Genomic DNA, 112,506 nt, shown 5'->3' with positions numbered 1-112,506 from the left:
CGTTCGCCGTCGGTGTCGGTCGAGGTCACCAGGTCGGACAGGATGTCCTGGCCGGGATTGCGGCGCAGCGTCTCGAAGTGCCCGCGCATCCAGTCCAGCAGCGCGTCGATGCCGCGCTGGGCCTCCAGGAACTGCTGACGGCTCATTCCGGGGTCCAACGACGCGGCCGCGCCGTCACCCCAGGTGAGGAACTGGTCCTTCATCGCGATGGGCGCGCCGAGGATCTCGCAGATCACGATGACCGGCAGCTGCGAGGCGTACATCCGGACCAGGTCGACCGGCTCGCGCACGCCGCGTCGCTCGATCTCGTCCAGCAGCTCGACCGCGACCTCCTCGGTGCGGTCCCGCAGCGCCTTGACCGCCCTGGCGGTGAACGCCCGGGTCACGAGCTTGCGATAGCGGCTGTGGTTGGGCGGGTCGACGGCCAGCATCGACGGCGGCTCGATGACGCTGCGCGCGGCACCGGAGGCCGACGCCGCGAGCAGTCGCCGGATCGGCCGGGGCGCACCGCCGAACGACGCGGTGCCGAAACTCTCGGCGCGCAGCACCTCGGTGGCCGTGGCGTGCTGCACCGTGAGCTTGCCCGCCAGACCGGCGGCGAACGGCTTGTCGGTGCGCAGTTCTTCGTAGTGCGGGTACGGGTTGAGCTGGATGGCGCGGTCGGTCAGGAACCGGGTGTTGGTGTTGCCCTTGCGAGCTTCACGCTTCATCACGAGCCGGATCAGCCCGTGCGTCAACGCCCACCGCGCTGTGTCCGGAAGCTGCATGATCGTCCTCCGAGGTCGATCGGGAACCAGATACGTACACTGTACGTCTGTCGGCTCCGGGCGCGCCAGCCTCAGATCGGCCAGACCTCCCGGCGGAACGCCGCGTCCCAGAACATCCACTCGTAGCGGGACGTCGTCACGAAGTGGTCCACGACCCGCCGGGTCTCGGTCTCGGACAGTGTCGTCCCGATCCGGTCGGTCAAGGCCAGCACGTCGTCGACGACCTTCTGGAACTCCTCGCCGCCGTACATCGCGATCCACCGCGCGTACAGCGGGTTCGGCGACGACCGGGTGAGCAGCTCCTCGCCGACGCGCGCGTAGATCCAGTAGCAGGGCAGCACCGCGCCGACGCCTTCGGCGAACGACCCGCCGTAGACCGTCGCCAGCAGGTAGCTGCTGTAGGCCTGGGTCGTGGGTGCTACCGGCGCGTCCTGGTCGAAGGGGGCGCCCAGCTCGGCCATCAGCTCGGCGTGCATGTCCTGCTCGGCGGCGATTGCACCGGCGGCGTGCTCGGCGAACATCACCGTGTCCCGCTCGGTCGGCGCCTTCGCGGCGCACACAGACAGGGCACGGGCGTAACCGCGCAGGTAGTGCGTGTCCTGCTCGATGTAGTGCCGGAACGACTCGGCCGGCAGCGTGCCGTCGGTGAGCCCACTGACGAACGGGTGGCTCAGTACGCCGTCATAGATGTGCTCGATCGCCGACCACAGCCGGCCGGTCAGCTTCTCGGAATCCGCCATACCGGCACGGTAGCCGCAAGTGGCGCTAGAGGCCGAGACCCCGGCTGCCACCCGAGCTGTCCGGGTAGTCGTAGGGGTTCGAGCTGCGCTTGTTGTCCTTTTCCTTGTCTTTGTCGTCGTCGTTCGAGCTGCTGCGCCGTGTGGTCTTCGGCTCCGAACGTGTCGTGCGCGGAGTCGTCCGGGTGGTGCGTGGCGGCGTCGTCCTCGGGGTCGGCCGGTAGGTCGTCCTCGGCGGGGGCGGCGGCACGTAGACGCTGGTGGGCGGCGGAGGAGGCGGTGGAGCGACGCTGGTCGTGGGTAGCGCCGAGGTGGTCGGCGGCGCCGCGCTGGTCGTGGGCAGGTCGGAGGCCTGCGACGCCGCGGTGTCCAGCGGCGCCTGCACGATCGGCACCGCGGAGCTGTCGCTGCCGTTGCCCAGCACGCTGAACAGCAGGATGCCGACCAGCACGACCGCGCCGGACAGGACCCAGGTCAGCCGCTTATTGGACCGAGCGGTCGCTTCCTCTTCCTCGGGAGTCGGCGGCTTCGGCATGGCCGGAGCGGGCGGCAGGGGCGGCATGAGAGTCGTCGCCTGCTCGCCGAACGACGTCGGGTCACCCCGCGACTCGTCGCCGTACGCCGGCTTCTCCGGCACTCCGGCGGCGGGCTGTGGCCCGCCGTCGGAGTCGGAGGCGTCCGGCGTACCCGTCCGGTCGAGAGCCATATGCAAGCCGCCCTGAATTGAGTGGAAGGAACCCTGAAGGGCTCATGCTGCCACCTGAATCGTGGCATGCGGGCGTGTCGCTACCGCAGGCGCTCCCTGAGTTCACGCTTCAGCACCTTGCCTGCCGCGGACACCGGTAGCGCGTCGGTCAAATGTATTTCGCGAATGTGCTGGTAGGGGAGCAAACGAGCGTTGACTTCGGTGCGCAGCTGTTCCGCGTCGAAACCTTCCGACCGCTCCGGTATCACAAATGCCACCGGAAGTTCTCCCGTCGCCGGATCCGGTTTGCCGACGACCGCCGCGGCGCGCACGCCCGGTCGGGCGAACAGCAGCTCCTCCAGCTGCCTCGGGTACACGTTGTAGCCCTTGTAGAGCAGCATGTCCTTCTTGCGGTCGACGATCGACAGATAACCCTCGTCGTCCAGCACCCCGATGTCGCCGGTGTGCAGCCACCCGTCGACCAGGGTCGCCTCGGTCTCCTCCGGCCGGTTCAGGTAGCCGAGCATGACCTGCGGGCCCTTGATGCAGACCTCGCCGGCCTCGCCGACCGGCAGCGGCTGCTCGGAGCCGTCCTCGCCGACCAGCTTGATCTGTGTGTCCGGCACCGGCAGCCCGACCGTGCCGATCTTGCGGACCGCCGAGCGCGCCGCCGGTCCCGACGTGGCGCCCATCGTGACCTCGGTGAGGCCGTACCCCTCGGTGACCGGCACGTCCTCGCCGAACCGGGCGCGCATCACGTTGATCAGCTCCACGGCCAGCGGCGCGGCGCCGGAGGTGATGCCCCGGACCTCGCTCAGGTTCCTGGTGGCGAAGTCCGGGTGCGCGATCAACGCCGCGAACAGCGGGGGAGCGCCGGTCATCGAGGTGATCCCGAACTTCTCGCCGTCGGCGAGATAGCGGCCCGGGTCGAACCGCTCGTGCAGCACCTGGGTCGTGCCGGCCAGCAGCGCGATGTTGAGGCTGCCCACGGTGCCCATGGCGTGGAACCACGGCGTCAGGTTGATCGTCACGCCCGTGCCGACCTGGTTCGGGTACTCGGCCTCGTCACCGACCTGCTCGACCCACACCCCGCCGTCGGCGTCCACCCTCGGTTCGCCGCCGGAGCCCCAGCAGGCGTACTGCAGCGCGTTCACCACCACGTTGCGGTGCGGGATGCGCACGCCCTTGGACCGGCCGGTCGTACCGCCGGTGTAGGCGAGGTGTGCCAGGTCGTCGTGGATGTCGATCTCGACGTCCGGTCGGGTGGTCGGCGCGTCGGCGATGAACCGGTCGAAACCGTCCTCGCCGTCGGAGCCGACGAGCACGACCTGACGCACCGCCGTCTGCGCCCGGACCGCGGCCAGCGCCTTGCTCGCCGGGTCGAAGCTGACCGCGAGCACCGCGCCGGAGTCGATGAGCTGCGCGGCCAGGTCGGCGGGCGGCAACAGCGGGTTCGCCGGGGTGTAGGTCGCGCCGGACAACAGGATCCCGTGGTAGGCGATGGCGTACTCGAGACGGTTCGCCAGATGGACGGCGACCACGTCACCCCGGGAGACACCGGCGCCGTGCAGCGCGTTCGCGAATGCGCAGGCCTTCCGGTACAGCTCACCGAAGGTCAGCTCGGCGCCGTCGGCGTGCAGCGCGACACGGTCCGGCCAGCGGGCGGCCGTACCGGCCAGGATCGAACCGGCGGGAACCTCGGGGTAGGTCAGGCTCGACGGTGAACTGACGATCAACGGGCACCTCCGGGGGTGAACGCAACGGGCAGATGTTTGATGCCGTTGATGAACGACGACTTCAGGCGGACCGGCTCGGCGGTCGCGTGGATGTCCGGGATGCGGGTGAGCAGCTCGCGGAACATCACGCTGATCTCCCTGCGCGCCAGGTGTGCGCCGAGACAGAAGTGCGGGCCGGGACCGCCGAAGCCGATGTGCGCGTTCGGCGAGCGCAGCACGTCGAACTTCTCGGGCTCGAGGAAGTATTTCGGATCACGGTTGCCCGCCCAGTAGAACAGCAGCACCTTGTCGCCCGCGCTCAGCTCCTGGCCGCCCAGCGCGGTGGCCTCGGCGACCGTGCGGCGCATGAACATCACCGGCGATGCCCACCGGACGATCTCCTCGACCGCGGTGGGGGTGACCTTGTCCAGATCGGCGAGCCAGCGCTCCCGCTGCTCCGGGTACCGGGTCAGCGCGGTGATGCCCCAGCTGATCGCCGTCCTCGTCGTCTCGTTGCCGGCCACCACGAGCAGGATGAAGAACGAGGCGAGCTCGTCCGGGGTCAACGACTCCCCGTCGATCTCCGCGTTGATGAGCGCCGAGATCAGATCATCGGTCGGGTTCTCGGCGCGCAGTGCGGCCAGCTCACGGACCAGGTTCGTCAGATCACCACCGGCCTGCAGCAGCGCGGTGAAGATGTCCGTGCCCTCCGGGACGTACTCCGGGTCGGTCGCGCCGAGGATCACGTTCGTCCGGTCGAACACGAAGTCGTGCTGGCTCTCCGGAATGCCCATCATGTCGCACACGATGGTCAGCGGCAGCCGCGCCGAGATCGACCGCACCGCCTCGCACTCACCGGCGTCGATGATGTCGTCCACGATGGTGCTCGCCACCCGGCCGACGTTCTCGGTGAGCGCGTCCAGCCGTCGCGGTGTGAACCCCCGCGACACGATGCGGCGCAGCCTGCTGTGCCTCGGATCGTCCATATTGATCATGGAGCCGTAGAACTCCAGGAACTCCTTCGGCAGGTCCGCGATGTTCGTCGCGCCCTGCCCCGAGGTGAACAGCTTCGGCCTGCGGCTCGCTTCCGCGATGTCGTCCAGCCTGGTCAGGGCGTAGTAGCCGGGGCCGGCCGGGATCGCGCGGTTGATCTCCCGCTCGGCGAAGAACGGCAGACCGGGCTGGTCACGCAGTGCGTTGAACACGGCGTGCCGCTCCTCGATCGGCCGAGTCCAGAATCCGTCCAGGTCCGAAAGGTCGACATCAGTGTCGGGTTGTGCGCGGCTCATGCTTGAACACTCTGCCGTACGGCGTACGTTTCTGCCTGTTTCGCGCGCCATCGTTCCCGGAAGGCCCTCCGGGCCGACCGGGAACGATCCAGGCGGCTCGCCTAACGGCTCGCTGCCTGGGCTTTTTCCTCGCGGGCCCCTCAACCCTTCGGGCTGAGGGGCCCACTCGGAAAAATGTCGCCTTCGGCGACGCGCGCGCTTGGTGCCCCGGCTTGGGAGCCGCCCCTCATGTACTACCCGCCTTCGGCGGAACCCCTCCGGGCGCCTCTGCGGGGCCACCTATGCACCGTGCCCCACCACACTCCCGGTGCAAGCTGAGGGCGCTCCAGGCGCCATGCGCACCCCACGACGCACACCCTCGGGCACACAAGGACCCGTGAGTGTTTTGGGTTGCCAGGGCAACCCAAAACACTCACGGCTTTTTCGGCTGCGGGTGTACATGCGTCTGTGAAGCCGGCTCCGCGAGTCTCCGAAGGAGTTCCGGCGAAGGCCGGGCAGTGAATGTCCGCAACAACCCGCCCAGCTGCCAGGGCGGCTCTCGGGGTTCCCCCAAGCGCGCGCCCGGGCGAGTCCTCGAGCCTTTTTTTCTGGGAGTACCCCAGCGAGCGTAAGCGAGCCGGGGTGGTCACAGAAAAATACCGCGCGCGAAACAGGCCCAATCAATACAGCCAGCTCAGCCGGTAGGCGGCGCTCACCGCCTCGGTTCGGCTCGACACGGCCAGCTTCGACATGACCCTGCTCAGGTGCACGCTCACGGTCTTCTCGCTGATGTACAGCTCCGTGCCGATCTGCCGGTTGGTCCGGCCGGCCGCCACCAGCTCCAGCACCGACCGCTCGCGAGGTGTCAGCGTGGGGCCGGAGGGCGGCACGGGGAGCGGTTCGGCGCCGAGGCGGACGCGGCCCCTGCTCGCGGTCGCTCGCACGGCCTCGGCGAGTGGTGTCGCCCCGAGGCGCTCGGCCACCGCGAGTGCCTGGCGCAGCGGTTCGGCGGAGTCGAGGGACCGCTGTGTCGCCAGCAGGGCCTCGCCGTGCCGCCAGCGCGCCATCGCGGCCTGGTAGACCTCGCCGTAGGCGTCGAACGCGACGGCGGTGTCGGCCCACCGGCCCGGGTCGGGGTCGCCGATGAGCGACCGGGATTCGGCGTCCACCCGCAGCAGCCAGGCGCGTCCCTCCGGGCCGAGCGTGCCGGTGCGCGGTTGGGCCTGCTCGGCGGCTGTGGTGGCGAGCTCGGCGAGCTGCGTGCCCAGCGTGATCGCCTCGCGCAGCGCGGTGTCGTCCCTGCGCAGTCGGGCGAGGCGGGCCAGCTCGGACTGGGCGCTCACACCGAGCGCACACAGCGACAGTTGAGCCGGTGTGACGCCGTAGAGCCTGCGCTGGTCCTCCAGCGCGGTCCGGACGTGTGCCGCCGCGCGGTCCGGGGCGCCTCGCCACAGTTCCATCTCCGCGCCGCACATCGCGACGAACCGCACCACCTGCTCGTCGGTTCCCTGACCGAGCGGCAGTGCCGCGATCCGCGCGTCGGCCGCCTCGAACTGCCCCCGCCCGACCTCGACGAACAGCTCGACCGAGGACACCCTGGTGGCGACGTGCGCGGACACCGAACCCTCGGTGATCGAGGCGGCGCCGTCCCAGTCGCCGAGGATGTAGCGGGTCAGTGCCTGCATGACGCGCAGTTCGAGGCCGTAGCTCGACCAGGTCATCCCCGTGCGCTCGGCGCGCGCCACCCCGGCGTCGAACACCGGCATCGCGTCGAGCAGCTCACCGGCGTCGTGGCGCGACATGCCCGCGTTGAACCGGGCGCGCAGCTCGACACCGAGTGCGTCCGCTTCCGCCGCGAGCGCGATCGCCCTGTCCAGCCGTTCGCGTGCGCTGTCGACCCGGCCGAGCATCTCCTCGGACACCGCCGCGGTGGTGAGCGCGTCGGCCTCGGCGGCCAGCGCGGCCGGGCCGCGTTCGGACTCACTTGCCAGCTCGATCGCCCGGTAGGCCTGCTCGGTGGCCTCGGCGTACCGGTCCAGCCGGCAGCTCACCCTGGCCAGCCCGGCGAGCGCCCACGCCTTCTCCGGCGAGGCGGGTTCGTCGGCGAGCAGGTCGAACGCCTCCTCGGCGGCGGCGAGCGCTTCCAGCTCGCGGCCTGGCAGGGCGAGCAGGTACTGCCCGTAGCGGCGGCGGAAGCTCGCGCCGTGCCCGGTGTCGCCGACCGAGTCGGCCAGCTCGATCGCGGCACGGCAGTGCCGGATCGCGCGGTCCGGCTCACCCAGCGCGTCGGCGGACCACACCGCGAGCCGCATCAGCTCGAGCGGGTCCTCGCCGGCGACCGACCGGGGATCGGGCACCGCGGCCCACAGCTGCAGCGCACGCTCGGCGTGCAGCAGGATCTCGGCCGAGGCGTCGAGCTGGTCGGCTTCCCTGGCCGCCCTGACCGAGGAGGCGAGCGCGAGCGGCAGGTCGTGGCTCTCCATCGCGTGATGTGCCAGCTCCGCGGCGCTGCCCCGGTCCGGCTCGTCGGTGAGCGCGGTGGCGAACGCGGCGTGCAGCCGGGTCCGTTCACCCGGCAGCAGGTCGGCGTAGAGCGCCTCGCGCAGCAGCGCGTGCCGGAACTGGTACCCGCGAGTGCCGTCGGGAAGCAGCACGTGAGCCGAGGCCGCCGCGCGCAGTGCGGCGTCCAGGTCCTCCGGCGACGTCCCGGCCGAGGCGGCGGCCAGCCGGTCGTGTCGAAACCGCCGGCCGGCGACCGAGGCGAGCCGCAACACCTGCTGGGTGGCCTGGTCAAGTGTCTCGACGCGGGCGAGCAGGACCTCCGCGAGCCGGCCCGGCATCCCGTCGGTGTCCGCGGAGACGAGCTCTTCGGCGAAGAACGCGTTGCCCTCGCTGCGCCGCGCGATCGACCGGGCGGCGGTGTCGTCCAGTCCGTCGTCGGCGAGCGCTCGGACGAAGCGCTCGGCGTCGGCGGCGCCGAAGGGTGTCAGCTCCAGCCGGTCCACCGAGGGCAGCCGCACCAGCTCGGCGAGTACCTGGCGCAGCGGATGCCTGCGGTTCAGCTCGTCGGCGCGGTAGCTGGCCAGCACCACCAGCCGCTGGCCACCGAGCCGGGCGAGCAGGAAGGTGAGCAGGTCGCGGCTCGAACGGTCGGCCCAGTGCAGGTCCTCGACGATCAGCAGGACCGGCCCTCGGGTGGCGAGCGTGGTCAACGCGGACAGCACGGCGTCGAAGAGCTGCAGCTGCCCGACGTCCGGGCGGTCCAGCCGTACCTCGCCTCGGTCGACGGTCCCGGGCAGCAGCCGCGCCAGCGTCGGGTGCGCGGCGAGCAGGTCGGCGTCCTCGGAGAGCGGCCCGACGGCCTCGGCGAACGGCAGGTACGGCAGCGCAGCCTCGGCGGTGTCCAGGCAACGCCCGGTCAGCACCCGCCAGCCGTCGGTGGACGCCCGCCGCGCCAGCTCGACGATCAGCCGCGACTTGCCGACCCCGGCATCACCGGACAGCAGCACCCCGCCGGCCCGGCCGAGGGCGCCGTGCTCCAGCGCGGCGACCAACACATCGAGCTCACGCCGCCGCCCGACCAGCGCGATCCCGGTTCCCAGCCGAGGCACCGGATCATGCTTGCACAGCACGCCCCCTCGCGGCACCGGACTTTCCGGCCTCCCGCCGCTCTGTCTTCCGCTGGGCCTTCCGCTGGGCTCGGCCGCGCCGCACGAGCCTGCCCAGCCGGAACGCCTCGGCCTCGGCGACGTACCGGTCCCGCCGGTACTCCCACTCGACCCGCACCTGTCCGATGTCCACCCCACCACACTCGGCGTAAGGCCACCCCGCCCACATCGGCCGACCACGTCACCAGCGCCGCGAACACCCCCTTACCCGCCAGCCGAAGCGGCACGAATGTGGCTTTAGGGACGTTCGACGTCCCTAAAGCCACATTCGTGCCCGGGGTGGACGGGGTCAGGCGGGGATGGAGAGGCCGGTGGGGGTGCGGGTCCAGGAACCTGAGGCTGTGGGTTTCGGGGCGGTGCCCGATGCCTTGCGGACCAAGGTGACCGCGTCGATCTCCTGGCCCGTGTCGGCGATCGCGCGGACCGTCATCGTCGAGTCCGCGCCGGGCGCGCCGGGTGTCACGTCCACCGAGAGCACCGCGTAGTCCAGGTAGCGGGCCTGCGACCAGTCGACCGTCTCCGGGGTCTTCCCGCCGTCGGCGACGTTCAGGAAGCTGGTCACCTGCGTGCCGCTGTCCGGACCGGTGTTGCCCCGGTAGCGGTCCGTCTCGCCGGGCTGCCAGGTGTAGCGGGGGCGGCCGCCGGAGCCGACGCAGATGTAGGTCGTGCCGTCGGTCTCCGGATGCACGGTCGCACCGTCGGGGGCCTGCACGCCGGTGCGGCCGCCCTTGATCGGGTTGGTGCGCTCGTACTGGTGGTTGTGCCCCTGCACCACGAGATCGACGCCGAACTCGTCGAACATCGGCGTCAGCGTCGAGCGCACACCGCCGTCGGAGGCGTGTGAGGCGCTCGTGGCGTAGGCGCAGTGGTGGAAGAACGCGACGATGAAGTCGACGGCCGGGTCGGCGCGCAGCGCGGCGAGGGTCTGGCGGACCCAGCTCGCCTGCGCCCCGCCGCTGTAGCCGGCGTTGGTGGCGATCTCGGTGGACAGGTCGTTCGCGTCGACGCTGATCACCCCGACGTTCGAGTACTTGAACGTGTACACCGACGGGCACTTGCTGGGGCCGTTGCGCGGTAGGTCGAGTCGCGCCGCGTGCCCGCCGTAGCCGTGTGTCGCGCCACCGGGTGCCTTGTTGTCGTCGTAGAGCGCCTCCATGTCGTGGTTGCCGGTGGCGAACATCCACGGCGTGGTCGCGGCGCTGGCCTCGATGCTGGCGAAGTACGCGGTCCAGGTGTGCGGGTCGAAGTTGTCGAAGCCCTTCTCCTCCTTCGCCGGCGCCGCGTTCTTGACCGGCTCGCCGTCACCGCTCGGGTCGGCGTAACAGATGTCACCCGCGAGCAGGTGGAAGGCGGGGTGCCGCCGGGCGATCAGCTCGACGAGCGACGACGCCGGAGCCGGGGTGCGGCGGTCGTCACCCTGCTTGTAGTAGTCGTCGGTGAAGTCCTTGGTGATGATCGAGCTGTTGGCCGGTGCGGCGTTGACGCCCTGGTCGCCGAACGCGGTGAAGGTGAACGGCACACGCGCGGTCGGCGCGGTGCTGAACACCGCGTCCTGGCTGGTCCCGCCGCCGGGCAGACGGAACCGGTAGTGGTAGCTCTGGCCGGGCCGCAGCTGTTCGGCGAGTCCGTGCACGAAGAACTGGTCGGCCGCCCTGATCGAGCCGTCGGCCTGCGGGACCTGGCTGACCAGCTCGCGGACCTCAGCCTCGATGGTGGTCCCGTACTGGGTGTCGATGCCGAGGTCCAGCAGCACCTTGCCGGCGGGTTTCGCGGTCAGCTCCGCGCCGACGGCCATCTGGCTGGTCGGGTCGGTACCGAACGACAGGTGCCGCCCGGTGACCCCGAGCGGGGTGGCGCCGCCGGTGCCGCCGCCGCTGGTCGGCGAACCGCACGCGGCGAGAACCGAGGCGAGCCCGCCGGCCAGGCCGATCCCGGCGGCGCCGCGCAGCGCGCTGCGCCTGCTCACCGGTCGGGCGGCGAGGAAACCGCGCAGCCAGTCGTGCTGCTCGGCGACGGTCATGTGTGCGGCGAGCCGGGGCGGTACGCCGACTCCGGGGGTTTCGCCGGGTGGGTTGAGCGGTCGCGTCATGGCTGGAATATGACCTCACGCGGTGTACGCAGGGTGAACGGCGAATGTCCACACAGAAGCCGGGGTCCGATTTCGTGGCCCCTGACGCCGCGTGTAGAGTTGTCCACGTCGCCGGGAGCTACTCCCTGCGGTCGACTCGCCCCTTTAGCTCAGTCGGCAGAGCGTCTCCATGGTAAGGAGAAGGTCTACGGTTCGATTCCGTAAAGGGGCTCGACACCCAATGGGTGCATAGCGGTGTAGCTCAGTCGGTAGAGCAAGCGGCTCATAATCGCTGTGTCGCCGGTTCAAGTCCGGCCACCGCTACCAGCCAACCGACTTACCGAGCAGCAGGAGATTGCAGTGGCCGCCACCGACGTCCGTCCGAAGATCACCATGGCGTGCGAGGTGTGCAAGCACCGTAACTACATCACCAAGAAGAACCGGCGTAACGACCCGGATCGCTTGAGTGTCAAGAAGTACTGCCCGAACTGTAACGCTCACCAGGCTCACCGCGAGACCCGCTGACGCGGGTGCTCGACGAGTCCTTCGTAGGTCGCGCTCTCCCGTCCTCACCGCAGTACCAGGTGGGGCGGGAGAAGATTCGCGAGTTCGCCACGGCGGTCGGCGAGAGCAGCCCGCTGTGTCACGACGTCGCCGCCGCGCGAGCGGCAGGCCATCCGGATCTGGTGGCGCCGCCCACCTTCCCCGTCGTGTTCACCATGCCCCGGATCGAGGTCCTGCTGAGGGACCCGGATTTCGGCTGGCGCTTCGAGGGCACCGTCCACGGTGACCAGAAGATCAGCTTCAGCCGCCCGATCCACGCCGGCGACGAGCTCGTGACCACGGTGCACGTCCAGAGCCTGAACACCCGGGCCGGCACACACATGCTCACCCTGCGCTGTGTCGTGGTCGCATCCGACGGCCAGCCGGTGTGCGAGACCGAGGCCCTGCTGTTGAGTCAGGCCGAATCATGAGTGACACGTTCGACGAGGGCGCCGAGCTGCCGCCGCTGCAGGTCCACCTCAGCCGTACCGACCTGGTGCGCTACGCGGGAGCGTCGAGCGACTTCAACCCGATCCACTGGAGCGACCGCGTCGCGGAGAGCGTCGGGCTGCCCGGTGTGGTGGCGCACGGCATGCTCACCATGGCGATCGGCGCCCGGTTGATCACCGACTGGCTGGGCGACCCGTCCTCGGTCCTGTCCTACCAGGTGCGGTTCACCCGCCCGGTCCCCGTTCCCGACGTGGTCGCCGGGATCGACGACGTCGAGCAGGGTGCCTTGCTCGAGCTGACCGGGAAACTGAAGTCGGTCACAGCAGGTGAGGACGGCGGCCGGGTCGGCAAGGTCGACATCACCGTGAAGTTCGACGGCAAGGCCGTTCTGGGTCGGTCGACCGCGCAGGTTCGTCTCCCGAACTGACTCCCCTCCGTGATCGGGTGTTGACCGAGCCGTGAGCGGGTACTGACTCTTCGTGACCGTCCTTATCGCCCGCGAGTCGGGATTCCCAGCACACCGAGTCGGTCACCTCAGCACATCTCGCGTGCGGCATGCGGCGCGCGGGGCGGACGGTGACTACCCCGAGTCACCCCGACACCCGAACGCTCGTCATCTCTGCCCTCGGCCGCGGAACCGCACTACGCTCCCCGAGAACAGTGAGGTCTGTTCGCCATGAGCCAGTCGATGCAGAACACCCAGCGCCCGCTACTGCAGGTCGAGGGACTGACCGTGCAGTACCCGGGTCTCACCGGCCTGCGCAGGCGCCCCGCGGTCGACGAGCTGGACCTCACCGTCTTCCCGGGTGAGTCCGTCGGCCTGGTCGGCGGATCGGGCGCGGGCAAATCGACGGTGGCCCGCGCGCTCGCCGGACTCGTCGAGCCCCTACGCGGCCGGATCGTCTTCGCCGGCCGCGACCTGCTCGACTGCTCGCTCGCGGCGGCCCGGCGTCGGCGCCGCGCGATGCACCTGGTGCTGCAGGACCCGTACGAGTCACTGCCGCCGAACTATCACGTCGGCGCGATCGTGGCCGAGCCGTTGGTGATCGACAAACTGGTCGAGCGCAGGCTGCGGCTGCGCGCGGTCGTCGCCGCGATGGAGCTCGTCGGACTGACCCCGGTGGCGAACTACCTGGAACGGTTCCCGCACCAACTGTCCGGCGGTGAACGTCAACGCGTCGCGTTCGCCAGGGCGGTGGTGACCGAACCCCAGCTGATCCTCGCCGACGAACCCACCCAGATGCTGGACGCCTCACTGCGCTGCGAGCTGGTCGACCTGCTCGACGAGCTGCGCGAACGGCGCGGCATGGCGGTGCTGCACATCACCGACGATCCGGCGCTGGCCGGACGCGGATGCGACCGCCTCGTGGTGCTGCGCGGCGGCAAGATCGTCGAGCAGGGCCCCACCGCCCAGGTCCTGTCCCGCCCGAAGCACCCCTACACGGCCGCCCTGCTCACCGCGACCACCGCGACCACCAAGGTCGCCTGACCGCCCACCCGGAGAGCACCTCGCAGAGCTTCATGCTGCGTCGCAGACACTGCAACATCTGCGACGCAACACGACGCTCTGCGAAGTCGCCCGAGACGCTTGCGCGCCGGCGGTTCGAGGTCGGGATGACACGTTCGGTGACAGCATTTGCGGGGCCACACAAGGCACGAAATGCTTCCCGGCGTCACGATCCGGCAACGAAAGGAAGCGACGTGGAGTTCGGCAAGCTGGTCGACAAGGCGTGGGAAGGCAAGAGCGCGTCGGAGATTCTGGCCGCCCCACCGTCGGCGCTGGAGGGGCTCACCCCGGCGCACGACGAGAAGCTGGCCGAGTTCGGCATCAAGACCATTGAACAGCTGGCCAACTGGAAGTACGCGCGCCGTGCTCGTGCGCTGGCGGACCTCGCGGACACCGACAAGTAGGTCCCTCTCACCCGACAGGGTGGCCGCGAGGCCGGGCGAGTCGAGGGATGGTTCCCGACTCGCCCGGCCTCGCGCTGTCGGGTAGCCCGGTTCGCCCATTCGCTTGACGGTGCGCGGACAGCAAGTGAGGATGCACGCCAAGTAATCTCAGCGGCCCCTCAGCTTGTGGGTCGTGGGCAGGCGAACACCGGAAGGGGGAAGGCGCCGGTGATCGACCGGGGCCGACGCACATGACACTCGCTGATCCCACCCGCACACCCTCCGAGGAACCGGAGGGCGACACCGTCGAGGCGACCGCGGCGTCAACGCCGACGCCGGAACCCGAAGCGGACCGCCCACAACCGCTCGACCGCTGGGTCTTCGGGGTCGCCGCCCTACTGACCGTCGCCTTCATCGCCTGGGGTGTGTTCGGCACGAAGTCACTGGGCGACGTGACCACCGCGGTCCTGAACGGCGTCATGAAGGGCGGCGGCTGGGCGTTCGTGCTCGCCGCGTCCGGCTTCGTGGTGTTCGCGCTGTGGCTGGCGTTCAGCCGCTACGGCAAGATTCCGCTCGGGCGGGACGACGAGCTGCCGGAGTTCCGCACCTCGTCCTGGATCGCCATGATGTTCAGCGCCGGCATGGGCATCGGGCTGATGTTCTACGGCGTCAACGAGCCGCTCAAGCACTTCACCAGCCCGCCGCCCGGGACCGTCGCGCCCAGCTCGCAGGAGGCGCTGGACGTAGCGATGGCGACCACGCTGTTCCACTGGACGTTGCACCCGTGGGCGATCTACGCGGTGGTCGGCCTCGCCATCGCCTACGGCAGCTTCCGTCGCGGGCGTACGCAGCTGATCAGCGCGGCCTTCGCGCCGCTGCTGGGGGAGAGGCGCTCGAACGGTCCACTGGGCCGTGCGATCGACGTGCTGGCGATCTTCGCGACGCTGTTCGGCTCGGCGGCCTCGCTAGGGCTGGGCGCGCTGCAGATCGGCGGCGGGCTCACGGCAGGCGGTTATCTGGACAACGTCGGGACGGGGCTGCTCGTCGCCGTCATCGCGGTGCTGACCGTGGCGTTCGTCGCCAGCGCCGTGAGTGGTGTGGCGAAGGGCATCCAGTGGCTGTCCAACATCAACATGGTGCTGGCCGGGGTGCTCGCCCTGTTCGTGTTCGTCGCCGGACCGACGATCCTGATCCTGAACCTCATCCCGACCGCGATCGGCGACTACTTCGGCAACCTCGCGCAGATGGCCGCGCGCACCGGGGCCAGCGGCGGCGACGCCATGGAGACCTGGCTGTCCGGCTGGACGGTCTTCTACTGGGCGTGGTGGATCTCCTGGACCCCGTTCGTCGGGATGTTCATCGCCAGGATCAGCCGGGGCCGCACGATCAAGCAGTTCGTCACCGGCGTCATGCTGATCCCGAGCGCGGTGAGCCTGCTGTGGTTCGCGATCTTCGGTGGCGCGGCGATCAGCATCCAGCGTTCCGGGACCGACCTGGCGTCCAAGACGTCCGAGCAGCAGCTGTTCGGCGTGTTGGACGCGTATCCGCTGGGGATCGTCCTCGGTGCGGTGGCGATGCTGCTGGTGGCGATCTTCTTCGTGTCCGGTGCGGACGCAGCATCGATCGTGATGGGCACGCTGTCGCAGCGCGGCTCGATCGAGCCGTCGAAGTGGGTGGTCATCTTCTGGGGCGTCGTGATGGGCGCCATCGGAGCGATCATGCTGCTGGTCGGCAACGGTGGCGACGAGGCGCTGAGCGGCATCCAGCAGCTGACGATCATCACGGCCGCTCCGTTCGCGGTGATCATGGTGCTGCTGTGCGTCGCGCTGGCGAAGGACCTGCGCAACGACCCGCTCATGCACCGCGACGACCGGTCCCGGGAGAAGATCGAGAAGGCGATCGACTACGGCACGACGAAGTACGGCGAGCACTTCCACCTGCGCGTCGAGCCCAAGCCCAAAAATAACCCGTGAGTGTTTTGGGCTGCTCCGGCAGCCCAAAACACTCACGGGTGTTCAGGCGGCTTCGGCGAGTAGGTCGGCGATGCGCTGGATGCCGGTGCGCAGGTCGTCGTCGCCCAGGGCGTAGGACAGACGGAAGTAACCGGGCATGCCGAACGCCTCGCCGGGGACGACCGCCACCTCGACCTCGTCCAGGATCAGCGCGGCCAGCTCACCGCTGGTCGCCGGGCGCTTGCCCCGGATCTCCTTGCCGAGCACGCCGCGCACCGACGGATACACGTAGAACGCGCCCTTCGGCGTCGGGCAGGTCACGCCGGGGATCGCGGACAGCATCTCCACCATGGTCCGGCGCCTGCGGTCGAACGCGACCCGCATCTCGGCCGCCGCATCCAGCGACCCGGACACCGCCTCCAGCGCCGCACGCTGCGCCACGTTGCACACGTTCGACGTCAGGTGCGACTGCAGGCTCGTCGCCGCCTTGATGACGTCGACCGGGCCGATCATCCAGCCGACCCGCCAGCCGGTCATCGCGTAGGCCTTCGCCACGCCGTTGACCACGATGGCGGTATCGGCCAGCTCCGGGACGACGACCGGCATCGACTCCGCGCGCACACCGTCGTAGACCAGGTGCTCGTAGATCTCGTCGGTGACGACCCAGATGCCGTTCTCGACGGCCCACCGCCCGACCGCTTCGACCAGCTCGCGCGGGGCGACCGAGCCGGACGGGTTGGACGGCGAACACCAGAGCAGCACCTTCGTCCGCTCGGTGCGGGCGGCCTCGAGCTGGGCGAGGGTCGGCAGGTACTCGGTGCTCTCGTCGGTCACCACGTCGACCGCGACACCGCCGGCGAGCGCGATCGCCTCCGGGTAGGTCGTCCAGTAGGGAGCGGGCAGCAGCACCTCGTCGCCGGGGTCGAGCAGCGTGGCGAACGCCTGGTAGACGGCCTGCTTACCGCCGTTGGTGACCAGTACCTGGTTCGCCGCGACCTGCAGGCCCGAGTCGCGCGCGGTCTTGGCGACGATCGCGTCCTTGAGCTCCGGGATGCCGCCGGCCGGGGTGTAGCGGTGGTTGCGCTGGTCGGCGCAGGCGTCCTGCGCGGCGGCCACGATCGCGGACGGGGTCGGGAAGTCGGGCTCGCCGGCGCCGAAGCCGATGACCGGCCGTCCGGCGGCCTTCAGGGCCTTCGCTTTCGCGTCGACCGCCATCGTCGCGGACTCGGCGATACCGCCGATGCGGGCGGAGACGCGGGACTGGGTTCTGGTGGCCGAGGACATGCCGCCATCCTCGCAAACCAGGCAAAACCGGTATCCCCGGCGGGCGTCGCCGAGGAAAGGTGGCGCGGGTGGGAGTGCCGAAGTGGCATGTCGTACACTCGTTCCTGGTTGACACGAGCAGCCAGGCTGCGACATGCCAGGGAAACGGCGCGGGTGATCAACCAAGCCATAGGGGTGTAGCTCAACTGGCAGAGCAGCGGTCTCCAAAACCGCAGGTTGCAGGTTCAAGTCCTGTCACCCCTGCCACCGTGCTCGGGGATTTTTTCGGGCACGAAGGCGTTATGCAGGAAGTGCACGAAGGTAGTAGCAGTACCCGGGTCGATGACCACAGATCGATGATGGAGTGGAGCGCACGTGGCTGAGGAGCACGAGTCGGAGCGGTCCGGGCGGGATCGTCCGGCGACCGCGGCCGATCGTCGTGGTCGGCAGTCCGGGCAGTCATCGAGCGCCGATCTCGGCGGTGGCAAGGGCCGGGCGACGCCGAGCAGGGACGGGCGCGGGCAGAAGACGTCCCCACCGGCCAAGCTGGTGCGGTTCCTGCGTGAGGTCGTCGCCGAGCTGCGCAAGGTCATCTGGCCGAACCGCAAGGACTTGGTGTCGTACACGCTCGTCGTCCTGGTGTTCGTCTCGTTCATGGTGGCGTTGGTCGCTCTGCTCGACTATGTGTTCGCCAAGGGCGTCTTCGCCGTGTTCGGCAACGGCTGAACACAGGTCGGACCCTCCGGCGACAGCCCGCTGACAGAGCTCAGAGCGACGACAGCGAACCAGGCACGAAAGGAAGCGAGACTGTAGTGACCTCCCACGACGGCGGCGCGGAGCCGACCGATTTCACCTCGGTGGCCGAGGCGCTCGGGTCGGCCGGCCAGTCCGAGGAGTCGGAGGCCCAGCTCGACACCGAGGACGCCACCCCCGCGCACGACAACGACGAGCAGGACTCGGTGGACGACACCGAGGACGGTCAGGATTCCGACGACTCCGACGCGGACGACTCGGAGACCGACGACTCCGAGGACGACGACTCCGGCGACGAAGCAGTCGTCGAGGCGGTCGACTCCGACGAGGAGCTCGACCCCGCCGAGGAGATGCGCCAGGCGCTGAACCGGGCACCGGGCGAGTGGTACGTCGTGCACTCCTACGCCGGCTACGAGAACAAGGTGAAGAGCAACCTCGAGACCCGGGTGCAGACCCTGGACGTCGAGGAGTTCATCTACCAGGTCGAGGTTCCGACCGAAGAGGTCACCGAGATCAAGAACGGCCAGCGCAAGCAGGTGCAGCGCAAGGTGCTGCCCGGCTACATCCTGGTCCGGATGGAGCTCAACGACCAGTCCTGGGGCGCCGTGCGCAACACCCCGGGCGTCACCGGCTTCGTCGGCGCCACCTCCCGGCCGTCCCCGCTGACGGTCGACGACGTGCTCAAGTTCCTGCTGCCGAAGCAGGAGCAGCCGCGCAAGGCCGCCGCCGGCAAGTCCAGCGACTCCGGTGCCGGTAAGGCGACGATCGAGGTCGACTACGAGGTCGGCGAGTCGGTCACCGTCATGGACGGGCCGTTCGCCACGTTGCCGGCGACCATCAACGAGGTCAACGTCGACGCCCAGAAGCTCAAGGTGCTGGTGTCGATCTTCGGCCGGGAAACGCCGGTCGAGCTCTCGTTCACCCAGGTATCCAAGATCTAGCCGGTCGCGGCAGGGCGACGGGCGAGCAGGTAGAAGGAAGCAACGGACATGCCCCCCAAGAAGCGGAAGCTTTCCGCGATCATCAAGCTCCAGATCAAGGCCGGCGCGGCCAACCCGGCGCCGCCGGTCGGTCCGGCGCTGGGTCAGCACGGCGTCAACATCATGGAGTTCTGCAAGGCCTACAACGCGGCGACCGAGTCGCAGCGCGGCAATGTGGTCCCGGTGGAGATCTCGGTCTACGAAGACCGTTCCTTCACCTTCCAGCTGAAGACCCCTCCCGCCGCCAAGCTGCTGCTCAAGGCCGCCGGCGTCGAGAAGGGCTCTGGCGAGCCGCACGTCAAGAAGGTCGCCACGGTCACCATGGACCAGGTCCGGGAGATCGCCACGCAGAAGATGCCCGACCTGAACGCCAACGACATCGACCAGGCCGCGAAGATCATCGCCGGCACTGCTCGGTCCATGGGCATCACGGTCCAGGGCTGACCCTCACCCCCCTCAAGAACCACGTGGGAGAGCCGGGCGCGGCTCGAACCACAGCTGACTCAGGAGAGACAGACATGAAGCGCAGCAAGGGCTACCGCGAAGCAGCGGAGAAGATCGACAAGGACAAGCTGTACAGTCCGCTCGAGGCCGCCGGTCTCGCCAGGGAGACGTCCAGCTCGAAGATGGACTCCACCGTCGAGGTCGCCATGCGGCTCGGCGTGGACCCCCGCAAGGCCGACCAGATGGTCCGAGGCACCGTGAACCTGCCTCACGGTACCGGCAAGACCGCTCGGGTGATCGTGTTCGCCGCCGGTGACAAGGCCGAAGAGGCCCAGGCCGCCGGCGCGGACGAGGTCGGTTCGGAGGAGCTGATCGCCCGCATCCAGGGCGGCTGGCTGGACTTCGACGCCGCCATCGCCACCCCGGACCAGATGGCCAAGGTCGGTCGTATCGCTCGCGTCCTCGGCCCGCGTGGCCTGATGCCGAACCCGAAGACCGGCACGGTCACCACCGATGTGACGAAGGCCGTCAACGAGATCAAGGGCGGTAAGATCAACTTCCGGGTTGACAAGCAGTCCAACCTGCACCTGGTGATCGGCAAGGCGAGCTTCGACACCGAGAAGCTGGTGGAGAACTACGCCGCCGCGCTCGACGAGATTTCGCGCGCCAAGCCGTCGGCCGCCAAGGGCCGCTACATCAAGAAGATCACCTTCAGCACCACCACGGGCCCGGGCATCCCGGTCGACCCGAACCGCACTCGCAACCTGCTGGTGGACGAGCCCACCGCCTGACGAGTCGAGACACATCAACGCCGGCCGGGCCCTTCGTGGGCCCGGCCGGCGTTGTCGTGTGCTGAGGCTCCCGACTCAGAGTGCTGGGAGCCCCGACTCGCGGGGGGTGCTCCACTCCCAGATGCCCTGAGCCAGGGGAGAATGTGAGCGGCCCGAAGGGTCCCGCTCCTCCACGGTGAAGTGGTAGCGGCCCGGTTGCCAGTCGTCGGTCGTCGCCACATGACCGAGCTGCTCCACCGCCCAGTCCCGCCAGCCCGGACCGTCCGACGGCGTCTCGTCCGGCACCTCGCACTCGACGTCCATGTACGGCTGGGGCTTACCGCTCAGCCCGCTCCACATGCTGACGTCGATCCACACAGTGTCCATAGCCAGACCCTCCCCGATATATCTGCCCCCGTATGCCGGGCCACACTAGTCCGTCGGACCGTGCTCGCCAGGGCAACGCGCTACCCGGTGATACGTGTCGGGAAACGGTCACGTATGGTAGGGGAAGTTCCACCGTAGACCGCAGGTCGCCGCGCGCTCAGGTTCGCCTGATCTCGCTGGCCTAAAAGCTCCGCCATCCGGCGAGCGGCCCGCGCAGGGAGAACGAGGTAGTAGCTCACATCGTGGCCGTGTGCCGCGCTGTGCTCCACGCCCCGTGCGCCTTGCGCCGGGGCGTTTGTCGTGTAGCGGGGCTGGTCGTGCGGTGGTGCACCCCTGATACCGCTACATGAGGAGGCCCGATGGCACGGCCCGACAAGGTGGCTGCCGTCGCGGAGATCGCCGACCGTTTTCGCGGCGCATCCGCATCGGTGATCACCGAATACCGCGGTCTGACCGTGTCGCAGCTTTCCGAGCTGCGACGGGCTCTCGGGGACTCGGCCACGTACCGCGTGGCGAAGAACACCCTGGTCAAGCGGGCAGCCGCTGACGCCGGGGTGGACGGGCTCGACCAGCTGCTGGTCGGCCCCACTGCCATTGCCTTCGTGACCGGCGAGCCGGTCGATGCCGCGAAGGCACTGCGTAACTTCGCCAAGGACAACAAGGGCCTGGTGATCAGGGGCGGCGTCATGGACGGCCGCCCGTTGTCCACCGACGAGGTGAACAAGCTCGCCGACCTCGAGTCCCGTGAGGTCCTGCTGGCCAAGCTGGCCGGCGCGATGAAGGCCAAGACGTCCCAGGCTGCCGCCCTGTTCAACGCTCCGGCGTCGCAGGTCGCACGACTGGCTCAGGCTCTGGCCGACAAGCGCGCTTCGGAAGGTGCCGACGCACCCGCCGAAGCTGCCGAGTAGACCGCACACATCACACCCAGACTGACCCGTACGTAGAGAGGACACGCCACCATGGCGAAGCTGTCGACCGACGAGCTGCTCGAGTCGTTCAAGGACATGACGCTGCTCGAGCTCTCGGAGTTCGTGAAGAAGTTCGAGGACACCTTCGACGTCACCGCCGCCGCCCCGGTCGCGGTCGCCGCCGCCGGCCCCGCCGGTGCCGCAGCCCCCGCCGAGGAGGAGAAGGACGAGTTCAACGTCGTCCTCGAGGCCGCCGGTGACAAGAAGATCCAGGTCATCAAGGTCGTCCGCGAGCTCGTCTCGGGCCTGGGCCTCAAGGAGGCCAAGGACCTCGTCGAGTCCGCCCCGAAGCCGATCCTGGAGAACGCGCCGAAGGAGGCTGCCGAGGCAGCCAAGGCGAAGCTGGAAGAGGCCGGCGCCAAGGTCAGCCTCAGCTGACCCCAGCACCACCTTGCACAACGGGCCGGTTCCTTTCCAGGAACCGGCCCGTTCTGCTGTCCCCCTCGTGAGTGATGAGGGCGTCTACCCCGAAGGGGCGCGAAGCGTAGCCGCTCTACGCACTCACGACAGCTTTTCCGTCGTGAGTGCGTAGAGCGGCTATAGGCGCCCTCAGCACTCACGAGGGACCCCGAGGCAGCGCAACTCTGTGCACGCGGTCGGGACCACGGCCCCGTCCCCGGCTTAGCCCGTGCCCGGCTTCAAGGCATCTCGGCTTCGCCGTCGACTCGTGAGTGGCAAGGGCGCCTATAGGCGCCCGGATCACTCACGACGGAAAAGCTGTCGTGAGTGCTCCGAGCGCCTACGCCTTCGGCGCCCCTTCGGGGTAGACGCCCTTGCCACTCACGTGGCTCACGTGGCTCACGTGGCTCACGTGAGGTCGTAGAACTCGACCGCGCCCAGGGCGTAGTCGACGTAGCGGTCTGCCACGTCCTCCGGGGACAGGGGCAGGTCGGGCTTGAACCAGGTGGCCACCGCGATCGACATGGTCACCACGGCTCGGCTTGCGTCCACCGGGTAGCGCGTGCGGAAGACGCCGCGCGCCGAACCGTCCAGGACCGCGCCGTCGACCAGGCGCTGCATCTCGGTGCGGGCGTTCAGGATGCGACGCCGGTTGGGCTCCTCGAGGCTGCGCATCTCGTTGTTCGCGACGATGCCGAGCTCCTGGCGACGGCAGTGGAACAGCACCAGCGCGGTGACCAGCAGCTCCAGCCGCAGGACGGGGTCCTCGTCGCCCTCTTCGTCGGCCGCGAGCATGCGCCACCGAAATTCGGTCATCGCGGCGTCGAGGACCCCGACCAGCATGGTCTGCTTGCTGGGGTAGTGGTGGTAGAGGCCGGGGACGGACAGCTCCGCGCGACGGGCGATTTCCCGCATCGTGGTTCCGTGGTAGCCGAAAGTCACGAAAGCGGCGACCGCCGCATTCAGCACGGGGTCGAGGTCATGGGACTCTGAAAAATGGCGCCAGTCCGCCACCGTCCGTAACGGCCTAACCATGCAAATACCCTACGGGTACCGCCGAATCACTCGTCGAGCGGCTTGATTCCCCATTCCGCGAAGACCGAGTCGGTGTCGGCGCCGGCGACCGGGGGAGTGCTGGGTGTTCCGGCCGGGGTGCGGGAGAAACGAGGGGCGGGCGCGGCCTGGGTGACCCCGTCCAGCTCGATGAGCGTGTCGCGGGCCTGCACGTGCGGATGCTCCGCCGCCTCGGCGAACGTGAGGACCGGCGTCACGCAGGCGTCGGTGTCGGCGAACACCGCGGCCCACTCGTCCCGCGTCCTGCTCGCGAACGCGGCGGTGAACCGCTCGCGCAGCACCGGCCAGCCGGACTTGTCGTGCTGCGCGGGCAGGTCCTCGGTGTCCAGTCCGAGACCCTTCAGCAGCAGTGCGTAGAACTGCGGCTCGAGCGAGCCGACCGCGACGTGGCGTCCGTCGGAGCACTCGTAGGTGTCGTAGAACGGGGTGGAGCCGTCGAGCAGGTTGTCGTGGCGGTTGTCGTTCCACACCCCGCTGCCGCGCAGGGACCAGAACATCTGGCTCAGGATGGACGTCCCGTCGATCATCGCGGCGTCCACGATCTGGCCCTCACCCGAGTTCTGCCGCTCGGTCAGCGCCGCCAGCACGCCGATGACCAGCAACATCGAGCCGCCGCCGTAGTCGCCGACGAGGTTCAGCGGCGGGATCGGCTTGTCCGCCTGGCCGATCGCGTGCAGGGCGCCGGTCAGCGAGATGTAGTTGATGTCATGCCCGGCCCTCGGCGCGAGCGGGCCGTCCTGCCCCCAGCCGGTCATCCGGCCGTACACCAGGCGCGGGTTGCGCGCGCGGCAGTCCTCGGGGCCCACGCCGAGCCGCTCGGTGACGCCGGGACGCAGACCTTCCAGGAGCACGTCGGCCTTCTCGGCGAGCCGCAGCACGGTCTCCCGGCCGGCCTCCGACTTCAGGTCGGCCGCCACCGAACGGCGCCCGCGCAGTGTGTAGTCCTTGCCGCCGGTGAGCTTGAGGCTGCCCGCGGGGCGCTCCACCCTGACGACGTCGGCGCCGAGGTCGGCCAGGATCATGGCGGCGTGTGGTCCCGGGCCGATGCCGCCCAGCTCGACGACCTTCAGTCCAGCCAATGGTCCAGCCACGATGCGTCCTCCAGGGTCATGAATCACGACGGTCCTACCAGGACGGTAGACCTACGTCGGTCACCATAATTTATCCGCGAGTCGAATCGATACCCGCGTGAGAAGCAATAGTTCCAACTCGCGAGTAACCCGAGTCCACTGTGGCTCGTTAACTCGCCGGGGCGCCTCGGGTCTCCCGTAAGAGAGATTGTGCTCACCTGATAGGGATATATGGGTAGCCCGAATTATCGGATTCCCCCGGCAAGGTACGGAGTCACGTGACCAGTCCGCTGATCGCACGACCCACCGCGGCGCTGCAGCAGGTGGGCAAGATCTTTGCGCTCGGCCTGGATGTCGGGCGCAACCTGTTCAAGCGCCCCTTCCAGCTGCGCGAGCTGATCGACCAGCTGTGGTTCATCGCGAGCGTGTCGATCCTGCCCGCCGCTCTGGTGTCGATGGCGTTCGGCGCGGTGATCTCACTGCAGCTCGGGTCGTTGACCAGACAGATCGGCGCACAGTCGTTCACCGGCGCGGCGAGCGTCCTGGCGAACGTGCAGCAGGCCGCCCCGATCATCTGCGCGCTGCTGATCTCCGGCGCCGGTGGCACCGCGATCTGCGCGGACCTGGGCGCGCGGACGATCCGTGAGGAGATCGACGCGATGGAGGTGCTCGGCATCTCCGCGATCCAGCGCCTCGTGGTGCCCAGGGTGCTGGCCGCCGCGATCGTCGCCGTCCTGCTCAACGGGCTGATCACGATCGTCGGTGTCGCGGGCGGGTACTTCTACAACGTCATCCTGCAGAACGGCACCCCCGGTGCCTACCTCGCGGGTTTCTCCCAGCTGGCGCAGCCAGCCGACCTGGTCATCGGTGCGATCAAGGCACTGTTCTTCGGCGTCGCGGCCGGCATCGTCGCGTCCTACCGGGGGCTCAACCCGGCGCCAGGGCCGAAGGGTGTGGGTGACGCGGTGAACCAGTCCGTCGTCATCAGCTTCGTGCTCGTGTACCTGATCAACGTGGTGCTCACCACGATCTATCTGACGCTGATCCCGGCGAAGGGAAGCTGAGAACCCGGTGGCAGATGAGTTGAAGCGGGTCGCGGAAGCACCGCTGCGGGTTCTCGACGAACTCGGTGACCAGGGCTGGCTCTACATCAGGGCGATCCGCTGGTTCCCGCGCACGCTGACCCGGTACAAGAAGGAAGTACTGCGCATCCTCACCGAGGTCACCTTCGGCGCGGGCGGGCTCGCCCTGGTCGGTGGCACGGTGATCATCGTCGCGCTGCTGACGTCGTTCACCGGCTCGGTCGTCGGTCTGCAGGTCTACGCGGGTCTGAACCAGCTCGGCGCCGCCGCGTTCACCGCGTTCATCGCCGCGTACTTCAACACCCGCGAGATCTCGCCGCTGGTCGCCGCGATCGGCCTGACCGCGACGGTGGGCGCCGGTTTCACCGCGCAGCTCGGCGCCATGCGCATCTCCGAGGAGATCGACGCGCTCGAGGTCATGGCGGTGCCCAGCCTTCCGTTCCTGATCACCACCCGGCTGATCGCCGGCTTCGTGGCGATCGTCCCGCTGTACGCGGCGGGTCTGCTGGCCTCGTACCTGGCCTCGCGGCTGACCGTGTCGATCTTCTACGGCCAGTCGCTCGGCACCTACGACCACTACTTCGAGCTGTTCCTCCCGCCGGTCGACATCCTGTACTCGTTCCTGAAGGTGCTGGTCACGGCGGTTCTGATCATCCTGATCCACTGTTACTACGGGTACCGGGCGACCGGTGGCCCCGCCGGGGTAGGTGTCGCGGTGGGACGTTCGGTCCGTGCCTCGCTCGTCCTGATCTTCGTGATCGACATCGCCGTGAGTCTCGCGCTGTGGGGCTCCACGACCACGGTGAAGATCGCCTGATGGCCGTCGACCGTTTGTCCCCGGTGCCGAGAAGACTCCTCGGTCTCGTGATGATCGCGCTGGTCGTCGCGCTGCTCGCGCTGTGCGTGCTGGTCTACAACAAGGTGTTCACCGCCTCGGTCCCGGTGACCGTCCGGATCGACCAGGTGGACAACTCGTTCCTGCCGCAGGCCGAGGTGCGCATGCACGGCGTCGCCGTCGGCGAGGTCAGCAAGGCGGTCAGCGACGGCAAGATCGCCACGCTGACCCTGTCGCTGCAGCCGGACAAGGCCGCGCGCATCCCGCGCAACGTGACCGTCGCGCTGCTGCCGAAGAGCCTGTTCGGCGAGCGGTTCGTGTCGCTGGAGTCGCCGAAGGACCCGTCGAAGCAGACGATCCAGGCCGGCGACGTCATCGACCGGGACCGCTCCAGCAACACGATCCAGGTCGAGCAGGTCTTCGACAACCTGCTCCCGCTGATCCAGGCGGTCCGCCCGGCGGACCTGGCCAGCACGCTCGGCGCGCTCAACCAGGCGCTGTCCGGCCGAGGCGAGGAACTGGGGCAGACGATCACCCGGCTGCACCAGTACCTGGTGAAGTTCAACCCGGCGCTGCCCGAGCTCACCGACGACATCAAGGCGTTGCCGAAGTTCAGCGACACCTATGCCCAGGCGGCGCCGGACCTCATCGAAGGCCTCAAGACGCTGACCACGACGACGAAGACGATCGACGAGAAGCAGGACGAGTTCGCCAACCTGTACTCCTCGGTCACCGACAGCTCGGACGACCTGCGCGAGTTCTTGGACGACAACCGCAGCAACCTGGTCAACCTGCTGTCCACGGCGCGCCCGACGCTGGAGCTGCTGGCCCGTTACTCGCCGGAGTTCCCGTGCCTGTTCACCCGGCTGTCCGACGCGATCCCGCTCGGTGACGTCGCGTTCGGCAAGGGGATCGCCCGCCCGGCGCTGCACATCACGGCGGAGATCATCGCCACCCGGGGCAAGTACCTGCCGCATCAGGACGAGCCGGAGTTCACCGACAACCGGGGCCCGGCCTGCTACCCGAACACCCCGGACCTCCCGCAGTACCCGGGCGGTCCGTACCTGGACGGATCGACGCACCCGCCGGCCAGCACCCAGGCCTCGCAGCTCGGACCGTTGCTGAGCGGACGTCCGGTCACGCCCAAGCCGCTCGGGATTCCGTTCTTCGGCGCCATCGGTTCGGAGGAGGGCCGATGAGGGCGCTGCGTGGAATGGGCGGACCGCTCACCAAGTTCGTCATCTTCGCGGTGGTCACGCTGCTGTGTACCGCGCTGCTCGCCGGCACGATCGCCAACCGCGTGGGCGGTGACACCACCAGCTACAGCGCGAAGTTCACCGACGCGACCGGCCTGGTCAACGGCGACGAGATCCGCATCGCCGGTGTCCGGGTCGGCCAGGTCGACGACATCCGGCTGGTCGACCGCAAGGTCGCCATGGTCGACTTCTCGATCCAGCGGTCGCTGCGGCTGCCGCGCAGCACCGAGGCGACGATCAAGTTCCGCAACCTGATCGGCCAGCGTTTCATCTCGCTCGACCAGGGCGTCTCGGCGCCGGGGACGAACCCGAGCGACATGCTGCAGGCCGGCGCGGTCCTGCCGCTGACCCAGACCCACCCCGCGGTCAACCTGACCCAGCTGTTCAACGGCTTCCGGCCGCTGTTCCAGGCGCTGTCGCCGGACGACGTGAACCAGCTGTCCTTCGAGCTGGTCAAGGTTCTGCAGGGCGAGGGCGGCACGATCTCCAGCCTTCTGGCCCACACCGCGTCGCTGACCAGCACGATCGCCGACAAGGACCAGGTGATCGGCGCGGTCATCGACAACCTCAACGAGGTGCTGGACACGGTCAACGCCCGCGACGAGGAGTTCACCCAGCTCGTCGTCACGGTGCGCGAGCTGGTGTCCGGGCTGTCGCAGGACCGGCACACGATCGGCGAGGCGATCTCGTCGCTCGGTGAGCTCACCGACAACACGGCCGACCTGCTGCACGATGCCCGCCCGCCGCTGAAGAAGGACATCGAGCACCTCGGTGACCTGGCCGGCAACCTGAACGACAACCGGGACCTGGTGGAGCACTTCATCCAGTTCCTGCCGAAGAAGCTGGACACGCTGACGCCGCTGGGCACCTACGCGTCCTGGTTCAACTTCTACGTCTGCGACCTCGGGGGCACGTTGACCCTGCCCGATGTGTTGGGTGGAGCGAAGCTGCCGCTGGACATCCCGCCGGGCGTCATCGGCGCGAACGACCGCTGCACCGACCATCCGACCGGCGCCACGCCGGTGGTGCCGCCGTTGCCGACCCTCCCGACACTGCCCGCGGTCCCGAACCTGCCGCTGAGCACCCCGGCGCTGCCGGCCATCCCAGGACTGGGAGGTACCGGCAAGTGAAGGCGTTCAGCAGTCGCAACCCGATCATCATCGGGCTGGTCAGCATGGCGGTCATCGCCGTGCTGCTGGTGGTGGCCTACCGGGCGGACAGCCTGCCGATCATCGGCTCCGGTCCGGAGTACAAGGCGCAGTTCTCCGAGGCTGCCGGCCTTCAGTCCGGCAACGAGGTGCGCATCGCGGGCGTCCGCGTCGGCAAGGTGACCGACGTGAGCCTGGAAGGCAACCACGTGCTCATCAAGTTCCGGGCAAAGGACGCGGACATCGGCAACGCCAGCTCGGCGTCGATCCAGATCAAGACGCTGCTCGGTGAGAAGTACCTGGCGATCGACCCCGCCGGGGACCGGCCGCTGGCCACGGACAGCCCGATCCCGCTGGAACGGACCGTGGCGCCCTACGACGTGGTGCAGGCCTTCAACCAGCTCTCCACCACCGTCGGTCAGCTCGACACCAACGCACTGGCCGCGAGCCTCAGGACACTGGCCGAGACGTTCAAGGACACCCCCGCCGACGTCCGCACCTCGCTCGACGGACTGAGCAGGCTGTCGGTCACCATCGCCTCCCGCGACGACCAGCTCGCGCACCTGCTCGACAACACCAACCGAGCCACCGGCACGTTGGCCGCGCGCAACGACGACATCAACAAGATCCTGTCCGACGGCACGAAGCTGCTGGACGAGCTGCGGGCCAGGGAGGGTGCGATCAGCCAGCTGCTGGACGGCACCCGCAGGCTCAGCAAAGAGCTGCGCGGACTGATCAAGGACAACGAGGACCAGATCGGCCCGACACTCGACGAGCTGGACCGGCTGACCAAGCTCCTGCAGGACAACGAGGACGCGCTGGTCGCCGGCATCCGCAGGCTGGGCCCGTTCGCCACGGTGTTCAGCAACGCGCTCGGCAACGGGCGCTGGTTCGACAGCTTCGTCGACGGCCTGCTGCCTTCGCTGCCCAGCGTCGCCAACCCGTCAGCAGGGACCGGAGGTAACCGGTGAGCCCGGACAAGGTACGCGGCCGGACCTGGTACACCACGGCCATCGCGCTGGTGGTCATCGCCGCGGTGGTGATCGCCGGGATCGTCTACTTCAGCAACCGGCCCGTCGGCAACCGGTACTCGGCGATGCTGACCACGGTCATCGGTCTGTATCCCGGCTCGGACGTGCGGGTGCTCGGCGTCCCGGTCGGCACGGTCGACGCGGTCACCCCGCAGGGCCAGCTGGTCAAGGTCGACTTCCACGTCCAGACGAAGACCAAGGTCCCGGCGGGCGCCACGGCCGCCGTCGTCTCACCCACCGTCGTCGCCGACCGCTACCTGCAGCTGTCCCCGGTCTACACCGGCGGCCCGGTCATGGCCGAGGGCACGGTCATCCCGAAGGAACGCACCGCGACGCCGGCCGAGTTCGACGACCTGCTGGCCAGCACCCAGAAGCTGAGCACGGCGCTCGGTCCGCAGGGCGTCAACGACAAGGGCGCGCTGTCCGACGCGTTGAAGACGCTCGCGGCGAACCTCAAGGGCAACGGCCAGGCGCTGAACACGACGCTGGGCAACGCCTCGCAGGCCATCACGACGCTGTCCGCGAACCGCGACAACCTCGCGGGGACCGTGCAGAACCTGCAGTCCTTCACCACGAACCTCAAGCAGAACGACGGCCAGGTCCGCGCGTTCACCCAACAGTTCGCCCAGGTCAGCGGTTACCTCTCGGACGAGAGGAAGAACCTGGGAGACACCCTGCACGAGCTGTCGATCGCGCTGGGCGACGTCGCCAAGTTCATCCGGGACAACCGCGACGAGATCCGGACCAACGTGGACCAGCTGAGCGACGTGCTGCAGACCGTCAACGGCGAACGGCTCGCGTTGGAGCAGGTCCTGGACACCGCGCCGGTCGGACTGGACGGTCTGGTCAACGGATACAACGCATCGTCGGGCACCCTCGACACCCGCCTCGCGCTGCTGCCGAGTGTGTTGTGCGGTCTCTACTACCTGTTCCCGCCTCCGCTGCAGACCGTCGTCGGCGCGGTGTTCGAACTCGTGATCCCCGGTGGCCTCGCCGGCTGCGCGAACATCGGCAACATGCCGACGGCGAACCTGCTCAGCAGCCCGCTCGCACTGCCGAAGGTGCCGTCGTTGCAGGCGGCGAGCAAGGTGGCGCCCGCGCTCACCGCGCTGCCGCAGGTCACACCGCCCGCCGAGCAGCCGACCGAGAAGAAGAAGCCGTACCAAGCACCCAAGCGCGAGCACACACCGACGCTGAGCGACCTGTTCGGGGGCGGACGATGAACCGCCGCGTGGCCACCAAGGTCGTGGCAGTCGGCCTGTCGGCCGGGCTGCTCTCCGGGTGCGGATCGATCACGCTGCAGGGCATCCCGTTGCCCGGCGGTGCCGACCTGGGGTCGAGCCCGTACCAGATCACCGTGCAGATGCGCGACGTGCTCGACCTGGTGCCGCAGTCCAGCGTCAAGGTCAACAACGTCTCGGTCGGCCAGGTGAAGGACATCGACCTGGACCCGAAGACCTGGCTGGCGAACGTGCACCTGCAGATCAACGGCGGGGTCGCGCTGCCGGCGAACGCCGACGCGCAGCTCAAGCAGACGACACTGCTCGGTGAGAAGTACATCGAGCTGGGCCAGCCGACCGACGGCCCGCCCCAGGGCAAGCTGGTCGACGGGGCCACCATCCCGGTGCAGCGCACCAACCGGTTCCCGGAGGCCGAGGAGATCTTCGGCGCCCTGTCCATGCTGCTCAACGGCGGTGGCATCGGTCAGCTGCAGAGCATCTCCAAGGAGCTCAACACCGCGCTCAACGGTCACGAGGGCGACGCCAAGGCGCTGCTCAACGACCTGAACACGCTGACCACCACGCTGGACGCGCAGAAGGGCAACATCACCCGCGCGCTCGACGGCGTGGACCGGCTGTCCGCGCGGCTGGCCGACCAGAAGGACAACCTCGACGTCGTGCTGACCGATCTCGAACCGGGCCTCGCGGTACTGGAGGAGCAGCGCCCGCAGCTCGTCGGCATGCTCAAGGCACTCGACCGGCTGTCCGACGTGGCGAACGACGTGGTGGACCGCAGCCAGGACGACCTGGTCGCCGACCTCAGGGCGCTGCAGCCGACGTTGCGTGAGCTGGCGAAGTCCGGCGACGCGCTGCCGAAGTCGCTGCAGATTCTGGCCACCCCGCCGTTCACCGACTCCGCCACCGGCGCGGTGCGCGGTGACCACATGAACCTGAAGATCTCGATCGACCTGAACATCCAGGACCTGCTGGACAACCTGCTGAACGCGAGCACACCACCGGTCCAGCTGCCCACCGATCCACTGATGACGCTGCCCGTCGCGCCGTTGCAGACCTTGGACAAGGCCCTGCCGAAGACGCCGCTCGGTGGTCTCGAACTGCCAGGTCTCGGGGGTGGCGACAAATGATCACGCGCGCGACGATGGTCAGAGCCGCGGCGTTCCTGGTGCTCACCGTCGCACTGGTCGTCTACATTGGGGCACACTTCCTCGGCGTCTTCAACTTCATCGGTGCCAAGCCGTACACGGTGCACATGCCGGTGTCCGACGCCGCCGGTCTGTTCCCGCGCAGCGAAGTGACGTTCCGGGGCGTCAAGGTCGGCGAGGTCGGCCCGATCGAGCTGACCGACAACGGCGCGGTCGTCGACCTGGTGATCGACGGCGGCGGGCCGAACATCCCCGCCGACCTGAACGCACTGGTCGCGGACCGGTCGGCGGTCGGCGAGCGCTACGTCGACCTGCGCCCGAACCGCGACACCGCACCGTTCCTGCGCGACGGCGCGACGATCCCGGCCGACCGGGTCGCGCTGCCGGTGCCGGTGCAGGACGTGCTGAAGAACCTGGACACGCTCGCCGCGAGCGTCCCGCTCGACGACCTGCGAACCTCGGTCAGCGAGCTGGGCATCGCGTTCAACGGCCTCGGCCCGAAGCTGCAGCTGCTGCTCGACTCGACCAACTCACTCACCGAGTCGGCGATGGCGAACCTGCCGCAGACGCTCGCCCTGATCAAGGACGCGCGGACGGTTCTGCAGACGCAGAACGACCTCGCGGACCCGATCAAGTCGTTCAGCGGCGACCTGAAGAACATCAGCGAGCAGCTGAAGGACAGCGACCCGGACATCCGCCGGCTGCTGGAGACCGGTCCGGAGGCCGCGCACGAGGTGTCCGCGCTGCTCGACGAGTCCGGTGACGGTCTGCACGACACGATCAAGCAGAGCCTGACGCTGAGCCAGATCACGAAGAAGCACCTGCGTGGCATTCAATCGGTCCTGCAGCTCTACCCCGGTCTGGCCGCCGCGATCCCGACGCTGCTTCCCGGTGACGGCACCGCACACCTCGGCTTCGTGATCAACCTGAACGACCCGCCGCCGTGCACGAAGGGGTACGAGGCGACCAACAAGCGGTCCGGTACCGACATCAGCCCGCAGCCGGTGAACTACCGGGCCTACTGCCGGGAGCCGCTGTACTCGCCGACCAACGTGCGTGGAATCAAGCCCGGCTATCCGTTCGTGAACGGGAAGCCTTCGCCTGCGCCGGACTGGTTCCGGGCGTTCTACAGCGACGGGCCCGCTGCCGGGATCTTCGGGCCCGCTCGGGGTGGGGGGCATCATGGGTCGCCGTCCGGGCCTGACTCGATGCCTGCTCTGCCCGGGCTGCTCGGGGCTCCGGCCACGTTCGGGTCGTTCGGGTTGAATCCCGGGAGCTGAGTCCCCGGCCGCTTTTCAGTGTCCTTGGTGTCGGTCCCCGCTGGCTCGTGAGCGTGCTTGGTGTCGTCCCCGCTGGCTTTCAGTGTGCTTGGCGTGGCCGCCCGCTCTCAACCCCCGGCTTCGCCGGCCTCGCGCGGGTTCGTGGTTGCGCGTAGTTCGGGGGCGAGGTTTCAGGGTTGACAGCGGGCGGCCACGCCAAGTGCTTGGCCAGGATCGCGGGGATGGGGGTGGTGTGCGTGCATGCCGTTGGTGGTGGCGGGCCGATGGCGCCTTCTTTGCGCATCGGGCTGCGCCCTCGCGCGTTGCGCGTAGCCCCAGGAGTCTCTGTGGTTGCTTGTGTCACGCTTCGCAGAGCTACGTGTTGCGTCGCAGATGTTCCAACATGTGCGACGCGACGTGAGCCTCTGCGAGGTCGCCCCGGTGTTGCTCGTGTGACAGATGGGATGTCGTCGCCACTTTGCACGTCTACGTGCTGCGTCGCACATGTCCGGACGTGTGCGACGCAGCACGTGGATGTGCAAAGTCGGCCGCGATGGGGTGGGTGTGACTGGTGAGGCGATCTTGACGTCACCCGGGACACTCCGCGCAGGGAACAAGAGCAGGCGCACTCGCACCAGGAGGCCGCAGGGCGCGGCGCAGCCGTGACCAACAACAGCGCCGCAGAGCTCCCCTTCCCCCGCGATCCTGGCCGGCACTTGGCGTGGCCGCCCGCTGTCAACCCTGAAACCTCGCCCCCGAGCCCGTGCAACCAGGAGCCTGCGCGAGGCCGGCGTCAGCCGGGGGTTGATAGCGGGCGGCCACGCCAAGCACACTCGATGGCCAGCGGGGATACGACTGCACCCACCCCGAGCACACTGACGAGCCAGCGGGGGATGAACCACGGAACCACGGCCTGTGACAGGGGGTACCGAATCGCCCTCAGAGCACCGGCTCTACCCTCAACCGTTATGAGCGGACTGCTGGCGCACCGACGCGCGGGAGGCGACCCCGAGACGGGGCCGAAACCCGACCGCGTCACGCTGGCCACGAGGATCGCGGCGATCGCCGTGGTGCTCGGGCTCATCGGGGTCGTGGTGTTCGGGTCGCTCTGGTGGTCGGCCACACACGGACAGGCAGCTAAGACCGCGGCGGGCAGGGACGACGCGCTCGCGGCGGCCCGGCAGATCGCGGTGAACCTGCAGACCCTCGACTACAGCACGGTCGACAAGGGTCTCGACACCTGGGAGGCCTCGGCGACGGGGCCGTTGCTCGACGAGTTGAAGAAGAACCGCAAGCAGTACGCCGACCAGATTCGTCAGCTTCAGGTCAGTACCACCGGTCGGTTGGTCGACGCCGCGCTGTCCGACCTGGACATCACGGCCGGTAAGGCCACGGCCCTGGCCGCGGTGGATGTGAACGTGACCCAGATGGTGAACGGAGCCCCCAGCCTCCCGTACACCAAGCAGGTGCGTCTGCAGATCGAGCTGGTCCGCACGCCGGACGCCGGCTGGAAGGCCGATGCCTCCGGCGCCATCCGATCCTGACCCCCGTAAGGATTGCGACTCATGCCCTCTCGTCGTCATGACGCGGCGCCGGTGAACCCGGCGTCGGTCGACACGGCCTCGAAGCCCCCGGACGCGAAGCGGTCGAGAACGACGCAGCGTAAGGGTGCCGAGTCGTCGTCGGTGTCGCTGCCCTCGGTGGTCCCGGTGCCGGTCCCGACCAAGCCGTCCGGTGCGATGCGGCTGAGCAAGCCGTCCCGGCCCTCGACGGAGGACACGCCGGTCGAGGACAGTGCGGTGAGCGCCCCGACGGTCGAGGAGCGGCCGGTCGAGGTCGAGCCGGCACCGGAGCCTGAGGACGCCGGGCAGCCGGACCGGCGGCGGATCAGGGTGCTGACAGCGCTTGGGGTCGTCGCCGTGCTGCTGCTCGCCGCGACGACGCTGCTCGCGGTCGCCTGGTACTCCGCGCGGGAGTCGGGGCCGCTGACCAACCAGGCGTTCGCCGACGGAGCCCGCACCTCGGAGCTGGTCGGGCAGGTGACCAGCGCCGTGGTCACCGTCTACTCGTACAACTACACGACGCTGCCGGCGAACGAGGCGGCCGCGAAGGCCGTCATCACCGGCGACTTCACCGCCGAGTTCGACAAGACCTTCCAACCGGTCAAGGACGGCGCGGCGAAGGAGATGACGGTGCTGAACACGACCGTCAAGGCCGCATCGGTCAGCCAGCTGCAGGGAGACCGGGCGCGGCTGCTGATGATGGTCGACCAGACCGGAACCAAGGGCCCGGCGAAGGAGCCGACAGCGGCGTCCTCTCGCCTGGCCGTCGACGCGCTGTGGATCGACGGGCGCTGGAAGATCTCGGGAGTGACGCCGGAATGAGTGCTCCCTGGAAGCTCGTCACCTCGGTGGCCCTGGTGATCGCCCTCGCCGGTATCGGCGCCGCCGGCTACTTCGGGTACTCGTGGTTCGCTGCCAGCAGCACCGGCGTCGTCGAGACGGCGCAGGCGAGGACCGATGCGCTCAAGGCCGCGCGGGAGCTGGTCGTGACCCTGCAGACGGTCGACCCGCAGCAGCCCGACCAGTCGATGCGCGCCTGGCAGGCCGCCGCCACCGGCCAGCTGCTGGTGCAGCTGCAGAAGGACCAGAACAAGTACCTCGACCAGCTCAAGAAGACGCCGACGCGCAGCAGCGCATCGGTGCTCGACGCGGCGCTGACCGAGTTGGATGCGCAGTCCGGCACCGCGACCGCGATCGCGGCGCTAGACGTCACGCAGTCGACGGCCGGACCCGGCGCCGCCAGCCAGCCGACCGTCCGTCAGCTGCGGGTGAAGCTGTCATTGAACCGCACCGATGCCGGTTGGAAGGTCGCCAAGTCCGGCCTTGTCAACGCCTGAGTCAGGAGCCCTGACCTGTGAACGCGCAGCGCCGCACCAGCATTCGCCGTGGCAACAAGGCAACCGCACCGGACCCCACCCCGACGGCGTCCGACGAACATCCCACCCAGGTCTTCAGCGCCTACCGCGACGACCCCGAGGACACCCCGGACCCCGAGACCCGCGGCGCCGACGCCGAGGTCGTCGACGAGTGGGAGATGGCGCTGCGTGGTGACGAGCCGTCGGCTCAGGCACCCGCGGTGCGGGACCGCGCCACGAAGGCGCTCCGGCGCGGTATCGCGCGGCAGAAGCAGCGTTCCACCGCGCCCGAGGCAGAGCAGGTCGCGCAGGCCGAGCCAGAAGCGGCCGCTGCCCCCGAGGTGAGCTCGTCGGACGAGCGTCCGACGCAGGTGTTCAGCGCGATCCGTGACGACACGCCTGCCCCCGAGGCCAAGACCGCGACTCAGGCGGCTGAGGTCACCGAGGAGAAGAGGGTCCCGAGCCCTGGCCCGCGAGCGGCCGCCGTCACGGACACCGAGCAGGCCACACCGAAGCCGGACACGGCACCCTCGGCCACGAGCTCGGGCGCCACGAAGCAGACGGAGAAGCCGGCCGAGAAGAAGCCCGAGTCGGCGTCGCCGCTCGCGGCGCAGCTGTTCGGTGACTACCCGGGCCGGGACGAGCGCGTCGAGACCACGGTCATGCCGCGCATCACCGATGACGGCTGGCCCGCCGACGGTGACTGGGACAGCCCCGGTGCGCGGGCGGAGGAACCGGCCAGGGCGGTCGCCACGGCGACGGAGGAGGCCGACGAGGTCGCGGAGACGGACGACACCGTCGAAGACGCCGCGCCGGAGCAGCGAGACGAGCTCGAGGACACCGCTCAGCACAACGTCGTCCTCGACTTCGACGACGAGGACGACGACGAGGTCGACGAGCACGCGGCGTTCGCCGGACACAACGGCGCCGCGCCCGAGGCACCCGCCGAGGACGACGACCACGCAGAGCAGGACAGCGTGGTCGGCCACTGGGACCCCAAGCAGTGGGCCACCGCGCGGACCGAGGCCGCCGAGCAGGAGGAGCAGGCCGAGGACGTCGCCGAGCCCGAGGCCGACAGGCCCGAAGCCGCCGAGGTCCAGCACGAGGAACGGGAGGAGCGGGACGAGGAGACGACGTCGGCTCCCGCCGAGGCGGCCGAGGAGCGCACACAGCTGATCCCGGCGTTCCGGGACGACGAGTCCGAGGACGACGCCACCGAGGCCACGGCCGAGGAGCAGACCGGCGAACAGGCCGCGATCCGGGCGGACGACGACGAGGCCCCCGGCGAGCGCACCGAGCTGATCCCGGCCTACCCGATGGGCCGGTTCGGCGACGAGACCGCGGCGGAGCGCACCGAGTTCATCCCGACATACACCCCGGACGGCGCCGCGATCATCACCGAGCCCGGTGGCAAGCCGCAGCCGGTGGCGAGCGCGCTGGGCCCCGTGCGGGACTCGAAGACGAAGAGCCCCCGGGACGCCGCCAAGCGGCCCGTGGCGCTCGTTGCGGTGCTGCTGCTGGTGGGGCTGCTGGGTGGCGGTGCGGCCTACCTGATGCAGGGCAAGGCGGCCGTCGCCGCGCGCACGACCCCGTCGTCGAACCTCGCGCTGATCGACATGGCGGCCACGGCACAGGTGAAGGGCGAGATCACCTCCGCCGTCCAGACGATCTACTCCTACGACTCCAAGAGCCTCGACCAGAGCGAGCCGAAGGCACTGGCGCTCATCACCGGCGACTACGCCAACGAGTTCAAGCAGACCTACGCCGCGGTGCGCAAGCTCGGGCAGAAGATGCACGTGTCACTGGCCTCGACGGTGGCCGAAGCGGGCGTCGAGTCGCTCACCGAGCGGCGTGCCACGCTGTTGATGATGGTGAACCAGATCGGTCGCCAAGGGGACAACGGTCAGCCGTTGAAGGCTCAGGTTCGGCTCAGCGTGACCGTGCAAAAGATAGGCGGTCAGTGGAAGGTGTCGGGCGTCACCTCGAGGTGACCCTCCGGAGTCGGTGATCTGCCGGTCGTCCTCCATAAGAGACCACTTACCGACAAAGAGCCTCTTGACTCAGGCGACATCACACGTCACTCTTGGTGGCACGATGGTTGCTTTGTGACCGGCCTCGACAGTGGCCGCTTTTGCGGCTAGACTGCCTCTTTGCGCTGCCCTCATGCTCGCGGCACGGCTGTCCGGGGTTGAAGACTCGCTCGTTTTCTCGCTAGGAAAACAGTGGCTTCAGATTCTTGGTCTAGGCGTGTCCCGACTGGGAGAAGCGTGCAGCACTGCTTTGAGCCGCACCAGCTCTGACACAACACAGGCACAGCGTCGCAACAGCCCGCCATCAGGTTGCAGCGTGATCCGGACCTCCCGCCCGGGTCATCACGCCACCAGACGGTACCCGCCCGAGACGACGCGTGCCAGACGAGCGTAGTTCTCGGAAGGACGCATCTTGGCTGTCTCCCGCGCCACCGCGACCACTGCGACCCCCGCAACGGCGAACCCTAATTTCCCGGGTGCGCCGACCCGCGTCTCCTTCGCCAAGATCCGCGAGCCGCTCGAGGTCCCCGATCTCCTCAACCTGCAGATCCAGTCGTTCGAATGGCTGGTCGGGGACGAGGCTTGGTTCCAGCGCCGCATTGATGCGGGCGAGGAGCTTCCGGTCGGTGGCCTCGAGGAAATCCTCACGGAGATTTCACCGATCGAAGACTTTTCGGGGTCCATGTCCCTGTCGTTCTCGGACCCACGCTTCGACGAGGTCAAGGCACCCGTCGAAGAGTGCCGCGACAAGGACATGACGTACGCGGCCCCGCTGTTCGTCACCGCGGAGTTCACCAACAACGGCACTGGCGAGATCAAGAGCCAGACCGTGTTCATGGGTGACTTCCCGGTGATGACCGATAAGGGCACTTTCATCATCAACGGCACCGAGCGTGTCGTGGTCTCCCAGCTCGTCCGGTCCCCGGGCGTGTACTTCGACCACAGCGTCGACAAGGCGACCGACAAGGACGTGTACTCGGTCAAGGTCATCCCGAGCCGGGGCGCCTGGCTGGAGTTCGACGTCGACAAGCGCGACACCGTCGGTGTCCGTATCGACCGCAAGCGCCGCCAGCCGGTCACCGTTCTGCTCAAGGCCCTCGGCTGGGACGCCGAGCAGATCCGCGAGCGGTTCGGGTTCAGCGAGACGCTGCTCGCGACGCTGGAGAAGGACCACACCGCCGGGCAGGACGAGGCCCTGCTCGACATCTACCGCAAGCTGCGCCCCGGCGAGCCGCCGACCCGCGAGAGCGCGCAGACCCTGCTGGAGAACCTGTTCTTCAAGGACAAGCGCTACGACCTGGCCAAGGTCGGCCGTTACAAGGTCAACAAGAAGCTGGGCCTCAAGTCGGATCCCGCCACCGGGACGCTGACCGAGGACGACATCATCACCACGATCGAGTACCTCGTCCGGCTGCACGCCGGCGACACCTCGATGACCTCTGGCACCGGGGAAGATGCCGTCGAGGTCCCGGTGGAGACCGACGACATCGACCACTTCGGTAACCGTCGTCTGCGCACCGTCGGTGAGCTGATCCAGAACCAGATCCGGGTCGGCCTTTCCCGGATGGAGCGCGTCGTCCGCGAGCGGATGACGACCCAGGACGTCGAGGCGATCACGCCGCAGACCCTGATCAACATCCGCCCCGTGGTGGCCGCGATCAAGGAGTTCTTCGGGACGTCGCAGCTGTCCCAGTTCATGGACCAGCACAACCCGCTGGCCGGCCTGACCCACAAGCGGCGTCTGTCCGCGCTGGGCCCCGGCGGTCTGTCCCGTGAGCGTGCCGGCATGGAGGTCCGCGACGTCCACCCGTCGCACTACGGCCGCATGTGTCCGATCGAGACGCCGGAAGGCCCGAACATCGGCCTGATCGGTTCGCTCGCTTCGTTCGCGCGGGTCAACCCGTTCGGCTTCATCGAGACGCCGTACCGCAAGGTCGTCGAGGGTGTCGTCACCGACCAGGTCGACTACCTGACCGCCGACGAAGAGGACCGCCAGGTCATCGCGCAGGCCAACGCGCCGCTCGACCCCGACGGTCACTTCGCCGAGGAGCGCGTCCTGGTCCGCCAGAAGGGCGGCGAGGTCGACTTCATCAGCCCGAACGGCGTCGACTACATGGACGTCTCGCCGCGCCAGATGGTGTCGGTGGCGACCGCGCTGATCCCGTTCCTCGAGCACGACGACGCGAACCGCGCCCTGATGGGTGCGAACATGCAGCGTCAGTCGGTCCCGCTGCTGCGCAGCGAGTCCCCGCTCGTCGGTACCGGCATGGAGCTTCGTGCCGCCGTCGACGCCGGTGACGTGCTGGTCGCGGGCAAGGCCGGCGTCATCGAGGAGCTGTGCGCCGACTACATCACCGTGATGGCTGATGACGGCACCCGCCAGACCTACCGGCTGAACAAGTTCCGCCGGTCCAACCAGGGCACCTGCAACAACCAGAAGCCCATCGTGGACGAGGGTCAGCGGGTCGAGGTCGGACAGGTACTGGCCGACGGGCCGTGCACCGAGAACGGTGAGATGGCGCTCGGCAAGAACCTGCTCGTGGCGATCATGCCGTGGGAAGGCCACAACTACGAGGACGCGATCATCCTCTCCCAGCGCCTGGTGCAGGACGACGTCTTGACGTCGATCCACATCGAGGAGCACGAGATCGACGCCCGCGACACCAAGCTGGGCGCCGAGGAGATCACCCGGGACATCCCGAACGTCTCCGAGGAGGTCCTCGCGGACCTGGACGAGCGCGGCATCATCCGCATCGGTGCCGAGGTCCAGCCGGGCGACATCCTGGTCGGCAAGGTCACGCCCAAGGGTGAGACCGAGCTGACCCCGGAGGAGCGGCTGCTGCGCGCGATCTTCGGCGAGAAGGCCCGCGAGGTCCGCGACACCAGCCTCAAGGTGCCGCACGGTGAGAACGGCAAGGTCATCGGCATCCGGGTGTTCTCCCGCGATGACGACGACGAGCTGGCGCCGGGCGTCAACGAGCTGGTCCGCGTCTACGTGGCCCAGAAGCGGAAGATCTCCGACGGCGACAAGCTCGCCGGCCGGCACGGCAACAAGGGTGTCATCGGCAAGATCCTGCCCGCCGAGGACATGCCGTTCCTCGCGGACGGCACCCCGGTGGACATCATCCTGAACACCCACGGTGTGCCGCGTCGTATGAACATCGGCCAGGTGCTGGAGACCCACCTCGGGTGGATCGCCAAGTCGGGCTGGGAGATCGAAGGCACTCCGGACTGGGCGAAGAAGCTGCCCGAGGAGCTGTACTCGGTTCCCGCCGGCACGAACACCGCGACCCCGGTGTTCGACGGCGCCAAGGAGGACGAGCTCACCGGTCTGCTGTCCGCCACCCGCCCCAACCGGGACGGCGAGCGGATGGTCGGCCCGGACGGAAAGGCCCAGCTGCTCGACGGGCGTTCCGGCGAGCCGTACCCGTTCCCGGTCGCGGTCGGCTACATGTACATCCTGAAGCTGGCCCACCTGGTGGACGACAAGATCCACGCTCGGTCGACCGGCCCGTACTCGATGATCACCCAGCAGCCGCTCGGTGGTAAGGCTCAGTTCGGTGGTCAGCGCTTCGGTGAGATGGAGTGCTGGGCCATGCAGGCCTACGGCGCCGCCTACACCCTGCAGGAGCTGCTCACCATCAAGTCCGACGACGTGGTGGGCCGGGTCAAGGTCTACGAGGCGATCGTCAAGGGCGAGAACATCCCGGAGCCGGGTATCCCGGAGTCGTTCAAGGTTCTGCTGAAGGAACTCCAGTCGCTGTGCCTGAACGTGGAGGTGCTGTCCAGTGACGGCGCCGCCATCGAGATGCGCGACACCGACGACGAGGACCTGGAGCGGGCCGCGGCGAACCTGGGCATCAACCTGTCCAGCCGTCCGGGCTCCGACTCGATGACCGTGGATGACGTGGTGCATTAATGAGCCAGCCGCCCATCTCGTGGGTTACCGCCCGACTCGCCACAGCAATCCTGCGACACCAGCAAGGGGAGACTGAAGCCACGTGCTAGACGTCAACTTCTTCGATGAACTCCGTATCGGCCTGGCCACGGCCGAAGACATCCGTCAGTGGTCGTTCGGCGAGGTCAAGAAGCCCGAGACGATCAACTACCGCACCCTGAAGCCGGAGAAGGACGGGCTCTTCTGCGAGAAGATCTTCGGTCCGACCCGGGACTGGGAGTGTTACTGCGGTAAGTACAAGCGCGTCCGGTTCAAGGGCATCATCTGTGAGCGCTGTGGTGTCGAGGTCACTCGCACCAAGGTCCGGCGCGAGCGCATGGGTCACGTCGAGCTGGCCGCTCCGGTCACGCACATCTGGTACTTCAAGGGTGTGCCGAGCCGCCTCGGTTACCTGCTCGACCTGGCGCCGAAGGATCTCGAGAAGATCATCTACTTCGCCGCCTACGTCATCACCTCGGTGAACGACGAGCTGCGCCACAACGACCTGCCCACGCTCGAGAACGAGATGGGCGTCGAGCGCAAGCGCGTCGAGAACCGGCGCGACGCCGACCTGGAGGCACGGGCCCAGAAGCTCGAGGCCGACATCGCCGAGCTCGAGGCCGAAGGCGCCAAGAGCGACGTGCGCCGCAAGGTCAAGGAGGGCGGCGAGCGCGAGATGCGCCAGCTGCGCGACCGTGCGCAGCGGGAGCTGGACCGCCTCGACGAGATCTGGACCACCTTCAGCAAGCTGGCCACCAAGCAGCTCATCGCCGACGAGATGCTGTACCGCGAGCTCTACGACCGGTACGGCGACTACTTCACCGGCTGCATGGGCGCCGAGGCCATCCAGAAGCTCGTGCAGACCTTCGACATCCCTGCCGAGGCAGAGAACCTGCGGGAGACCATCCGCAGCGGCAAGGGTCAGAAGAAGCTGCGCGCGCTCAAGCGCCTGAAGGTCGTGGCCGCGTTCCAGGCCACCGGCAACAGCCCGCTCGGCATGGTGCTGGACTGCGTCCCGGTCATCCCGCCGGACCTGCGTCCGATGGTGCAGCTGGACGGTGGCCGGTTCGCCACGTCCGACCTGAACGACCTGTACCGCCGCGTGATCAACCGCAACAACCGCCTCAAGCGACTGATCGACCTCGGCGCGCCCGAGATCATCGTCAACAACGAGAAGCGGATGCTGCAGGAGGCCGTCGACGCGCTGTTCGACAACGGCCGCCGTGGTCGCCCGGTCACCGGGCCGGGCAACCGGCCGCTCAAGTCGCTGTCCGACCTGCTGAAGGGCAAGCAGGGCCGGTTCCGTCAGAACCTGCTCGGCAAGCGCGTCGACTACTCCGGCCGTTCGGTCATCGTGGTCGGCCCGCAGCTCAAGCTGCACCAGTGCGGTCTGCCCAAGCAGATGGCGCTGGAGCTGTTCAAGCCGTTCGTGATGAAGCGTCTGGTCGACCTGAACCACGCGCAGAACATCAAGTCCGCGAAGCGCATGGTCGAGCGTGGCCGTTCGCAGGTGTGGGACGTGCTGGAAGAGGTCATCGCCGGACACCCGGTGCTGCTCAACCGTGCACCCACGCTGCACCGCCTCGGTATCCAGGCCTTCGAGCCGCAGCTGGTCGAAGGTAAGGCCATCCAGCTGCACCCGCTGGTCTGCGAGGCGTTCAACGCCGACTTCGACGGCGACCAGATGGCGGTGCACCTGCCGCTGTCCGCCGAGGCACAGGCCGAGGCCCGCATCCTGATGCTGTCCTCGAACAACATCCTGTCGCCCGCGTCGGGCCGTCCGCTGGCCATGCCGCGACTGGACATGGTGACCGGTCTGTTCCACCTGACCCGGCAGCGCGACGGTGCCGCCGGTGAGGGACAGGCGTTCTCCTCGCTGGCCGAGGCGATCATGGCCTACGACCGGAAGGTCCTGCACCTCCAGGCGACCTGCAAGATCCGCCTGGTCGACCAGGCTCCGTCGGTGGCCCAGGCCGCCGAGCTCGCGGAGGACGGTTGGCAGCAGGGTCAGCCGTGGCTGGCCGAGACGACGCTGGGCCGCGTGCTGTTCAACGCGCTGCTGCCCATCGACTACCCGTTCATCAACGACGCGCTGCCCAAGAAGCGGCAGGCCATGATCATCAACGATCTGGCCGAGCGTTACTCGATGACCGAGGTGGCCCAGACGCTCGACCGCCTGAAGGACTCCGGCTTCTACTGGGCGACCCGTTCCGGTGTCACCCTGGCCATCGACGACGTCGTGGTGCCGCCGAACAAGCAGGAGATCCTGGACGGCTACGAGCTCAAGGCCGAGCAGGTCAACAAGCGCTACCAGCGTGGTGCCCTGTCGCACCAGGAGCGCAACGACGAGATGGTCAAGATCTGGAGCCAGGCCTCTGAAGAGGTGGCCAAGGCGATGGAGGCCAACTTCCCGGCCGACAACCCGATCCCGACCATCGTGCAGTCCGGTGCCGCCGGCAACATGGCGCAGGTCCGGCAGCTCGCGGGCATGAAGGGCCTGGTGGCGAACCCGAAGGGTGAGTACATCCCTCGGCCCATCAAGTCCAACTTCCGCGAGGGCCTGTCCGTGCTGGAGTACTTCATCTCCACGCACGGCACCCGCAAGGGTCTGGCGGACACCGCGCTGCGGACCGCCGACTCCGGCTACCTGACCCGTCGTCTGGTCGACGTCTCGCAGGACGTCATCGTCCGCGAGATCGACTGCGGCACCGAGCGCAGCATCGTCATGCCGGTCACCGAGACCGGTGGCGACGGCACGCCGATCGCGCACCGCTACCTGCGCACCAGCGTCTACGCGCGCTGCTCGCAGGAAGAGGTCCGTGACGCCAATGGCGACGTCATCGTGGAGAAGGGTGGCGACCTCGGCGACCCGGCCCTCGACAGGCTGGTCGCGGCGGGCGTCAAGCAGATCAAGGTGCGCAGCGCCCTGACCTGCGCGTCCGTCACCGGAATCTGCGCGAGCTGCTACGGCCGCTCGATGGCCACCGGCAAGCTGGTGGACGTCGGCGAGGCGGTCGGCATCGTGGCGGCGCAGTCCATCGGTGAGCCCGGCACCCAGCTGACGATGCGTACGTTCCACGTCGGTGGTGTGGCAGGCGACGACATCACGACCGGTCTGCCCCGTGTCACCGAGCTGTTCGAGGCCCGGGTCCCCAAGGGCAAGGCGCCGATCGCGGACGTCGACGGCCGTATCGCCATCGAGGACGGCGAGCGGTTCTGGAAGATCACCCTGACGCCGGACGACGGCGGCGAGGAGATCGTCTACGAGAAGCTGTCCAAGCGTCAGTGGCTGGCCATGAACGTGGTCGACGGCGAAGAGCGTCCGCTCGCCGACGGCGACCACGTCAACGTCGGTCAGCTGCTGCTGGAAGGCACCGCGGACCCGCACGAGGTGCTGCGTGTCATGGGGCCGCGCGAGGTGCAGCTGCACCTGGTGCGTGAGGTGCAGAAGGTGTACCGCACGCAGAGCGTGGACATCCACGACAAGCACGTCGAGGTGATCGTCCGGCAGATGCTGCGCCGGGTCACGATCATCGACTCGGGCTCCACCGAGTTCCTGCCCGGCGCTCTCGCCGAGCGGGGTGACTTCGAGACGGTCAACCGTCGCGTGGTCAGCGAAGGTGGCGAGGCGGCCTCGGGTCGTCCGGTGCTGATGGGTATCACCAAGGCATCGCTGGCGACCGAGTCCTGGCTGTCGGCGGCCTCCTTCCAGGAGACGACGCGAATCCTCACCGACGCGGCGATCAACGGAAAGCGCGATCAGCTGATCGGGCTCAAGGAGAACGTCATCATCGGAAAGCTCATCCCGGCGGGTACCGGCATCAACCGGTACCGCAACATCGAGGTGCAGCCGACCGAAGAGGCACGGGCAGCCGCCTACGCCCTGCCGAACTACGACGACGGGTACTACACCCCCGACGTGTTCGGTACCGGCACCGGTGCGGCCGTCCCGCTGGACGACTACGACTTCGGCCGCGACTACCGCTAGCCGACGGGCTGGCCTGACCGAAGTCTGATCCCGAGAGCCGGGGTCGGGGACCACTCTCCCGTGGCGATCCCCGACCCCGGCTCTTCTCTGTGCCCCCCCCGTGAGTGGCAAGTGGTCCTACCCCGAAGGGGCGCCGAAGGCGTAGCAACCCTGGGCACTCACGACAGCTCTTCCGTCGTGAGTGCCCAGGGTTGCTATAGGACCACTTGCCACTCACGGGCGACGGCGCAGCCGAGATGCCTTGGAGCCGGGCACGGGTTGCACGTAGGGAGAGTGCACACTCACGAGGGGGTCGTAGGGTTGTGGGGTGGCTGATCGGCTTTCGCACGCTCTTCGTGACCGTGATGTGTTCCTTGATCGGCTGGGCGGGCGCACGCCGGCCGTGTTCCTCGACTACGACGGGGTGCTCAGCCCGATCGTCGACCGCCCCGAGGACGCACGCATGACGCCGTCGATGCGTCAGGTGGTGCGGGACCTCGCGGGCCGGTGCTCGGTGTGTGTGGTGAGCGGCCGGGACCGTGCCGTGGTGCAGGAGCTGATGGGTGTCGACGACCTGGTGGTCGCGGGCAGCCACGGGTTCGACATCTGGCATCCCGTGCGCGGCACCCTCGAACACGAGGCGGCCTCCGGCTTCGAGGACCTGGTCGCGGAGACGACGGAGCGCCTGACCGACGAGGTGGGCTCGCTGCCCGGCGTTCTGGTCGAGGCGAAACGCGCGTCGGTCGCCGTCCACTACCGGCTGGCGGGCGCGGACGACGCACGCCGGGTGCACGAGCTGGTCGAGCAGCTGCTGGCCGAGCAGCCGGATGACCTGAAGGTCACCCCGGGCAAGATGGTCTACGAGCTGCAGCCCAAGCTCGACTGGAACAAGGGTCGTGCGGTCGACTACCTGCTCGACGCACTCGAGCTCACCGGTTCCGACCTGGTGCCGATCTACCTGGGCGACGACGTCACCGACGAGGACGCCTTCGCCACTCTGCACGACCGGGGCATCGGCATCTACGTCGGCGACGCGGCGGACCTGGACCGACCCACGAAAGCCACCTTCACCTTGCACGACGTCCCCGAGGTGGAAACCTTCCTGGCAACCTTGGCCCGCTAACCTGCCTGTCCAACCGGCACGAAGGTGGCGATGGAGACGGTGAGCGTCCCTAAAGCCACATTCGTGCCGCCGCGCGGGGCGATGGAGCGGAGTGGCAGGGTGGGGACGTGACGTTTCGGGGCGCGATCTTTGACGTGGACGGTGTGCTCGTCGACTCTCCGCACGAGCCGGCCTGGCGGGACTCGCTGCGTGAGCTGATGGAGGGCGACTGGTCCGACATCGTCGGCGACACCAGCTGGACCCCCGACGGGTTCACCAGCCAGGTGTACCAGCAGGTGCTGTCCGGTAAGCCGAGGATGGACGGGGCCCGCGACGCGCTGGAGCACTTCGGCGTCCCGGACGTCGAGAGGCGCGCCAAGGTGTACGCCGACCGCAAGCAGGCAAAGGTCGTCGCGCTGATCGAGGCCGGCAAGTTCAAGGCGTACCCGGACGCGGTGCGCTTCGTGCTCGCCGTGGAGGCGGCCGGCATCCCGACCGCGGCCGCCAGTTCGTCGAAGAACGCCGGCATGCTGCTGCAGCGTATTGAGCTCGACGAGTTCGGGCGCCCCGGCGAGGTCCTGCTCGACGTGTTCGACGCCGACGTATCCGGCCGCAACTTCGCGCACGGCAAACCGGCGCCGGACATCTTCCTCGCCGCCGCCCAGGAGCTGGGCGCCGCGCCGGCCGACTGCTTCGTGGTCGAGGACGCACCGAACGGCATCCAGGCCGCGAAGGCGGGCGGCATGGCGGGCCTCGGCGTGGCGAGGGCCGACGACGCCGACCTGCTCGCGGACAAGCACGCCGACCTGGTGGTCACGAGCCTGGACCAGGTGGTCGTCGCGGACCTGGCGAAAGGTCGCCTGACAGACTCGTGACCGTCTTGCTGGTGGCCCCGAACCAAGATCACCACCGCGTGGTGGCTGATTTCGGCCGAAGAATCAGCCACCACACGGTGGTGATCATGAAGGTCGGGTCAGTGTCCCGGTCAGTCGCACCCATCACGGGCCGCGCAGCCCTCGGTCGAGGTGACACCGCGCACGTTCCGTCCACACCGCGCGGTGTGCACGGGGCGCGGTGTGACGGCAAGGTGCGCGGTGTGGGGTGACGGTGCGCGGTGACCGCCAGCGGCGCGTGATCACGCCGGCCACGTCCGGTAGCCGCGTGCATACCTGCGGTTACCTGTCGGCAAGATCCTTCGTGGAGCAGGTCCGCGCAGGTCAGGTGGGGTGCGCCGCTGAGCGCAGTGGCTCCACCGGTTAACGCAGCGCCCGGTGGGGTCTGTGTTTCCCGGACGTTTCGCGGAGCGCGCCTGGTGTGACGGCGGCGCGATCGGCGGCGGAATTCACGCGATGGCCGTAGCGATTGCCCAGCTGAGAGTGTTGCGGCGGCCGATGAGATCGGGCACCCTCGAAGACAACCGCGCCGACCCGTTTTGACCCTGCGCAGACGGGCCGGGTACTCTTTGCGGTAGTGCCCGGCTGTGTCGGGTCGCTCCGCGCGCTCGTTCCTCAACGTCGCCCGCTGACCAGGTCGATTACTCGACGTGGACCGGTGCGAGTCGGGATACGGAATCGCGGGTCACCCCGGAACGTTGAACGGTGAGTAACTGTTGAGCTGCTCCGAGGGCGACACGCCCGACCCCGGGGGACGGTCGTCACGACGACCCCCGACAGCCCAAGAACAACAAGCAAGACTCCGCAGCAAGTCGCCAACGGGAAGAAGTAGCCGGTTCATGCCCACGATCCAGCAGCTGGTCCGCAAGGGCCGCGAGGACAAGGTCGCCAAGACCAAGACCGCCGCGTTGAAGGAAAGCCCCCAGCGTCGCGGTGTGTGCACGCGCGTGTACACGACGACGCCGAAGAAGCCGAACTCCGCGCTGCGCAAGGTCGCCCGTGTCCGGCTGAGCAGCCAGATCGAGGTCACCGCCTACATTCCCGGTGAGGGCCACAACCTGCAGGAGCACTCGATCGTGCTCGTTCGCGGCGGCCGGGTGAAGGACCTGCCCGGTGTTCGCTACAAGATCATTCGCGGTTCGCTCGACACCCAGGGTGTGCGTAACCGCAAGCAGGCGCGCAGCAAGTACGGCGCGAAGAAGGAGAAGAGCTAATGCCTCGCAAGGGCCCCGCTCCGAAGCGGCCGCTGATTTCCGACCCGGTGTACAGCTCGCCGCTGGTCACCCAGCTGGTCAACAAGGTGCTGGTCGACGGTAAGAAGTCGATCGCAGAGCGGATCGTGTACGCCGCCATGGAAGGTGCCAAGGACAAGACCGGCACCGACCCCGTGGTGACGCTGAAGCGCGCGCTGGACAACGTCAAGCCCGCACTGGAGGTGCGCAGCCGCCGCGTCGGTGGCGCCACCTACCAGGTCCCGGTCGAGGTCCGGCCCACCCGCCAGACCACGCTGGGCCTGCGCTGGCTGGTCAGCTTCGCCCGGCAGCGCCGTGAGAAGACCATGGTCGAGCGCCTCATGAACGAGCTGCTGGACGCGAGCAACGGCCTCGGTGCCGCGGTCAAGCGCCGTGAGGACATGCACAAGATGGCCGAGTCGAACAAGGCCTTCGCGCACTACCGGTGGTGACGGGCCGACCGTCCGCGCCCACCGAGTCCCGGCCCGTGAGGGCCACCCCGTAAAGCCACCCACGCGAGAGGGGGGAGCACGACCATGGCCCAAGATGTGCTGACAGACCTGACGAAGGTCCGCAACATCGGCATCATGGCGCACATCGACGCCGGCAAGACCACCACCACCGAGCGGATCCTGTACTACACCGGGATCAACTACAAGATCGGTGAGGTGCACGACGGCGCCGCCACGATGGACTGGATGGAGGAGGAGCAGAAGCGCGGCATCACGATCACGTCCGCCGCGACGACCTGCTTCTGGAAAGACCACCAGATCAACATCATCGACACTCCTGGTCACGTCGACTTCACCGTCGAGGTGGAGCGCAACCTGCGGGTGCTCGACGGCGCGGTCGCGGTCTTCGACGGCAAGGAGGGGGTCGAGCCGCAGTCCGAGCAGGTCTGGCGGCAGGCCACCAAGTACGACGTCCCGCGCATCTGCTTCGTCAACAAGATGGACAAGATCGGCGCGGACTTCTACTACACCGTCCGCACCATCTCCGAGCGCCTCGGCGCCAAGCCGCTGCCGCTGCAGCTGCCCATCGGATCGGAGGGCGGCTTCACCGGAGTCGTCGACCTGGTCCAGATGCGTGCGCTGACCTGGCGCGGCGAGGTGCAGATCGGTGAGGACTACACGGTCGAGGAGATCCCGGCCGACCTCGCCGAGAAGGCAGCCGAGTACCGCGAGAAGCTGGTCGAGGCCGTTGCCGAGACCGACGACGAGCTGATGGAGCGTTACCTGGGTGGCGAGGAGATCACCACCGAGGAGATCAAGCTCGGCATCCGCAAGATCGTGAACGACCGGTCGGCGTACCCGGTGCTGTGTGGTTCCGCGTTCAAGAACAAGGGCGTCCAGCCCATGCTCGACGCGGTGATCGACTACCTGCCGTCGCCGTACGACCTGCCGCCGGTCGAGGGCACGCTGCCGGACGGGGAGACCCCGGCCTTCCGCGCGCCCAAGAAGGACGAGCCGTTCGCCGCGCTCGCCTTCAAGATCTCGGTGCACCCGTTCTTCGGCAAGCTCACCTACATCCGGGTCTACTCGGGTCGGGTCGCCGCCGGTTCCCAGGTCATCAACTCGACCAAGGACCGCAAGGAACGCATCGGCAAGGTTTTCCAGATGCACGCGAACAAGGAAAACCCGGTCGACGAGGCACTGGTCGGTCACATCTACGCGGTCATCGGTCTCAAGGAGACCACGACCGGCGACACGTTGTGCGATCCGCAGCAGCAGATCGTGCTCGAGTCGATGACCTTCCCGGAGCCGGTCATCTCGGTGGCTATCGAGCCGAAGACGAAGGCCGACCAGGAGAAGCTGTCCACGGCCATCCAGAAGCTCGCCGAGGAAGACCCGACGTTCCGGGTCAACCTGGACGACGAGACCGGTCAGACGATCATCCAGGGTATGGGTGAGCTGCACCTCGAGGTGCTGGTCAACCGGATGAAGTCGGACTTCAAGGTCGAGGCCAACATCGGTAAGCCGCAGGTGGCGTACCGCGAGACCGTCACCAGGACGGTCGAGAAGTACGACTACACGCACAAGAAGCAGACCGGTGGCTCCGGTCAGTTCGCCAAGGTGATCGTCAAGCTGGAGCCGCTGTCCACCGGAGACGGTGCTCTCTACGAGTTCGAGAGCAAGGTCACCGGTGGTCGGGTGCCGAGGGAGTACATCCCCTCGGTCGACGCCGGCGCACAGGACGCCATGCAGTACGGCGTGCTCGCGGGCTATCCGCTGGTCGGCCTCAAGTTCAGCCTGCTCGACGGTGCCTACCACGAGGTGGACTCGTCCGAAATGGCGTTCAAGATCGCCGGTTCGATGGCGCTGAAGGAGGCCGCGCGGCAGGCGAAGCCTGTTCTGCTCGAGCCGATGATGGCCGTCGAGGTCACCACACCCGAGGACTACATGGGTGACGTGATCGGCGACCTCAACTCTCGCCGTGGCCAGATTCAGGCCATGGAGGAGCGGGCCGGGGCGCGCGTGGTCAAGGCCGCCGTGCCGCTGTCCGAGATGTTCGGTTACGTCGGCGACCTGCGGTCGAAGACTCAGGGCCGGGCGAACTACACGATGGTCTTCGACTCCTACGCGGAGGTTCCGGCCAACGTGGCCAAGGAGATCATCGCTAAGGCGACGGGCGAATAAGCCCCAGTACATCGGGGTGGAACCGGGCCGAGTACCGTACCCGGTTCCACCCCAAAGAACCAGACCTGCCGTCAGCACGGCGGACAAGGAAACTCAGTCCAGGAGGACCCTGCAGTGGCGAAGGCGAAGTTCGAGCGGACCAAGCCGCACGTCAACATCGGCACCATTGGTCACATTGACCACGGCAAGACCACGCTGACGGCGGCTATCACCAAGGTTCTGCACGACAAGTACCCCACCCTCAACGAGGCCAGCGCGTTCGACCAGATCGACAAGGCCCCGGAAGAGCGGCAGCGCGGCATCACGATCTCGATCGCGCATGTCGAGTACCAGACCGAGAAGCGGCACTACGCACACGTCGACTGCCCCGGTCACGCTGACTACATCAAGAACATGATCACCGGTGCGGCGCAGATGGACGGCGCCATCCTGGTGGTCGCGGCCACCGACGGCCCGATGCCGCAGACCCGCGAGCACGTGCTGCTGGCCCGCCAGGTCGGCGTGCCCTACATCGTCGTGGCGCTGAACAAGGCCGACATGGTCGACGACGAAGAGATCATGGAGCTCGTCGAGCTCGAGGTCCGCGAGCTGCTCAGCTCGCAGGAGTTCCCGGGTGACGACCTGCCGATCGTTCGCGTCTCCGCGCTGAAGGCGCTCGAGGGCGACGAGAAGTGGGCCGGCAACATCCTCGAGCTGATGGACGCGGTGGATGACAACATCCCCGAGCCCGTCCGCGACACCGACAAGCCCTTCCTGATGCCGGTCGAGGACGTCTTCACGATCACCGGTCGTGGCACGGTCGTCACCGGCCGCGTCGAGCGCGGTGTCGTCAAGGTGAACGAGGAGGTGGAGATCGTCGGCATCAAGGAGAAGTCGATGAAGACCACCGCCACGGGCATCGAGATGTTCCGCAAGCTGCTCGACGAGGGCCAGGCGGGCGACAACGTCGGCCTCCTGATCCGTGGCATCAAGCGTGAGGAGGTGGAGCGCGGCCAGGTCATCGTGAAGCCGGGCTCGATCACCCCGCACACCGACTTCGAGGCTCAGGTCTACATCCTGGGCAAGGACGAGGGCGGTCGCCACACGCCGTTCTTCAACAACTACCGGCCGCAGTTCTACTTCCGTACCACGGACGTGACCGGCGTTGTGACCCTGCCCAGCGGTACCGAGATGGTCATGCCGGGCGACAACACCGAAATGACGGTCGCGCTGATCCAGCCGATCGCCATGGAGGAAGGCCTTCGCTTCGCCATCCGTGAGGGTGGCCGCACCGTCGGTGCCGGGCGAGTCGTCAAGATCAACAAGTAAGAAACCACCCCCGAATTGGGGTGCCGTACCTCGGTGTGGCATCCTTGACGGGTTGCTCTTCCAGGGCCGATCGGCAGTGCGCTGATTGTGAGTGCAAAGCCGGTCGGCCCTGGCATGAGCGGTCTACCGCACGAAGCCGGCTAGTCGAGCGGCGCGGAGGGCCACGAAGTACCCCCTTGAAACGAGAAGAGTTGGGCACAGGTTTGTGCCAAGGCGCGCGACACGCCCGACCTCGTGGACCGGGGCCAACTCGAACGATGTCCGCGGCCCAACCGGGCGCGAACGGCGAGAAACCGCAGTCAACGCGACCAAGACAGGCACGCAGCGGCAGGAAGAAGAGGACGGCCGACCACCATGGCGGGACAAAAGATCCGCATCAGGCTCAAGGCCTATGACCACGAGGCGATCGACGCGTCCGCTCGCAAGATTGTCGAGACGGTGACGCGCACCGGCGCCAAGGTCGTAGGGCCGGTGCCGCTGCCGACCGAGAAGAACATCTACTGCGTCATCCGCTCTCCGCACAAGTACAAGGACTCGCGGGAGCACTTCGAGATGCGCACCCACAAGCGCCTGATCGACATCGTCGACCCGACGCCGAAGACGGTGGATGCGCTCATGCGCATCGACCTCCCGGCCAGCGTCGACGTCAACATTCAGTAGGGCAGCGAAGATGGATACGTCGAGTTCAGAGAAGCAGGTGACGGGCATCCTGGGCACCAAGCTCGGGATGACGCAGGTGTTCGACGAGAACAACCGCGTCGTGCCGGTGACCGTCGTGGCCGCCGGACCGTGCGTCGTGACGCAGATCCGTACCCAGGAGACCGACGGTTACACCGCGGTCCAGCTGGCGTTCGGTGCCGTCGACCCGCGCCGCGTCAACAAGCCGGTCACCGGGCACTTCAGCAAGGCAGGGGTGACCCCGCGTCGCCACCTCGTCGAGCTGCGCACCACGGACGCCGGTGAGTACCAGCTCGGCCAGGAGCTCACCGCCTCGGTCTTCGAGACCGGTGCCGTGGTCGACGTGGTCGCCACCAGCAAGGGCAAGGGAACCGCGGGCGTCATGAAGCGCCACGGGTTCTCCGGCCTCGGTGCCGGTCACGGCGTGCAGCGCAAGCACCGTTCGCCCGGCTCCATCGGTGGCTGCGCTACCCCGGGCCGCGTCTTCAAGGGTCTGAAGATGGCCGGCCGGATGGGCAACGAGCGAGTAACCACCCAGAACCTGACCGTGCACCGAGTGGACGCCGACTCCGGCCTGCTGCTCATCAAGGGCGCCGTTCCCGGCCCCAAGGGTGGCCTGGTGCTGGTCAAGTCGGCCGCGAAGGGCGGTGTGACGGCATGACGAGCGTGGACATTCACAAGCCTGGCGGTGGCACCGATGGTTCGGTGGACCTGCCCGACTCGGTGTTCGACGTAGCGGAGAACAAGCCGCTGCTGCACCAGGTCGTGGTGGCCCAGCTGGCCGCCGCGCGCCAGGGCACGCACAAGGCGAAGACCCGCGGCGAGGTCCGTGGCGGTGGCGCGAAGCCCTACCGCCAGAAGGGCACCGGTCGCGCCCGTCAGGGTTCGACTCGCGCGCCGCAGTTCACCGGCGGTGGCGTCGTTCACGGCCCGCAGCCGCGTGACTACGCGCAGAAGACCCCGAAGAAGATGAAGCAGGCCGCGCTGCGCGGTGCGCTCTCCGATCGGGCTCGCAACGGCCGGGTGCACGTGCTCGCCGGTCTCGTCGACGGCGACGTGCCATCGACCAAGATCGCGCGCGCCGCGATCGCCAAGTTGAGCGAGCGCCCCCGGGTGCTGGTCGTCGTCGGTCGTGACGACGAGGTCGGCTGGAAGAGCCTGCGCAACCTGGCGAGCATCCACGTGATCGCGCCGGACCAGCTGAACACGTACGACGTGCTGGTCAACGACGACGTGGTGTTCACAGCCGACGCGCTGAAGACCTTCCTGGACGGCCCGGTCAAGACCCGCCGTTCCGCGAAGGCCTCGGCCAGCTCGGCAGAGGTTACGGAGGAGAGCAAGTGATCCCCGACCCGCGCGATGTACTGATCGCGCCGGTGGTCTCGGAGAAGAGCTACGGGCTGCTCGAAGAGCGCCAGTACACCTTCCTGGTACCCAAGAGCGCGAACAAGACCGAGATCAAGATCGCCGTGCAGAAGGTGTTCAAGGTCAAGGTCACCAGCGTCAACACGCTGAACCGGCCGGGTAAGCGCAAGCGCACCCGCAGCGGGTTCGGCAAGCGTAAGGACACGAAGCGCGCGATCGTGACGCTCTCCCCGGAGAGCAACCCGATCGAGATCTTCGGCGGACCGGCTAGCTGAGGGAGGAGTAACCATGGGCATTCGTAAGCACAAGCCGACTACACCCGGCCGGCGCGGCTCAAGCGTCTCCGACTTCGCTGAGATCACTCGATCGACGCCGGAGAAGTCGCTGATCCGTCCGCTGCACAGCACGGGTGGACGTAACGCGCACGGGAAGATCACCACCCGGCACAAGGGCGGCGGTCACAAGCGTGCCTACCGTCTGATCGACTTCCGTCGGGCGGACAAGGACGGCATTCCGGCCAAGGTCGCTCACATCGAGTACGACCCGAACCGGACCAGCCGGATCGCACTGCTGCACTACGTCGACGGCGAGAAGCGCTACATCATCGCGCCCTCGAAGCTCAAGCAGGGCGACATGGTCGAGGCCGGCCCGAAGGCCGACATCAAGGTCGGCAACAACCTGCCGATGCGCAACATCCCGACCGGCACCGTGATCCACGCGATCGAGCTCCGCCCCGGTGGCGGCGCGAAGATGGCGCGGTCGGCCGGCGCCAGGGTGCAGTTGGTCGCCAAGGAAGGGCCGTACGCGCAGCTGCGTATGCCCTCCGGTGAAATCCGCAACGTCGACGTGCGCTGCCGCGCCACCGTCGGCGAGGTGGGCAACGCCGAGCAGTCCAACATCAACTGGGGCAAGGCAGGCCGTATGCGATGGAAGGGCAAGCGCCCGACCGTCCGTGGTGTCGCCATGAACCCGGTCGACCACCCGCACGGTGGTGGTGAGGGTAAGACCTCCGGTGGTCGCCACCCGGTGAACCCGGCTGGTAAGCCCGAGGGCCGTACCCGCAAGAACAAGCCAAGTGACAAGTTGATCGTCCGCCGGCGTCGTACCGGCAAGAAGCGCTGAGCAGGGAGGTAAGAAATGCCACGCAGCCTGAAGAAGGGCCCGTTCGTGGACGACCACCTGCTCAAGAAGGTGGACGTTCTCAACGAGTCGGGCAAGAAGACGGTGATCAGGACTTGGTCCCGTCGCTCCACGATCATCCCGGACATGATCGGGCACACGATCGCGGTGCACGACGGACGCAAGCACGTACCGGTGTTCGTCTCGGAGTCGATGGTCGGGCACAAGCTCGGCGAGTTTGCCCCGACGCGTACGTTCCGGGGCCACATCAAGGACGACCGCAGGGCCCGCCGCCGCTAACGCGGGTGGCTAATCGCTGTCACCCCGAACTGCGGTGAAGAAGGAAGCTGAGGAAGAGATGGCTGAGACCAGCCAGGAGACCACCGGCACCGAGCCGGTGCGCGCGGTCGCGCGGGCCCGGCACGTCCGGATGAGCCCTCGGAAGGTTCGACGCGTCATCGACCTGGTTCGTGGCCAGCGTGCTGTGGACGCCCTGACGGTTCTGAGGTTCGACGAGCACGCTGCCAGCGAGCCGGTGTACAAGGTCGTGGAGAGCGCGATCGCCAACGCCGAGCACAACCTGTCGCTGGACCGCGACTCCCTCGTGATCGCCACGGCCTACGTGGACGAGGGCAAGACGCTGCCGCGCATCCGGCCACGTGCCCAGGGACGTGCCTACCGGATTCGTAAGCGCACCAGCCACATCACGGTCGAGCTCGAGTCGCGGCCCGACACGCTGCGCAGGTCGCAGCAGAAGCAGGCCCGCTCCGGCGCGAAGGGAAGGACCCGCTAATGGGTCAGAAGATCAATCCGCACGGCTTTCGGCTGGGCATCACCACGGACTGGAAGTCCCGGTGGTACGCCGACAAGCAGTACGCGGAGTATGTGAAGGAAGACGTCGCGATCCGCAAGATGCTCTCCAAGGGCATGGAGCGGGCCGGCATCTCCAAGGTCGAGATCGAGCGCACCAGGGATCGCGTGCGGGTGGACATCTTCACCGCGCGTCCCGGCATCGTGATCGGCCGCCGGGGTGCCGAGGCCGACCGCATCCGCGGTGCGCTGGAGAAGCTGTCCGGCAAGCAGGTTCAGCTGAACATCCTCGAGGTCAAGGGCGCCGAGTCGGACGCCCAGCTGGTCGCGCAGGGTGTCGCCGAGCAGCTGTCGAACCGCGTGGCGTTCCGTCGCGCGATGCGTAAGGCGATCCAGACCGCGATGCGCTCGCCGCAGGTCAAGGGCATCCGGGTGCAGTGCTCGGGTCGTCTCGGCGGCGCCGAGATGTCCCGCTCGGAGTTCTACCGCGAGGGTCGCGTCCCGCTGCACACGCTGCGCGCCGACATCGACTACGGCCTTTTCGAGGCCCGCACCACGTTCGGCCGTATCGGCGTGAAGGTGTGGATCTACAAGGGTGACGTCGTCGGTGGACGCCGCGAGCAGGCACCCGCCGCCGCCGAGCCGGGCCGTGGCCCGCGCCGCGACCGGCCGACCCGCCGTCGCTCCGGTGCTTCCGGCACGACGCCGACCAGCACGGATGCCGGCCGGGCAGCAGCCCAGCAGGCTTCGGGCGGCGTAGCGACCGAAGAGAAGCCGGCAGCGGCACCCGAGTCGACATCCGGGGAGGGCTGAAGCCATGTTGATGCCTCGTAAGGTCAAGCACCGCAAGCAGCACCACCCCGGTCGTAGCGGCGCGGCCAAGGGCGGAACCCGAGTCACCTTCGGCGACTTCGGTATCCAGGCCCTCGAGCCCGCCTACGTGACCAACCGGCAGATCGAGTCCGCACGTATCGCCATCACCCGGCACATCCGCCGTGGTGGCAAGGTGTGGATCAACATCTTCCCGGACCGGCCGCTCACCAAGAAGCCGGCGGAAACCCGCATGGGTTCCGGTAAGGGCACCCCGGAGTACTGGGTTGCCAACGTCAAGCCCGGTCGTGTGATGTTCGAGATGAGCTACCCGAGCGAGCAGACGGCGCGCGAGGCACTGCGTCGTGCAATCCACAAACTGCCGATGAAGTGCCGCATCGTGACGCGTGAAGGTGGTGAGTTCTGATGGCAGGTTCCGGGATCGGGACCAACGCGTCGGAGCTGCGCGAGCTGACCAACGAAGAGTTGGTGCTCCGGCTGCGGGAGTCCAAGGAGGAGCTGTTCAACCTCCGCTTCCAGATGGCCACCGGGCAGCTGGACAACAACCGGCGGCTGCGTACCGTCCGGCACGACATCGCGCGGGTCTACACGGTCATGCGCGAGCGCGAGCTGGGCCTCTCGGCCGCACCGATTGACGATGAAGGCGCGGCATGAGCGCCGCGGCCGAGCGGTCGGAAAAGGAACTCAGCATGAGTGAAGAGACGGCCACCCCGGTGGAGACCCGGGGTTACCGCAAGGTCCGTGAGGGCCTCGTGGTGTCGGACAAGATGGACAAGACGATCGTCGTGTCCGTGGAAGACCGGGTCAAGCACCCGCTCTACGGCAAGGTGATCCGCCGTACCAGCAAGGTCAAGGCGCACGACGAGGCGAACACCGCCGGCGTCGGTGACCGCGTCCGGCTGATGGAGACTCGTCCGCTGTCGGCGACCAAGCGCTGGCGTCTCGTCGAGATCCTCGAGAAGGCGAAGTAAGCCATGATCCAGCAGGAATCGCGACTGCGCGTCGCCGACAACACCGGTGCCAAGGAAATCCTGTGCATCCGGGTGCTCGGTGGATCGGCGCGCCGCTACGCCGGGATCGGCGACATCATCGTCGCCACGGTGAAGGACGCCATCCCGGGCGCCGGCGTGAAGCGCGGCGACGTGGTGAAGGCCGTCGTAGTGCGCACGGTCAAGGAGAAGCGTCGCCCGGACGGCTCGTACATCCGGTTCGACGAGAACGCCGCCGTGCTGATCAAGGCGGACAACGAGCCCCGGGGCACCCGGATCTTCGGTCCGGTTGGCCGCGAGCTGCGCGACAAGAGGTTCATGCGAATCATCTCGCTCGCGCCGGAGGTTTTGTAGTCATGAAGGTCAAGAAGGGCGACACCGTCGTGGTGATCGCCGGCAAGGACAAGGGCGCGAAGGGCAAGGTCATCCAGGCCTATCCCGACAACGACCGCGTTCTCGTCGAAGGCGTCAACCGCATCAAGAAGCACACCCGGGTCACCACCACCCAGCGTGGTGCGCAGTCCGGCGGGATCGTGACCCAGGAGGCCGCGATCCACGTGTCCAACGTGCAGGTCGTCGATCCGGACGGCAAGCCGACCCGGATCGGTAAGAAGGAAGTGAAGGGCGAGGACGGCAAGGTCCGTCGCGTCCGCGTCGCTCGCACCAGCGGAAAGGAGCTGTGAGATGACTTCGTCTGTTACCGACGAGGCTACCGCTGTTGACATCCCGCGGCTCAAGGCCCGCTACCGCGAAGAGATCGCGAAGCAGCTGCAGGAGAAGTTCGAGTACGGCAACCCGATGCAGATTCCCGGCGTCGTGAAGGTCGTCGTGAACATGGGTGTCGGAGACGCGGCCCGTGACTCGAAGCTGATCAACGGCGCGGTCACCGACCTGGCGACGATCACCGGGCAGCGCCCGGAGATCCGCAAGGCCACCAAGTCGATCGCCCAGTTCAAGCTCCGTGAGGGCATGCCGATCGGCGCGCGGGTCACCCTGCGCGGCGACCGCATGTGGGAGTTCCTGGACCGGCTGCTGACGATCGCGTTGCCGCGTATCCGCGACTTCCGCGGCCTGTCGCCGAAGCAGTTCGACGGCAACGGCAACTACACGTTCGGTCTCAACGAGCAGTCGATGTTCCACGAGATCGACCCGGACTCGATCGACCGGCCTCGCGGCATGGACATCACGGTCGTCACGTCCGCCAACACCAATGAGGAGGGCCGGGCGCTGCTGAAGTTCCTGGGCTTCCCCTTCAAGGAGAGCTGACCGCGATGGCCAAGACGGGTCTGGTTATCAAGGCCGCGCGCAAGCCGAAGTTCGCGGTGCGCGGCTACACGCGTTGCCAGCGTTGCGGGCGTGCCCGCGCGGTGCTGCGCAAGTTCGGGCTGTGCCGTATCTGTGTGCGCGAGATGGCGCACCGGGGCGAACTGCCCGGAGTTTCCAAGTCGTCCTGGTAAGGGCGACTTCACAAGCAAGCTGACCGTCGCAGGCCCCGGGAGGGGAACCACGATGAGAGAGGTGACGGGGTCACCATGACGATGACCGACCCGATCGCAGACATGCTCACGCGTCTGCGCAACGCGAACTCCGCGTACCACGACCAGGTCGTGATGCCGCATTCCAAGCTGAAGGTGGCAATTGCGGAGATCCTCCAGCGTGAGGGCTACATCGCCTCGTTCAACACCGAAGCGGCCGAGGTCGGCCGCTCGTTGGTGATCGACCTGAAGTACGGGCGGAACCGGGAGCGCAGCATTGCGGGCGTTCGCCGAGTGTCCAAGCCCGGTCTCCGGGTGTACGCGAAGTCGACCAACCTGCCCAAGGTCCTCGGCGGTCTCGGGGTGGCAATCATCTCGACGTCCGGCGGTCTGATGACCGACCGGCAGGCGAGCATGCGTGGAGTGGGCGGGGAAGTCCTCGCCTTCGTCTGGTAAGGGACCGGGGACATGTCACGTATTGGAAAGCTCCCAGTCGCCGTACCGAACGGCGTGGACGTTTCGATCGAGGGCCAGAAGGTGACCGTCAAGGGTCCCAAGGGCACTCTCTCGCACACTCTCGTCGAGCCGATCACGATCGGCCGCGACGACGACGGGACCATTCGCGTCTCGCGTCCGGACGACGAGCGTCGTAGCCGGGCCATGCACGGGCTGTCGCGTTCGCTCGTGAACAACCTGGTCGTCGGCGTCACCGCCGGCTACGAGAAGAAGATGGAAATCCACGGCGTCGGCTACCGCGTCGCGCTCAAGGGTTCCACTCTCGAGTTCGCGCTCGGCTACAGCCACCCCGTCACGGTGACCGCGCCCGAGGGCATCACCTTCGTGGTGGAGAACCCGACCCGCTTCTCGGTGCAGGGCATCGACAAGCAGCTGGTCGGCGAGATCGCCGCGAACATCCGCAAGCTGCGCAAGCCGGACCCGTACAAGGGCAAGGGCGTGCGCTACGCCGGCGAGAACATCCGGCGCAAGGTCGGAAAGACGGGTAAGTAAATGGCAACCAGTGATTCCACCAGCACCGCGCGTCGGCTCGGTTCGCGGGTTTCCGCGACGCGTCGGCAGGCTCGCGCCCGCCGTCACGCCCGACTGCGCAAGAAGATCACCGGAACGCCGGAACGTCCCCGTCTGGTGGTCAACCGGAGCGCGCGCCACATGGTCGCGCAGCTCATCGACGACCGCGCCGGCCACACGCTCGCGTCCGCTTCCACCATGGAGGCCGACGTGCGTGGGCTGGACGGCGACAAGAAGGCCCGCGCGAGCAAGGTGGGCGAGCTGATCGCCTCCCGCGCCAAGTCGGCCGGCGTCACCGCGGTGGTGTTCGACCGGGGTGGCTACGACTACCACGGCCGGATCGCCGCGCTCGCGGACGCCGCTCGCGAAGGCGGGCTGGAGTTCTGATGACTGTAATCAACAAGACAGAAGGGAACGCCTGATGCCCGGACGCACACGGCGTGACGGCGGCCAGGGCGGGAGCAGTGGCGGCGGAAGCAACAGCAACGACCGCAACGACCGTCGGGACCGTCGGGACGGGGGCCGTGGCGGAGCGGCCCAGGAGAAGTCCCAGTTCCTCGAGCGGCTCGTCACCATCAACCGGGTGGCCAAGGTCGTTCAGGGTGGTCGGCGCTTCAGCTTCACCGCGCTGATGATCGTGGGTGACGGCGACGGAATGGTCGGCGTCGGCTACGGCAAGGCGAAGGAAGTTCCGGCGGCGATCGCCAAGGGTGTCGAAGAGGCCAAGAAGAACCTCTTCCGCGTGCCCCGCATCGGCGGCACGATCGTGCACCGCGTTCAGGGTGAGGCCGCTGCCGGCGTCGTCCTGCTCATCCCGGCCAGCCCCGGTACCGGTGTCATCGCCGGTGGTCCGGTGCGCGCCGTGCTGGAGTGCGCGGGCATCCACGACATCCTGTCGAAGTCGCTCGGCAGCGACAACGCCATCAACGTGGTTCACGCCACGGTGGCGGCGCTGAAGAGCATCCAGCGTCCCGAGGAGGTGGCCGCCCGCCGCGGTCTGCCGCTGGAGGACGTGGCCCCGGCCGCGATGCTGCGCGCTCGCGCGGCTGCCAGTGCGGTAGGTGCATGATGGCTCTCAAGGTGACCCAGGTGCGCAGCACCATCGGTTGTAAGCAGAACCAGCGGGCCACCCTGCACACCCTCGGTCTGCGCAAGATTCGCCAGACCGTGGTGCGGGACGACTCGCCCTCGGTTCGAGGCATGATTGCCACCGTTCGCCACCTGGTGACGGTGGAGGAGGTCGACTCCAAATGACCATCAAGATTCATCACCTCCGCCCGGCGCCGGGCTCCAAGACGGCCAAGACCCGGGTCGGCCGAGGTGAAGGTGGCAAGGGCGGCAAGACTGCCGGCCGAGGCACCAAGGGAACCAAGGCACGTAAGACCGTGCCGGTCGGCTTCGAGGGTGGGCAGATGCCCATCCACATGAGGCTGCCGAAGCTCAAGGGCTTCAAGAACCGCTTCCGCGTCGAGTACCAGGTCGTGAACGTCGGCGACCTCGCCACGCTGTTCCCCAAGGGCGGCACGATCGGCCCCGACGAGCTCGTCGAGGCCGGCGCCGTTCGCAAGAACCAGCTGGTGAAGGTGCTCGGCAACGGCGACCTGGACGGTGTGAAGCTGACTGTCAGCGCGCACGCCTTCTCGGGCTCCGCCAAGGAGAAGCTCGCTGCCGCCGGCGGCAGCGCAGTACAGCTCTGATCGGTTCTATGGCCGCGACACCGGTTTCTGTGGTGTCGCGGCCATAGCCGTTTATCCACCGCGACATATTTCCGCAACGCCCGCGCTGGCCGCATCTGACGTGCTGTTACCCTCGGGGTTCCAGCGTCCAGGTGACATGTGCCGGATGTCGGTTCCATCGGTGTCCACGGCCTTGGTTGATCCGGCCGGACGCCCTTGCACGGGAGGATCCAGGAGTGCTCAGCGCGTTCCGGTCGGCTTTCACGACACCGGACCTCCGTAAGAAACTTTTCTTCACGCTCTCGATTCTTGCGGTCTATCGGTTGGGTGCGACGTTGCCGTCGCCCGGTGTCTCCTACCCCAACATCCAGGAATGCCTCAAGGCGGCCGAGGGCGGGGAGAACCAGAGCGTCTACGCCCTGATCAACCTGTTCAGCGGCGGCGCTCTCCTCCAGCTCTCGATCTTCGCGCTGGGCATCATGCCCTACATCACGTCCAGCATCATCACGCAGCTGTTGACCGTGGTCATCCCGAAGTTCGAGCAGCTGAAGAAGGAAGGCCAGTCCGGCCAGGCCAAGATGACCCAGTACACCCGCTATCTGGCGGTCGGGCTGGCGATTCTGCAGGCGACCGGCATCGTCGCGCTCGCCGACCGTGGCGCGCTGTTCAGCGGCTGCCAGAAGCAGATCATCCCGGACTCGAGCATCTACAGCCTCGCCGTCATCGTCATCGTCATGACCGCGGGTACCTCGGTCATCATGTGGCTGGGCGAGCTCATCACCGAGCGCGGCATCGGCAACGGCATGTCGCTGCTGATCTTCACGTCGATCGCGGCCCGCATCCCCGCAGAGGGCGGCGGCATCCTGACCAACGCCGGCGTGCTCGTCTTCATCGGCATCTGCATCTTCGGTCTGGCGATCATCGCCAGCGTGGTGTTCGTCGAGCAGGGCCAGCGGCGGATCCCGGTCCAGTACGCGAAGCGCATGGTCGGTCGCCGCATGTACGGCGGAACCTCGACGTACCTGCCGTTGAAGGTCAACCAGGCCGGTGTCATCCCGGTCATCTTCGGCTCGTCGCTGCTGTACCTGCCCGACCTGATCGCGCGGCTGTCCGGCAACAACGGCGGCACGTTCCAGCGGCTCGTGCAGACCTACCTGGTGGACCAGTCCAACCCGGTCCACATCATCATGTACTTCCTCCTGATCATCTTCTTCACGTACTTCTACGTCGGCATCACGTTCAACCCCGATGAGCGGGCCGACGAGATGAAGAAGTTCGGTGGATTCATTCCAGGCATCCGGCCGGGGCGGCCCACGGCGGAGTATCTGAACTTCGTCTTGTCGCGCATCACATTGCCCGGATCCGTTTACCTGGGCATCATCGCGGTGTTGCCGAACTTCTTCCTCGGAATTACCCAGAGCGGACAGAACCAGAACTTCCCGTTCGGCGGTACCGCAGTGTTGATCATGGTCGGGGTGGGGCTCGACACCGTGAAACAGATCGAGAGCCAGTTGATGCAGCGCAACTACGAGGGTTTCCTGAGATAGGAAACGCGTCAACCTCGGGTTCGCGCGGCACACGGGCATCGGTGCACGTTGTGTCCCACATCAGGTAGAAAGGTCGGTGTCGCCGTGCGACTCGTTCTTGTCGGTCCTCCGGGCGCGGGTAAAGGCACGCAGGCGGTACGACTCGCCGAGCGGCTCGACGTCCCGCACATCTCCACCGGCGACCTCTTCCGGGCGAATCTCAGCCAGGAGACACCTCTCGGCCTCGAAGCCAAGCGGTACATGGACGCCGGTGAGCTGGTCACCGACGAGGTGACCGTCGGCATGGTGCGCGAGCGTCTGGCGGAGGACGACGCGGCGAAGGGCTTCATCCTCGACGGCTTCCCCCGCACGGTCGCGCAGGCCGATTCTCTCGCCGCGATCCTCGACGCCTCCGGCTCCTCGCTGGACGCCGTCGTGTCGCTGGAGGTCCCGCAGGAGCAGCTGATCAAGCGCCTGCTCGGCCGGGGCCGCGCGGACGACACCGAAGCGGTGATCCGGCGCCGGCAGGAGGTCTACCAAGAGGAAACCGCGCCGCTGCTGGAGCACTACAGCGACGTGCTCGTGACGATCGACGCCGTCGGCGAGGTCGAGGAGATCACCGAGCGCGTGCTCAACAAGCTGGACGCGGGCTGAGCGAATGGGTGGCGGTGGACCGCTGGCCGGCCTGAGGGCTGGCCTGGCGCGTATCGGAGGTCGTCAGATCGAGCGCAAGACCAAGACCGAGCTGGATGCCATGCGCGTCGCCGGCCAGCTGGTGGCCCGCACGTTGGCGGCGGTCGCCGAGCAGGCGAAGCCCGGCGTGAGCACGCTCGACCTGGACAAGATCGCCGAGCAGTCGATCCGGGACGGCGGGGGAGTGCCCTCGTTCCTCGGCTACCACGGCTTCCCGGCGAGCATCTGCGCCTCGGTCAACGACCAGATCGTGCACGGCATCCCGTCCGCCGATCAGGTACTCGCCGACGGCGACCTGATCTCGGTCGACTGCGGAGCGATCGTCGACGGCTGGCACGGCGACTCCGCCGTGACACTGGCCATCGGCACCGTCCCGGCCTCGGACCTGGCGCTGTCCGCCGCCTGCCGAGCCGCGATGGACGCCGGAATCGCGGCCGCCCTGCCCGGAGGCCGCCTGACCGACATCTCGCACGCCGTCCAGCGGGCGAGCGAGGGCGCGGCTGAACGCGACGGTGTGCAGTACGGCATCGTCGCCGAGTACGGCGGCCACGGCATCGGCAACGAGATGCACATGGATCCGTTCCTCCCCAACCTCGGCGCACCCGGACGCGGTCCCCGCCTGGTCGCGGGCGGTGTACTGGCGATCGAGCCGATGCTCACCGCCGGCAGCGCGGGCACCCGCACCCTGGACGACGACTGGACCGTCGTCACGGACGACGGCAGCCGGGCGGTCCACTGGGAACACACGGTGGCGATCACCGACGACGGCCCCTGGATCCTCACGGTCCTGTAGGGCTCGTCCCTCGCCCGAGCGCCCACTTCGCAGACCTTCTGACCCACCTCGCAGACCCTGACGTCGCCTCGCAGACGCTGCAGTGTCTGCGACGCGACATGAAGCTCTGCGAAGTCACCTAACCCCTCCCGGCGCGCGCCGCACGCGGTGGGGCGCGCAGCAGCCGTGGCCGCACTTGGCGCCGCAGACTCCTCCGATCCCCGCGATCCTGGCCTGCACTTGGCGTGGGTGGGCGGTGTCAACCCTGAAACCTCGCCCCTGAACAGGCTGCACCAGGAACGAGCGCGAGGCCGGCGCCAGCCGGGGGTTGATGCCGCCCACCCACGCCAAGACACTTGATGGCCAGCGGGGACGACGATCGCACCCTTGCGAAGAAGGCTCCCCAATCTGGATGACATGTGACATCCTCACTATCGAGGTGTCATTAATCATCCAGAAAAAGAGGTGTCCAGCAATGAGCGGAATCGAGTACCCGAAGACGCCCGAGGTCGAGCGGTCCGCCGACCGAACCGGTCTGATCCTCATCGACCCCTACAACGACTTCCTGAGTGAGGGCGGCAAGCTCTGGCCGGCGGTCTCCGAAGTCGCGGAGCAGGCCGGCACGCTCGCCAACCTCAAGGCCGCGGTCGACGCCGCACGAGCAGCCGGGATCACGGTCTTCTTCACCCCACACCGTCGCTGGCAGGAGGGTGACTACCAAGGCTGGCGGCACTCGAACCCCAGCCAGCTGGTCACGAACCACGTGCAGCTGTTCGCCGAGGGGACCTGGGGCGGCGACTGGCACCCGGACTTCCAGCCCCAGCCCGGGGATGTGGTGGTCTCGCAGCACTGGTCGCAGAGCGCGTTCGCCAACACCGACCTCGATGCGCAGCTCAAGCAGCACGGCATCGAGCAGCTGGTCCTGGTCGGGATGATCGCGAACACCTGCATCGAGTCCACCGCGCGCTTCGGCATGGAGCTCGGCTATCACGTCACCCTGGTCACGGACGCGACAGCGGCCTTCAGCACGGAGGCCATGCACGCGGCCCACACGATCAACGGCCCGACGTTCGCCCACCGGATCGTCACGACGGCCGACCTGCTCGCGTCGCTGCCGGTCTGATCAGCCCTCGCGGAGTGCTTCGGCGACTTCGGTCAACAGCTCGTCGGACAGGACGGCGGAGTCCACCGCCCTGGCCATCAGGACAGCGCCGACCAGTGCGCTGAGCGTCTGAAGCGCGCGACGCCTGCGGCGGACCGGGTCCGGCTCGGTGATCGACGCCTCGATCATGTCGAGGTAACCGCGGACCTGGTTCGTGTAGGCGGCCCTGGCGCGGTCCGAACCTCGCGCAACGTCGGCGCTCAGCGTCGCGACGGCGCAGCTGCTCGCCGGCTCGTCGCGATGGCCCGCGCTGAGGTAGCCGTCGATGAGGGCGCCGAGCCCGTCTCCGGCGGCCGCACCCTTCTCGGCGGCGTCGGCCATGCGTCCTGCCCCGGTGCGGAGCGCAAGCTCGACCGCCTCGTCGACCAGCTCGTCACGGGAACCGAAATGCCGGTAGAAGCCGCCGTGGGTGAGCTCCGCCGCGCGCATCAGGTCGCCGATCGCCGGGCTGTCCGTACCGGCTTCGCGGAACCGGGCCGCCGCGATCGTCACGATCCGCTCGTGGCTCGCCGCCTTGTCCTCCTGCGAATGCCCCACCGCTCCGGCCTCCGAACCCTGTGACCACCGCTGATCTGGATGATGAACATCATACTTTTCTGGACACCCAATAGCGTTAGTCCCGCCACCTGAGACTGTCTCGGACTGGACTGCTGACGGGTGATCGTCGATGCTCTCCGGGTGACAGCAACTGGTGACGCGGCGGCCGAGCGCCGTACGCGGATAGGCGTGCCCCGCGAATCGGGCGCAGGCGAGCGACGGGTGGCAATGGTGCCCAAGGTCGCCGAGCGGCTGATCAGCAAGGGGCTGGACATTGTGGTCGAGTCCGAGGCAGGTGTCGCGGCACTGATCCCGGACCAGCTCTACGTCGACGCCGGCGCGTCGATCGGTGACCCGTGGAGTGCCGACGTAGTCGTCAAGGTCGCCCCGCCGACCGACGACGAGATCGGCAGGCTCGGGCGCGGCTCGACGCTGATCGGATTCCTCTCACCCCTCGTGCATCCCGAAGCGGTGCGCAAATTGGACGAGGCGGGCGTCACCGCGTTCGCGGTGGAGTCGATCCCGAGGATCTCGCGCGCCCAGTCGATGGACGCCCTGTCCTCGCAGGCGAACGTGGCCGGGTACAAGTCGGTGCTCCTCGCGGCCGACCAGTCGACCCGGTTCTTTCCGATGCTCACCACAGCGGCGGGAACAGTGAAACCGGCGACCGTGCTGGTGCTCGGCGTCGGCGTCGCGGGCCTGCAGGCACTCGCCACGGCGAAGCGGCTCGGGGCCAGGACGACCGGGTACGACGTGCGGCCGGACGTGGCGGACCAGGTCCGCTCACTCGGTGCGCAGTGGCTCGACCTGGGCATCGAGGCGGCAGGCGAGGGTGGCTACGCCCGCGAGCTGACCGAGTCCGAGCGCGCCGAGCAGCAGAAGCGGCTCGAGGAGGCGATCACCGGGTTCGACGTGGTGATCACCACCGCGCTGGTGCCGGGGCGCAAGGCCCCGACGCTCGTCACCGCGGCCGCCGTCGAGGGCATGAAGGCCGGCAGCGTCGTGGTCGACCTCGCCGGTGAGAGCGGCGGCAACTGTGAGCTGACCGAGCCTGGCGAGATCGTCGTCAAGCACGACGTCACCATCGCCTCGCCGCTCAACCTCCCGGCCACGATGCCGGAGCACGCCAGCGAGCTGTACTCGCGGAATATCGCGGCGCTGCTGGAGTTGATGATCGATGACGAGGGCCGGCTCGCGCCGGACTACTCCGACGAGGTGCTGGCCAAGTCACGCGTGGCAGGCAAGCCCGGTGAGACCGAGACAGCCAGTGAGGGCGGGAACTGATGGAGTCGAGTCTGCTCGCAAACCTTGCGATCCTCGTGCTGGCCGGCTTCGTCGGCTTCTCGGTGATCTCCAAGGTGCCGAACACACTGCACACGCCGCTGATGTCGGGCACCAACGCCATCCACGGCATCGTGCTGCTCGGTGGTGTCGTGGTGCTGGGCCTGAGCGGTCCTGAACTGAACGTGTTCTCGAAGATCCTGCTGGTCATCGCCATCATCTTCGGGACGATCAACGTGGTGGGCGGGTTCCTGGTGACCGACCGGATGTTGGGCATGTTCAAGGGCGGCCCGACCAGCGCGAAGAAGGACCAGTCATGAATACCTTGGTGACCGTCCTCTACATCGTCGCGTTCGGCATGTTCATCTACGGCCTGATGGGTCTGACCGGCCCGAAGACGGCGGTGCGCGGCAACCAGATCGCCGCCGTCGGTATGGGCATCGCGCTCGTCGCGACGCTGCTCGTGCCCGGCATGTCGAACTGGGTGCTGATCGTGATCGGCATCGTCATCGGAACGCTGCTGGGTGTCCCGTCCGCGCGGCAGGTCAAGATGACCGCGATGCCGCAGATGGTGGCACTGTTCAACGGTGTCGGTGGTGGCGCCGTCGCGCTGATCGCCTGGGTGGAGTTCCGCAACGACCCCGGCTACTCGACGCACCCCGGCTACTTCATCGTGGCGTCGCTGTTCTCGGTGATCGTCGGTTCGGTGTCGTTCTGGGGTTCGCTCGTCGCGTTCGGCAAGCTGCAGGAGATCATTCCCGGCAAACCGATCGGGCTGGGCCGGGCGCAGGTCGTCCTGAACGGCCTGCTGCTGATCGTGGCGATCGTGCTCGCGGTGGTCGTCGGAATGGGCGGCACCTCGGAGCTGCTGATCGTCGGCATCCTGGTGATCGCCGCGATCCTCGGTCTCACCGTCGTGCTGCCCATCGGTGGCGCCGACATGCCGGTCGTGATCTCGCTGCTCAACGCGTTCACCGGGCTGTCGGCCGCGGCTGCCGGTCTGGCGCTCGGCAACACCGCGATGATCGTCGCCGGCATGATCGTCGGTGCGTCCGGTTCGATTCTGACCGACCAGATGGCCAAGGCCATGAACCGGTCCATCCCGTCGATCATCGCGGGTGGCTTCGGTGGCAGCGGCACGGCCGTGGGTGGTGGCGACGACGGCGACCGCACCGTCAAGTCGACCAGCGCCGCGGACGCCGCGATCCAGATGGCCTACGCCGACCTGGTCGTCGTGGTGCCCGGCTACGGCATGGCCGTCGCACAGGCACAGCACGCGGTCAAGGAGATGGCGAAGCTGCTCGAGGCCAAGGGCGTCGAGGTGCGCTACGCGATCCACCCGGTCGCGGGCCGCATGCCCGGTCACATGAACGTCCTGCTGGCCGAGGCCGACGTGCCGTACGACCAGCTCAAGGAGATGGACGACATCAACGGTGACTTCGTGCGCACGGACGTGGCGCTGGTCATCGGGGCCAACGACGTCACCAACCCGGCGGCGCGCAACGACCCCTCGTCGCCCATTCACGGCATGCCGATCCTCAACGTCGACGAGGCGAAGCACGTCATCGTGTTGAAGCGTTCGATGAACTCCGGCTTCGCCGGGATCGACAACCCGTTGTTCTACGACGACAAGACGTCGATGCTGTTCGGGGACGCGAAGAAGTCCGTGTCCGAGGTGACCGAGGAGCTGAAGGTTCTGTAGGTGGACCGTGAGTGTTGCGGCCGCCTATAGGCGGCCGCAACACTCACGGTCTGTGCATCGGTGGGCTGGCTGGCGCCGGCCTCGCCAGGCTCGCCCCACCAGTCACACCCACCTCATCGCGCCGGCTTTGCACACCTACGTGCTGCGTCGCACATGTCCGGACATGTGCGACGCAGCACGTGGACGTGCAAAGTCGGCGAGGACACCCCACCTGCGGGGTGCACGCACACATACCCGGTTCGCGGCCGGTCCGCAAGGACACGTACACTGGTGAAACGGCGCGTTCTCGTGCGCTGGTTCCGTCGTGCCTCCCCGCACTTCAGGTCCCGGTGCCGGCGCGTGCCTACCACCGGAAGCTAGTCACGAAACGCGGAGGATATGGCCAAGAAGGACGGGGCACTCGAGGTCGAGGGCCGTGTGGTCGAACCACTGCCGAACGCGATGTTTCGCGTGGAGCTGGAGAATGGCCACCGGGTGCTCGCTCACATCAGCGGCAAGATGCGTCAGCACTACATCCGTATCTTGCCGGAGGACAGGGTCGTCGTCGAACTGTCGCCATACGACCTGACCCGTGGCCGTATCGTCTACCGCTACAAGTAGTGACGACCACCTCAATTACGACGGAGAACCGACGGACGTGAAGGTCCAACCGAGCGTCAAGAAGATCTGCGACAAGTGCAAGGTGATCCGCCGTCACGGTCGGGTCATGGTGATCTGCGAGAACCTGCGCCACAAGCAGCGTCAGGGCTGAACACCCGCACTATCGCACGTCTTTTCACGAAGCCCTTCCCGCACCTGCCGCTCACGAGGAGCGCGCTTTCCCCCGGAATCCAGGCCGGGGCCCGGTCAACACCAGAGTCAACCGGGGCGGTCGGGAAGCAGACCTGGACATGACAGGAGAAGAAACGCCGAATGGCACGACTCTCAGGCGTCGACCTCCCCCGCGAGAAGCGGATGGAGATCGCGCTGACCTACATCTTCGGTATCGGCCGCAGCCGGTCCAAGGAGATTCTGACCGCCACCGGGGTTGACCCGGACCTGCGCTCGCGCGACCTCTCTGACGAGGACCTCGCGAAGCTGCGGGAATACATCGAAGCCAGCTTCCAGGTCGAGGGTGACCTCCGTCGTGAGGTCCAGGCGGACATCCGCCGCAAGATCGAGATTGGTTGCTACCAGGGCATTCGCCACCGTCGTGGGCTGCCTGTGCACGGCCAGCGGACGAAGACAAACGCTCGTAGCCGCAAGGGTCCGAAGAAGACCGTGGCCGGCAAGAAGAAGGCAGGTAAGAAGTAATGCCGCCCAGGACGCGTGCCGGCGCCGGCCCGAAGAAGGTCCGGCGCAAGGAAAAGAAGAATGTGGCCCACGGCCACGCTCACATCAAGAGCACCTTCAACAACACGATCGTGTCGATCACCGACCCGACCGGCGGCGTGATCGCCTGGGCTTCGGCCGGGCACGTCGGATTCAAGGGCTCCCGCAAGTCGACCCCGTTCGCCGCGCAGATGGCCGCCGAGAGCGCCGCCCGCAAGGCACAGGAGCACGGCATGCGCAAGGTGGACGTCTTCGTGAAGGGTCCTGGCTCCGGCCGGGAGACCGCGATCCGTTCACTGCAGGCAGCCGGCCTCGAGGTCGGCACCATTTCCGACGTCACCCCGCAGCCGCACAACGGTTGCCGCCCGCCCAAGCGGCGCCGGGTCTAGGGGAGGAGAACCAGATATGGCTCGTTACACCGGCCCCATGACCCGCAAGTCCCGTCGACTCAAGGTTGACCTTGTCGGCGGCGACCAGGCATTCGAGCGTCGTCCCTACCCGCCCGGCCAGCACGGCCGGATCCGGATCAAGGAGACCGAGTACCTGCTGCAGACGCAGGAGAAGCAGAAGGCTCGCTTCGCCTACGGCGTTCTGGAGAAGCAGTTCCGTCGCTACTACGCCGAGGCCAGCAGGCGCGAAGGCAAGACCGGCGACAACCTGCTGCAGATCCTCGAGACCCGTCTCGACAACGTCGTGTACCGGGCAGGTCTCGCGCGCACCCGGCGGATGGCTCGCCAGCTGGTCAACCACGGACACTTCGTGGTCAACGGCCAGAAGGTGAACATCCCCAGCTTCCGCGTGTCGCAGTACGACATCATCGACGTGCGCCCCAAGTCGATGGCGATGGACCCGTTCATCATCGCCAAGGAGACCCAGGGCGACCGTCCGATCCCCGCGTGGCTGCAGGTCGTTCCGAGCACCCTGCGCATCCTGGTCCACCAGGTGCCGGAGCGCGCTCAGATCGACACGCAGGTCACCGAGCAGCTGATCGTCGAGCTCTACTCGAAGTAGTACACCTGGGACGCGGTATGGAGCGTCCACAGGATTTGTCGGACGCCGCGTCGGTCGAAAGACCGGCGCGGCATTCCGGCGCTATTGCACGGCATCAAATAGTGGGTGTCGTGGAACGAGAGGAACACACACGTGCTGATTTCCCAGCGCCCCGGTCTGGCAGAAGAGGGCGTCGCCGAGACGCGCTCCCGGTTTGTCATCGAGCCGCTCGAGCCCGGCTTCGGTTACACCCTCGGCAACTCGCTGCGCCGGACCCTGCTGTCGTCCATCCCGGGCGCGGCAGTCACCAGCATCCGCATCGACGGTGTGCTGCACGAGTTCACCACCGTCCCCGGGGTCAAGGAAGACGTCACCGACATCATCCTGAACCTCAAGGAGCTGGTCATCAGCTCCGAGGAGGACGAGCCGGTCACCATGTACCTGCGCAAGCAGGGCCCTGGCGTCGTCACCGCCGGTGACATCGTGCCGCCCGCCGGCGTCACCGTGCACAACCCGGACCTGCACATCGCGACCCTGAACGACAAGGGCAAGCTCGAGGTCGAGCTGGTCGTCGAGCGTGGTCGTGGCTACGTGCCGGCCGTGCAGAACAAGGTCTCCGGCGCTGAGATCGGCCGCATCCCGGTCGACTCGATCTACTCGCCGGTCCTCAAGGTGACCTACAAGGTCGAGGCGACCCGTGTCGAGCAGCGCACCGACTTCGACAAGCTCGTGCTGGACGTCGAGACCAAGCCCTCGATGACCCCGCGGGACGCGCTGGCCTCGGCCGGCAAGACGCTGGTCGAGCTGTTCGGGCTGGCCCGCGAGCTGAACGTGGACGCGGAAGGCATCGAGATCGGCCCGTCGCCGCAGGAGGCGGACACCATCGCCGCCTTCGCGATGCCGATCGAGGAGCTGGACCTCACCGTCCGGTCGTACAACTGCCTCAAGCGTGAGGGCATCCACACGGTGGGCGAGCTGGTCGGCCGCAGCGAGGCAGACCTGCTGGATATAAGGAACTTCGGGGCCAAGTCCATCGACGAGGTCAAGATGAAGCTGGTCGGGCTCGGACTGGCACTCAAGGACAGCCCCCCTGGTTTCGACCCGTCGGCTGCTGCCGCGGACTACGCCGACGAGAGCTTCGACCCGGACCAGCTGGGCGATGACGGCCAGGACTACGCAGAAACGGAGCAGTTGTAGCCATGCCACAGCCCACCAAGGGTCCCCGTCTCGGGGGTTCGCCGTCGCATCAGCGGCACATCCTGGCCAACCTGGCCACGTCGCTGTTCGAGCACGGTCGGATCACCACGACCGAGGCGAAGGCCAAGCGACTGCGGCCGTACGCGGAGCGCCTGATCACGAAGGCCAAGCGGGGCGACCTGCACAACCGTCGTGAGATTCAGAAGGTCATCAAGAACAAGGACATCGTCCACCGTCTCCTCACCGAGATCGGCCCGTTCTTCGAGACCCGCGCCGGTGGCTACACCCGGATCACCAAGACGCTGCCGCGCAAGGGCGACAACGCCCCCATGGCCGTGATCGAGCTGGTCCGGCAGCAGACCGTCACCGACGAGGCAGACCGCGCCCGCCGCGTGTCCGCTTCGCAGGCGAGCAAGGCCGAGACCAAGGACGAGACCGAGGCCAAGGCCGAGGACACCACGGCCGAGGTCACGGACGCTCCCGCCGAGGAGAGCGCCTCCACCGAGGACGCTCCGTACGGCGAGGGCAGCCACGCTCCGCTGGCCGACGGTGGCGAGCCGGAAGGCTTCCCGATCAAGGGCAACGACGGTTCGAAGCTGTACCACGTGCCCGGTAGCTCGCACTACGGCCGGACCGTGGCGGAGGTCTGGTTCGCCAGCGCCGAAGCCGCCGAGGCCGCGGGCTTCCAGCTGCCGCCCTCGCAGCGCGAGGACGACGACTCCGAGGCCAGCTCCTGAATGATGGCCCCTCGCTCATCCGAGCGCGGCTGAACATCAGCTACGACGGCACCGACTTCTCCGGTTGGGCCGTACAACCCGGCCGGCGTACCGTGTGCGGCGTTCTCACTGAGGCGCTCAGCACGCTGGTACGCCGGCCGTTGTTGTTGACGGTGGCGGGGCGAACAGACGCGGGAGTACACGCGACCGGTCAGGTCGCGCACGTGGACCTGCCGGCCGAGCTGGCCGGCGAGCTGGGCAGGCTGATCCGCCGGTTGGCGCGGATGCTGCCGCCGGACGTGCGGGTGCGGGAGATCGTCGAGGTTCCGGCCGAGTTCGACGCCCGGTTCTCGGCGCTGCGCAGGCACTACCGCTATCGCATCGCGGTGACGCCGTACGGTGCCGAGCCGCTGCGGGCGAGGGACACGGTGTCCTGGCCGCACGGCGCGGACCTGGACGCGATGAACGAGGCGTCGGCCGGTCTGCTCGGCGAGCACGACTTCGCCGCCTACTGCCGCAAGCGCGAGGGCGCGACGACGATCCGTGCGCTGCAGTACCTGCACTGGCACGAGCTCGACGACGGCGTGGTGGCTGCCGACGTCGGCGCGGACGCGTTCTGCCATTCGATGGTGCGCAGCCTGGTCGGCGCACTGCTCGCGGTCGGCAGGGGTCAACGCGGCCCCGAATGGCCCGCTCAGCTGCTGTCTCGCTCCGACCGGGCCAGCGAGGTGACGGTCGCGCCCGCGCACGGCCTGACCCTGGTGGCGGTCGACTACCCTCCGGCGGAGGAGCTGGCCGCCCGGGCCGAGATCACCCGCAGAGTTCGGTTGCCCCTGGAACCGGTGGAGCACCCGTAACAGCGCACGACGGCTCGCGGAGTGTCTGGACGCCGCGGCCGGCACACGGGCCCCACACCGCGCACCGTGTGGTCACACCGCGCTCTGTGCGCATAGCGCGGTGTGGACTTACGGTGCGCGGAGTCGCTCACATGCCGTTGGGGAACACAACTATCCGCGGCGAGCGCGCGGTCTGTACGAGCTGCTCCGGTCGTCGCGGTAGGTTCGGTGCCGCTAGGGACGGCGGGAGAAAGAGGTACCAGGGTGACCGAGTCGACCGAAGTGACCGGGCCGGTAGCCGAGGTCACCACGCCGATCGCCGTCGAGGGCGAGGTGTCGACCCCGGTGGCGCGGCACTACACGCGCAACGCGCTGCTGTCGACGCTGCTGGACGCGCTGGTCGCGGCCGGTAAGACGGTCTCGCCGATCGACTCGGACGACCTTGCGTCGATCGACGAGCTGCACGCGGGTGGACGCACCGCGACGGTCCGCCTCGCCGATCTGCTCGCGCCCTCCGCCGGCGACCGGGTGCTCGACCTGGGCTGCGGCGTGGGCGGTGCGTCGCGCTACCTGGCCCGCTACTTCGGCGCCCAGGTGACCGGTGTCGACCAGAGCCGGGACTTCGTCGATGTCGCCCAAGAGCTCAGCGCGCGGGCCGGACTGGGCGAGCTGACCCGGTTCGAACGCGCGTCGGTGACGTCGCTGCCGTTCGAGAAGGAGAGCTTCGACTCGGCGGTCATGCTGCACGTCGGGATGAACGTCGAGGACAAGGCCGCGCTGTGCGCCGAGGTCTCCCGGGTGCTGCGGCCCGGCGGCCGGTTCGCCCTCTACGACGTCATGCGCCTGTCGGTGGAGGACGAGCTGACCTATCCCGTGCCGTGGGCGAGCAACTCCGGCATGAGCTTCCTGGAACAACCGGCCGAGTACCACCGGGTGCTCACCGGGGCCGGTTTCGACGTCGAGCATGAGGCGGACCTGCGCGAGCTGGCGCTGGAACAGGCCGCCCGGCTGCACGAGCTGGCGGCCGACGAGCTGCCGGCGCTCGGTCCGCATCTGGTGATCGGTGACCGGTTCCGGGTGAAGGCGGAGAACCTGGCCAAGGCGATCGGGGCCGGCCTGGTGAGCCCCGTCCAGCTGCTCGCCGTGCGTTCCTAACGGGTCGCCATCGGTGGCATCCGGCGCATGCTGGGGCCGGGTACCCCGCGCGCACGCAGTGCCAGCAGCGCGGCGGTGGTGGCGAGACCGGTGAACAGGCCGAGCCAGACCCCCGAGGGCCCGAACGCGGGCCCCAGCACCAGGGTCGCCGGTACACCCACCATCCAGTTGCCGGTGAGCGCCGCCTTCACGGCACTCGCGCCGCGCGGTGCGCCGACGCCGAGGTGTTGCGCCGAGTCGGCGAACTGGACCGCGACGGCGAGCGGCAGCAGCGTGGCGGCCAGCGCGAGCGCCGCCGGTGCGCCCGGGAGCACCACCGCCAGCAGGGCGTGCCCGGCGACCAGGTAGGCCAGGCCGGCGAGTGTGACGGCGGCCGTGGCCTGGGCAAGCGCGATGCGGTCGAGGCGTGAAGTCGGACCCGGTCGGCGCGGCTGCCGCGTGGCGAGGAACGTCGCGGCTCTGGACAGCCCGACCCCGGGCTGCAGCACCAGCGTGACGAGCTGGGTGAGAACGGCGTGTGCCGCCAGCGCCACGGGGGATAGCGCGCCCATGACCAGGCCGACGACGAGGAAGAACGCCGCTTCGGGACCGTGCACACCGGCGACCGGCAGACCGAGCCGGACGAGGCGGCGCACGGCGGGGAGCGACGTGCGCCAGCCGGCCAGCGACACCGTGGCCGTCAGCTCGTCGTCCCGCTGGCTGGTGCGGCGGAGCATGCCGAAGGCGGCCAGCGACGCGAGAGTGGTGGCGACGCCGATGCCGGTCGGGCCGAGAAGCAGCCCCAGGGCAAGTCCGAGGCCGGCGTTCAGCGCCAGGGTGACCAGCTGGATCGTCGCGGTGCTCTCCGGCCTGCCGAGGCCGCACCGGTACTGGCTCAGCGCCGCGGTCCACAGGAAGGGCAGCAGTCCGGGCGCCATGGCGAGCAGCAACGGACGGGTCAGTGCGACGACCTCGGCGTCCTGGCCGAGCAGCGGGAGCAGCGCACCGATCCCGAGCACGGCCAGCAGACCCATGGCACCGGCCACGGTTGCGACCGCGATGGCCGCGCGCACCAGGTCGCGTACCTGGTAGACCGGGCACGTCCCCCGGGCCCGCGCGCGGGCGACCGCCGCCGTGATCTGCCCGGATGTCGCGCTGAGCAAGCTCGTGCCGACGGCGGTGACCATGGCGAACAGTCCGATGACGAGACCGCCCGCCGCCACCGGGACGTCACCCAGGCGGCCGAGCAGGGCGATGTCGGTGGTGAACAACGCCGCCGTCGCCAGCCGCCGCAGTGTCAGCGGAATCGCCGTCGCGGCGAGCGCCCGGTGGGCGACGAGAGTCGTCCGCGTCGGTCGGGTGTCGTGGTGGGTGCGCCCCGGCATCACGGTCGTCATGGAACGTGGTCAGCCCCTCAGCCGAATCAATTAGGTTAGGGCAACCTAACAAAATTGCCGAGCGCGTGGCAGGGACTGTGCCCGGGCTGACGATCTACTACCGGTTATCCCGGTTCCGCCCCGTCGGGGGCGGCTCGCCGGTTACCGTGAGCGCTTCGACGATCACTCCTAGCCCGGCGGACGGACGAACATGGCCAAAGAACCCGTCTCCCGGATGCAGATCGATGCATACCGGTTCGGTCAGCGACGGCTGGAGTCCGCGCTCGCCCGTCGGGACCCGGTGTTGCTGCACGAGGTCATCCGAGGTCAGCGCCGCTCGGTGGCGCTCGGGGTGATCCTGGCCTCGCTCGTCGGCATGGGCATGTTCGCCTACGTCAAGCTGTCCGGTACGGAGGACTGGGCGCGGCAACAGATCATCCAGGCCACGGGCTCCGGCCGCATGTACGTGGTGATCCACCGGATGGACCAGCCCAAGGAACACCGCGACCAGCTCGTTCCGGTGAGCAACCTCGTGGCCGCGCGCCTGGTGTACAAGGCGGCGTCGGCGGGGCGCAGCGGGCTGCCCGGCCTGGTCAGCGGGAGCAACGACGCGGCGCACCTCACGCAGATGGACGACGCCGCGCTGGCCACCGCCGAGCGCACCGCGGAATCCGCCGTGGTCGGTGCGCCGGGGGTGAACCTGCCCTCCTCGGACGCGGAGCCGACACCGGTCCCGGGCGCCTGGGCGATGTGTGACACCGGCAACGGCAGCACCGCGGTGATCGCCGGTGCCCGGGGAACCCGGCCGCTCGAGGACAAGGGGGTGTTGCTCAGCGCCGGCGGAGTGACCTACCTGGTCACCGGCGGCAAGAAGTACCCGATCTCAGGGGAGGCGGCCTTCGCGGCCTACGACCTGCGCGATCACCAGGCGCGCCGCACCTCCACGTCCTTCACCGGATTGATCCCGGACGGCCTGGATCCCGGGGACGCCATCGCCGTGCCGAGGTGGTCGAGCAGCTCGGGCGCGACCGACCCGAGGAAGCTCGGCCAGGTCGTGCGGGTGAGCAGCGCGGGGCAGCCGGAACGCTTCTATCTCATCCGTACCTCCGGAGTCGCGGAGCTGTCGGCGCCGCTGGCCTACCTGATCCGGGTCTCGCTCGGTGACGACATGACCAGACCGGCGGCGGCGATGTCGGTCGACCAGGTCAACGCGATGCCGAGGGCCGTGCTGCCCAAGGCGTTCACCCAGTACCCGGCGAACCGGCCGGTGATCCAGGACGGCGCCGACGCACGGTCGGTCTGCTGGGAGTGGAGACCCGACGGCAAGACGGGTTTCGTCAGCGTGGCGCCTGCGCCGCCGGCCCCGGATGGGCAGACGACGACCACGCTGGTGCAGAGCGACCAGGACGGGCCGAAGCTGGACCAGGTGTCGCTGCCCGGTGGGTTCGCGTTGGCGGCGGCCGCGGTGGCGCCGGGGCAACCGACGGCGGGCGGCGTCTGGCTGGTCTCCGACACCGGGATCGCCTACCCGGTCCAGGGTGCGGAGACGGTCCAGGCGCTCGGCATCACGGCCACGGTGCCGGTCCCCGCCGACGCCTTGATGGCCATGCCGAGGGGGCTGCCCCTCGACATCGCCGACGCGAACAAGACGGTCGACCAGCTGCGCCCCGACTTCGCGGGTGCCGACCGCTGAGCGGGCTCAGCGCCTGTTCCGATGACGGTTGCCTCGACCGGTACGGGACTTGCCCACCGCCAGCAGACCGATCACGACCGCCGCGAGCAGCGCGAGCAACCCGCCCCACAGCGCGGGTACCCCGGCAAGGTCGGGTGTGGGTATCTCGGCGCGGGGCAGCGTGCCGGTGCCCGCGACGGCCGCGGTCGGCGACGGCAGGATTCCGGGTTGTTGCTCCAGGGCGGCCAGCGGGTCGACGACGCCGTAGCCGGTGCGCGGGTCGCGGCGGGTGGGGGTCTTCGCCGTCGCCGTGATGCGGTCCATCACCTGATGCGCGGTCAGGCTCGGGTACTTGGCCCTGATCAGCACCGCGAGCCCGGCGACAGCGGGCGCGGCGAAGCTGGTGCCCTGCACGTCCGAGTAACCGCGGACCTGTTGGAGCTCCCTGGTGATCCCTCCGCCGGTGACCGACAGCGATGGGACGCCCTCGCCCGGAGCCGCCACGTCGACCCACGCCCCGGGATAGCTGAACTGGGACGGGATGCCGACCTGGTTCATGGCGCCCACGGTCAGTACGTCCTCGTCGTACCAGCCGGGTAGGACGACGTTCGTCCCCATGGCCTGCTGCGTGCACGGCTCGTTGCCGAGGTTGCCCGCCGCGGCGACGACCACCACGTTGTGGGCGACCGCGTAGTGCAGCGCCGCCTGCAGCGGAGTGGGGCGGGCCGGGGGCGGCAGGCAGGACACCTCGGACAGGTTGATCACGTCGGCCTTCAGGTCGACCGCGTGCACGATCGCGCGGGCCAGGGTGACCGTGTCGCCCGCGCCCTGGTCGGGTTCGTCCGGGTTCCGGCCGCGCACCCGGTAGGTCTCGCTGGTCTGCCGGATGGCCAGCACCCGCACCTGTGGCGCGATGCCGCTGAAGCCGGTCGCCGGGTCCCACGCGGACGCCGCGATACCGGCGACCGCGGTGCCGTGCCCGTCGCAGTCGTCGAGACCGTTGCCGCGTGCGATGAAGTCGCCGCCGCCGGTCAGCCTGCCGCCCAGCAGCGGGTGGGCGTTGACCCCGGTGTCGATCACCGCGAGTACGACGCCCGCACCCTTGCTGGCCGCGCTGCGCCACAGCTCGGGCAGCCGGAAGAACTCGACGCCCCAGAGCAGCGGCTTCGCCTGGGCGGCGGTGAGGAACTCCTTGGTCCGTGCGCACGTGGTGCGCGCTTCGGCACCCGGGATCGGACTCGGTTCGGTATCGGCCGGCAGCTCGCTCATGTCGGGCGACGGCGGTTCGGGTAGGTCGGCGGCCACCCATGGGATCGGGCGGCCGGGGGTCGGAACGGCCGAGGCGAGCGTCGTCGTGTCGGGGAGCGGCGGCGCAGCCGTCAGGAGCGACGGCGCAGCGGCCACGACGAGGGCCGCGCACAGCAGTCTCACAGGCCGCGCACCGCGCTGTAGAGGTCGAGCACCCACAGTGCCAGCGGGAACGTGGCGACCACCAGCACCGCCTCGACGATGTCGACCGAGCGGCGCACCACCGGAGAGGACTCGCGTTTCGGGCCGGTCCAGACCAGCCACACCGCGATCCCGCCCGCGATCATCAGAGCCAGGGCGACCCCCAGTTTCGCCGGGCCGGAGCCCTCGGTCGCCAGCCGGGCCGCGAGTACCGTCCCGGCCGAGGCGCCCGCGACGAACGGTGCCGTGGACGCCGCCGCCGTGACGTAGCCGCGGGAGCGCAGCATCAGGACGGCGATCACGACCGTGCTGAACGAGGCGCCTCCCCAGCCGCCCTGGGTGGCGGCGAGCACTGCTCCGACACCCGCCACGATCGAGCAGCCGAGCACCAGACCGGCGAGGTAGGTATGTGCCAGCTGGGATTGGTGCCTGACCTCCTCCGGGTCGGCGAGCTCCCAGTTGGCGTCGGCGAGGACCATCTCGTCGGGCGTCGTCGGGATGACCGGCGGTGGCAGGCCGGCGAGACGCACGCTCACCCTCGGCAGCGTCGGGAGCAGCCCGATAGCGACGGCCGCCGCACCCGCCGCGAGCCCCCACACCGTCCCGATGTCGAACACCCGCACCAGCGCGGCCATCGCGCCGAGCACGGTGGCGAGCGCGGCCGCGACCAGCACCGGGGCGGCGGTCCCCAGCAGGGCGAGCCCGGCGGATGCCGCCGCGGCCGCCAGCGCGCAGGCGAGCAGCAGGTGCGCGGCGGCCGGCGTGCCGGGCAGTGCGGCGACCCCGGCGGCGGCGGCCAGCGGGATCGCGCCGAACGCGAGTACCACGCCTGCCGACTCGTCCACCGTCACGATGCGCATCGCGCCGATCAGCGCGCCCGCCGCGGCGAGTCCGGCGATCACGGCGGCGGGGACGCTGGCGTGCTCACCGAGACCCCGGACCCCGGCCAGCAGCGCAGCCGTCAGCACCGTGGCCAGCGCGGCCGCGGTCAGGCCGGCCGGCCGTCGGCAGCGGTCGTTCCACGGGCGGACCGCGAACGGGTCGATCCTGCCGTCACCGTCGTTGTCCAGGTCGGCCCATGCGTCGGGTTCGCCGTCCGGGGAACGCACGGCCTCGGCGACCGCGTCCACCGGGTCGTCGAAGACCGGGGGCGGCGGCGAGTCCGAGCGCCTCCGCAGCCGCAACATGTCACCGTCGAGGACACCCAGCCCGGCCAGCGTCGCCTGCGGGGGCAGCTCGGCTCCCGCGACGGCGGCGAGACACCAGGCGCCGGGCGCGCCGGGGCCCGTACCGGAGCGGGGCCGTTGCCGGGTGGTGGATTCCCCGGCCAGCTCGGTCAGCATCGGGACCAGCTCGGCGACCGTCAGGTCGACGGGCAGCGCCAGGTCCATGCGGGAGCGCGGCGCGCACACCGTGACCCGGCAGAACTGGGTGCCGTCCAGGCGGGTGTCCGGCCTCGCGATCCCGGTGACCGGCCTGTTCATGGAGCCTCCTGCCGCACTGCGATAGTTGATAGCAAAAGCCTGACAAGTTTCGGCGAAACGCCCACGCGGTGCGACACCGGGTTCCTAGTATTGCCGCGCGCGATCACCCGTGAGGCCGGTTTGGCGGAACTCGCGGTCAGGCTCGAAGAAGGGGACGGCTGGCGATGACGACCCGAACGGTGCGCCGCGCACCGAGGACCCCGCCGCCTCGGCTACCTGGCGGTGAGCTCGCGCTGGAGCCGCCACCGGACCCGGCGAGGCCCGTCCCCGCCGGGCTCATGCAGAAGCTGATGCCGGTCGGGATGATCGTCATGCCGATCGGGATGATCTTCATGATGGGCTGGAAGAACCCCCAGTCCTGGATGTTCGGCGGCATGTTCCTCGCCTCGACCCTCGCCATGATGGCGGGCGGAATGGGGCGCGGCGGCGGCCAGCAGCGAGCCGAGACGGACGAGAACCGGCGCGACTACCTGCGCTACCTCGCCCAGGTGCGCAAGCGGATCCGAGGGTCGGCCGCCGCGCAGCGCGACGCGCTCGACTGGACCCACCCGGAACCGAGCGCACTGCTCGGCGTGCTGAGCACCGACCGGCTGTGGGAACGGCGGGTCACCGACGACGACTTCGGCCAGATTCGCGTCGGGCGCGGACGGCAGCGGATGGCCACCCGGCTGGTCGCGCCGCAGACCGGCCCGCTCGACGAGCTGGAGCCGGTCTGTGCGTGGGCGCTGCGCCGGTTGATCCGGGCGCACTCGGTGCTGCCCGACCTGCCGGTGGCGATCGCGTTGTGCTCGCTGCGGCGGGTGTGTGTGCGGTCGTTGTCCGGAGCGTGGGGGCTTGAGCCCGCGCGCTCGCTGGCCAGGAGCATCCTCGCCCAGTACGCGGTGTGGCACAGCCCGGCCGAGGCGCGCCTCGCGGTGATCGTCTCGCCCGCCTCGGCGCCGTTGTGGGACTGGGTGAAGTGGGTGCCGCACGTGCAGCACCCAAGCCTGACCGACGACGTCGGCGCGCTGCGCATGGTCACCACGGACCCGGCGGAGGTCAGCGAGTGGCTGACCGCGCCGGGCATGTCCGACGCGAACGGCGTCCCCGAGGCGCGGCTGCTCGTGGTCGTGGACGGGGTCGACGTGCGCCGCGCAGGCGCGCAGTGGCTGGACCGGCCCGAGATCACCCTGATGCGCATCGTGGACCACGCCGGTGCCGCTGGCGAGCGCGGTGAGCTGAGCCTGATGCTGCAGGCAAACCGCTTCGGCATGGTCATCGAGGAAGGGCCCTCGACGCGCCAGGGCGCCCAGGCCGGGCAGGCCCAGCCCGCTCACCTCACCGAACCCAAGTGGGTCGGTCGTCCCGACCGGCTGGAGCTGGCGGAGGCGACGGCGATGGCCAGGCGCATGGCGAGGTTCCGTCCGCCGCGCGGCGCGGAGATCGACACCGGGCGACCGCTTCGCAACACCGTGGGGCTTCCCGAGCTGCTCGGCATGGACGCCCCGTCGTCGATCTCGGCGGCGCGCGCCCGCTGGCGCAACTCGCCTTCTGACCAGCTGCGGGTCCCGATCGGGCTCGGCGAGGCGGGCGAACCGGTGACGCTCGACATCAAGGAGTCCGCGCAGGGCGGCTCCGGGCCGCACGGGCTGTGCATCGGCGCGACCGGTTCCGGTAAGTCCGAGCTGCTGCGGACCCTATTGCTCGGTCTCGCCGCGACGCACTCCTCGGAGCACCTGAACATGGTGCTCGTCGACTTCAAGGGTGGCGCGACGTTCCTCGGCATGTCCGAGCTGCCGCACGTCGCCGCGGTGATCACCAACCTCGCCGAGGAGCTGACGCTCGTCGACCGGATGACCGACGCGCTGGCCGGCGAGATCAACCGCCGCCAGGAGGTCCTGCGCGATGCGGGCAACCTGTCGAACGTCGCCGAGTACGAGCGCAAGCGGCGCACCCACCCGGAGCTGGCGCCGATGCCCGCGCTGCTGATCGTCATCGACGAGTTCTCCGAGATGCTCGCCCAGCGCCCCGAGATGGTCGACCTGATGGTCACCATCGGCCGGCTGGGCCGGTCGCTGCAGATGCACCTGCTGCTGGCCTCGCAGCGGCTGGAGGAGGGCAGGCTGCGCGGGCTGGAGTCGCACCTGTCGTACCGGATCGCGCTGCGGACGTTCTCCCCGGCCGAGTCCCGCGCGGTCCTCGGTGTGCCGGACGCCTACCAGTTGCCGCCGATGCCCGGGTCGGGATACCTCGCGCTCGGCACCGATGAGCTGCTGCGATTCCGGGCGGCGTACGTGTCGGGGCCCCAGGATGCCGCCGCGGGTCCTGTACCGGCCTCGGCCCGGGCACGGGCGGCCCGGCCGTTGGCGTTCAGCGCGGGCAGGGTCGGATCGCGGCCCGGCGATCCGGCGGGCGAGCCGACCGAGCTGCTCGGCGGGGCGGCCGTGGCCGCCATGGAGAGAGCGGAGACCCAGGTGCTCGCCGAGTCTCCCGCCGAGCTCATGGCGCCGGCGAGCGAGATGGTCGTGCAGGAGTCGTCGAGCGGTCCGCCCACGGTGCTCGAGCTGATGGTCTCCGCGATGACAGGACAGGGCCCGCCCGCGCACCGCGTGTGGCTGCCACCGCTGGACGACCCGCCCACCCTGGACACGCTGCTGCCCGCCATCCGGTCCGGCGCCCGGGGGCTGTGCGTCACGAAGACCGGTGGCCTACGGGTGCCGATCGGCCTGATCGACCGGCCCTACCAGCAGCGCTGGGACCCGATGGTGGTCGATCTGTCCGGTGCGGCGGGGCACGGTGTCGTCGTCGGCGCGCCGCAGTCCGGCAAGTCGACGCTGCTGCGCACCCTGCTGCTGTCGCTGGCGATGACGAACACGCCACGCGAGATCACCCTGTTCGGTCTGGACTTCGGCGGCGGCATGCTCAACGCGCTGAGCGGCCTGCCGCACTGCGCCGGGGTCGCCGACCGGCAGCAGCCCGCCGTGGTCCGGCGGACCGTGGCCGAGGTGTCCGCGCTGCTCGCCGACCGGGAGCGGACGTTCCGCGAGGCGGGCATCGAGTCGGCGGCGGACTTCCGGCGTCGCCGCGCGCTCGGCGAGTTCACCCAGGACGCGCACGGCGACGTGTTCCTCGTGGTGGACGGCTACCTGACCCTGCGCACCGAGTTCGAGGACCTGGAGGCCGAGCTGTTGCCGCTGGCCATGCGCGGTCTGTCCTACGGCGTGCACCTGGTGCTGTCGGCGAGCCGGTGGACCGAGATGCGGCCCGCGCTCAAGGATCTGCTCGGCACCAAGCTGGAGCTGCGTCTCGGCGATCCCGGTGACTCCGAGATCGACCGGCACAAGGCGGCGAAGGTCGCGGCCAAACCCGGTCGCGGGCTCGCGCCGGACGGCGGCCAGATGGTCATCGCGGCACCCGGCCTCGCCGCGGTCGGCACCGGCAGCCTCGCGGACGCGGTGCGGGCGGTCGCGACGGCGTGGACCGGTCCGTCCGTTCCGCCGGTCCGGTTGCTCCCGGAACGGCTGCCCTATCGCGACCTGGTCGCGCGGCTCACCTCGAGCGGCGACAGCCGCGCGCCGCACACGCTGCCCATCGGCGTCGACGAGGCCCGCCTGGAGCCGGTGATCCTGGACTTCGACGCCGATCCGCACCTGCTGTGCTTCGCCGACGGTGAGAGTGGCAAGTCGACGCTGCTGCGCGTGCTGGCGGCCGGGATCACCAGCCGGATGACCCCTGAGCAGGCGCGCATCGTGGTGATCGACTATCGCCGCACGCTGCTGGGGCAGGTCCCCGGCAGTCACCTGATCGCGTATTCCAGCGGGGCCGAGGCAGCGGCGGCGACGGTGCGCGACATCGTGGGGTCGCTCGGCAGGCGCAAGCCGGGCGCCGACGTCACCCCCAAGCAGCTGCGGGACCGGTCCTGGTGGAGTGGACCGGAGGTGTACGTGCTCGTCGACGACTACGACCTGGTGGCGACGCCGAGCGGCGGGACCGGGACCAACCCGCTGCTGCCGCTGCTGGAGTTCCTGCCGCAGGCCAAGGACGTCGGCCTGCACCTGGTCGTGGTGCGGCGCAGCGGTGGTGCGAGCAGGGCGCTGTTCGAACCGATCATCGCGCGGCTGCGTGAACTGGCCTCGCCGGGACTGGTGATGAGCGGCAGCCCGGACGAGGGTCCGCTGCTGGAGGGGGTCAAGGCGACGCCGCAGCCACCCGGGCGCGGAACGCTGCTGACCCGCAGGGGCGGCGCCCGGCGCATTCAGGTGGCGCTGCTCGAACCGGACAGCGGGTTCGTCGAGGAGGTGAAGCCGTCACCGGCCCCGGGTGCGTCGGAGGCGAAGCCGAGGGCCCGTCGCAGAGCCTCGAAGCCGGCGTCCACGACCGCGCCCGAGCCCTCGGCCGGTCCGTCCGAGACGCCGGGCCCGACCGCGTGAGGATCGCCGTCCGGCTGGGCGCCGGCCGGGTGCGGGTGATGTCGGAGGAGGGACCCGATCGCGCTCCTCGGCTGCATCCTCGTGCACCGGCATCGGCGTCCGGGCCGAGCGCCGTCGCCGAGGTGCTGCGTACGTCGGGACGTGACTGCGTCGCCGTCGTGCTCGTGCACCCGTCGCACTGGACGGCGGCGGCCGTGCGCCGCGCCGAGGCGGCGTTCGCGCGCCAGGCGCCGAAGGTCGTGGGTGAGCCCTCGGCGGTGTGCCTGGTCCGCGAGTTCAGCGCCAGGACACCGCTGGTCCCGGGACCGCTCGCGGTGCTGGAGATCAGCCCCGCAGGCATCGGCGTGACGGTGCTCGCCGACCGCGACGATCCCCGGGTCCTCGCCGGCTGGTTCACCGAGCGCGCCGAGCCGCTGCCGGCGCTGGTGGCGAAGGCCGCGGAGACGGTGCGGCGGAAACCCACCGAACTGACCGGCGGCGTGTTGCTGAGCCGCATCGATGCCGAGGGGGACTGGGTGGCCCCCGACCGGGCGGCCGTGGCGGAACTGGCCGATCTGACCGGAGGGCCGCCGATGCCGCTGACGGACCCGGTCGAGCTGGCGCTGCGCGGCGCACTGCGTGACCCGGCGCCGCCACTGCGCGGTCCGGACACCGACGAGCTCCCGGTGGTGGCTGCGCCGCCGATCGATCCCGCTCTGGGCAGCGCGTTGCTGGGTCCGCCGCCCGGGCGACGCAGGGTGGGGCCCGTGCTGTGGGGCATCGCGGTTCCGGTGCTGGTCGCGATGGTGACGTTGCTGCTGATCCAGTGGCGCACCGCTCGGCTCGGGCCGGATCCCGACGCACCGCTGAGCGCGGGTCGGCTGTCGCAGTACGACTACACGTTCCGGCTGCCCGAGGCCTGGCGGCATTCCGGCGGACTGCCGCAGCGGCGTCGCACGGTGCTGACCCCGGAAGGCGCTCCCGACGGCTCCGATCTGATCTCGGTGGAGCAGACGGTGCTCGGCTACGACAGTGCGGCCGAGCCGGATCGTGCCGTGCGCGAGTTCCGGGACACCTACGAGCGGTCCATGGCCGGTGGGTCCGACCTGTCCGGGCTCGCGCTGTCGGTGACGATCTCGGGTCGTGACGTGATCGGCTACCGGCAGCGTCAACCGGTGCGCGGTGCGGACGTCGACTGGTACGTGCTGTTCCTGCGCGACGCCCAGATCAGCGTCGGTTGCCAGCACACGGCCCGGGGCGCGGAGGTGGTCCGTGCCGCATGCGCCGACGTGGTCGGGTCGCTTCAGCTGCGCCCCTGAACTGGGCAAACCTGCCTTCGTCGGGGGAAATCATTCACGATCGCACACGTTATTGAGCATTTCAGCCCGGGTGATGGCGGCCGGCTGACACCGTGGTCGGAGTCAGAGCGGCCGCCCGGCCGACCTCAGTCACCGACCGAGAGGCAGTGATCATCATGGCTGGCATGTACCAGACCACCCCGGAGGAGATGCAGCGCGCCGCGACCCAGGTGCAGCAGGTGAACGAGCAGGTGCAGGCCCGGCTGTCGCAGCTGCAGAGCCAGCTCGCCCCGCTGGCTGGTGCGTGGCAGGGCGAGGCGTCCACCGCGTTCCAGGGACTGATGGAGCGGTGGAACAACGACGCGAAGCAGCTCAACCAGGCACTGCGGGGCATCGGCGAGTCGATCCAGGTCTCAGGTCGCAGCTACCAGCAGGCCGAAGAGGCTCAGAAGCAGAGCATGTCCTCGATCACCAGCGCGCTCGGCTGACCCGGCGCCACCACACCGACCCCACACAACCTCGCTGAGAAGGAGAATTCCGATGGGTGCGATCAAGGTTACGTTCGGCGAGATCGCCAACGCGCAGCAGAGCGTGAGCTCGACCTCGCAGCAGATCAACGCGCAGCTGGACGACCTGAAGCGGTCGCTGCAGCCGATGGTCTCGACCTGGGAGGGACAGGCGCGGGAGGACTACCTGGTCAAGCAGAAGCAGTGGGACACCGCGGCGGCCGACCTCAACCAGGTGCTGCAGCAGATCAGTGTCGCGCTGGGCCACGCGAACGACGGCTACCAGCAGACCGAGCGGACCAACGCCGGCCGCTGGGCGTGACCGCGACCACTCGACGCACTCCTCGGGGCGTGGTGTCGGGCAGGGTCGCCGGTATCGCGCCCGACCCGTTTTGACCCTCCGCGATGGCGACAGGTACCCTCGTTAGCAGTCGTGCTGCGAGTGACTGGTCTGCGTGCTAATAGGCGGGCCGATCCGTTCGCCCTAGGTCCAATCGCCCCAGCACCCCGAAGAAGCATCGGTTGTCAGACCGGGCTTCGAGGTAACTCCCGAAAGCCAGAGACGACGAGGTAGGTCCGTGCGTACGTTCAGTCCGAAGCCCGGCGAGGTCGACCGCGCCTGGCATGTCATCGACGCTACCGACGTCGTCCTCGGTCGGCTGGCCACCCATGCCGCCACCCTGCTGCGCGGCAAGCACAAGCCGAGCTTCGCTCCGCACGTCGACACCGGCGACTTCGTCGTGATCATCAACGCTGAGAAGATTGCCGTCTCCGGCAACAAGCGTGACGACAAGTACGTCTACAACCACAGCGGTTTCCCGGGCGGCCTGCGTCAGCGGTCGGTCGGCGAGATGATCGAGAAGCACCCGGATCGGCTGATCGAGAAGGCCGTCAAGGGCATGCTGCCGCACAACCGGCTCGGCCGGGCGATGGGCAAGAAGCTGAAGGTCTACGCAGGCCCGACGCACCCGCACACTGCGCAGCAGCCGCAGCCCTTCGAGATCAAGCAGGTCAGCCAGTGAGCGCCCCAGAGGCAAGCGAGCCGCAGAACGTGGAAGAAGTGGAAGAGGCACAGCAGTTGAGCACCCCCGGCGAAGAAGAGGTCGCCTACGAGGCCGTGGCCGATGAGGCCCCGGCGGACGAGGCTCCGGCCGAAGAGGTCGCCGCACCGGTCGCCCGGTCGCTCGGTGACAAGCCGGTTCAGACCGTCGGCCGTCGCAAGGAAGCCATCGTCCGCGTCCGGCTCGTTCCGGGCAGCGGCAACTTCCGGCTGAACGGCAAGGACCTCCCGGTCTACTTCCCGAACAAGGTGCACCAGCAGCTCGTCAAGGAGCCGCTGGTCATCACCGAGCAGGGCGAGAAGTACGACGTCCTCGCCAGCCTCAAGGGTGGCGGCATCTCGGGTCAGGCCGGCGCGCTGCGCCTGGGCATTGCCCGCGCCCTGGTCGAGCTGAACGCCGACGACCGTCCCGCGCTGAAGGCGGCCGGCTTCCTCACTCGTGACGCGCGTGCCACGGAGCGCAAGAAGTACGGTCTGAAGAAGGCCCGTAAGGCTCCTCAGTACAGCAAGCGCTGACCCTCAGCAACATGGGTCGTCTGTTTGGTACGGACGGCGTTCGTGGATTGGCCAATGCCGAGCTCACTCCTGAGCTCGGCATTGCCATCGCGGCGTCAGCTGCCGGAGTTCTCGCGGAGAGCGATCGATCGCACCGGCCGGTCGCGGTCGTCGCCCGGGATCCCCGGGTCAGCGGTGAGATGCTCGAAGCGGCCGTCACCGCGGGACTGACCTCCGCGGGTGCGGACGTGCTTCTCGCCGGCGTGGTGCCCACCCCGGCGCTGGCGTTCCTGGTGCAGGACCTCGGCGCCGATCTCGGCGTGATGATCTCCGCATCGCACAACCCGATGCCGGACAACGGCATCAAGCTGTTCGCCGCCGGTGGACACAAGCTGGCGGACACCGTCGAGGACGCGATCGAGGCCCGGCTCCACGAGCCGACCAGCCGCCCGACGGGCGCGCATGTCGGGCGGGTGCGAGACCTGGCCGACGCCGGCGACCGCTATCTGAAGCACCTGCTCTCCTCGGGGACGAACGGTGTCTCGCTGGCCGGCCTGCGGGTCGTCGTCGACTGCGCGAACGGGGCCGCGTCCGAGCTGGCCCCCCGCGCCTACCGCGATGCGGGTGCCGACGTGATCGCCATCCACGCGGAGCCGGACGGTGTGAACATCAACGACGGTTGCGGCTCGACGCACCTGGACAAGGTGTCCGCCGCCGTCCGTGAGCACGGCGCCGACCTGGGCATCGCCCACGACGGAGACGCGGACCGCTGCCTCGCCGTCGACGCGAACGGCGTGACGGTCGACGGCGACCAGATCATGGCGGTGCTGGCGCTGGCCATGCGCGACAGCGGCGAGCTGACCGACGACACCCTCGTTGCGACCGTGATGAGCAACCTGGGGCTGCACCTGGCGATGCGCGAAGCCGGCATCACGGTGCGCACCACCGCCGTCGGCGACCGCTACGTGCTCGAGGAGCTGCGTTCCGGTGGTTTCGCGCTCGGCGGTGAACAGTCCGGGCACGTCGTGCTGCCCGCGCACGCCACCACCGGCGACGGCTTGCTGACCGCGCTGCGGCTGATGGCGAGGATGGCCGGAACCGGCCGGTCGCTCGCCGAACTCGCCGGTGTGCTGGTCGCGTTGCCGCAGGTGCTGATCAATGTCCCGGTGACGGACAAGGCCGCCGTCGCGGCATCCGCCGAGGTTCGCGCCGCTGTGGCCGAGGTCGAGACCGAGCTGGGTGATCAGGGCCGGGTGCTGCTGCGACCGTCCGGTACCGAGCAACTGGTGCGGGTCATGATCGAGGCGCCCACCACACGGATGGCTCAGGACTCGGCGGAGCGGATCGCCGCCGTGGTGGCCGCCGCCAGCTAAGAGTGTGCTGATAGCGCCATGGGATGACAGGTGTGTGCGAACGCACCCGAGTCGCCCGAGTTGACGTCGTGAATCTTCGGCCGCTGTCACTCTGAACGGCATGAGAGCGGACCTGGACGCCGACCCTGAGCTGTCGTTCGCCTGCGCGGCGCGGTTGGTTCGGCTCGCGGACGATGTGGCGGCAGCGGCCGCACGGGTGGCCGGTTCTTCGGTACCCGTAGCGGTGTCGGCCGCGGCGGAGAGCGGGCGAGACACGCTCGCGGCACTGCTGGCCTGCCATTCGGCGGAACTGACGTCGGTCGCCGACGAGGTCCGCCGCGCCGCTCGCGGCATCGTCGAGCAGGAGAACGCCGCCGTAGGCGAGCTGCGGGCCCTCGAGCGTCGGCTCGCGTCCGGACCGTCGTTGATCACCCGCGTGCTGGGGTGACCCGGTCGCTTGGCGCGCTGGCCGCCGTTCTCCGATCGCTCGAACCACCTCCGGCCGAATGGTCCGAGACCGATCGTGCGCGGCTGGAGCAGCTGGCACGGATCAGCCCCGATCGGCTGCGGTTCTCGGCCGACCAGCTGGAACAGGTGGCGGCCGACCTGACCACCACCGGGACGGCGCTGCGCGCGGTGGCGTCGGAGCAGGCACTGGGTGATGGCGCTGTGCGCCGCTGCGCGGAGCTGGCCGACGCCCTCGCCGCCCGTGCGACCGACGCCTCGGGCCTGGCGCATGTGGTGCGTCGCGCGGCGACCGTCTGGCACGAGCTGCACGCCGAGCTGCTCGGCGCCCTGATGCGCGCCATCGAGGGCGTCGGCCAGGTCGCCGACCGGGATTCCCGCCTCGCGCAACGGCAGGTGGAGGTGCTCGCCGGGCTGCGAGACATGGTCGACGACGCGACGCGGACAGCGGCCGGGAACGATCAGGACTGGGCCGACGACGTCGCCGCGCCCGAGATCACCGTCACGCCCGAGTACTCGGCATGGGTGGGCACGATCTGGCACGCCGCAACCCCGGTGGTCCGGCCAGAGGCCGGTCCGGTGCTGGCCGGCACCGAAGGATCGCGGCCCGAGACCGACGTCGGCGTGCGAGTCGCCCAGCTGCCCGACCTGCCCGGCTGACGCGGTCAGTGGGTGTGTAGGAGCTCCGTGCCTTTGAACTCACCGTTGACCAGCTCGTCCAGCCGCGTGTCACCGGTCAGCTCACGCAACAGGAATCCGGTCACCAGCGCCCGGGACAGCCGCGCCGTGCCGGAATGCGGTTTGCCGGCGAGCAGCGTGTCGAGCCACCCTCGACCGGACAGGAACCCCAGGTGGTTCGCCTTCGGCAGCGACCGCAGGACCGACGGGCCGTTCCACACCGCGGCGAGCGGCTCTGCATTGCCGATCAGCGGGCTGACCTGGTCCTTCCCTGCGGCGAGGTGCAGGCTCGGAACCGGGACCCGGCTCGCGGCGTCCAGCGCGGAGGGCCTCGTCTCGGACACCGCCAGCGTGACCACCGCTGCCAGCGGCTCACCGAGCGCGAGCCGGTCCGCCGCGGCGAGCACCGCGCAGCCACCGCCCATGCCGTGTCCGGCGAGCGCCAGCCTGCGCCGGTCGACGCTGATGTCGCCCGTGCCCAGCCTTACGCCGACACAGACGTCCAGCGCGGTGCGAAGGTCCGAGCTGAACCTGGCGTGACTCGGCACCGGCCCGCCCTGACTCGCCGGAGCGGCCGCGACGATGCCCCAGGACGCCAGGTGGCGAAGCAACGGCAGATAGCGGTCGACGCTCTGCAGCCAGTCATGGCCGAACGCCACGGCCGGGAGGCCCAGGCCTTCGGTCGGTGTGTAGACGACGCCGGGCGTACCGACCAGTCCGAGCTCACCGCGCAGGACGGTGTGCGGGCCTGGGTTGGACAGCTCGTTGATCGCCTTACGAGCTGACCTGGGCAGATCGGGTGCGGCAAGCTGCTTGGTACGGGACACGGGGTTATCTTGCCTGTTGCGTGCTGAAACTTCCCGGCAGGGCTGCTTCGCGGCGCCTTCGCGCGAAGGCGTGCGCTGGCGACTCTGCACACCTACGTGCTGCGTCGCACACGTCCGGACATGTGCGACGCAGCACGTAGGTGTGCGAACTAGCCCCCAACGCGCCCCTGAACCCGCGCGACCAGGGACCCGCGCGAGGCTGGGGCGGGGTAGAAAGTGGGTGTGGAGATCGAGATCGGGCGCGCGGCCGTCATGGTGTTGGCGGGAGGCAGCGGGGCCCGGTTCGGGGCGGCCGGCAACAAGGTCTACGAGGAGCTGGCCGGGGCGACCGTGCTGTCCTGGTCGTTGAACACCCTCGGTGAGGTCCCCGGGGTCGGGCCGCTCCTGCTGGTGGCGCGGCCGGCGGATCGGGAGCTGGTCCGGCGGATGCTGGCCGCCGAGGTGAGGCACCCGGTCGAGGTGGTGGACGGGGGCGCCACCCGGCAGGAGTCGGAGCTGTGCGGGCTGCGACATCTTGCGGACCGGATTCACTCGGGTGAGGTCGACACCGTGCTGATCCACGACGGCGCCCGGCCGCTGGTGAGCGCCGAGCTGGGTGCGGCGATCATCGCGGCCGCGAGGGACAGTGGTGGCGCGATCCCCGGGGTGCCGCGCACCGACCTGGCGCGGGCGTCGGACGACGGGATGGGACTGGACGGCGGTGCGGGGCCGGGCATGGTCGCGGTACAGACGCCGCAGGGGTTCGCCGCGGGGCCGCTGCTCGCCGCGTACGAGCGGGCCGCCGTGGACGGCTTCGCCGGCACGGACACCGCGTCCTGCATTCAGCACTACACCGAGATCAGCGTGCGCTGCATTCCGGGCGAAGGCCGCAACTTCAAGATCACCTACGCGCACGACCTGAGGATCGCCGACGCGGTGATCGCACGCGGAACGGCCTAACGTGGTCGCATGAGGCGGATGTGGGCGTCGCAGCGAATCCGGGCGGCCGAGGACGTACTGCTGGCGCGGACGCCCGAGGGTGCGTTGATGCGCCGGGCCGCGTACGGCCTGAGCGTGCACGCGGCCGGAATGCTGCGTGAGCGCTCCGGCGGGGTCGCGGGCCGGCGCGTCGTGTTGTTGGTCGGTGCCGGGAACAACGGCGGCGACGCGCTGTGGGCCGGCATGGAACTGCGCCGTCGGGGCGCGGGCGTGACCGCGGTGCTGCTGGCGCCGGATCGGGCGCATCCCGCCGGGTTGGCAGCCTTCCGCAAGGCCGGTGGCCGGTTGACCGCCGCGGCGGACGCCGCGGCCGGGATCGCCGCCGCCCACCTGGTGATCGACGGGATCGTCGGCATCTCCGGCAGCGGACCGCTGCGCGATCCGGCCGGCGCGCTGGTCGCCGAGGCGGACGAGGCCGGCGTCCCGATCCTGGCGGTCGATCTGCCCAGCGGGGTCGACCCGGACACCGGCGAGGTGCACGAGCCTTCGGTGCGGGCGGCCGAGACGGTCACGTTCGGCGGGTACAAGCCGGTGCACGCGTTGGCGCCGTCTCGCTGTGGGCCGGTGCACCTGGTCGACATCGGCCTGGACCCGTACCTACCCGACCCGGACGTGTGGCGGCTCGACGCCGAGGACGTCGGGCGGCGATGGCCGGTGCCGGGCCCGGCGGACGACAAGTACAGCCAGGGCGTCGTGGGTGTCGCGGCCGGGTCGCAGGTGTATCCGGGCGCCGCCGTGCTGGCCACGGGTGCGGCGGTCGCGGCGACCTCGGGCATGGTGCGGTTCGCCGGCAGCGCGGCCGAGGAGGTGCTGCGGCACTGGCCGGAGGTCGTCGCCGCCGGTTCGGTCGCCGACTCGGGCCGTACCCAGGCATGGACCGTCGGACCGGGTGTCGGCACCGGAACCTCTGGGCGTGACACCGTGGCCGCCGTACTGGACCGCAGTGTACCGGTCTGTCTGGATGCCGACGCCATCACGCTCGTCGCCTCGACCCCGGATCTCGCCGACGCCGCCGCCGAGCTGCCCGTCGTGTTCACCCCACACGATCGGGAGTTCGCCAGGCTGGCCGGTGAGGTGGGGCGGGACCGGGTCGGGGCCGCGCGCCGCGCGGCCGCGAAGTTGCACGCGACGGTCCTGCTCAAGGGAAATGTGACGGTTGTCGCAGACCAGGACGGGCGAGTGCTGGCGCACCCGGCGCCGACGTCGTGGGCGGCGACGGCCGGGTCGGGTGACGTGCTGTCCGGGCTGGTCGGCGCGTTGCTCGCGGCCGGCCTGCAACCGTGGTGGGCCGCCGGGTGCGCTGCCTATCTGCACAGCACAGCCGCGTCTCTGGCGGCCGGGGGGAGCGTGGGCGCACCGATCGGGGCGTCCGCCCTGCTCGCGGCGGTTCCGGATGCGATCCGTCACGTCCGGGCTTGTTGCTGAGAGGGACCACGAACCTTCACCGATCGTCCGGTGAACGCTCGTGGCCAACTCGCCAGCGCCTCGGCGCGAGCCTCAGGATGGATGAGACGATGGCGCCATGTCCGAGACTGTTCGCCCTCGCGCCGAGGCTTCCGTGGATGTGGCCGCCATCCGGCACAACGTCGCGCTGTTGTCCTCGGCGGCGGCGCGCTCCGGAGCCGCGACCATGGTGGTGGTCAAGGCCGAGGGCTACGGCCACGGTTCGGTGCAGGTCGCACGCGCGGCGTTGAGCTCCGGCGCGACCTGGATCGGCGCGTGCACCATGGACGAGGCGCTGGTACTGCGCGACGGTGGCATCACCGCGCGGATCCTGTGCTGGCTCAACATGCCGGGCGACGACTTCGGCAAGGCGGTCGGCGCGGACATCGACGTGTCCGCGGCGTCACTGCGCGAGCTGGCGGCCGTCCACCGCGCCGCCGAGCAGACCGGCCGGACCGCCCGCGTCCACCTGAAGATCGACACCGGGCTGTCCCGCAACGGCTGCACCGAGGCGGACTGGCCGGAGCTGGTCGACGCCGCGGCCAAGGCGGCGACCGACGGCAGTCTCGAGGTCGTCGCGGTCTGGTCGCACCTGGCGAACGCGGACGTCCCCGATCACCCGTCGCTGGATGCGCAGGCCGCGCGGCTGGACGCGGCGTACCAGCGGGCGGTCGACGCCGGCCTGCACCCGATCCGGCATCTCGCCAACTCCGCCGCGACCATGACCAGGCCGGACCTGCACTACGACCTGGTGCGCCCCGGCATCGCGGTGTACGGCCTCGACCCGATCGACGCGCCGCCCTCGCCGTTCGGGCTGCGCCCGGCGATGACGTTCCGGACGAGAGCCGCGCTGGTCAAGCGGGTCGCCGTCGGCGAGGGCGTGTCCTACGGTCACGAATGGACGACGCCGAGGGAGACCACGATCGCGCTGCTGCCGGTCGGCTACGCCGATGGTGTGCCGAGACGACTCGGCAGCAGGCCGAGCGGGGTCGGCGGTATGCGGGTGCTGCTCGCCGGGAAGATCCGGCCGGTGGTCGGCCGGGTGTGCATGGATCAGATCATGGTGGACTGCGGCGACGACGAGGTCCCCGACGGTGCCGAAGCGATCCTGTTCGGCCCTGGTGAGCAGGGCGAACCCACCGCGCACGACTGGGCGGAGACGCTCGGCACGATCCACTACGAGATCGTCACCGGCCTGCGCACGGGCCGGGTGACCCGCACGGTCTGGGACAGTGACACCGGGGCGGGCGGATGAGCGCGAGCCGCCGTCGCATCGCGGGGAGCGTGATCGGCGGGGTGCTGGGCGCCGCCGCGACCGGTGCCGCCGTCGGTGCCGCCGCGCGCTGGTCCAGTCTCGCCAGGGAACGCCGCAAGCCGCACGAGGAGCCCGCCGAGCGGGGGATGCTGCCCGCCGGCGTCGAATGGTCGGTGACGGCGGACGACGACGTCCGACTGTCCGCCGAGGTCATCGAACCGGCCGACGGCAAGCGGGCCGCGCTGACCGTGGTGCTGGTGCACGGCTTCGCGCTCGACCGGCGCTGCTGGCACTTCCAACGTCAGGCGCTGGCCGAGGTGACCAGCCCGAACGTGCGGCTCGTGCTGTACGACCAGCGCGGCCACGGGCGGTCCGAGCGCGCGTCCCGGGAGAGCTGCACGATCGCCCAGCTGGGCTCCGACCTGCAGGCCGTGCTGCGGACGCTCGCGCCGGAGGGCCCGGTCGTGCTGGTCGGACACTCCATGGGCGGCATGACGATCATGGCGCTGGCGGAGAGCGACCCGGACCTGTTCGTCGATCGGATCGTCGGTGTCGCGTTGCTGTGCACCTCGGCGGGTGAGTTCGCCGGTCAGGGGCTGCCCGGCACGTTCCTGTCCAGGCGTAACCCGCTGACCAGGACCGTCGGCACGCTCGCCCGCCTGCAGCCGCGCTTCGTCGAACGCGTCCGCAAGATGATCAACGACGTCGTGTGGGGTGTGACCAGGGCCTACGCCTACGGCGACCGCACGGTCGATCACTGGCTGGTGGACTTCGTGCACGAGATGATCAGCGCGAACGGGGTCGACGCCCTGATCAACTTCGTGGATACCCTGAACACCCACGACCGGGTGGCCGCGCTGCCGGCGCTGTCGAAGTGCGACACCCTGGTGCTCGCCGGCGGCGGTGATCGGCTGATCCCGGCCCGGCACAGCGAGGTGATCGCCGCCGAGCTGCCCGGGGCGACGCTGATCGAGCTGCCCGGAGTGGGGCACATGGCGATGCTCGAACAGCCGGAGGTCGTGAACGAGGCGCTGGTCGCGCTGGTGACCAGGGTCGGGCGTCCGAACGGTGTCGTGAGACGACTGAGGAAACGTGCATGATCGAGTCAGTGGAGCTGGCCACCGCGCAGGACACCGAGGCGCTGGGCGCCCGGATCGGCGCCCAGCTGTCGGCGGGTGACGTGGTGCTGCTGTCCGGGCCGCTCGGGGCGGGCAAGACGGTGCTGGCCAAGGGCATCGGGCGGGGGCTCGGCGTCGCCGGCCCGATCACCTCTCCGACGTTCGTGATCGCCCGTGAGCACGATCCGGTGCCCGGCGGACGCGGTGTGCCGCTGGTCCACGTCGACGCGTACCGGCTCGGTGGCGCCGCCGAGCTCGACGACCTGGACCTGGACACCGACCTGTCCGAGGCCGCCGTGGTGGTCGAATGGGGCGAAGGCATGGCGGAGCGGCTGTCGAGGGAGCACCTGCTCATCCGGCTGACCCGCCGTGACGACGACAGCAGGCTCGCCGAGATCTCCCGCGTCGAGGTACCCGCGTGATCGAGGCGGTCATCTTCGACTGGGGCGGCACGCTCGCGCCGTGGGTCGTGATGGACCACCTCGCCGGGTGGCGTGCCTACGCCGCGGTCGTGCACCCCGACGACCCCGAGGTCGCCGAACGTCTGGCGGTCGCGCTGCTCGCCGCCGAGGACGGGCGCTGGCTGCTGGCCAAGGACGAGCATCGCGCGTTCACCCTGAAACACATCGTCGCCGACGCGACCGGCGCGCTCGGCGAGGACGTGCCGTACCGGGAGGACGCGCTGGCCGCGTTCCGCGAGCACTGGACCGCCGCGTCGCACACCCGTCCCGAGGTCGGCCCCACCCTGACCGCGCTGCGCGACGCCGGCCTGGCGCTCGGCGTGTTGTCCTCCACCGGCTGGCCGGGCAGCTGGCACGAGGAGTTCCTGCGCCGCGACGGTGTGCTGGACCTGTTCGACGCGTGCGTCTGGAGCTCCGACCTGCGCTGGACCAAGCCGCACCCGGAGGCGTTCGCGGCCGCGATGGTCGCGGTCGGTGCCGGTGATCCGACCCGGTGCGTGTACGTGGGTGACCGGCTGTACGACGACATCCACGGCGCGAAGGAAGCCGGCATGCGCGCGGTGTTCGTGCCGCACAGCGACATTCCGCCGCACCAGACGGTGGCGGTCGACGTCGAGCCGGACGCGGTGATCCAGAGCCTGTCCGACCTGCCGGAGGTCATCGCGGGCTGGTGACGGCCGGTTCGGCGCCGGTCGTAGGCTGGTGCGGTGCTGGTACTCGCCTTGGACACCTCGACCGATGCTGTGGTCGTCGGGCTGCTGGACGTGCCCGCGACCGGCGCTGCGACCGTGCTGGCGACCGAGACGCACCCGGGCGCGCGTCGGCACGGTGAGCAGCTGATGCCCTCGGTGCTCGCGGTGTGCGACCGGGCCGGTCACCGGACGACCGACCTCGACGCCGTGGTGTGCGGCGCTGGGCCCGGGCCGTTCACCGGTCTGCGGGTCGGCATGGTCACCGCGGCCGGGCTGGGCGATGCGCTGGAGATCCCGGTGTACGGGGTGTGCTCGCTCGACGCGATCGCCGCCCAGGTCGAGCCGGGTGAGCCGCTGCTCGTGGTGAGCGATGCCCGCAGGCGTGAGGTCTACTGGGCGGTCTACGACGCGCTCGGGCAGCGCGTCCAGGGGCCGTCGGTCGATACTCCGGCCGAGGTGGCGTCGCTCGTCGGCGAGCTGGGTGTGCGCCGGGTGGCGGGGCCGGTCGCGGGGCAGCACGAGTTCGGCCTGCCGGAGTACCCGCGGCCGGACGCCGCGCTGGCACCGTCGCCTTCCGGCCTGGTCTCGGCCGCCGGTGACGACCTTCGGGGCGGCGCGACCCCGGCTCCGCTGGAGCCGCACTACCTGCGCCGGCCGGATGCCGTGCCGCCGGGAGCTCGCAAGCGAGTGAGCCCGGTGGCGAGCGGGGCATGAGCGACCGCGCCCCGGCGATCACCATCGGGCCGCTCTACTCGGCTGACGCTCCGGACTGTGCCGCGCTGGAGAAGGTGTTGTTCCCCGGCGACGATCCGTGGTCGGCCCAGATGTTCCGGGACGAGCTGGCGATCGGGCATTTCTACGTGGCCGCCCGTAGCTCCGGTGGGCTGATCGGCTACGGAGGGCTCGCCGTGGTCGGGTCGGCCTCCGGCTCGCATCCGGCCGAGGCGGAGATCCACACGATCGGTGTGGCTCCTGATCAGCAGGGGCACGGCGTGGGGCGGCTGCTGTTGGCTCAGCTGCTCGCCCGGGCTGATGAGCTGGGTGCGGCGGTTTTTCTGGAGGTCCGCACCGACAACTCGGCGGCGTTGGGGCTGTACCGGTCGACCGGGTTCGAGCAGCTCGGCATCCGGCGGAACTACTACCGGCCCAGCGGGGCCGACGCCTTCACCATGTGTCGCCCGGCTCGACGATCGTCAGCTGGGTGAAGTAGCGCCGAAAGAAGCCGCGATCGCGGGTGAGCAGACGATCGGCGTGAACCATCGCATGAGCGGCGATCAGGAAATCGGCGACGACGCGGCTTCGGGGGCCTCCTGCTCGTCGGTAGTCGCGCCAGGCCGTTCCGCTGATCCTTGCTGCTTCCTGGTCGACCGGTGTGTAGGTGACGCCCAACGTGTTCAGCGCTGTCTCCGCCGCCTGCCCGTCGGGGAACGACGCGACGGTCTCGGACCAGACCACGTCGCACACGACCAGCCTCCCCCCGTCGAGGCCTGCGCGCAGCGCGCTCCGGGACGCCTGACCGTGTTTCGGGTCCGCGGTGAACACATCGAGGAGAACGTTTGTGTCGACAGCGGTGATCATGGGAGGTCGGCGGGGCCGCGCAGCTCGTCGATCAGATCGTCGGTGCCGCGGTCAGTGCTCAGGATGCCGTAGACATCATCTACCGGATCCCGTCGACGCACCTTCCTGGCTACCAGCCGCCCTTCGACCTCATCGAAGTCGAGTACTTCTCCAGGTTCGATCCCCAGCCGTTGACGCAGCTGTTTGGGGATCGTCACCTGTCCCTTCTCGGACACGACCGCTTTCATACTTCTAGTGTATGAATTCCTACAGCAGAGTGCCAGGAGTAGTCAGGCCTTATGGAGGCCTGCCTGACGGTCCTCGATCACGAACGTCGCCCTCGTCTCGCCCGGGGCGTCGGGCTTCGAGACGTAGGGGACCACCCGGAAGTCCGCGGTCATCGTGTCGGGCGTGATCCTGGCCCGCACGTACCCGCGACGGTTGTTGAAGAACTTCACGTGCGGGTTCTCCGCGAGGACTGCGGCGGTGTCGCTCTCGGTCTCCGAGCCGTCGCCGCCGGACGCGATCGACGTGGCCACCAGCTCGGTGCCGACCACCGGCGACGCCGGATCGTCGAACCGGGTCTTCACCTCCGCCGCCCAGTGGTTGTGCACGTCTCCGGACAGCACCACGGGGTTGCGCACCGTGGACCGCACCCAGCCGTCCACCACTCGGTCCCGGCAGCCCACGTAGCCGTCCCACGCGTCGGGGTTGAAGCCGCGCGCGGCGCCGGGTGTCAGGTCGCACTGGGAGAAGAAGACCTGCTGACCGAGAACGTCCCAGCGCGCCGTGGACCGGGCGAACCCGTCCTGCAACCACGCCTCCTGCTCAGCACCCATCAGGCTGCGCGCCGGGTCGGTCCGCTCGGGGCAGTCGCTGTCGTAGTGGTCGCCGCAGGGCTGGTCGCCCCGGTACTGGCGGGTGTCGAGCATGTGGAAGCTGGCCAGACCGCCCCAGCCGATCCGCCGGTAGAGCCGCATCGCGGTGCCCGTCGGGCGGGCGGAGACACGCAGCGGCACGTTCTCGTAGTAGGCCTGGTACGCCGCTACCCGGCGCTGGGCGAAGCCCTGCTCGTCGGGGTGCTCCGGAATCATGTCGGCCCAGTTGTTCTCGATCTCGTGATCGTCGTTGACCACCGCCCAGGGCGCGACCGCGTGCGCGGCCTGCAGGTCCGGATCGGCGTGGTACTGCGCGTAGCGGCGCCGGTAGTCGGCCAGCGTGTGCTCGACGCCGCCGGCCAGCTGACGCACCGACTTCTCGGTCGAGGCGTACTCGTAGCTGTAGTCGCCCAGGTGCAGCACCAGGTCGGGGCGGTCCTCGGCCAGCCTGCGGTACGCGGTGAACAGGCCCTGGTCGTAACGGGCGCAGGAGACGAAGCACAGGGTCATGGGGGTGAGCGCGGTGGCGGGCGGTGCGGTGCGGGTGCGGCCCACCGGGGACAGCTCACCGCCGGTCTTGAACCGGTACCAGAACTCCCGGTCCGGCGGCAGGCCCACCGGCTCGACGTGCACCGCGTACCCCAGCTCGGGACCGGTGCGCGCCGTGCCCCGCTGCAGTACCTGGGCGAACCGCTCGTCAGCCGCCAGCTCCCAGTCCACGTCGACCGTGCCGTTCGGCATGCCGCCCAGGCCGTCGGGGTGCACCGGGTCCCGCGCCAGCCGCGTCCACAGCACCATGCCGTCCGGCGTGGGATCCCCGGACGCCACTCCGAGGGTGAAGACCGGTGCGGCGGCTCGGGCGGCCGGGGGCCGCGCGGGGCCGGAGCAGGCGGCGGCGCCGAGCAGCAGCGCCGAGGTGACGCCGCCGCGCAGCACGGTACGGCGCGAGATGTGGTGGGACATCCGCCCAGCAAACCGTCCCCGCGCCCGAGGCGACACCAACACCAGGTGAACGCCTCACCCCACCCGGTCATCGCTCGGCCCGACACAACATAGCTCGCACAGAGGTTCTCTACGCCGCACAGAGGCTGGGGCCTCTGTGCGGCGTGCACTCGCTCTGTGCGAGCCGGTTTCTTGGTGGGGTGGGGGGATCAAATGTTCAGGGCGTCGGAGCGGCCGGCGGCTAGGCGGGACAGTTGTGCGGTGGGCCTGCCGCCGGTGCAGAATCCCTCGTGGTTGACCGGCCAACCATCGGGGGAGTCCTCCCAGGGCTCGCTCCTGCCGTGGACCGTCATGTCGAGGAGCCCGTAGCTGGGTGCCATGACCTCGACGCCGCGTCCGCTGGTCGAGTAGGTCTCGAACACCCGGTCGCCGTCGCGCAGGTAGAACCCCAGCATGAACTCGCGGTCGCCGAGCAGCGCTCGAAGCGAGTCCCGCGCCGAGTACCAGGGCACCTCCCAGCCCATGAAGTCGCGGTAGCGGACGCTCTCGTCGTACGGGCCCTGGCAGAACGTGGCGTAGGTCGTGTCGTGGGAGTGCAGGTAGGACAGCTCCCGGACCTGGCTGTTGTAGAACGTGCAGCCCTCGCACTGCTCGGCGGCGGGGTGGCCGGTGTGCCACATCTGGAAGTAGGCGACCAGCTGCCGCCTGCCCTCGAACACGTCCAGCAGCGGGACCGGGCCGTTCGCGCCGGTCACCGTGATCCCCGGGTCCATCTCGACCATCGGCAGCCGGCGACGGGCGGCGGCGATCTCGTCGCCCGCGCGGGTGTGGGCCTTCTCCTTGACCAGCAGCGCGTCGCGCTGTGCCTGCCAGGTGGCCCGGTCGACCACCGGGGGCAGGGCCGTGGCGTCGGTGCGAAGAGTGGAACTCATGACAACCTCCGAGTCGAGTAGCAATCGGTCGGTTGCGACACTATGGCAACCAATGGGTTGCGTCAAGTGGCGGTCGTGTGACCGGGGTCGTAGATAGGGGGGTGTCGACGTTGAGCGTTGGCACTCTCATGGGTAGAGTGCCAATTACGCGGTAGCACGGTGCCCCGGCACCCGCGACGACGGGGCATCGTGGCCGCCGCTGCAGAACCCGAAGGTTCCCGCCAGGGAGCCTATCCAGGTATCACCCCAGGAAGGGGAGGCACACTCGTGGCGAGCGTGAACATCAAGCCGCTCGAAGACAAGATCGTTGTCCAGGCCAGTGAGGCCGAGACGACGACCGCGTCGGGCATCGTCATCCCGGACACCGCCAAGGAGAAGCCCCAGGAGGGCAAGGTCCTGGCAGTCGGCCCGGGTCGGGTCGACGACAACGGCAACCGCGTCCCGGTGGACGTGAGCGTCGGTGACGTCGTCATCTACTCCAAGTACGGCGGCACCGAGGTCAAGTACAACGGCGAGGAGTACCTCATCCTCTCCGCCCGCGACGTGCTCGCGGTCGTCAACTGACCTTCAGTACGACGCAGCGCCGCTCCGGCTTCCCGAATACATACCCGGGGTAGCCGGGGCGGCGTTCTCGTTTTTCTGGACTATCACAGCCTGAAAGGCAGACATGCCCAAGCAGATCAATTTCGACGAGTCGGCGCGGCGGGCGCTGGAGCGCGGGGTGAACCAGCTCGCCGACGCGGTCAAGGTGACCCTCGGACCGCGTGGCCGACACGTCGTACTCGACAAGAAGTTCGGCGGGCCGACCGTCACCAATGACGGCGTCACCATCGCCCGCGAGATCGACCTGGACGACCCGTTCGAGAACCTGGGCGCCCAGCTGGCCAAGACCGTGGCGACCAAGACGAACGACGTCGCGGGCGACGGCACCACCACCGCGACCGTTCTGGCCCAGGCCATGGTCAACGAGGGCCTGCGCAACGTGGCCGCCGGTGCCAACCCGACCGCGCTCGGTGAGGGCATGGTCGCCGCCGCCGACAAGATCGTCGAGGTGCTCGGCGCCAAGGCCGTCAAGGTCTCCGGCAAGGAGCACATCGCCCAGGTCGGCACCGTCGCCTCACGCGAGGTCGAGATCGGTGACCTGATCAGCCAGGCGATGGACGCGGTCGGCGAGGACGGTGTGATCACCGTGGAGGAAGGCTCCACGCTGGCCACCGAGCTCGAGGTGACCGAGGGCCTGCAGTTCGACAAGGGCTACCTGTCGCCGTACTTCGTCACCGACTCCGAGTCGATGGAAGCGGTGCTCGAGAACGCCTACATCCTGCTGCACCGCGAGAAGATCAGCGCGATCGCCGATCTGCTCCCGCTGCTGGAGAAGGTGCTCGGCGAGGGCAAGCAGCTGCTGATCGTCGCCGAAGACGTCGAGGGCGAGGCGCTGTCCACCCTGGTCGTCAACTCGATCCGCAAGACCCTCAAGGTCTGCGCGGTCAAGGCGCCCTACTTCGGTGACCGCCGCAAGGCGTTCCTCGACGACCTCGCGGTGTCCACCGCCGGTCAGGTCATCAACCCGGACATCGGGCTGAAGCTGTCCGAGGTCGGCCTCGAGGTGCTGGGCACGGCCCGGCGCGTCGTCGTCACCAAGGACAACACCACTCTGGTCGACGGCGCCGGCTCCAAGGCCGACGTCGACGCCCGCGTCGCGCAGCTGCGCAACGAGATCGAGTCCACCGACTCCGAGTGGGACCGCGAGAAGCTGGCCGAGCGGCTGGCGAAGCTCTCCGGCGGTGTCGCGGTGATCAAGGCGGGTGCCGCCACCGAGACCGCGCTCAAGGAGCGTAAGCACCGTATCGAGGACGCGGTCGCCGCGACCCGTGCGGCGGTCGAGGAGGGCATCGTGCCCGGCGGCGGTACCGCGCTGCTGCACGCGTCCGCCGAGCTGGCCGACGGCCTCGGCTTCACCGGTGACGTCGCCACCGGCGTCAACATCGTGCGGCGCGCACTCGAGGCGCCGGTCCGGTGGATCGCCAACAACTCGGGCCTCGAGGGCTCGGTCGTGGTGAACAAGGTCTCCGAGCAGCCCTGGGGCAGCGGTTTCAACGCCGCCAGCCTCACCTACTCCGACCTGGTCGCCGAAGGCATCATCGACCCGGCCAAGGTTGCGAAGTCCGCGGTCATCAACGCGACCTCCATCGCGCGGATGGTGCTGACCACGGAGAGCACGGTCGTCGACAAGCCGGTCGAGGAAGAGGCCGCCGCGGGCGGTCACGGACACGGCCACGGGCACGGCCACTGAGGTCGTCCGACGCACGTCCGGAAGCGGCGGCTCACCACTTGGTGAGCTGCCGCTTCCGTCGTCTGTGGCTGGTGTCCCACCCCGGGACACTAGGCTCAGCGGATGCCAGCGCAGCCTGAGCTGGACGCCGCCGCGTCCGACTTCACCCGGGTCCGTCCGAAACTGTTCGGGATCGCGTATCGAGTCCTGGGCAGCGTCTCGGACGCCGAGGACATCGTCCAGGAGACCTGGCTGCGCTGGCAGGAGTACGACCGCGCCATCGTGCGTGAGCCCGAGGCGTTCCTGGCCACGATCGCGACCCGGCTGTCGATCAACGTCGCGCGGTCGGCCCGCGCCCGGCGGGAGACCTACCCGGGCCCGTGGCTGCCGGAGCCGGTGGACACCAGCGCCGACCCCGGGCTCGGCGCCGAACGTGCCGAAGCGCTGGAGCTGGCGATCCTGCAGGTGATGGAGAAGCTGACGCCTTCGGAGCGAGGCGCGTACGTGCTGCGCGAGGCGTTCGACTATCCGTACTCCCGCATCGCCGAGATCCTCGAGGTGACCGAGGCGAACGCACGTCAGCTGGTGAGCCGGGCGCGTAAGGACATCAGCGCGCAGCGTCGTGAGCCCGCCGATCCGGAGCGGCAGCGCCGGCTGCTGAGCGCGTTTCTCGCGGCGGCCCAGAAGGGCGACCTCGCCGATCTGGAGGAGCTGTTCGCGGCGGACGTCATCAGCTACGCCGATGGCGGTGGGGTGGTCCGAGGTGCCGCTGGCTACCCGATCGAGGGCGTGGAGCGGGTGGCGAAGGTCGTCGCCGCGTACGCGCCGAGGTTCTGGACCGGGGTGCAGCTCACTTGGGCCGAGACCAACGGCCGGTCCTCGGTGCTGGTGAGCCGGGACGACTCGGTGGTCGCCCTGATCACCGTCGGCGCGACGGCCGAGGGCATCGACCGTCTGCTGTGGATACTGAACCCGGCCAAGATCGCCCGGATGTCCGTGCACCTGTGAGTGGCAAGGGGCCCGAGGGTTGCTGTAGGACCCCTTGCCACTCACAGGTACCTCAGCGGAGAGTGAGCTGTCGCTTCCTGGTCCGGATCAGTCCGTCGCGCTCGGACTCGGAGAGCCCGCCCCAGATGCCGTAGGGCTCCTGTACCGCTAACGCGTGCCGACGACACTGGTCGAGCACGCCGCACCGGCCACACACTGCCTTGGCCCTGGCCTCACGGTTGGCCCGTGCCGGCCCACGTTCACCCTCGGGGTGGAAGAAGAAGGCGCTGTCCATACCTCGGCACGCGCCCTGCATCTGCCAGTCCCACAGGTCCGCGTTCGGACCGGGCAGCCTGCGCGTATCTGCCATGATTGCCTACTCCCGAAAGCTGTGCCGGGTGCGCGGCCGTGGCTGAAACACGACTCGCGCCTGACTGGTCAAACATTTGACTGTCACATTAGGAGCGTGTCAGCGCCGCTGACAAGGTTTCTGTTCGACGTGATTGGAACGGTGCCGTCGCTTCGGGTGAACCGGCGAGTAGGTGGTTGACAGGGTGGCTGGATCGGTGGAATACCAGGCGGTTCGGGGCAGTGTGGCGAGGCCGGTCGACGAGCCGGTGTCGCTCCGGCGGATCGCGTTCGGTGATCGACCGTCGTCCGCGCCGATCGTGTGTCGAGGTGATGCACCTGAGCGGCGGTGGCTCGCCGCCGTCGCGCTCGGGGCTCAGGGGCACTACGGGGCGGCCGCGTCCTTGCTGGACGGTCTCTACCGCGACCGCGGCACTCCCCGCGCTCTACGCGCGCACGCGGCGGTGACCAGGGCCGCGCACCTGCGGCAGCTCGGCGGTCACCTGATGGCGCGCGGCTGGGACGCCAAGGGCCTTGTTCTGGCGACTCCGCTCGCCAGCGCCGAGCGGTCGGGCGGCGCGGAGGCCGAGACTGATCCGGACGGACTAGGGCTTGCCGCCGCACGACTGGACGCTCTCGTCGGGTTGGCGGCAGATTCTGTAGGCCTAACGGACCTCGAACAGGCCGACCGGTTGCTATTTCGCGCTGAACGGTGTGTTGTTGAACACACCTCATGGCGACCGGCGGTCCGACTGTTCTGGGTGCGTGCGGAACTCGCGTTGTCCAGAGGGCAAATGAGTGATGCCGTCCGGCACGGGCGTGAAGCGGTGGCGCGAGCCGGAGTCACGGGCTCGGTGCGGCACATGATCAAGTCCGAGCTGATCCTGGTAGTGGCCGAGTCGACGGCGGGGCTGGGTCAGGACGAGGCTGTCAACAGGCTTAACCTGCTGTTAGAGCAAACGAGGCACGCTGGGTTGACCACTCTCGAATGGGTGGTCAATTTGTTACTGGCGAGTACTCTTGAGGTTTCTGATGCGACTGGGGCGCGTGTTTATCAGCGGAGCGTTGCCACGATTTTGGCCAGAATTCGCAACAGAACCGATTCAGTTGGACGCAGAGTGTTCGACCGTTCACCCTGGGTGCCCAATCTTGCGGATCTTTGACTGCTCCATTCGGAGTCCCGTCACCCACTCGATTCGCGCCGTTCGGCGCAATCCTCCCGGATGGAGTGCAAAAATCAGCCCTGATCGTGTCAAGGTAGGTTCCCTGCCAGCCGATACGGGGGATGACGTGTCACCCGGCTGCAGGAAGCGGCTGTAGGAAGGGGTCCCTGTGACGACGGTATTGATCTGCGACGATCGCCGGAGTGTTCGTGAGGGGCTCACTCGTGTGATGTCCGCGGTGCCGGGGGTGCACCGGATTGACTGTGTTGCGCATGGCGACGAACTGCTTGCCCGTTACTCGAGGCAGCCGGTCGACGTCGTGCTGGTGGGTACCCAGAGAGCGGTACCCACCGGCGTAGAAGCAACACGTCGTCTGGTCGCAGCGCATCCTCAGGCTAATGTCATCGTCTTCGGGGCACCGGATGACGCTGGCAGTATTGCCGCGGCCATTGCCGGGGGGGCCCGAGGCTATTTGAGGTGGGACGCATCGCGTCCCGAACTGGTGGCTGCGTTGGCGCACACGCTCGCCAGCACGGCGGTGCCGACTCCTCGGGCACCCACCGACCCTGGTGTCCAGCTCACCGAGCGCGAGCTCCAGGTGTTGCGGGGAATGAGCCAGGGTAAGAGCAACGGCCAGATCGGCCGCGAGCTCTACCTTTCAGAGGACACCGTGAAGACCCACGCCCGCCGGCTGTTCCGCAAGCTGGGCGTTCGGGACCGCGCGCAGGCCGTTGCCCACGGCTTCCGGCGCGGTCTGGTGTCCTGAGGCCTGCCCTCGATGAGCCGGTCCCGGTTGCCCCGCAACCCGGACCGGCTCGTCGTGTTTCTTCGCACGGCCTAATACCCTCGGAACCCCCGAGGGTGACCCGCTACGGTTTAGGTCTCCGGGGACTGAGGGATCGCGTTTCGTTGCGTCCCAGTAGCCTGCCCGGGCACCGGAGGGACCGTGTCGGTAACACCTGGACGACAAGCAGCGATGACTGAATCAAGGGACCACGAGTTCGACGCCTACCTGGCCGCCGCGATGCAAGGCGACCGGGCGTCGATCGACTACGTCCTGAGAACCATCCGGCCGCTGGTCGTCCGCTACTGCCGTGCCCGCCTCGGGCGCACTGAACGGACGTTTGCCTCGGCGGACGACGTCGCGCAGGAGGTGTGTATGGCAGTGCTCACGGCACTCCCGAGCTATCGGGATCAGGGTAGGCCATTCCTCGCCTTTGTCTACGGTATCGCGGCGCACAAGGTAATTGACGCGCACCGAGCCGCCGGGCGTAACAAATCCGATCCGGTCTCCGATGTACCGGACAGCGCCGAGGTTTCAGATGGTCCCGAACAGCGAGCGATGCAGTTCGAGACAGCTGGCGAGATGGGGCGTCTGCTCGAGGTACTTCCGGAGAAACAGCGTGAAATCTTGGTGCTGCGGGTGGTGAACGGTCTGTCCGCGGAAGAGACGGCCGAAGCCGTGGGCTCTACGCCCGGCGCGGTCCGGGTGGCACAGCACCGAGCACTCGCTCGGCTGCGCAAAGCAATGTCCGACGGTCGTATGACCGAGGGTCGGTAGGAAAGGAGGTGGTCTGAAATGCGGAATCCTTGGCAGAACGGTAACAACGGGGATCAGCGGCGCGGTAAGTCGCGTTCGAGCACGGGCCGCTCCGGTTCCGTACCGAGTAGCTCGCCATTCGACTTCGATGCGTCCGAAGAGGACACCGTCGACCCGATCGACATGTTGTCGATCCGTGCCGATGACGAACTTCTCGACGCACTGGCGTCAGGACGGCCGGTCGGCACCCCGATGCTGCGCGGCACCGACACACGTTCCGGCGGCGGCTTCGCCGACGATCAACAAATTCTTGCCATGCTCCAGGACTGGCGTGCGGAGATCGACTCCGAGCCGTTCCCGGAGCTGATGACCACCGACGAGGCAGCGCGGGCGATCTCGGACGGGCAACGTGGTGCCCGGCCGAGGCGTCGGTTGATGCCCGTCGCCGCGGCGGCCGCCGTCGCCGTGCTTGCGATGTCCGGTGTCGGGGTGGCCGCGAGCAGCGCCCAGCCCGGCGACGCACTGTGGGGCATCTCCCGCGTGATGAACGGGCAGCGTGCGCAGTCGTTAGAGGCTGAGCAGCGGGTGCAGGTCGCGTTGGCGTCCGCGCAGACCGCGCTCGCCGAAGGCCGCGTCACGGAAGCCAGGGCCACGCTGGAGAAGGTCACCCCCGACCTGGCGAAGGTCAAGGACACCGAGCGGCGCGACGAGCTGCTCGACAAGAACGTCAACCTGCAGGTCTCCGCGTACGACGCCCCAGAGGGTGAGAAGGTCGAGACCGACGACAAGGGTCATCGCCGCGACGACGAGGACCCGGACCGCGACCACTCGGGCCACCACGGCGGCTCGTCCGACCCGAGCACCGCGGACAACCCGGACCGCGACCAGGCCAGGGCAGCGGAGCGGGAGCGTCGGGCGCAGGAGCGCCGCGAGCAGGCGGACCGTGTGCGGGCCATGATCCTGGGCCAGATCGGCGACCCGAGCGACCCGTCGAAGCCGGGCGACCCGAACCAGCCACCGATCACCGGTCACCCGGGTAGCGGCTCGCAGCCGACCACGGGGCAGCCGACGACCAGCCAGCCGACCACTCACGAACCGACGAGCCAGCAGCCGGGGGCGAGCACTCCGCCGAGCGGTGGACCGTCGAGCGGTCAGCCGTCGCAGGGTGGTCAGCAGGGCGGCCAGGAGCCGTCCCACCAGCGGCCGACCCCGCAGCCGGACGGTCAGCAGTCAGGTGGCCAGCAGCCGGGTCAGCAACCGAGCGACCAGCCGAACAAGCCGGCCCCGGGTGAGCAGCAGTCCGCGTCCCCGAAGCCGACCCCCACGGCGAAGCCGACGCCGAAGCCGACCCCCGAGCCGAAGCCGACAGCGCAGCCGAGCAAGACCGAGAGCAGGCCCACCGCGGACAAGCAGGAGGACAAGCCGTCGCACACCAAGCCGGTGGCCAGCCGTAGCGAGTCAGCGGACCGGGGTGAGGGTCGCGGCGAGTCAGCCGGCGGCCGCGAGCGCGGTCAAGGCGGTGGCAGCGGTGAAGGCCGAGGCGACTCGGGTGGCGGCAACTCGGGTGGCGGCGACTCGCGGGGCGGTGGTTCCTCAGGTGGTGGCGACTCAGGTGGCGGTGGCCGAGGCGGTCACTCGGAAGGTACCCAGGACACGCCGCTGGGACCACAACAAGGCGGAACAGCACTAGACACACCCCCGGGCGCTCGCCCGGGGGTTGGGTCGTCTATCTAGCTCTTCCACGGGGTGCGGTGGGTTGTCCTCGCCGGTTCTCGGGTGTCCCCGCTGGCCATCCAGTGTCTTGGCGTGGGTGGGCGGTATCAACCCCCGGCTGACGCCGGCCTCGCGCTGGTTCCTGGTTGCGCGGGTTCGGGGGCGAGGTTTCAGGGTTGACACCACCCACCCACGCCAAGTGCGGGCCAGGATCGCGGGGACGGGGGCAGTCTGCGCGCCCACAGGTCCACGGCTGCAGTGCGCCCCGGGAGGGGGCTGGGTGACTTCGCAGAGCGTCGTGTCGTGTCGCAAATGTTGCAACATCTGCGACACGACACGGGCGTCTGCGAGGTGGGCTAGAAGGTCTGCGAGGTGCGCCCGCTGCGCTCCGTGGGTCTCCCCGGAGGGGGTTCAGTGCGCGGCACTGTAAGAAACGCAACAGGCGAAGCAGAACGCGAACAGTCGGCCGCGCGTCAGCGACGGC

The 112,506-nt window shown here is 68.9% G+C and carries 116 protein-coding genes and 3 tRNA genes (1 of these 119 cut by a window edge); 97 read left to right on the top strand and 22 right to left on the bottom strand.

What is annotated here, in order from left to right; all coding sequences use genetic code 11:
* The 8 genes from G406_RS52100 to G406_RS52095 form a co-directional block, all read right to left on the bottom strand.
* Nucleotides 1–767, bottom strand: partial view of a cytochrome P450 gene (locus G406_RS52100; protein WP_037080304.1) — the 5' portion only. It extends 547 nt beyond the left edge of the window; the window shows 767 of its 1,314 coding nt (coding positions 1–767); it begins with the start codon at nt 765–767; its stop codon lies off the left edge, out of view.
* Between the two features lie 71 nt (nt 768–838).
* The gene (gene tenA / locus G406_RS0136530; protein ID WP_028937675.1) at nt 839–1,507 is read right to left on the bottom strand and encodes a thiaminase II; all 669 of its coding nucleotides are present in this window, start codon (nt 1,505–1,507) and stop codon (nt 839–841) included.
* 25 nt (nt 1,508–1,532) lie between these two features.
* The gene (locus tag G406_RS0136525; protein WP_028937674.1) at nt 1,533–2,210 is read right to left on the bottom strand and encodes a hypothetical protein; all 678 of its coding nucleotides are present in this window, start codon (nt 2,208–2,210) and stop codon (nt 1,533–1,535) included.
* Between the two features lie 80 nt (nt 2,211–2,290).
* Nucleotides 2,291–3,925 (bottom strand): class I adenylate-forming enzyme family protein, encoded by a 1,635-nt coding sequence (locus G406_RS0136520; protein WP_028937673.1) that lies wholly within the window; start codon nt 3,923–3,925, stop codon nt 2,291–2,293.
* Nucleotides 3,922–5,193, bottom strand: coding sequence for a cytochrome P450 (locus tag G406_RS0136515; RefSeq protein ID WP_028937672.1), 1,272 nt, complete (start codon nt 5,191–5,193; stop codon nt 3,922–3,924). The genes G406_RS0136520 and G406_RS0136515 overlap by 4 nt, the downstream gene beginning before the upstream one ends.
* A 659-nt stretch (nt 5,194–5,852) precedes the next feature.
* Nucleotides 5,853–8,783 (bottom strand): helix-turn-helix transcriptional regulator, encoded by a 2,931-nt coding sequence (locus G406_RS0136510; protein WP_028937671.1) that lies wholly within the window; start codon nt 8,781–8,783, stop codon nt 5,853–5,855.
* 4 nt (nt 8,784–8,787) lie between these two features.
* Entirely contained in the window at nt 8,788–8,973 is a 186-nt protein-coding gene (locus tag G406_RS0136505) for a hypothetical protein (protein ID WP_028937670.1), read from the bottom strand.
* A gap of 156 nt (nt 8,974–9,129) precedes the next feature.
* A complete protein-coding gene (locus G406_RS52095) occupies nt 9,130–10,929 on the bottom strand; it encodes a metallophosphoesterase (RefSeq protein ID WP_084216635.1) in 1,800 nt (599 codons plus the stop codon).
* A gap of 138 nt (nt 10,930–11,067) precedes the next feature.
* Between G406_RS52095 and G406_RS0136495 the strand changes: the two genes are divergently transcribed.
* The 8 genes from G406_RS0136495 to G406_RS52085 all read left to right on the top strand — a co-directional run bounded on the left by G406_RS0136495 (nt 11,068) and on the right by G406_RS52085 (nt 15,764).
* Nucleotides 11,068–11,140 (top strand) — tRNA-Thr (locus G406_RS0136495).
* Between the two features lie 19 nt (nt 11,141–11,159).
* Nucleotides 11,160–11,235 (top strand) — tRNA-Met (locus G406_RS0136490).
* 33 nt (nt 11,236–11,268) lie between these two features.
* Nucleotides 11,269–11,433 (top strand): 50S ribosomal protein L33, encoded by a 165-nt coding sequence (gene rpmG, locus G406_RS0136485; RefSeq protein WP_028937669.1) that lies wholly within the window; start codon nt 11,269–11,271, stop codon nt 11,431–11,433.
* A 5-nt stretch (nt 11,434–11,438) separates the two neighbouring features.
* A complete protein-coding gene (locus tag G406_RS0136480; RefSeq protein ID WP_028937668.1) occupies nt 11,439–11,882 on the top strand; it encodes an FAS1-like dehydratase domain-containing protein in 444 nt (147 codons plus the stop codon).
* Entirely contained in the window at nt 11,879–12,328 is a 450-nt protein-coding gene (locus tag G406_RS0136475) for a MaoC/PaaZ C-terminal domain-containing protein (RefSeq protein WP_028937667.1), read from the top strand. Before G406_RS0136480 ends, G406_RS0136475 begins: the two co-directional genes overlap by 4 nt.
* Nucleotides 12,329–12,577: 249 nt before the next feature.
* The gene (locus G406_RS52090) at nt 12,578–13,390 is read left to right on the top strand and encodes an ABC transporter ATP-binding protein (protein WP_064743137.1); all 813 of its coding nucleotides are present in this window, start codon (nt 12,578–12,580) and stop codon (nt 13,388–13,390) included.
* Nucleotides 13,391–13,602: 212 nt separating this feature from the next.
* Nucleotides 13,603–13,812, top strand: coding sequence for a hypothetical protein (locus G406_RS0136465; protein ID WP_028937666.1), 210 nt, complete (start codon nt 13,603–13,605; stop codon nt 13,810–13,812).
* Between the two features lie 230 nt (nt 13,813–14,042).
* Nucleotides 14,043–15,764, top strand: a complete 1,722-nt coding sequence (locus G406_RS52085; protein ID WP_084216634.1) for a BCCT family transporter — start codon at nt 14,043–14,045, stop codon at nt 15,762–15,764.
* Nucleotides 15,765–15,806: 42 nt separating this feature from the next.
* On the opposite strand, the gene G406_RS0136455 is transcribed toward G406_RS52085, so the two are convergent.
* The gene (locus G406_RS0136455; RefSeq protein ID WP_028937665.1) at nt 15,807–17,027 is read right to left on the bottom strand and encodes a pyridoxal phosphate-dependent aminotransferase; all 1,221 of its coding nucleotides are present in this window, start codon (nt 17,025–17,027) and stop codon (nt 15,807–15,809) included.
* Between the two features lie 170 nt (nt 17,028–17,197).
* Between G406_RS0136455 and G406_RS0136450 the strand changes: the two genes are divergently transcribed.
* The 5 genes from G406_RS0136450 (at nt 17,198) to rplA (ending at nt 19,974) form a co-directional block, all read left to right on the top strand.
* Nucleotides 17,198–17,273 (top strand) — tRNA-Trp (locus G406_RS0136450).
* A 108-nt stretch (nt 17,274–17,381) separates the two neighbouring features.
* Nucleotides 17,382–17,732, top strand: coding sequence for a preprotein translocase subunit SecE (gene secE / locus G406_RS0136445; protein ID WP_028937664.1), 351 nt, complete (start codon nt 17,382–17,384; stop codon nt 17,730–17,732).
* An 86-nt stretch (nt 17,733–17,818) separates the two neighbouring features.
* On the top strand, nt 17,819–18,700 hold the full coding sequence (gene nusG / locus G406_RS0136440) for a transcription termination/antitermination protein NusG (protein WP_028937663.1): 882 nt from the start codon (nt 17,819–17,821) through the stop codon (nt 18,698–18,700).
* Between the two features lie 48 nt (nt 18,701–18,748).
* A complete protein-coding gene (rplK, locus tag G406_RS0136435) occupies nt 18,749–19,183 on the top strand; it encodes a 50S ribosomal protein L11 (protein ID WP_028937662.1) in 435 nt (144 codons plus the stop codon).
* A 74-nt stretch (nt 19,184–19,257) separates the two neighbouring features.
* Nucleotides 19,258–19,974 carry a 50S ribosomal protein L1 gene (gene rplA / locus G406_RS0136430; RefSeq protein ID WP_028937661.1) on the top strand — a complete coding sequence of 239 codons (717 nt, stop codon included), beginning with the start codon at nt 19,258–19,260 and terminating at the stop codon, nt 19,972–19,974.
* 75 nt (nt 19,975–20,049) lie between these two features.
* On the opposite strand, the gene G406_RS0136425 is transcribed toward rplA, so the two are convergent.
* Nucleotides 20,050–20,340: a hypothetical protein gene (locus G406_RS0136425; protein ID WP_028937660.1), complete on the bottom strand. Its 291-nt coding sequence runs from the start codon at nt 20,338–20,340 to the stop codon at nt 20,050–20,052.
* 359 nt (nt 20,341–20,699) lie between these two features.
* Here G406_RS0136425 and rplJ point away from each other — a divergent pair, with 359 nt between their 5' ends.
* Nucleotides 20,700–21,248: a 50S ribosomal protein L10 gene (rplJ, locus tag G406_RS0136420; RefSeq protein ID WP_028937659.1), complete on the top strand. Its 549-nt coding sequence runs from the start codon at nt 20,700–20,702 to the stop codon at nt 21,246–21,248.
* A 51-nt stretch (nt 21,249–21,299) separates the two neighbouring features.
* The gene (rplL, locus tag G406_RS0136415) at nt 21,300–21,686 is read left to right on the top strand and encodes a 50S ribosomal protein L7/L12 (RefSeq protein WP_028937658.1); all 387 of its coding nucleotides are present in this window, start codon (nt 21,300–21,302) and stop codon (nt 21,684–21,686) included.
* A gap of 429 nt (nt 21,687–22,115) precedes the next feature.
* Here rplL and G406_RS0136410 read toward each other — a convergent pair whose 3' ends face one another.
* Nucleotides 22,116–22,742, bottom strand: a complete 627-nt coding sequence (locus tag G406_RS0136410; RefSeq protein WP_028937657.1) for a TetR/AcrR family transcriptional regulator — start codon at nt 22,740–22,742, stop codon at nt 22,116–22,118.
* 26 nt (nt 22,743–22,768) lie between these two features.
* On the bottom strand, nt 22,769–23,872 hold the full coding sequence (locus G406_RS0136405) for a CaiB/BaiF CoA transferase family protein (RefSeq protein ID WP_028937656.1): 1,104 nt from the start codon (nt 23,870–23,872) through the stop codon (nt 22,769–22,771).
* Nucleotides 23,873–24,129: 257 nt separating this feature from the next.
* On the opposite strand from G406_RS0136405, the gene G406_RS0136400 reads away from it, so the two are divergent.
* The 45 genes from G406_RS0136400 to G406_RS0136170 all read left to right on the top strand — a co-directional run bounded on the left by G406_RS0136400 (nt 24,130) and on the right by G406_RS0136170 (nt 66,950).
* A complete protein-coding gene (locus tag G406_RS0136400) occupies nt 24,130–24,915 on the top strand; it encodes an MlaE family ABC transporter permease (protein ID WP_028937655.1) in 786 nt (261 codons plus the stop codon).
* A gap of 7 nt (nt 24,916–24,922) precedes the next feature.
* Entirely contained in the window at nt 24,923–25,750 is an 828-nt protein-coding gene (locus tag G406_RS0136395) for an MlaE family ABC transporter permease (protein ID WP_028937654.1), read from the top strand.
* Nucleotides 25,750–26,967, top strand: a complete 1,218-nt coding sequence (locus G406_RS52080) for an MCE family protein (RefSeq protein ID WP_156935334.1) — start codon at nt 25,750–25,752, stop codon at nt 26,965–26,967. Before G406_RS0136395 ends, G406_RS52080 begins: the two co-directional genes overlap by 1 nt.
* Nucleotides 26,968–26,972: 5 nt before the next feature.
* On the top strand, nt 26,973–28,154 hold the full coding sequence (locus tag G406_RS0136385) for an MCE family protein (RefSeq protein ID WP_028937653.1): 1,182 nt from the start codon (nt 26,973–26,975) through the stop codon (nt 28,152–28,154).
* Nucleotides 28,151–29,143 carry an MCE family protein gene (locus G406_RS0136380; protein WP_028937652.1) on the top strand — a complete coding sequence of 331 codons (993 nt, stop codon included), beginning with the start codon at nt 28,151–28,153 and terminating at the stop codon, nt 29,141–29,143. The genes G406_RS0136385 and G406_RS0136380 overlap by 4 nt, the downstream gene beginning before the upstream one ends.
* Nucleotides 29,140–30,426, top strand: coding sequence for an MCE family protein (locus G406_RS52075; protein WP_051343153.1), 1,287 nt, complete (start codon nt 29,140–29,142; stop codon nt 30,424–30,426). Before G406_RS0136380 ends, G406_RS52075 begins: the two co-directional genes overlap by 4 nt.
* Nucleotides 30,423–31,568, top strand: a complete 1,146-nt coding sequence (locus G406_RS0136370; protein ID WP_051343152.1) for an MCE family protein — start codon at nt 30,423–30,425, stop codon at nt 31,566–31,568. Before G406_RS52075 ends, G406_RS0136370 begins: the two co-directional genes overlap by 4 nt.
* Entirely contained in the window at nt 31,565–32,866 is a 1,302-nt protein-coding gene (locus G406_RS52070) for an MlaD family protein (protein WP_051343151.1), read from the top strand. The genes G406_RS0136370 and G406_RS52070 overlap by 4 nt, the downstream gene beginning before the upstream one ends.
* 947 nt (nt 32,867–33,813) lie before the next feature.
* On the top strand, nt 33,814–34,389 hold the full coding sequence (locus G406_RS52065; protein WP_051343150.1) for a hypothetical protein: 576 nt from the start codon (nt 33,814–33,816) through the stop codon (nt 34,387–34,389).
* A gap of 21 nt (nt 34,390–34,410) precedes the next feature.
* The gene (locus G406_RS54900; protein WP_156935333.1) at nt 34,411–35,229 is read left to right on the top strand and encodes a hypothetical protein; all 819 of its coding nucleotides are present in this window, start codon (nt 34,411–34,413) and stop codon (nt 35,227–35,229) included.
* Nucleotides 35,226–35,744 (top strand): hypothetical protein, encoded by a 519-nt coding sequence (locus G406_RS52055; protein ID WP_037080296.1) that lies wholly within the window; start codon nt 35,226–35,228, stop codon nt 35,742–35,744. The genes G406_RS54900 and G406_RS52055 overlap by 4 nt, the downstream gene beginning before the upstream one ends.
* A gap of 17 nt (nt 35,745–35,761) precedes the next feature.
* Complete coding sequence (locus tag G406_RS0136340) at nt 35,762–37,753, top strand: hypothetical protein (protein ID WP_028937649.1); 1,992 nt, start codon at nt 35,762–35,764, stop codon at nt 37,751–37,753.
* 451 nt (nt 37,754–38,204) lie between these two features.
* Nucleotides 38,205–41,711, top strand: coding sequence for a DNA-directed RNA polymerase subunit beta (rpoB, locus tag G406_RS0136335; RefSeq protein ID WP_028937648.1), 3,507 nt, complete (start codon nt 38,205–38,207; stop codon nt 41,709–41,711).
* An 82-nt stretch (nt 41,712–41,793) separates the two neighbouring features.
* Nucleotides 41,794–45,717 carry a DNA-directed RNA polymerase subunit beta' gene (locus G406_RS0136330; RefSeq protein WP_028937647.1) on the top strand — a complete coding sequence of 1,308 codons (3,924 nt, stop codon included), beginning with the start codon at nt 41,794–41,796 and terminating at the stop codon, nt 45,715–45,717.
* A 307-nt stretch (nt 45,718–46,024) separates the two neighbouring features.
* Entirely contained in the window at nt 46,025–46,819 is a 795-nt protein-coding gene (otsB, locus tag G406_RS0136325; protein WP_028937646.1) for a trehalose-phosphatase, read from the top strand.
* 107 nt (nt 46,820–46,926) lie between these two features.
* Nucleotides 46,927–47,673 carry an HAD family hydrolase gene (locus G406_RS0136320; RefSeq protein WP_028937645.1) on the top strand — a complete coding sequence of 249 codons (747 nt, stop codon included), beginning with the start codon at nt 46,927–46,929 and terminating at the stop codon, nt 47,671–47,673.
* Nucleotides 47,674–48,530: 857 nt separating this feature from the next.
* Nucleotides 48,531–48,905, top strand: a complete 375-nt coding sequence (gene rpsL / locus G406_RS0136310) for a 30S ribosomal protein S12 (RefSeq protein ID WP_028926948.1) — start codon at nt 48,531–48,533, stop codon at nt 48,903–48,905.
* Nucleotides 48,905–49,375, top strand: a complete 471-nt coding sequence (rpsG, locus tag G406_RS0136305; protein WP_028937643.1) for a 30S ribosomal protein S7 — start codon at nt 48,905–48,907, stop codon at nt 49,373–49,375. Before rpsL ends, rpsG begins: the two co-directional genes overlap by 1 nt.
* An 84-nt stretch (nt 49,376–49,459) precedes the next feature.
* Entirely contained in the window at nt 49,460–51,559 is a 2,100-nt protein-coding gene (fusA, locus tag G406_RS0136300; RefSeq protein ID WP_028937642.1) for an elongation factor G, read from the top strand.
* 114 nt (nt 51,560–51,673) lie between these two features.
* Nucleotides 51,674–52,867, top strand: coding sequence for an elongation factor Tu (gene tuf / locus G406_RS0136295; protein ID WP_028937641.1), 1,194 nt, complete (start codon nt 51,674–51,676; stop codon nt 52,865–52,867).
* A gap of 354 nt (nt 52,868–53,221) precedes the next feature.
* Nucleotides 53,222–53,527: a 30S ribosomal protein S10 gene (gene rpsJ / locus G406_RS0136290; RefSeq protein WP_028937640.1), complete on the top strand. Its 306-nt coding sequence runs from the start codon at nt 53,222–53,224 to the stop codon at nt 53,525–53,527.
* Between the two features lie 10 nt (nt 53,528–53,537).
* Complete coding sequence (rplC, locus tag G406_RS0136285; protein WP_037080291.1) at nt 53,538–54,206, top strand: 50S ribosomal protein L3; 669 nt, start codon at nt 53,538–53,540, stop codon at nt 54,204–54,206.
* On the top strand, nt 54,203–54,889 hold the full coding sequence (gene rplD, locus G406_RS0136280) for a 50S ribosomal protein L4 (protein WP_028937638.1): 687 nt from the start codon (nt 54,203–54,205) through the stop codon (nt 54,887–54,889). The genes rplC and rplD overlap by 4 nt, the downstream gene beginning before the upstream one ends.
* Nucleotides 54,886–55,185 carry a 50S ribosomal protein L23 gene (rplW, locus tag G406_RS0136275; protein WP_028937637.1) on the top strand — a complete coding sequence of 100 codons (300 nt, stop codon included), beginning with the start codon at nt 54,886–54,888 and terminating at the stop codon, nt 55,183–55,185. The genes rplD and rplW overlap by 4 nt, the downstream gene beginning before the upstream one ends.
* Before the next feature lie 13 nt (nt 55,186–55,198).
* Complete coding sequence (gene rplB / locus G406_RS0136270; protein WP_028937636.1) at nt 55,199–56,032, top strand: 50S ribosomal protein L2; 834 nt, start codon at nt 55,199–55,201, stop codon at nt 56,030–56,032.
* Between the two features lie 15 nt (nt 56,033–56,047).
* A complete protein-coding gene (gene rpsS / locus G406_RS0136265; protein ID WP_028937635.1) occupies nt 56,048–56,329 on the top strand; it encodes a 30S ribosomal protein S19 in 282 nt (93 codons plus the stop codon).
* 58 nt (nt 56,330–56,387) lie between these two features.
* Nucleotides 56,388–56,822 carry a 50S ribosomal protein L22 gene (gene rplV, locus G406_RS0136260; protein ID WP_037080288.1) on the top strand — a complete coding sequence of 145 codons (435 nt, stop codon included), beginning with the start codon at nt 56,388–56,390 and terminating at the stop codon, nt 56,820–56,822.
* Nucleotides 56,822–57,652, top strand: a complete 831-nt coding sequence (rpsC, locus tag G406_RS0136255; RefSeq protein ID WP_028937633.1) for a 30S ribosomal protein S3 — start codon at nt 56,822–56,824, stop codon at nt 57,650–57,652. The genes rplV and rpsC overlap by 1 nt, the downstream gene beginning before the upstream one ends.
* A gap of 4 nt (nt 57,653–57,656) precedes the next feature.
* Nucleotides 57,657–58,076 carry a 50S ribosomal protein L16 gene (gene rplP, locus G406_RS0136250; protein ID WP_028937632.1) on the top strand — a complete coding sequence of 140 codons (420 nt, stop codon included), beginning with the start codon at nt 57,657–57,659 and terminating at the stop codon, nt 58,074–58,076.
* Nucleotides 58,076–58,324, top strand: coding sequence for a 50S ribosomal protein L29 (gene rpmC, locus G406_RS0136245; RefSeq protein WP_028937631.1), 249 nt, complete (start codon nt 58,076–58,078; stop codon nt 58,322–58,324). Before rplP ends, rpmC begins: the two co-directional genes overlap by 1 nt.
* 35 nt (nt 58,325–58,359) lie before the next feature.
* A complete protein-coding gene (gene rpsQ / locus G406_RS57515; RefSeq protein ID WP_028937630.1) occupies nt 58,360–58,641 on the top strand; it encodes a 30S ribosomal protein S17 in 282 nt (93 codons plus the stop codon).
* A 3-nt stretch (nt 58,642–58,644) separates the two neighbouring features.
* Nucleotides 58,645–59,013, top strand: coding sequence for a 50S ribosomal protein L14 (gene rplN / locus G406_RS57510; RefSeq protein ID WP_028937629.1), 369 nt, complete (start codon nt 58,645–58,647; stop codon nt 59,011–59,013).
* Between the two features lie 2 nt (nt 59,014–59,015).
* The gene (gene rplX, locus G406_RS0136230) at nt 59,016–59,342 is read left to right on the top strand and encodes a 50S ribosomal protein L24 (protein WP_028937628.1); all 327 of its coding nucleotides are present in this window, start codon (nt 59,016–59,018) and stop codon (nt 59,340–59,342) included.
* Between the two features lies 1 nt (nt 59,343).
* Nucleotides 59,344–59,925, top strand: a complete 582-nt coding sequence (rplE, locus tag G406_RS0136225; protein WP_051343148.1) for a 50S ribosomal protein L5 — start codon at nt 59,344–59,346, stop codon at nt 59,923–59,925.
* A gap of 5 nt (nt 59,926–59,930) precedes the next feature.
* Nucleotides 59,931–60,116 carry a type Z 30S ribosomal protein S14 gene (locus G406_RS0136220; RefSeq protein WP_028937626.1) on the top strand — a complete coding sequence of 62 codons (186 nt, stop codon included), beginning with the start codon at nt 59,931–59,933 and terminating at the stop codon, nt 60,114–60,116.
* Between the two features lie 75 nt (nt 60,117–60,191).
* The gene (gene rpsH / locus G406_RS0136215; protein ID WP_028937625.1) at nt 60,192–60,590 is read left to right on the top strand and encodes a 30S ribosomal protein S8; all 399 of its coding nucleotides are present in this window, start codon (nt 60,192–60,194) and stop codon (nt 60,588–60,590) included.
* Between the two features lie 12 nt (nt 60,591–60,602).
* Nucleotides 60,603–61,142: a 50S ribosomal protein L6 gene (gene rplF / locus G406_RS0136210; protein ID WP_028937624.1), complete on the top strand. Its 540-nt coding sequence runs from the start codon at nt 60,603–60,605 to the stop codon at nt 61,140–61,142.
* Nucleotides 61,143–61,547 (top strand): 50S ribosomal protein L18, encoded by a 405-nt coding sequence (gene rplR, locus G406_RS0136205; protein ID WP_028937623.1) that lies wholly within the window; start codon nt 61,143–61,145, stop codon nt 61,545–61,547.
* A gap of 34 nt (nt 61,548–61,581) precedes the next feature.
* Nucleotides 61,582–62,229: a 30S ribosomal protein S5 gene (gene rpsE / locus G406_RS0136200; protein WP_028937622.1), complete on the top strand. Its 648-nt coding sequence runs from the start codon at nt 61,582–61,584 to the stop codon at nt 62,227–62,229.
* Nucleotides 62,226–62,414, top strand: a complete 189-nt coding sequence (rpmD, locus tag G406_RS0136195; RefSeq protein ID WP_028937621.1) for a 50S ribosomal protein L30 — start codon at nt 62,226–62,228, stop codon at nt 62,412–62,414. Before rpsE ends, rpmD begins: the two co-directional genes overlap by 4 nt.
* Nucleotides 62,411–62,857: a 50S ribosomal protein L15 gene (gene rplO / locus G406_RS0136190; RefSeq protein WP_028937620.1), complete on the top strand. Its 447-nt coding sequence runs from the start codon at nt 62,411–62,413 to the stop codon at nt 62,855–62,857. Before rpmD ends, rplO begins: the two co-directional genes overlap by 4 nt.
* A 215-nt stretch (nt 62,858–63,072) precedes the next feature.
* Nucleotides 63,073–64,383 (top strand): preprotein translocase subunit SecY, encoded by a 1,311-nt coding sequence (gene secY / locus G406_RS0136185; RefSeq protein ID WP_028937619.1) that lies wholly within the window; start codon nt 63,073–63,075, stop codon nt 64,381–64,383.
* An 84-nt stretch (nt 64,384–64,467) separates the two neighbouring features.
* Nucleotides 64,468–65,016 carry an adenylate kinase gene (locus G406_RS0136180; RefSeq protein WP_028937618.1) on the top strand — a complete coding sequence of 183 codons (549 nt, stop codon included), beginning with the start codon at nt 64,468–64,470 and terminating at the stop codon, nt 65,014–65,016.
* A gap of 100 nt (nt 65,017–65,116) precedes the next feature.
* Nucleotides 65,117–65,848: a type I methionyl aminopeptidase gene (gene map / locus G406_RS0136175; protein ID WP_051343195.1), complete on the top strand. Its 732-nt coding sequence runs from the start codon at nt 65,117–65,119 to the stop codon at nt 65,846–65,848.
* 454 nt (nt 65,849–66,302) lie between these two features.
* A complete protein-coding gene (locus G406_RS0136170) occupies nt 66,303–66,950 on the top strand; it encodes a cysteine hydrolase family protein (protein ID WP_037080283.1) in 648 nt (215 codons plus the stop codon).
* Here G406_RS0136170 and G406_RS0136165 read toward each other — a convergent pair whose 3' ends face one another.
* Nucleotides 66,951–67,526, bottom strand: coding sequence for a TetR/AcrR family transcriptional regulator (locus G406_RS0136165; protein WP_028937615.1), 576 nt, complete (start codon nt 67,524–67,526; stop codon nt 66,951–66,953).
* Nucleotides 67,527–67,667: 141 nt separating this feature from the next.
* On the opposite strand from G406_RS0136165, the gene G406_RS0136160 reads away from it, so the two are divergent.
* The 12 genes from G406_RS0136160 to G406_RS0136105 all read left to right on the top strand — a co-directional run bounded on the left by G406_RS0136160 (nt 67,668) and on the right by G406_RS0136105 (nt 76,714).
* Nucleotides 67,668–68,810, top strand: coding sequence for a Re/Si-specific NAD(P)(+) transhydrogenase subunit alpha (locus G406_RS0136160; protein WP_028937614.1), 1,143 nt, complete (start codon nt 67,668–67,670; stop codon nt 68,808–68,810).
* Nucleotides 68,810–69,127 carry an NAD(P) transhydrogenase subunit alpha part 2 gene (locus G406_RS0136155; RefSeq protein WP_028937613.1) on the top strand — a complete coding sequence of 106 codons (318 nt, stop codon included), beginning with the start codon at nt 68,810–68,812 and terminating at the stop codon, nt 69,125–69,127. Before G406_RS0136160 ends, G406_RS0136155 begins: the two co-directional genes overlap by 1 nt.
* Nucleotides 69,124–70,509 (top strand): NAD(P)(+) transhydrogenase (Re/Si-specific) subunit beta, encoded by a 1,386-nt coding sequence (locus G406_RS0136150; RefSeq protein ID WP_028937612.1) that lies wholly within the window; start codon nt 69,124–69,126, stop codon nt 70,507–70,509. Before G406_RS0136155 ends, G406_RS0136150 begins: the two co-directional genes overlap by 4 nt.
* Nucleotides 70,510–70,887: 378 nt before the next feature.
* Complete coding sequence (gene infA / locus G406_RS0136145) at nt 70,888–71,109, top strand: translation initiation factor IF-1 (RefSeq protein ID WP_028926917.1); 222 nt, start codon at nt 70,888–70,890, stop codon at nt 71,107–71,109.
* A gap of 37 nt (nt 71,110–71,146) precedes the next feature.
* Nucleotides 71,147–71,260: a 50S ribosomal protein L36 gene (rpmJ, locus tag G406_RS0136140; protein ID WP_010148647.1), complete on the top strand. Its 114-nt coding sequence runs from the start codon at nt 71,147–71,149 to the stop codon at nt 71,258–71,260.
* A 161-nt stretch (nt 71,261–71,421) separates the two neighbouring features.
* Complete coding sequence (rpsM, locus tag G406_RS0136135) at nt 71,422–71,802, top strand: 30S ribosomal protein S13 (RefSeq protein ID WP_028937611.1); 381 nt, start codon at nt 71,422–71,424, stop codon at nt 71,800–71,802.
* Nucleotides 71,802–72,209 carry a 30S ribosomal protein S11 gene (gene rpsK / locus G406_RS0136130; RefSeq protein WP_028937610.1) on the top strand — a complete coding sequence of 136 codons (408 nt, stop codon included), beginning with the start codon at nt 71,802–71,804 and terminating at the stop codon, nt 72,207–72,209. The genes rpsM and rpsK overlap by 1 nt, the downstream gene beginning before the upstream one ends.
* Before the next feature lie 16 nt (nt 72,210–72,225).
* Nucleotides 72,226–72,831, top strand: a complete 606-nt coding sequence (gene rpsD / locus G406_RS0136125) for a 30S ribosomal protein S4 (RefSeq protein ID WP_028937609.1) — start codon at nt 72,226–72,228, stop codon at nt 72,829–72,831.
* A 132-nt stretch (nt 72,832–72,963) separates the two neighbouring features.
* Complete coding sequence (locus G406_RS0136120; RefSeq protein ID WP_028937608.1) at nt 72,964–74,007, top strand: DNA-directed RNA polymerase subunit alpha; 1,044 nt, start codon at nt 72,964–72,966, stop codon at nt 74,005–74,007.
* A 2-nt stretch (nt 74,008–74,009) separates the two neighbouring features.
* Nucleotides 74,010–74,744, top strand: coding sequence for a 50S ribosomal protein L17, sunset domain variant (rplQ, locus tag G406_RS0136115; protein ID WP_028937607.1), 735 nt, complete (start codon nt 74,010–74,012; stop codon nt 74,742–74,744).
* Nucleotides 74,741–75,580 carry a tRNA pseudouridine(38-40) synthase TruA gene (gene truA / locus G406_RS52050; protein WP_342666269.1) on the top strand — a complete coding sequence of 280 codons (840 nt, stop codon included), beginning with the start codon at nt 74,741–74,743 and terminating at the stop codon, nt 75,578–75,580. Before rplQ ends, truA begins: the two co-directional genes overlap by 4 nt.
* Nucleotides 75,581–75,823: 243 nt before the next feature.
* Entirely contained in the window at nt 75,824–76,714 is an 891-nt protein-coding gene (locus G406_RS0136105; protein ID WP_051343147.1) for a class I SAM-dependent methyltransferase, read from the top strand.
* Here the strand turns inward: G406_RS0136105 and G406_RS52045 are convergent.
* On the bottom strand, nt 76,711–78,090 hold the full coding sequence (locus tag G406_RS52045; RefSeq protein WP_051343146.1) for an MATE family efflux transporter: 1,380 nt from the start codon (nt 78,088–78,090) through the stop codon (nt 76,711–76,713). The two genes, G406_RS0136105 and G406_RS52045, sit on opposite strands and share 4 nt — an antisense overlap.
* Nucleotides 78,091–78,280: 190 nt before the next feature.
* Here G406_RS52045 and eccB point away from each other — a divergent pair, with 190 nt between their 5' ends.
* On the top strand, nt 78,281–79,762 hold the full coding sequence (gene eccB / locus G406_RS0136095; protein ID WP_028937605.1) for a type VII secretion protein EccB: 1,482 nt from the start codon (nt 78,281–78,283) through the stop codon (nt 79,760–79,762).
* Between the two features lie 6 nt (nt 79,763–79,768).
* Here the strand turns inward: eccB and mycP are convergent, their stop codons facing one another.
* Nucleotides 79,769–81,172 carry a type VII secretion-associated serine protease mycosin gene (gene mycP / locus G406_RS52040; RefSeq protein ID WP_051343145.1) on the bottom strand — a complete coding sequence of 468 codons (1,404 nt, stop codon included), beginning with the start codon at nt 81,170–81,172 and terminating at the stop codon, nt 79,769–79,771.
* Nucleotides 81,169–82,674, bottom strand: a complete 1,506-nt coding sequence (eccD, locus tag G406_RS0136085; protein WP_028937604.1) for a type VII secretion integral membrane protein EccD — start codon at nt 82,672–82,674, stop codon at nt 81,169–81,171. Before eccD ends, mycP begins: the two co-directional genes overlap by 4 nt.
* Before the next feature lie 164 nt (nt 82,675–82,838).
* On the opposite strand from eccD, the gene eccCa reads away from it, so the two are divergent.
* The 9 genes from eccCa to G406_RS0136040 all read left to right on the top strand — a co-directional run bounded on the left by eccCa (nt 82,839) and on the right by G406_RS0136040 (nt 92,898).
* Nucleotides 82,839–87,083 (top strand): type VII secretion protein EccCa, encoded by a 4,245-nt coding sequence (gene eccCa, locus G406_RS52035; RefSeq protein WP_084216631.1) that lies wholly within the window; start codon nt 82,839–82,841, stop codon nt 87,081–87,083.
* Nucleotides 87,080–88,381: a type VII secretion-associated protein gene (locus tag G406_RS0136075; protein ID WP_028937603.1), complete on the top strand. Its 1,302-nt coding sequence runs from the start codon at nt 87,080–87,082 to the stop codon at nt 88,379–88,381. Before eccCa ends, G406_RS0136075 begins: the two co-directional genes overlap by 4 nt.
* Before the next feature lie 164 nt (nt 88,382–88,545).
* The gene (locus G406_RS0136070) at nt 88,546–88,848 is read left to right on the top strand and encodes a WXG100 family type VII secretion target (protein WP_169736858.1); all 303 of its coding nucleotides are present in this window, start codon (nt 88,546–88,548) and stop codon (nt 88,846–88,848) included.
* Nucleotides 88,849–88,900: 52 nt separating this feature from the next.
* Nucleotides 88,901–89,188 (top strand): WXG100 family type VII secretion target, encoded by a 288-nt coding sequence (locus G406_RS0136065; protein WP_028937601.1) that lies wholly within the window; start codon nt 88,901–88,903, stop codon nt 89,186–89,188.
* A gap of 256 nt (nt 89,189–89,444) precedes the next feature.
* Nucleotides 89,445–89,888 (top strand): 50S ribosomal protein L13, encoded by a 444-nt coding sequence (gene rplM, locus G406_RS0136060; protein ID WP_028937600.1) that lies wholly within the window; start codon nt 89,445–89,447, stop codon nt 89,886–89,888.
* A gap of 56 nt (nt 89,889–89,944) precedes the next feature.
* On the top strand, nt 89,945–90,442 hold the full coding sequence (rpsI, locus tag G406_RS0136055; RefSeq protein WP_211241377.1) for a 30S ribosomal protein S9: 498 nt from the start codon (nt 89,945–89,947) through the stop codon (nt 90,440–90,442).
* An 11-nt stretch (nt 90,443–90,453) separates the two neighbouring features.
* Complete coding sequence (gene glmM, locus G406_RS0136050; RefSeq protein ID WP_028937598.1) at nt 90,454–91,794, top strand: phosphoglucosamine mutase; 1,341 nt, start codon at nt 90,454–90,456, stop codon at nt 91,792–91,794.
* A gap of 100 nt (nt 91,795–91,894) precedes the next feature.
* Nucleotides 91,895–92,221: a hypothetical protein gene (locus G406_RS0136045; RefSeq protein ID WP_028937597.1), complete on the top strand. Its 327-nt coding sequence runs from the start codon at nt 91,895–91,897 to the stop codon at nt 92,219–92,221.
* On the top strand, nt 92,218–92,898 hold the full coding sequence (locus G406_RS0136040; protein WP_028937596.1) for a hypothetical protein: 681 nt from the start codon (nt 92,218–92,220) through the stop codon (nt 92,896–92,898). The genes G406_RS0136045 and G406_RS0136040 overlap by 4 nt, the downstream gene beginning before the upstream one ends.
* Before the next feature lie 5 nt (nt 92,899–92,903).
* Here the strand turns inward: G406_RS0136040 and G406_RS0136035 are convergent, their stop codons facing one another.
* On the bottom strand, nt 92,904–93,743 hold the full coding sequence (locus G406_RS0136035) for a dienelactone hydrolase family protein (RefSeq protein WP_028937595.1): 840 nt from the start codon (nt 93,741–93,743) through the stop codon (nt 92,904–92,906).
* A gap of 222 nt (nt 93,744–93,965) precedes the next feature.
* Between G406_RS0136035 and G406_RS0136030 the strand changes: the two genes are divergently transcribed.
* The 8 genes from G406_RS0136030 to rimI all read left to right on the top strand — a co-directional run bounded on the left by G406_RS0136030 (nt 93,966) and on the right by rimI (nt 100,895).
* Nucleotides 93,966–94,682 (top strand): IspD/TarI family cytidylyltransferase, encoded by a 717-nt coding sequence (locus G406_RS0136030; RefSeq protein ID WP_342666268.1) that lies wholly within the window; start codon nt 93,966–93,968, stop codon nt 94,680–94,682.
* A gap of 9 nt (nt 94,683–94,691) precedes the next feature.
* Nucleotides 94,692–96,146 (top strand): NAD(P)H-hydrate dehydratase, encoded by a 1,455-nt coding sequence (locus tag G406_RS0136025; protein ID WP_028937593.1) that lies wholly within the window; start codon nt 94,692–94,694, stop codon nt 96,144–96,146.
* 97 nt (nt 96,147–96,243) lie between these two features.
* Complete coding sequence (gene alr, locus G406_RS0136020; protein WP_028937592.1) at nt 96,244–97,419, top strand: alanine racemase; 1,176 nt, start codon at nt 96,244–96,246, stop codon at nt 97,417–97,419.
* Nucleotides 97,416–98,519: an alpha/beta fold hydrolase gene (locus G406_RS0136015; RefSeq protein WP_028937591.1), complete on the top strand. Its 1,104-nt coding sequence runs from the start codon at nt 97,416–97,418 to the stop codon at nt 98,517–98,519. The genes alr and G406_RS0136015 overlap by 4 nt, the downstream gene beginning before the upstream one ends.
* Complete coding sequence (gene tsaE, locus G406_RS0136010; RefSeq protein WP_028937590.1) at nt 98,516–98,959, top strand: tRNA (adenosine(37)-N6)-threonylcarbamoyltransferase complex ATPase subunit type 1 TsaE; 444 nt, start codon at nt 98,516–98,518, stop codon at nt 98,957–98,959. Before G406_RS0136015 ends, tsaE begins: the two co-directional genes overlap by 4 nt.
* Nucleotides 98,956–99,672: an HAD family hydrolase gene (locus G406_RS0136005; protein WP_037080271.1), complete on the top strand. Its 717-nt coding sequence runs from the start codon at nt 98,956–98,958 to the stop codon at nt 99,670–99,672. Before tsaE ends, G406_RS0136005 begins: the two co-directional genes overlap by 4 nt.
* A 33-nt stretch (nt 99,673–99,705) precedes the next feature.
* Entirely contained in the window at nt 99,706–100,404 is a 699-nt protein-coding gene (gene tsaB, locus G406_RS0136000) for a tRNA (adenosine(37)-N6)-threonylcarbamoyltransferase complex dimerization subunit type 1 TsaB (protein WP_028937588.1), read from the top strand.
* Entirely contained in the window at nt 100,401–100,895 is a 495-nt protein-coding gene (rimI, locus tag G406_RS0135995) for a ribosomal protein S18-alanine N-acetyltransferase (protein WP_028937587.1), read from the top strand. The genes tsaB and rimI overlap by 4 nt, the downstream gene beginning before the upstream one ends.
* On the opposite strand, the gene G406_RS0135990 is transcribed toward rimI, so the two are convergent.
* The 4 genes from G406_RS0135990 to G406_RS0135975 all read right to left on the bottom strand — a co-directional run bounded on the left by G406_RS0135990 (nt 100,855) and on the right by G406_RS0135975 (nt 103,999).
* Nucleotides 100,855–101,268: a type II toxin-antitoxin system VapC family toxin gene (locus G406_RS0135990; RefSeq protein ID WP_051343143.1), complete on the bottom strand. Its 414-nt coding sequence runs from the start codon at nt 101,266–101,268 to the stop codon at nt 100,855–100,857. The two genes, rimI and G406_RS0135990, sit on opposite strands and share 41 nt — an antisense overlap.
* Nucleotides 101,265–101,495 carry an AbrB/MazE/SpoVT family DNA-binding domain-containing protein gene (locus tag G406_RS0135985; RefSeq protein ID WP_028937585.1) on the bottom strand — a complete coding sequence of 77 codons (231 nt, stop codon included), beginning with the start codon at nt 101,493–101,495 and terminating at the stop codon, nt 101,265–101,267. The genes G406_RS0135990 and G406_RS0135985 overlap by 4 nt, the downstream gene beginning before the upstream one ends.
* 42 nt (nt 101,496–101,537) lie before the next feature.
* The gene (locus tag G406_RS0135980) at nt 101,538–103,088 is read right to left on the bottom strand and encodes an alkaline phosphatase D family protein (RefSeq protein WP_028937584.1); all 1,551 of its coding nucleotides are present in this window, start codon (nt 103,086–103,088) and stop codon (nt 101,538–101,540) included.
* A 188-nt stretch (nt 103,089–103,276) separates the two neighbouring features.
* Nucleotides 103,277–103,999, bottom strand: a complete 723-nt coding sequence (locus tag G406_RS0135975) for a DUF899 family protein (protein ID WP_028937583.1) — start codon at nt 103,997–103,999, stop codon at nt 103,277–103,279.
* A gap of 267 nt (nt 104,000–104,266) precedes the next feature.
* Between G406_RS0135975 and groES the strand changes: the two genes are divergently transcribed.
* The 3 genes from groES (at nt 104,267) to G406_RS0135960 (ending at nt 107,279) form a co-directional block, all read left to right on the top strand.
* Nucleotides 104,267–104,563 carry a co-chaperone GroES gene (gene groES / locus G406_RS0135970; protein ID WP_028926881.1) on the top strand — a complete coding sequence of 99 codons (297 nt, stop codon included), beginning with the start codon at nt 104,267–104,269 and terminating at the stop codon, nt 104,561–104,563.
* Nucleotides 104,564–104,666: 103 nt separating this feature from the next.
* On the top strand, nt 104,667–106,292 hold the full coding sequence (gene groL, locus G406_RS0135965) for a chaperonin GroEL (RefSeq protein WP_028937582.1): 1,626 nt from the start codon (nt 104,667–104,669) through the stop codon (nt 106,290–106,292).
* Between the two features lie 102 nt (nt 106,293–106,394).
* The gene (locus G406_RS0135960; protein WP_028937581.1) at nt 106,395–107,279 is read left to right on the top strand and encodes an RNA polymerase sigma-70 factor; all 885 of its coding nucleotides are present in this window, start codon (nt 106,395–106,397) and stop codon (nt 107,277–107,279) included.
* 52 nt (nt 107,280–107,331) lie between these two features.
* Here G406_RS0135960 and G406_RS0135955 read toward each other — a convergent pair whose 3' ends face one another.
* The gene (locus tag G406_RS0135955) at nt 107,332–107,628 is read right to left on the bottom strand and encodes a WhiB family transcriptional regulator (protein WP_028937580.1); all 297 of its coding nucleotides are present in this window, start codon (nt 107,626–107,628) and stop codon (nt 107,332–107,334) included.
* Nucleotides 107,629–107,824: 196 nt separating this feature from the next.
* Between G406_RS0135955 and G406_RS0135950 the strand changes: the two genes are divergently transcribed.
* From G406_RS0135950 to G406_RS54895, 4 genes are all read left to right on the top strand, one after another.
* The gene (locus G406_RS0135950) at nt 107,825–108,769 is read left to right on the top strand and encodes a hypothetical protein (protein ID WP_051343142.1); all 945 of its coding nucleotides are present in this window, start codon (nt 107,825–107,827) and stop codon (nt 108,767–108,769) included.
* Between the two features lie 169 nt (nt 108,770–108,938).
* Complete coding sequence (locus G406_RS0135945) at nt 108,939–109,535, top strand: response regulator transcription factor (protein WP_028926878.1); 597 nt, start codon at nt 108,939–108,941, stop codon at nt 109,533–109,535.
* Nucleotides 109,536–109,745: 210 nt separating this feature from the next.
* Nucleotides 109,746–110,330, top strand: a complete 585-nt coding sequence (locus G406_RS0135940) for a sigma-70 family RNA polymerase sigma factor (RefSeq protein WP_028937578.1) — start codon at nt 109,746–109,748, stop codon at nt 110,328–110,330.
* Between the two features lie 18 nt (nt 110,331–110,348).
* On the top strand, nt 110,349–112,043 hold the full coding sequence (locus G406_RS54895; protein ID WP_028937577.1) for an anti-sigma-D factor RsdA: 1,695 nt from the start codon (nt 110,349–110,351) through the stop codon (nt 112,041–112,043).
* The last annotated feature ends 463 nt before the right edge of the window (nt 112,044–112,506 follow it).

The sequence above is a fragment of the Actinospineispora spinosispora DSM 44797 genome, from assembly GCF_000429025.1.
In the GTDB taxonomy this organism is placed as follows: domain Bacteria; phylum Actinomycetota; class Actinomycetes; order Mycobacteriales; family Pseudonocardiaceae; genus Pseudonocardia; species Pseudonocardia spinosispora.
The sequence above is the reverse complement of the archived record's forward strand: the minus strand, read 5'-3'. Positions and strand labels throughout refer to the sequence as shown.

What these genes read in the sequence shown, in the direction of transcription:
- rplP (WP_028937632.1), top strand. Translation starts at nt 57,657, where the DNA reads ATGTTGATGCCTCGTAAGGTCAAGCACCGCAAGCAGCACCACCCCGGT.
- G406_RS0136025 (WP_028937593.1), top strand. Translation starts at nt 94,692, where the DNA reads ATGAGGCGGATGTGGGCGTCGCAGCGAATCCGGGCGGCCGAGGACGTA.
- map (WP_051343195.1), top strand. Translation starts at nt 65,117, where the DNA reads ATGCGCGTCGCCGGCCAGCTGGTGGCCCGCACGTTGGCGGCGGTCGCC.
- G406_RS52045 (WP_051343146.1), bottom strand. Translation starts at nt 78,090, where the DNA reads ATGACGACCGTGATGCCGGGGCGCACCCACCACGACACCCGACCGACG.
- G406_RS0136065 (WP_028937601.1), top strand. Translation starts at nt 88,901, where the DNA reads ATGGGTGCGATCAAGGTTACGTTCGGCGAGATCGCCAACGCGCAGCAG.
- G406_RS0136150 (WP_028937612.1), top strand. Translation starts at nt 69,124, where the DNA reads ATGAATACCTTGGTGACCGTCCTCTACATCGTCGCGTTCGGCATGTTC.
- G406_RS0136515 (WP_028937672.1), bottom strand. Translation starts at nt 5,193, where the DNA reads ATGAGCCGCGCACAACCCGACACTGATGTCGACCTTTCGGACCTGGAC.
- G406_RS0136045 (WP_028937597.1), top strand. Translation starts at nt 91,895, where the DNA reads ATGAGAGCGGACCTGGACGCCGACCCTGAGCTGTCGTTCGCCTGCGCG.
- groL (WP_028937582.1), top strand. Translation starts at nt 104,667, where the DNA reads ATGCCCAAGCAGATCAATTTCGACGAGTCGGCGCGGCGGGCGCTGGAG.
- G406_RS52090 (WP_064743137.1), top strand. Translation starts at nt 12,578, where the DNA reads ATGAGCCAGTCGATGCAGAACACCCAGCGCCCGCTACTGCAGGTCGAG.
- rplC (WP_037080291.1), top strand. Translation starts at nt 53,538, where the DNA reads ATGGATACGTCGAGTTCAGAGAAGCAGGTGACGGGCATCCTGGGCACC.
- rplK (WP_028937662.1), top strand. Translation starts at nt 18,749, where the DNA reads ATGCCCCCCAAGAAGCGGAAGCTTTCCGCGATCATCAAGCTCCAGATC.
- G406_RS0136370 (WP_051343152.1), top strand. Translation starts at nt 30,423, where the DNA reads ATGAACCGCCGCGTGGCCACCAAGGTCGTGGCAGTCGGCCTGTCGGCC.
- eccD (WP_028937604.1), bottom strand. Translation starts at nt 82,674, where the DNA reads ATGAACAGGCCGGTCACCGGGATCGCGAGGCCGGACACCCGCCTGGAC.
- eccCa (WP_084216631.1), top strand. Translation starts at nt 82,839, where the DNA reads ATGACGACCCGAACGGTGCGCCGCGCACCGAGGACCCCGCCGCCTCGG.
- tenA (WP_028937675.1), bottom strand. Translation starts at nt 1,507, where the DNA reads ATGGCGGATTCCGAGAAGCTGACCGGCCGGCTGTGGTCGGCGATCGAG.
- rplD (WP_028937638.1), top strand. Translation starts at nt 54,203, where the DNA reads ATGACGAGCGTGGACATTCACAAGCCTGGCGGTGGCACCGATGGTTCG.
- G406_RS54900 (WP_156935333.1), top strand. Translation starts at nt 34,411, where the DNA reads ATGCCCTCTCGTCGTCATGACGCGGCGCCGGTGAACCCGGCGTCGGTC.
- G406_RS0136525 (WP_028937674.1), bottom strand. Translation starts at nt 2,210, where the DNA reads ATGGCTCTCGACCGGACGGGTACGCCGGACGCCTCCGACTCCGACGGC.
- rpsC (WP_028937633.1), top strand. Translation starts at nt 56,822, where the DNA reads ATGGGTCAGAAGATCAATCCGCACGGCTTTCGGCTGGGCATCACCACG.
- G406_RS0136070 (WP_169736858.1), top strand. Translation starts at nt 88,546, where the DNA reads ATGTACCAGACCACCCCGGAGGAGATGCAGCGCGCCGCGACCCAGGTG.
- infA (WP_028926917.1), top strand. Translation starts at nt 70,888, where the DNA reads ATGGCCAAGAAGGACGGGGCACTCGAGGTCGAGGGCCGTGTGGTCGAA.
- rplR (WP_028937623.1), top strand. Translation starts at nt 61,143, where the DNA reads ATGGCAACCAGTGATTCCACCAGCACCGCGCGTCGGCTCGGTTCGCGG.
- G406_RS0136170 (WP_037080283.1), top strand. Translation starts at nt 66,303, where the DNA reads ATGAGCGGAATCGAGTACCCGAAGACGCCCGAGGTCGAGCGGTCCGCC.
- G406_RS52095 (WP_084216635.1), bottom strand. Translation starts at nt 10,929, where the DNA reads ATGACGCGACCGCTCAACCCACCCGGCGAAACCCCCGGAGTCGGCGTA.
- rplL (WP_028937658.1), top strand. Translation starts at nt 21,300, where the DNA reads ATGGCGAAGCTGTCGACCGACGAGCTGCTCGAGTCGTTCAAGGACATG.
- G406_RS0136410 (WP_028937657.1), bottom strand. Translation starts at nt 22,742, where the DNA reads ATGGTTAGGCCGTTACGGACGGTGGCGGACTGGCGCCATTTTTCAGAG.
- rpsG (WP_028937643.1), top strand. Translation starts at nt 48,905, where the DNA reads ATGCCTCGCAAGGGCCCCGCTCCGAAGCGGCCGCTGATTTCCGACCCG.
- rimI (WP_028937587.1), top strand. Translation starts at nt 100,401, where the DNA reads ATGAGCGACCGCGCCCCGGCGATCACCATCGGGCCGCTCTACTCGGCT.
- rpmC (WP_028937631.1), top strand. Translation starts at nt 58,076, where the DNA reads ATGGCAGGTTCCGGGATCGGGACCAACGCGTCGGAGCTGCGCGAGCTG.
- G406_RS0135975 (WP_028937583.1), bottom strand. Translation starts at nt 103,999, where the DNA reads ATGAGTTCCACTCTTCGCACCGACGCCACGGCCCTGCCCCCGGTGGTC.
- G406_RS0136155 (WP_028937613.1), top strand. Translation starts at nt 68,810, where the DNA reads ATGGAGTCGAGTCTGCTCGCAAACCTTGCGATCCTCGTGCTGGCCGGC.
- rplN (WP_028937629.1), top strand. Translation starts at nt 58,645, where the DNA reads ATGATCCAGCAGGAATCGCGACTGCGCGTCGCCGACAACACCGGTGCC.
- eccB (WP_028937605.1), top strand. Translation starts at nt 78,281, where the DNA reads ATGGCCAAAGAACCCGTCTCCCGGATGCAGATCGATGCATACCGGTTC.
- G406_RS0136220 (WP_028937626.1), top strand. Translation starts at nt 59,931, where the DNA reads ATGGCCAAGACGGGTCTGGTTATCAAGGCCGCGCGCAAGCCGAAGTTC.
- rpsJ (WP_028937640.1), top strand. Translation starts at nt 53,222, where the DNA reads ATGGCGGGACAAAAGATCCGCATCAGGCTCAAGGCCTATGACCACGAG.
- rplJ (WP_028937659.1), top strand. Translation starts at nt 20,700, where the DNA reads ATGGCACGGCCCGACAAGGTGGCTGCCGTCGCGGAGATCGCCGACCGT.
- rplB (WP_028937636.1), top strand. Translation starts at nt 55,199, where the DNA reads ATGGGCATTCGTAAGCACAAGCCGACTACACCCGGCCGGCGCGGCTCA.
- rplQ (WP_028937607.1), top strand. Translation starts at nt 74,010, where the DNA reads ATGCCACAGCCCACCAAGGGTCCCCGTCTCGGGGGTTCGCCGTCGCAT.
- G406_RS52070 (WP_051343151.1), top strand. Translation starts at nt 31,565, where the DNA reads ATGATCACGCGCGCGACGATGGTCAGAGCCGCGGCGTTCCTGGTGCTC.
- G406_RS0136425 (WP_028937660.1), bottom strand. Translation starts at nt 20,340, where the DNA reads ATGGACACTGTGTGGATCGACGTCAGCATGTGGAGCGGGCTGAGCGGT.
- G406_RS0135990 (WP_051343143.1), bottom strand. Translation starts at nt 101,268, where the DNA reads ATGATCACCGCTGTCGACACAAACGTTCTCCTCGATGTGTTCACCGCG.
- alr (WP_028937592.1), top strand. Translation starts at nt 96,244, where the DNA reads ATGTCCGAGACTGTTCGCCCTCGCGCCGAGGCTTCCGTGGATGTGGCC.
- G406_RS52085 (WP_084216634.1), top strand. Translation starts at nt 14,043, where the DNA reads ATGACACTCGCTGATCCCACCCGCACACCCTCCGAGGAACCGGAGGGC.
- G406_RS0136455 (WP_028937665.1), bottom strand. Translation starts at nt 17,027, where the DNA reads ATGTCCTCGGCCACCAGAACCCAGTCCCGCGTCTCCGCCCGCATCGGC.
- rpsL (WP_028926948.1), top strand. Translation starts at nt 48,531, where the DNA reads ATGCCCACGATCCAGCAGCTGGTCCGCAAGGGCCGCGAGGACAAGGTC.
- glmM (WP_028937598.1), top strand. Translation starts at nt 90,454, where the DNA reads ATGGGTCGTCTGTTTGGTACGGACGGCGTTCGTGGATTGGCCAATGCC.
- G406_RS52080 (WP_156935334.1), top strand. Translation starts at nt 25,750, where the DNA reads ATGGCCGTCGACCGTTTGTCCCCGGTGCCGAGAAGACTCCTCGGTCTC.
- G406_RS0136475 (WP_028937667.1), top strand. Translation starts at nt 11,879, where the DNA reads ATGAGTGACACGTTCGACGAGGGCGCCGAGCTGCCGCCGCTGCAGGTC.
- rpsM (WP_028937611.1), top strand. Translation starts at nt 71,422, where the DNA reads ATGGCACGACTCTCAGGCGTCGACCTCCCCCGCGAGAAGCGGATGGAG.
- rpsK (WP_028937610.1), top strand. Translation starts at nt 71,802, where the DNA reads ATGCCGCCCAGGACGCGTGCCGGCGCCGGCCCGAAGAAGGTCCGGCGC.
- rpmD (WP_028937621.1), top strand. Translation starts at nt 62,226, where the DNA reads ATGATGGCTCTCAAGGTGACCCAGGTGCGCAGCACCATCGGTTGTAAG.
- G406_RS52055 (WP_037080296.1), top strand. Translation starts at nt 35,226, where the DNA reads ATGAGTGCTCCCTGGAAGCTCGTCACCTCGGTGGCCCTGGTGATCGCC.
- rpsE (WP_028937622.1), top strand. Translation starts at nt 61,582, where the DNA reads ATGCCCGGACGCACACGGCGTGACGGCGGCCAGGGCGGGAGCAGTGGC.
- rplO (WP_028937620.1), top strand. Translation starts at nt 62,411, where the DNA reads ATGACCATCAAGATTCATCACCTCCGCCCGGCGCCGGGCTCCAAGACG.
- G406_RS52065 (WP_051343150.1), top strand. Translation starts at nt 33,814, where the DNA reads ATGAGCGGACTGCTGGCGCACCGACGCGCGGGAGGCGACCCCGAGACG.
- G406_RS0135955 (WP_028937580.1), bottom strand. Translation starts at nt 107,628, where the DNA reads ATGGCAGATACGCGCAGGCTGCCCGGTCCGAACGCGGACCTGTGGGAC.
- rplX (WP_028937628.1), top strand. Translation starts at nt 59,016, where the DNA reads ATGAAGGTCAAGAAGGGCGACACCGTCGTGGTGATCGCCGGCAAGGAC.
- G406_RS0136015 (WP_028937591.1), top strand. Translation starts at nt 97,416, where the DNA reads ATGAGCGCGAGCCGCCGTCGCATCGCGGGGAGCGTGATCGGCGGGGTG.
- rpsD (WP_028937609.1), top strand. Translation starts at nt 72,226, where the DNA reads ATGGCTCGTTACACCGGCCCCATGACCCGCAAGTCCCGTCGACTCAAG.
- G406_RS0135985 (WP_028937585.1), bottom strand. Translation starts at nt 101,495, where the DNA reads ATGAAAGCGGTCGTGTCCGAGAAGGGACAGGTGACGATCCCCAAACAG.
- G406_RS0135940 (WP_028937578.1), top strand. Translation starts at nt 109,746, where the DNA reads ATGACTGAATCAAGGGACCACGAGTTCGACGCCTACCTGGCCGCCGCG.
- rpsQ (WP_028937630.1), top strand. Translation starts at nt 58,360, where the DNA reads ATGAGTGAAGAGACGGCCACCCCGGTGGAGACCCGGGGTTACCGCAAG.
- G406_RS0135960 (WP_028937581.1), top strand. Translation starts at nt 106,395, where the DNA reads ATGCCAGCGCAGCCTGAGCTGGACGCCGCCGCGTCCGACTTCACCCGG.
- rplA (WP_028937661.1), top strand. Translation starts at nt 19,258, where the DNA reads ATGAAGCGCAGCAAGGGCTACCGCGAAGCAGCGGAGAAGATCGACAAG.
- G406_RS0135980 (WP_028937584.1), bottom strand. Translation starts at nt 103,088, where the DNA reads ATGTCCCACCACATCTCGCGCCGTACCGTGCTGCGCGGCGGCGTCACC.
- tsaE (WP_028937590.1), top strand. Translation starts at nt 98,516, where the DNA reads ATGATCGAGTCAGTGGAGCTGGCCACCGCGCAGGACACCGAGGCGCTG.
- G406_RS54895 (WP_028937577.1), top strand. Translation starts at nt 110,349, where the DNA reads ATGCGGAATCCTTGGCAGAACGGTAACAACGGGGATCAGCGGCGCGGT.
- rplE (WP_051343148.1), top strand. Translation starts at nt 59,344, where the DNA reads ATGACTTCGTCTGTTACCGACGAGGCTACCGCTGTTGACATCCCGCGG.
- rplV (WP_037080288.1), top strand. Translation starts at nt 56,388, where the DNA reads ATGGCTGAGACCAGCCAGGAGACCACCGGCACCGAGCCGGTGCGCGCG.
- rplF (WP_028937624.1), top strand. Translation starts at nt 60,603, where the DNA reads ATGTCACGTATTGGAAAGCTCCCAGTCGCCGTACCGAACGGCGTGGAC.
- fusA (WP_028937642.1), top strand. Translation starts at nt 49,460, where the DNA reads ATGGCCCAAGATGTGCTGACAGACCTGACGAAGGTCCGCAACATCGGC.
- rpsH (WP_028937625.1), top strand. Translation starts at nt 60,192, where the DNA reads ATGACGATGACCGACCCGATCGCAGACATGCTCACGCGTCTGCGCAAC.
- rpsS (WP_028937635.1), top strand. Translation starts at nt 56,048, where the DNA reads ATGCCACGCAGCCTGAAGAAGGGCCCGTTCGTGGACGACCACCTGCTC.